This window comes from Methylobacterium sp. FW102-HT35C08, from assembly GCF_058790235.1.
This window is the reverse complement of record NZ_JBYTCL010000002.1, coordinates 4154524-4266074: the sequence shown is the minus strand read 5'-3', so window position 1 is coordinate 4266074 and position 111551 is coordinate 4154524. Positions and strand designations below refer to the sequence as shown.

The following is a 111551-nucleotide window of genomic DNA, read 5'->3' as shown; positions in this document are numbered from 1 at the left end:
CTGCTGGTGGCGGTCGCGGTCGGCGCCAGCGTGGCGGCGGCCGGGGTGATCGGCTTCGTCGGCCTCATCGTGCCACACGCCCTGCGGCTCGTGATCGGCCCGGGGCACCGCCTGCTGCTCCCGGCCTCGGCTCTGCTCGGGGGCGCCTTCCTGGTCCTCGCCGACGTCGTGGCCCGCCTCGTGGCGGCGCCGGCGGAACTCCCGATCGGCATCGTCACAGCGCTGGTCGGGGCGCCGGTCTTCCTCTGGCTGCTCCTCGGTCGGGCACGGATCGACGATGCCTGAGCCGGCCCTGCTCACGGCCCGCGACCTGGTCGCCACGGTGGGTGGACGCGACCTCGTGCGCGATGTCTCCGTCGCGGCGGAGCCCGGCAGCCTGCAGGTGATCGTCGGCCCGAACGGTGCCGGGAAATCGACCCTGGTGCGCCTGCTCAGCGGCGCGCTGCGGCCGAGCCGAGGGGCCGTCCTCTATGGCGGAGAGGCGGTGGGATCCATTCCGCCGTGGCGTCTCGCGGCGATGCGGGCCGTGCTGCCGCAGGCCTCGCGCCTCGCCTTTCCGTTCTCGGTGGCCGAGGTCGCCCGGATCGGCCTCGACGGCATCGGCCGGGGCCTCGATCGTCGGGACCGGGCCGCGATCCTGGCCCGGGCGCTGGCGCAGGCCGACGTGGCGCACCTCGCCGACCGCACCTACCCGACCCTTTCCGGCGGCGAGCAGGCCCGGGTGCACTTCGCGCGCATCCTGTGCCAGCTGGAGGCGGGCCGCACCGTCGCGGAGCGGCAGGTGCTGTTCCTCGACGAGCCGACCGCCAGCCTGGACCTTCGGCATCAGGGCGCGCTGCTCGACGCCGCGGCGGAACTGACGGCCAAGGGCGTGGCCGTCGTGGCGATCCTGCACGACCTCAACCTCGCGGCGGCCTACGCGGATCGGCTGCTGGTGCTGGACGGGGGGCGGCTGGTCGCGAGCGGCCGGCCGGCCGAGGTCCTGCGGGACGACCTGATCACGCGGGTTTTCGGCGTCCGCTGGCCGGTCGGGCGGGTGCCGGATGGGGATCAGCCCTTCCTCCTGCCGCGCCGGGATGTGGCAGAAACATCACATTCCTGATCGCATTCCGCCGTGTTTTAAGATCTTCCAGTGTGGTGAAGGGCAACCTTCGAACCATCCGAAGGTGAGGCGCGGCGCGATCGATTGCGCTCGTCTCAAGAATTGACACAGAACAGCCTCAGCAAGCCAGCCATCCGCCAGCCAGCTCTCTCCTCCGACTGTGCGTGTGCGGATCTCATCATGTCTCGTCCTTGCTCCCGCATGTGCCTGGCGCTCGGCGCCATGCTGCTGCTCCTGGTCCGCGCCGATGCCCAGGAATCCGGCTCCCGAGCGGCTCCGCCTGCCGAGACCGAGGTGGGGCTCGACACGCTCTCGGTCACCGCGACCAAGACCGCGGTGCCCGCCATCGACGCGCTGTCGGGGACGAGTGTCGTCACGCGCGCAGATCGACCGGCTCCAGCCAGCGCGCCTGTCGGAGGTCCTGCGCGACGTCCCGGGCGTGACCATGCAGGAGAGCCGCAACGACCCGGCCCAGGCCATCAACATCCGCGGCCTGCAGGATTTCGGCCGCGTCAACGTCCTGATCGACGGCGCGCGCCAGGATTTCCAAGTCTCAGGTCACGGCGCGAACGGGGTGTTCTACCTGGATCCCGAGCTGGTTGGCGGGGTCGACATCACCCGGGGGCCGACCGCGACGATCTACGGCTCGGGCGCGATCGGTGGCGTCGCGGCGTTCCGGACCCGCTCGATCGACGACATCCTCGCCCCCGGGGACTCGGCTGGCTTCGTGCAGAAGCAGGGCTTCGGGACGAACGGGCAGAGATTCGTGAACAGCTCGGCGCTCGGCGCCCGCATCGGCACCGCGGCGGACCTGTTCGGCCAGTTCGTCTTCCGCAACACCGCGCCCTATCGCGACGGGCTCGGCACCCTTGTGCCCGACACGGGCAGCGAACTGGGCGCGGGCTTGGCCAAGCTCACCGTGCGGCCTGCGGATGGGCACGAGATCCGCGCCACGGCGCTGCTGCAGCGCTTCGACTTCGCCAATGGCGGCGGCACCGGCGCCGGAGCCCGCTTCGCCAATGCCGTGCAGGCCGACACCTATACGTTGGGCTACCGGTTCGCCCGGCCGGACGTGCCGCTGATCGACCTCAGTCTCGACGGCTACGCCACGACGACCCGCGACGCCCTGACCTTCCTGCGGGATTCGCCGCGGGGCCTCTACGACCGGCTCGGCACCCGGGCCGGCGACCGCCTGACCTACGACATCGGGACCGCCGGTTTCGACGTCCACAACACGGCCCGCTTCGACACGGGTCCCGTCTCCCACGCGCTGACGGCCGGCGGCGATGCCGTGGATGACCATGTCCGCACCGGCGATCGGGCCGGCGGGTTCGGGTCGGCCTTCACGCCCTCGGGACGCCGGAGCCTCGCCGGCGTCTTCATCCAGGACGAGATCCGCGCCGCGCCCTGGCTGCGGGTCATCGGCGCGCTGCGCTACGACAGCTACCGGCTGGCCGGGGGTGCATACCATGCCGATGGCGACCGGATCTCGCCGAAGATCACGGTCGGCGTGTCGCCGCTGGTCGGTCTCGAGATCTACGGCACCTATGCCGAGGGCTACCGCGCGCCCACCATCACCGAGACCCTGGTCCAGGGCATCCACCCGTTCCCGGCCTTCACGATCCTGCCGAACACGGCCCTGCGGCCGGAGGTGGCGCACACCGTGGAGGGCGGCGTGAACCTGCGTTCCGACGCGGTGCTGGTGGCGGAGGACGCGGTGCGGGCCAAGCTCGCCGTCTTCGACAACGCGGTCGACGCCTTCATCGACATGCAGGCGGTCGGGCCGACCTACTACGTCCCGGCCATCCCCGGCATCCCGCCCTCACTCTGCGCGCGCCGGCCCGGGCGCTTCCCCTGCGTCATCCCGGTCCAGTCCTATCAGTACCGCAACATCACCCAGGCCGATCTCTCCGGCGTCGAGCTGGAGGGCAGCTACGATTGGGGCCGGGGCTTCGTCTCGCTCGCCGCCACCCATATCGACGGCCGCGACCGGTCCACCCGCGAGACCCTTCTCACGGTGCCGCCGGACCGGATCAGCACGAGCGTCGGATTGCGCTTCCTCGCCGAGCGCCTCACGGTCGGCGCGCGCCTCACCCTGGTGGATGCACGCACAGGCTTGCCCGCCGGCGCGGCGCGCCGCATCGCCAAGGCGTACGGGCTGGTGGACCTCTTCGCGACCTACGACATCGACAGCCGCCTCAAGGCGGACTTCATCGTGCAGAACGCCTTCGACAAGCGCTACCGGCCCTATCTCGACGCCTTCGCGAGCCCGGGCCTCGTCGCCAAGGCCGCGCTCAGCCTCGCCTTCGCGACGCGATAGGCGCCTCCTCGCGGGCACCCGCGGCGGCGCCGTCCCGAACGGCAGCGACATCGGACCGGACGTCGTCCAGCGCGCAGCGGACACGTTCGAGGGCCGTCGCGACCGTCTCGGCCGGGTAAGGGCCAGCCGGATTCTGCGCATCCTGGCAGAAGCTATCCAGCAGGTAGGGCATCATCTTGCCGTGAAGCACCGCATAGGCGCCAGGATTGGACAGTTCGTAGATCACCGCAAGGGCGTGATAGGCCCGGACAAGGACCTCGAGCGCGACATCGTCGCTGGGCGCGTTTCGGTTCCAATCATCGCCGTCCATCATCGCGCTTATGATTTTATTTCCGTCCCCCTATCGGGTAACATGCCCTATTAAGACTGTCGATACTTTTGGATAAGACAGTGGATGCGCCGCTATTCGCGTGTCGGCCTTTCAGATTTCCGTAAATAGAACGTAATATCCACTAATTTTGGCGTCCGAAATCAAATAATGGCTTGATCACGCCCGTGCCGGGACGGTCGAACCATCGTGGCGATCCTGTTCTCCACCTCGGCGAGGACGCTGTCGACGAGAAGATTCGCGCTCGCGACGATATCGGCGCCGAGCGTTTCGCTCCGGCTCGTTTCCTCGATGATGCGGAAATTGTCTTGGACGAAGGTGCGGATCTTCTGCTGGACCTCGGTGAACTCGCCCGGGTGCGCCGTCTCGTAGAGCAGGGCCAGGGCCAGATAAGCGCGACCGACCATATCGAGCGCCAAGTTCGTGCTCGTCTCTGCGTTGGCGGACTCTGTGGGCGGCACGACGCGCGCATCTCCGTCAAGATGATCTGACGAACCTAGCATGTTCTCAGCCCGAGCGCCAATCGTCCAGGTTGCGCCTCGGCGTGATTACTGTTGTCCTTTCCGCTGGTTGGCGCAGAAGTCGAGATGCCGAGACTTCAGGGCACTGTCAAACATCCCTGACACGGTAGGGTGTCGCCGCTGCTTCGGCAGATGTCGGACCGATCAGCGCTCCCGAGGCATGACGGGCTTATCGGACGCCTGACGCTGGCGCGCAGCCGTCGTCGATTCCACATTCCCGGCTGTAGTCGCGCGCGGTCAAGCCGATTATCGACACGCGCACGGGGCCGGCCACGCGCGGCGCGCCCAAGTCCAGGAGAATCGTGACTGTGCCCGAGAGTGCCCCGCGTCCCGTGATGCTCGTGATCCTCGATGGTTGGGGACTCCGGGACGAGGTCGCCGACAACGCCGTTCACCAAGCCAAGACACCGATCTTCGACGCGCTGATGCGGGAGCGCCCGCGGGCGCAGCTGCGCACCTTCGGCGCCGATGTCGGCCTGCCCGAGGGGCAGATGGGCAATTCGGAGGTCGGCCACCTCAATATCGGCGCGGGCCGCGTGGTCCTGCAGGACCTACCACGCATCGACGCCGCCGTCGCCGACGGCTCGCTGGCCGCGAACCCGGCCCTCATCCGGTTCATCGAGGCCCTGCGCGCGTCGGGCGGAACCTGCCACCTCGTCGGCCTGCTCTCCCCGGGCGGCGTCCACGCCCACCAGGATCACGCGGTGGCGCTCGCGCGCGTGCTGACGGCGGCCGGCATCCCGGTCTGTCTGCACGGCTTCACGGACGGGCGCGACATGCCGCCCCGCTCGGCCGCCACCTGCGTGGCCGCCGTGGGGCCCGCGCTGCCCAAGGGCGCGCGCATCGCCACCCTGTGCGGCCGCTACTTCGGGATGGACCGCGATCGGCGCTGGGAGCGGGTCCAGACCGCCTACGACGCCCTGGTCGATGCGCGCGGAACCCGCTTCGACCGGGCCGGTCAGGCGATCGCCGCGTCCTACGCGCAGGACGTCTCCGACGAGTTCATGCGGCCCGCCATCATCGGCGACTATGCCGGGATGCGGGACGGCGACGGCATCCTGAGCTTCAACTTCCGCGCCGACCGGACCCGGCAGATCCTGGAGGCGCTCCTCGACCCGGATTTCGCGGGCTTTGCCCGGGCACGGACCGTCCGGTTCGCCGCCGCCCTCGGGATCGTGCAGTACAGTGTCGAGATCGATGCCTTCGCCGAGACCCTGTTCGGTCCCCTCGACCTGCCGAACGGGCTGGGCGAGACCGTGTCGCGGGCCGGGCGCACGCAGCTGCGCATGGCCGAGACCGAGAAATATCCGCACGTCACCTACTTCATGAACGGCGGCCGCGAGGCGCCCTTCGAGGGCCAGGACGCGGTGCTGGTGCCCTCGCCGAAGGTCGCGACCTACGATCTGCAGCCGGAGATGTCGGCGCCTGAACTCACCGACCGGGCCGTGGAGGCGATCGGCTCGGGGCGGTACGACCTGATTATCCTGAACTTCGCCAATCCCGACATGGTCGGCCATACCGGCAGCCTCGCCGCCGCCGTGACGGCGGTGGAGACCGTCGACACCTGCCTGGGCCGGGTGGTCGACGCGGTGACCAAGCAGGGCGGCGCCCTCCTCGTGACTGCCGACCACGGCAATTGCGAGATGATGCGCGATCCGGAGACCGGCGAGCCCCACACCGCCCACACCCTCAACCCGGTGCCGGCGATCCTGGTCGGCCGGGCGGGGACGTCCCTGGCCGACGGCCGGTTGGCGGACGTGGCGCCGACGCTCCTCGACCTGATGGGCCTCGACCAGCCGGCCGAGATGACCGGGCGGTCTCTGATCCGGACAGCGGGCGGTCGCTGAGGGCCGGGTCGGCGGCACGCGGCCTGCACCGCCCCGGCTGCCATGCGTGTGTGCCCTGGGAGACGTCCCGCCATGAACCCGGTGCGTCCCAGAGCGGTGCGAGGTCGTCGTGCGTCTGACCGATCCTAGGACATGATCGCCCGGCACAGCCTGATCTATGTCGGTTCGCGGGGTTTCGCGGCCGCCCTGAACATGGCCTCCGTGGCGGTGTTCACGCGGCTCGCGCCGGTGGAGAGCTACGGCACCTACCTGTACGTCCTGTCATGGGCGCTGGTGCTCTACGGGGCGACCTGCCAGTGGCCGAAATTCGCGTTCTTCGCCCTCTACGACGAGGCGCGCGAGCCCGCGCAGGTCGGCACCGTGGTGAGGATCCTGGGGGGCACGCTGCTGCTCGCCGGCCTCGGCAGCGCCCTGGCCGCCGGCCTCGGGCTGATGCCGGCCCGGATGGCCGCCGCGATCCTGGCCCTGGCCTTCGGCACGACCCTGTTCGAGGGCTCCACCGAGATCGCGCGCACGCGCCTGCAGGCCGGGGCCGTGGCGGCCTCGGTGATGAGCCGGGCGGTTCTGATCCTCGTCCTCGGCAGCGCGGCTCTGCACCTTTCGGCCGATCCGCTCCACCTCGCCTTCGCGGTGGCCGCCGCCAATGCCCTCGCGGCGCTTCCGGCCGCCGCCACCATCGCGCCGATGATGCCCGGCCGCGGCAGCCGGGCCGAGGCCCTGCGCCTGTTCGCCTATGGCTGGCCGCTGGTGCTCTCCTTCGGGACGGCGGCGCTCGCCCAGAGCCTTGACCGGCTGATCATCGCCCACACGGTGGGCCCGGCGGGACTCGGCGCCTACGGCGCCCTCGCCGATTTCCTGCGGCAGAGCTTCATTGTGTTCGGTGAGGCGATCGCCCTGTCGCTGATCTCGATCGCCAAGCGCGATGCCCGCGCGGGCGGCATGGCGGCGGCCGCGCGGGTGCTGAGCGATGCCGCCCGGGCCATGACGCTGATCGCCGCCTTCGGGGCCGTGTTCTTCCTGTGCTTCGACGATGTCGTGGTCGCGGTGCTCCTCGGGCCCGATTACCGGGCCGAGGCTCAACAGCTCGCCCCGGTGTTGGTCCTGGCGAGCATCCTGATGATGTTCCGCGCCTACTACTTCGGTCAGGTGATCTACTTCACGAGGACCAGCAGGCTCGAGGCGGCGGCGGCCGTCGCCACGCTGGCGACCGTGGCCGTCCTCTCGCTCCTGCTGATCCCGGCGCTGGGCGCCACCGGGGCGGCCCTCGCCTTCGCGGGCGGGCAGAGCGCGGCCTGCCTCGTCCTGGTGCTCGGCGCCCGGCGGGCCGGCACGACGATGCCGCTGCCGCTCGCCGACATGGCTGGGATCGCCGGGATCGCGCTCGCCTGCGGCGCCGTGATGGCCGGGATCGGCCTGATGCCGGGCGGGCTGATGGTCCCCGGGCAGGGGCTGCGCATGGTCCTTCTCGCGGCCGCCGCGGGGGCGACCGCGTGGCGCTACGACGTGCTCGGCTTCGCCGGCGCGATCCGACACCGACTCGCCGCCTGACGGACCGCCATGCCGGAAACCGCCACCCTTGCCTCCGGCCTCGTGGCGGCACTCCGCCCCCTCGACCCGGCGATGCCGTGGATCCCGGCCTGGCGGGCGCTCGGCGCCGCGGCACGGGTCCGGAACCCGTTCTACGAGGCGGGCTACGCCCTCGCGGCCGGCGGTGCCTTCGGCGCGGGGGTGCGCCTCCTGCTCGTCGCCGACCGGCCCCCCGAACAGTCGGGGGCGCGGCTCCTTGCGGCCTGGCCGTTCCGGGTCTCGTGGCGGCGCTGGGGGGTGCCGCTGCCGCTGCTGATGGGCTGGACCCACGGCTACTGCCCGTTCGGCGCGCCGCTCCTCGACGGGGCCGACCCGGCGGCCGCCCTGGCGGCGCTGCTCGCCGCCCCGCGGGCGCTCGGCCTGCCGCCGCGGCTGTACTGGCCGAATGCACCCGCGGACGGGCCGCTGATGGATCTTCTCGCGGCCTGCACTCCGCGCCGCGCCGCCTACTGGCCCCACGCGCGCGGGCTGCTCGACCTCACGGCGCACGCACCGGAGGCCCGCACCACCTATCTTGATCACCTCTCCGGGCCGCGTCGGCGCAAGCTGCGCCGCGCCCGTGCGCTCCTGGAGGCAGCTGGCCCGGTCCTGTTCGAGATCCTCGCGGCGCCCGCCGACCTTGAGGCCGCCCTGGATTCCTATGTCGGCCTCGAGGCGGCCGGGTGGAAAGGCCGGGCGGGTACGGGCCTCGGGCAGCGGCCGGAGGAGGTCGCCTTCCTGCGCGCCGCCCTGGCCGATCTCGGCGCGGCGGGCGCGGTGCGCGTCGTCCGCCTGCGCCGGGGGGAACGGACGCTCGCCGCCGCCATCGTGCCGGTCACCGGAGCCGAGGCCTGGGTCCTGAAGATCGCCCACGACGAGGCGCAGCCGGAGGTCGCGCCCGGTATCCAGCTCGTCCATCGCCTGACCGAGGCGGTGCTCTCCGGCGTGGGGGGGATCGACCGGATCGATTCCTGCGCGCCGCCGGACTTCGCCCTCGGCTCCACCTTCTGGACGGAGCGCCGGCCGATCGCCCATCTCCTGATCGAGGCGGGGCGCGATCCCCTGTTCCCGGTGGCCCGGAGGCTGGAGCGGGCCCGCGAGGGCGTGGCCCGGGCGCGCCTCACCAGCCGAACCGGGCGATCTGCTCCAGCCGCGCCCGCGTCGCCGCCGCGTCCTGCCCCATGACGGCGATCCGGCCCGACAGGTCGTAGCAGGTCGCGCAGAACGGGAGCTGCAGCAGCGTGAACCCGTCGTCGCGCGCCCGGGCGACGGACGCGATCAGGCAGGGCAGGACCGGCTGATCCGCCGGGGCCGCGAGGCAGGCGGCGCGCGGACTGCCGAAGACCGGCCGGTTCGGCCAAGTCAGCAGGAGCGTGGTGCCGCCGCGCCGGTCGGGTGCCGGCGGCAGGGTGTAGCTGCGCAGGAACAGCGCGCCGGCCGCCAGCACGAGCACCGGCAGGATCAGGGCTGTGCGCATGGCCGGCCTCCCCGCGCCTCAATCGCCTTCGTCGAAGCGCGTGCGATAGAACACCTCCCGGCCGGCGCCGTCGATCACCCGGACCGCTTGGGCCGGCTCGCCCGAACGCTGCGGCACCCGGGCGCGGGCGAACAGGCGCAGTGCCCGCTCCTGCGCACTCTCCAGGCTGCCGACCCGCACGGAGATCCGCGTCTGGATCTCGTCGGGTTCTGGACCGAGGACTTCGATATGGAAGGTCTCGCGCAAGGGTATCCGCCTGATCGAGGGGCTTTCAGTGCCGGATCGGGCTGTCCGGCCGGGACGCGGCATACCACGATCCGGTCCAGCGCAGCCCGTATGCCCGGCACGCGCCTAACAACACCGTCATCGCGAGCGGCGCGAAGCGACCCAGGGCCGCGCCACAGGCCCGATCGGGGGCTGCGGGATTGCTTCGCTTCGCTCGCAAGGACGGTGCGCGCGGCCGCTCCCGGGCTTGGACCGCTATCGGACTCAGGCTGGCCTTGAGCAGAAGTCCAATTGCCCCGCGGCCGGTCAGGGCTCTATGAGGGCGGCCCCGACCGAGGAGAGATCACCGGAGAACCCGTTGGACCCGCTCAAGGCCGCTGCTGCGACCCTTCTCTGCCTCGCCCTGTTCTGGCTGGCCTTCCGGCTGACGCAGCGGCTGGTCGATCTCGCCATCGCGGGGGGCTATGCCGAGGAACGGCAGCGGCTGGCCGAGGAGGCGGCTCAGGCTGAGGCCGGCGCCGTACCGCAGGCCTCGGCCATCCAGGCCACCGCGGCGAGCTTGGCCTCGAACAAGGACCAGTCATCCGCCGCGGCGATCGGCGCCCACAGGGCTTCGACCTCCTCGATCAGCAGGGTGCAGGGCGTCGCCGCGAAATAGGGATGGTCGAGCCGCGCGCCAGCCACCGGCGCGAGCGGCTCCAGCGCGGCCCGCACCGGCGCGAAGGCCTCGGACCGGTAGTAGACGGCGGACGGGCCGGCCTCGGCCCGCGCGGCGCTCGCCAAGCCGCCGTACCAGTCGAAGAAGAACCGCTCGAACGGCGCCCGGCTCTCGGCCAGGAACCGCCAGACCGCGGAGACCAGCCGGTCGGTCTCGGGTCGCGGCGCCTCGGCGAGCCCAAGCCGGTGGAACAGGGCTGCCGCGATCCCCTCCTGAAGGGCCGGCCCGAAGCCCGAGAGGGCGGATTCCAGCCGCGCCTGGGGCGCAAGGGTCAGCAGGCAGTCGGCGAGCCGGGCGAGGTTCCAGAACAGCGCCTCCGGCTGGCGGCCGAAGCTGTAGAGCCCTGTCTCGTCGAAATAGGCGGCGGTGAAGTCCGGGTCGAAATGCGGTAGGAAGCGCCAGGGCCCGTAATCGAAGCTCTCGCCGGTGACGTTGATGTTGTCGGTGTTCAGCACCCCGTGGACGAAGCCCGCCGCCGCCCATTGCGCCCCCAGCCGGGCGACCCGGACGACGACGTCCTCCAGGAAGGCGACGCCCCGGTTCTCCAGGCTGTCGCGCCAGAGCTCCGGCCGGTGGGTCTCGATCGTGTGGTCGAGGAGTCGGGCGATGTTGTCGGGTTCGCCCGAGGCCAGGAAACGCTGGAAGCTGCCGATGCGGATATGCCCGTGGGACAGGCGCACCAGCACGGAGGACCGCGCCGGCGAGGGCTCGTCGCCGCGCACGAGGTCCTCGCCGGTCTCGATCAGGCTGAAGCTCTTCGAGGTGTAGACGCCCTGCGCCTCCAGAAGCGCGGTCGCCAGCACCTCGCGTACGCCGCCCTTCAGGGTGAGCCGGCCGTCGGCGCCGCGCGACCAGGGCGTCGTCCCGCTGCCCTTGGTGCCGAGGTCGAGGAGCCGCCCGTCCGCAAGGTCATAGACCTGCGCGAACAGGAAGCCGCGGCCGTCGCCGAGGTCCGGGTTGTACGCGCGGAACTGGTGGCCGTGGTAGCGCAGGGCCAGCGGTGTCTCGAAGCTGCCGGGCAGGGGCTCGAACCGGCCGAAATGGCCGATCCACTCGGCTTCCGAGAGGCCGCCCAGGCCGACCCGCTCCGCCCAGGCCTGGTTGCGGTAGCGCAGGATGGTCTGCGGGAACCGGGCCGGCGTGACGCGATCGAAGAAGGCGGGCCCGAGATCGGCGTGGCGTCGCGAGGGCTTGAAGGTGGTGTCGTCCATGCGGCGGCGCATCTCCGGGTTTGGGGGCAGATCTCGTTCTACCAAGCCGGCGGAACGGTATCCGTTGCCGCTTCCGTCCTCGCGAGCGGAGCGAAGCGATCCGTCGGCGCCCCGGTCACAGAGGGCGCGCCGCCCTGCGTTGCTTCGCTCCGCTCGCGAGGACGGTGGGCATCCGTCATCGTGCGCGCTGTTCGTTGGCGACGGTCAGCCCGTCTGTCGCAGCGCCTCGCCGGCGATCATCGCGGCCGCCACCGCGACGTTCAGCGAGCGCAGGCCCGGCCGGATCGGCACCACCACCCGGGCGTCGGCGGCGGCGTGCACCGCCTCCGGCACGCCGGCGGATTCCCGTCCGACCATCAGGCAGTCGCCGGGTCGGAAGGCGAAATCCGTATAGGGCAGGGCGCCCGCCGTGGTGGCGAGCACCAGCCGCAGCCCGGCCTCGGCCCGCCACGCCTCGAAGGCCGCGAACGAGCGGTGCCGGGTAATCGCCACATGGTCGAGGTAGTCGAGGCCGGAGCGGCGCAGGTGCCGGTCCGAGACGTCGAAGCCGGCCGGCTCGACGATCTCCACGGCGAGCCCGAGGCAGGCGGCCATGCGCAGCATCGTGCCGGTGTTCTGGGGGATGTCGGGCTGGTAGAGGGCGAGGCGGAGCATGGCGCCCGCCTTGTGGGCGGCCGGAGCCGCGCCGTCAAAGACCCGCGGCGGCGCTACGCAGCCGGCAAAGCGCCGTGCCGGTCCCGCGGACCCGGTGAGGAGGCGCGGAACTTAAGGCCCGCCAGAACCTTAAGGCGGCGCCACCCCGTTCGCGGCCCGACGTCCGAAAGACCTGATCCGATGCGCACCCCGCTCCTCGCCTCGGCCCTGCTGCTGGCCGGCCTCGCCACAGCCTCGGCGCAGAATGCCGGCACGGACAGCGGCAGCGCCGCGGCCCCGGTGCCCGGCCAGCCCGCCACCATGGCCGACAACCTGCGCCCGACCTTCGTGGCCCAGACACCCGACGACATGGTCGCCAGCAAGCTGATCGGCTCGAGCGTCGTCAACGGCGCCAACGAGACGATCGGGCAGATCGCCGATTTCGTCCTCGACCAGAAGGGGGCGGTGAAAGCCTGGATCATCGGCGTCGGCGGCTTCCTGGGGATCGGCTCGAAATATGTCGCGGTCGATCCGTCCGTGCTCAAGCTCAACCGCACCGACGACAAGACGCTCCAGGCGCGTATCGACACGACCAAGGATCAGCTGCGCGCCGCGCCGGAATACGTCTACCTGGGCAAGGAGCCGCCGAAGGGCGCCGCCCCGGCGAGCCCCGCGGGCGAGCCGGCGGCGAAGCCCTGACGGGCCGCGCCAGCCGCGTCTGAGGGCCGGCGGCGGCGCGCCGGCTTGCGTCCGTGCGCCGTTCCGTGCTGTGCCAACCGCCGCACGGAGGTCGGAACCGTCACATGCGCCGCGCCCTCATCCCGCTTCTCGCCTTCTGCCTCGGCCTCGTCGGCATCACCGGGGCGGCGGTGTTCGCGTTCATGCCCGACCGGGCGCCGGTGGGTGTGCCCGGCGTCGGCGGCCCGTTCACGCTGATCGACCAAGACGGGCGCACGGTCACCGAGCGCGACTTCACCGGCGCAACGCACCTCGTGTTCTTCGGCTTCACCCATTGCCCGGATGTGTGCCCGACGACCCTGCAGCAGGTCTCGGATGTGCTGGCCGCCCTGGGACCAAAGGCCGAGCGGATGCGCGTCGCCTTCATCACGGTCGATCCGGAGCGCGACGACCCGGCGAGCCTGAAGACCTATCTGTCGAGCTTCGACCCGCGCATCACCGGGCTCACCGGCAGCGCCGAGCAGGTCGCCGCCACCGAGAAGGCCTATCGCGCCTATGCCCGCAAGGTGCCCGGCAAGGACGGCGACTACACCATGGAGCACACCGCCATCGTCTACGTGATGGACGGGCAGAATCGCTTCCTCGGCGCCCTGGACCTGTCGCGACCGGCGGCGGATACGGCCGCGCAACTCGCCAAGAAGATCTGAGCCGACTTTCGCGGAACGGTCTTGCGCGGGCGCCCTACAGAGTCATCCCGGCATGGAAGCGGTCGGGGGAGAGCGGCAGCAGGAACTGCACGCCGAAGCCGCCCTCGAAGTAGCGCACCAGCCGCCCGGGGGTGCTGCCCACCGTCACGGGCGTGCCCAGAGGCGGGGTCAGCGGGCAGGCGATCGCGACGCCCGACATCGAGATGTCGATGAGCCGGGCCTTGACCTCGTGGTCGCCGTCGATCCGCAGGATCACCGCCGCCTGGATCGGCACGAGGCGCTCGTGGGACCGCCCCTCCGGCAGCCCCAGCATCTCCCGGTTGGCCAGCCAGGTGAGCTGGGAGGCGAGCTTATCGCGCTTGCGCGGCGTGGCATTGAGCTGGACCGCGAAACCGTCCGGGCAGTGACGGGCGATGATGCCTTCGATTCGGCCGATATGTTCCAGGTAGAGCACCACGCGCTCGCCGACCTCGCCCTGCACCGCGCAGGTCAGCCGCACGCCGCCCGGCGACATGTCCACGGTCTGGCAGGGATATTCCCGACGGTCGGCCAGCATGTAGCGGCCGAGCACGGCGATCCGGACACGTTGGTGACGACGCTGGTCGGCGGCGCCGCGCGCCGGCCGGAGCGCTTCGGGTAGCCTGGTTCCAGCAAAGGCGTCGACCGCGATCATCCTGAGATTGGTCCTGCGCCGTCGTAATCGTGGCCGCAGGCTAGCCACAGACTGTTACGAAACCATTTTCCGCGCTCTGCGGCTGTCAGGATATCGCGCGGCCCGCTGCCGGGCGGGACTAGGCGGACCCGCCGGCAGCACAACGCGGCCAACGTCAGGTAGCCGGCCTCCGGAATCGGTTTCGGCTCGCGGCCGGCCGGCGTTCAGGCTCGCCCGCCGGCATGCACGAGGAGGTGTCCGCGGCGCACGGGGCCCGGATAGCTGGTCGCGGTCCGAACGGCCGGTCGCGCGGGCACCGCAGCCTCGGGGCGGCGGCTGGGCAGGATGCGCAGCGACGTCGTCTCCGCCTGCATCAGCGGCCGCAGGCCGATCCAGTGCGGCGTGCCGTCCAGGCTCAGCGCGCCGAGCGCGCGCACCTGCGTGCGACCGCGGTGGCGCAGCGGCAGGAGCAGGAGCTCGAGGTCCGCCGCCTCGCCGGCCGCGTTGGTGCCGCGCAGGCCCGCCACAACGCCGAGCGTGTCGCTGGCGACGATCTCGACGATCCGCCAGGGATCCGGAGCCTGCGAGCCCCAGAGCCGGGCGAAAGCCTCGCCCTTCAATTCGCGCCCGTACAAGGCGCAGACCCGTGTGCCGGCGAGCCGGATCGTGGCCGAGCGGGCGGCCATGTCGAGTTCCAGGATCAGGCTGTCGGCGAGGAGGTGGCGGATCTCGCCCGGTTCGATCTCGGCGCGCTCCGGCGCGGCGCGCTCTCCGCGCAGGCGCTCCCAGTAGGTGTGGAGCATGCGGCTGGTGGGATGCTTCATCGGTGTCCCGACTCTAAACGCCTGTGTTTGATCCCTGGATCATTCTGGCACATCCGCGAGGCTGTGGCCGGTCGATCCGGGCGCTCGCGGCGGCAGGGCGCATGGGCCGTGCCGCCCGGGCTGAGACGCGTCTGCGGTGCTGCATCGAGCTCAGGGCCGGCGCCTGAGGCATTGCGGATCGAATCAGCGACGTGTCCGCCGAGAGACCTGCGCGAAGCCACCGAACTTTACAACCAGCTTGGCCGGGGCCGCCCGATAGGAGCCGAAAAGTCCACCGGCGCCGTTCTCATCCGGCAGATTCAATACGTCGCCGGGACTTGCCCCGCCGGCCACAGCCCCGACATGGTGCCGCGATGGATGCCTCCCCCGATTTCCCGCGGCAGAGCCGCGTGCCCGTGTTCAACATGCCGGGGGTGGTGACACTCTCAATCGGGCTGCTGCTGGCGATCCAGGCGGTGCGCGAGTTCCTGCTGCCGGACACCTGGGACATCCGCCTCGTCCTCGACCTCGCGCTGGTGCCGGCCCGCTGGACCCTGTGGTTCGATCCCGGGCGCGCGTCCGACGTGATCCGCGCCGCCGCTGAGACCGGCGACCCCAGCCTGGAGGCCCCGCGCGAGGCCTTCGCCCGCTACATCGTGGGCGAGCACGCGCTCCAGCCCTGGACGCTGGTCACCTACGCGCTGCTGCACGGCTCGTGGATGCACGTGATCTTCAACAGCGTCTGGCTCGCGGCCTTCGGCTCGCCGGTGGCGCGGCGCTGCGGCGCCCTGCGCTGGGGCGTGCTCGCCCTGGCCGGCACGGCGGCCGGCGGCCTGCTCCATGTGCTGATCGATCCCCTGAGCGCGGGGCCGCTGGTCGGCGCCTCGGCGGGAATCTCAGCGCTGATGGCCGCGGCCGCCCGCTTCGTGTTCCAGCCGCCGGTCTCCGGCTACGGCGGCCCGTCCTGGCAGGTGCCGCCGCACCGGCCCGCCGAGACGATCCCCGAGCTGCTGCGCAACCGGACGGCGGTCTCGTTCCTGGTGATCTGGCTTCTGACGAACCTGCTCTTCGGACTGGTCAGCGTGCCGCTCGTCGGGGAGAGCGCGGCCATCGCCTGGGATGCGCATCTGGGCGGCTTTGTCGCGGGCTTCCTCCTCTTTCCCCTCGTCGATCCGCGGGAGCCCGGCCGGCACTGACCACCTTGCCAACCGGCCGGATCAGTCACACACTCGCCACAATGTGAAAGAGCCGGGGCCTACCCGGACGACAGCGCAACGCGGGCGCCGTGGGCTGACGGCGCACCCGACGCGTCACAAGGGAGAGAGCCATGAATGTCGCACGCATCCTCGCCGAGAAGGGCAGCTCCGTCGTCACCGTGAGCCCCGACAAGACCCTCGAGGACGTGATTCAGATCCTCGCCGACAAGCGGATCGGCGCCCTGGTGGTCGCCCAGGCCGACGGGTCGGTGGCGGGCATCATCTCCGAGCGTGACATCATGCGGGCGCTCGCCGGGCACGGCGGCTCGGCCTTCGACGCGCCGGTCTCGGCCCACATGACGGCCGCGGTCACAACCTGCAACAAGAGCGCGACGATCGAGGAGGTCATGGCGCTGATGACCGACGGCCGCTTCCGCCACGTGCCGGTCTGCGAGGATGGCCGCCTGATCGGGCTCGTCTCGATCGGCGACGTAGTCGCGCGCAAGATCGCCACCGTCGAGGCCGAGCATCAGGCCCTGCGCGACTACATCACGATGGCGTAGGGGCGGGGCTCTCGTCGGCTCGCCTTGCGGGGACCGTCATTCCGGGGTGCCGTGAGGCGAGCCCGGAATCCATGAACACCGTCAGCGCCGTCACGGGCACCGCGGCGTGCCTGGATCCCGGGCTCCGCTGTGTAGCTCCGGGATGACGGGCGCATGCGCCCGCCTCACGCCTTCGCGGGATCGAGCGTGACGTGCCAGAGGTCGGTGTCGGCCGCGTCCTTGAGGGTCACGGTCATCTGCTCGGTGGCGCCGTCGACCGCCACCTGGCCGAAGAACTGGTAGCCGGCGGCCGGCGACAGGTTCACCTGCCCCTTCTCGGGCGCCTTCACGAAGCGCAGCTGCGGCCCGAACGTGTTGTCGAGGGCGTTCGGCCCGAAGGTCCCGGCGTGCAGCGGCCCGGAGACGAACTCCCAGAACGGGTCGAAATCCTGAAACTGCGCCCTGTTGGGGTCGTAATAGTGGGCGGCCGTGTAGTGCACGTCGGCCGTCAGCCAGACCGTGTTGCGGATGCCGGCGCTCTTGATGAAGCGCAGGAGGTCGGCGATTTCCAGCTCGCGCCCGAGCGGCGGCCCGTCGCCCTGCGCCACCGCCTCCGAGCCGAAATTGCGGTCGGTGTCGTAGTTCACCACGAGGCCGAGCGGCATGTCGGCGGCGATCACCTTCCAGGTGGCGCGCGACTCGAGAAGCGCCCGCTTCAGCCACGCAAGCTGCTGCGGCCCGAGGAAGTAGGCGTCGGGCCCGTATTCCGTCTGCCGGTTCTCGCCGTTCGGGCCGCGGTAGGAGCGCATGTCGAGCATGAACACGTCGACCAGCGGACCGTAGCCGATCTTGCGGTAGACGCGGCCGGGCTCGGACGGCTCGAAGCGCATCGGCATGTATTCGTGGAACGCCTTGGCCGCGCGCAGCTGCAGGGCGAGGACGTTCGGGTCGGCGTATTTCTTCTTCAGGTGCTCGGCCCGGGTGAGGGGCTCGCCCGGCCACCAGTTGTTGGTCACCTCGTGGTCGTCCCATTGCGCCAGGATCGGCACGGCGGCGTTCATCGCCAGCACGTTCCGGTCGGTGAGGTTGTATTTGTGCCGGCCCCGGAACTCCGCGAGCGTCTCGGCGGGCTTGGTGACCTCCTCGGTCACGCGGTTGCACCACAGGCTGCCGTCGGGGAGCTTCACCTCGGAGGCGATCGGCCCGTCGGCGTAGATCGTGTCGCCGGAATGGATGAAGAAGTCCGGACGGTTCTTCAGGATGGCGGAATAGATCGTCATGCCGCCGCGGGCCTCGTCGATGCCCCAGCCCTGGCCTGCCGTGTCGCCCGACCAGCAGAACGACACGGAGCGCCGGTCCGCCGGCGCGGTGCGGAACCGCCCGACCTGTGCCGGGCCCACGATCGTCGGCGCGGCGATGTCCTGAAGGCGGACCCGGTAGAACACGTCCTGGCCCGCCGGCAGTCCGGTCAGCGCCACCTTCACGGTGCCGTCGGTCTCGGGGAGCGCGTCGGCGAACACGCCGCCGCGGCTGTCGGAGAAGCTCTCGGTGGTCGCCCACTCGATGACAGCCCGGGCGGGCCGGTCAGACCGCGCCCAGACCACCGCCGAGTCGATGCCGACATCGCCCGACTGGAGACCGTGGGTCAGGAGCGGCCGGTCGGCCGCGCGGCTCAGGCCGGGGCGTGCGAGGCCGGAGGCGAGCCCGACGAGGCCCGCGCCTCCGGAGAGCAGGATCTGACGACGACTCGCGGACATGGGAAGCGCTCCAGCTGGCCGGGCGCCCATCGCAGGCGGCCACGACAGCGGGATGACATTCCCGGGCCTGCGCCGCGGTTCAGCGCAGCAGCGCGGCCTTGTCCACCTGCAGCGCCGCCGCGATCTCGTCGAGCGCCTTGTGCTCGACCGCGCTGATGCCGCCGAAATCGGCCACGTCGGCACCGATCAGGAACACGTCCTGGCGCTGCTCGATCGGCCGCTCCGCGATGGCGCCGACGAGGCGCAGGTTCTCCAGACGCCCGGCGCGGGTCTTGGCCCGGGCGATCGCCTCGTAGAGCTCCTGCTCGACCCGAAGGGTGTCGTAGGATTTCTCGAGGATCGGATTGGCGCGGATGCCGGCGATCGCCGACTCGATCTCCTCCTCGGCCACGTCGCCGTCGGCCACGATGACGTTGGCCGCGGACGAGACCGAGGCCTGCAGGAAGACCGCATCGCCCGCATACGACATGATCGTGCGGCCGAACCGAAGGATGGCGTCCTGGAAAATGCTCATGCCGACCTCCCGTCGGATCGGAAGTGGCGGATATTGTGGCCGCCGAGTCAAGATCCGGCCGAGCTTGCCCCGGGGATGCCGGATTCAGGTCGCCGGTTCGTGGCCCGGCCAATCCCGTCCCAGATGGGCGGCCACGCGGGCCGGCTCGTCGCCGACCTCCGCCACGGCGGCCTCGACCTGCTCCACCGGCACCATGAACCGGCGCGCCCAGTAGGCCCGCTCCCAGGCATGGGCGGTGTTGACGGCCCTCGGCTCCGTCGACTCGGTCCGGTCCTGCGCGCTGTCGTCGGTCATCGGCCTTCCGCATCCGGCGAGGACCGGACGGCCCTCCGGGGTGACAAACGCCGGTCGGGCCGGATCGGCTCCGTTGGCTCCGCACAGCGGCGGGGCTCGGTCTGCGGCGAAGACACGCCACCGTTCTTGCGAGCGGAGCGAAGTCGTCCAGGGCCGCGCGACCTCTGTCGGCGTGGCGCAACTGGATGGCTTCGCTCCGCTCGCGATGACGAACCGGCCCACCGGCCCGATTGTCAGCAGCAGCGGAACCCGGACGTGTTGCCGACCCCGAAGCGGGCGTTCTCCCGGTTGCGGAAGAACTCCACCTCGGTCATCGGCGCCCGGTCGGGATGGGTGCGGCGGATATGATCGGCATAGGCCGCGTAATCCCCCTGTCCCACCATCAGCCGGGCGCCGTCGCAGACGCATTTGGACAGCGTCCGGAGCCGGTCCCGCAGGTTGGGCTGTTGCAGCATGGCGCGTCCTACTCCGCCGCGGCCAGGCGCGGTTCGGTCTCCAGGGCGGTCCAGCGATCCGCGCGCCACGCCTTCAGGCAGGCGGCGATGCCGAAGCCCGCGATGGCGACGACGAGGCCGATGAACAGGGCCGCCAGCACCGCGTCGATGCGGTCGTTGAGGATGATCTGGCTCATTTGGTCGGCGTTCTTGGCCGGCGCCAAGATCTTGCCCTCGGCGGCGGCCCCGGCGTAGCGCTCGGCATGGGCCAGGAAGCCGATCTTCGGGTCGGCCGAGAAGATCTTCTGCCAGCCGGCCGTGAGGGTGCAGATGCACAGCCACGCGGTCGGGATGATGGTCACGAACGCGTAGCGCTCGCGCTTCATCTTGAAGATCACCACCGTGCACAGCGTCAGCGCCACGGCGGCCAGCATCTGGTTCGAGATACCGAAGAGCGGCCACAGGGTGTTGATGCCGCCCAGCGGGTCGGTCACGCCCTGGTAGAGGAAGTAGCCCCAGGCCCCCACCGAGATGGCGGTCGCCGCGATGCTCGGCCCCCACGACGTGGTGTTCTTGAACGACGGCACCGCCAGCGCGACGAGATCCTGCACCATGAACCGGCAGGCGCGGGTACCCGCATCCACCGCCGTGAGGATGAACAGGGCCTCGAACAGGATCGCGAAATGGTACCAGAAGGCCATCATCGCCTTGCCGCCGATGGCCGACGAGATGATGTGGGCCATGCCGACCGCGAGCGTCGGCGCGCCGCCGGCCCGCGAGATGATCGTGTGCTCGCCGACGTCGGCGGCGGTCTGGGTGATGATTTCGGGCGTCGTGGCGAAGCCGAGCTTGGTCACGGCTGCGGCCGCCGTCTCGGGCGTCGTGCCGACCAGGGCGGCCGGCGAGTTCATCGTGAAGTAGACGCCCGGGTCGATCACGCAGGCCGAGACCAGCGCCATGATCGCCACGAAGGATTCCATCAGCATGCCGCCGTAGCCGATGAAGCGGGCATCGGCCTCGCTGGCGATCAGCTTCGGGGTGGTGCCCGACGAGATCAGGGCGTGGAAGCCCGAGACTGCGCCGCACGCGATGGTGATGAACAGGAACGGGAACAGGCTGCCCGCCCAGACCGGTCCGGTGCCGTCCACGAACTTGGTGACCGCCGGCATCTGCATGTGCGGCGCCACGAAGGCGATGCCGAGGGCCAGCCCGACGATGGTGCCGATCTTGAGGAAGGTCGACAGGTAGTCGCGCGGCGCCAGCAGCAGCCAGACCGGCAGGATCGACGCCACGAAGCCGTAGCCGATCAGCATCCAGCAGAGCTGCGGGCCCGTGAAGGTGAAGGCCGGGCCCCAGACCGGGCTCGACGCTACGGAGCCGCCAGCCACGATCGCCAGCATCAGCAGGACGAAGCCGAGGATCGAGACCTCGCCGATCTTGCCGGGCCGGATGTAGCGGGAATAGACGCCCATCAGCATGGCGATCGGGATCGTCGACATCACCGTGAAGGTGCCCCAGGGGCTCTCGGCCAGCGCCTTGACGACGATCAGCGCCAGCACGGCGAGCAGGATCACCATGATCAGGAAGGTGCCGAACAGGGCGATGATGCCAGGAATCGTGCCGAGCTCGGCCCGGATCAGCTCGCCGAGCGACCGGCCGTCCCGGCGCATCGATACGAACAGGACCATGAAGTCCTGCACGGCGCCGGCGAGCACGACGCCGGCCAAGATCCAGAGCATGCCGGGAAGGTAGCCCATCTGGGCGGCGAGCACCGGGCCGACCAGCGGACCCGCGCCCGCGATCGCCGCGAAATGGTGGCCGAACAGGACGCCGCGGTTGGTGGGCACGTAGTCGAGCCCGTCATTGTGGCGCACGGCCGGCGTCACGCGCTTCGGGTCGAGGCGCATCACCTTGTCGGCGATGAACTTGGCGTAGTATCGGTAGGCGATCAGGTAGGTGCAGACCGACGCGACCACGATCCAGAGGGCGTTGATGGTCTCGCCGCGCTGGCTCGCCACGATCGCCAGCGCCGCGGCGCCGAGCGCCCCTACGAGGGCCCAGGGCCCATGCCTGCCGATCGCCGAACCCATGTCCCACTCCCTGCGCGTCGCCTCGGGCTCGGGCGGCCGTTCTGGCCCCCGGCCGGAATTCTAGGATCCCGTGCGACAGGGTCGGTTTATCCTATCGGTCTCCCGTTGACGCAAGCGATCCGAGCTGTGATGCAGCGCCCCGGACCGCACGATGACCGCCGCCTGTAACGGCGGCCCCTCGTCACGGACCTGCTCTCCTCACCGGGCCGGATCATGGAAACCCGACGCCGCTCGCCGCTGATGTGGCTCCTGCTGCTGCCCTTCCTGGGACTCTTGTGGGTGCCGTTCTACAACCAGCACGATCCGATGCTGTTCGGCTTCCCGTTCTTCTACTGGTACCAGCTGGCCTGGGTGCCGCTGACCTCGCTGATCCTCTACGTCGTCTACCGGGCCGTGCGCGATGACCGCTGATCTCGACATCCCGGCGCTCTCGGTCTTCGTCTTCTTCTTCCTGCTCGTGACCGTGATGGGCTTCGTGGCCGCGCGCTGGCGCCGGCCCGAGACGCTGGCCCATCTCGACGAGTGGGGCCTGGGCGGCCGCAAGTTCGGCACCTGGATCACGTGGTTCCTGATCGGCGGCGACTTCTACACCGCCTACACGGTCATCGCGGTGCCGGCACTGGTCTACGCCGTGGGCGCCTACGGCTTCTTCGCCTTGCCCTACACGATCATCGTCTATCCGTTCGTGTTCGCGGTGATGCCGGTGCTGTGGCAGGCCGCCAAGGACAAGGGCTACGTCACGGCGGGCGACGTCGTGTACGGCACCTACGGCTCGCGGACGCTGGAGCTCGCGGTCGCGCTGACCGGCGTGATCGCCACCATGCCCTACATCGCGCTCCAGCTGATCGGCATGGAGGTGGCCATCAAGGCGCTGGGGCTGCACGGCGAGATCCCGCTGATCGTCGCCTTCCTGGTGCTGGCCTTCTACACCTACTCGTCGGGGTTGCGGGCGCCGGCGCTGATCGCCTTCGTCAAGGACATCATGATCTACGTCGTGGTGCTGGTGGCGGTGGCGATCGTGCCCTCGAAGCTCGGCGGCTACGGCGCGGTGTTCGACGCGGCCGACGCCGCCTTCAAGGCCAAGGGCTCGGGCGGCATCCTGCTCAGCCCGGCGCAGATCCTGCCCTACGCGTCGCTCGCGCTCGGTTCGGCGCTCGCGGCCTTCATGTACCCGCACACGCTCACCGGCATCTTCGCCTCGTCGGGCGGCAACACGATCCGCAAGAACGCCGTGCTGCTGCCGGCCTACACGCTGCTCCTCGGCCTGCTGGCCATGCTCGGCTACATGGGCCACGACGCCGGCTTGAAGGTGACGAGCAACAACGACGTCGTGCCGGCCCTGTTCAAGACCCTGTTCCCCGGCTGGTTCGCGGGCTTCGCCTTCGCGGCGATCGCCATCGGCGCGCTGGTGCCGGCGGCGGTGATGTCGATCGGCGCGGCCAACCTGTTCTCGCGCAACGTCTGGAAGGCCTACGTCAACCCGAACGTCACCCCGTCGGGGGAGGCGCAGGTCGCTAAGATCACCTCGATGCTGGTCAAGATCGGCGCGCTGGTGGCGATCCTGGTCCTGCCGACGCAGTTCGCCCTCGACCTGCAGTTGCTGGGCGGCCTGTGGATCCTGCAGACCCTGCCGGCGCTGGTCTTCGGCCTCTACGTGTCGTGGTTCCGCGCCCCGGCCCTGCTGGCCGGCTGGGCGGTGGGCTTCGTCGCCGGCAGCGCCATCGCGTGGTCGGACGGGCTGAAGCCCCTGCACACCCTGACGCTCGGCGACGCGAAGTTCACGCTCTACACCGGGCTGCTGGCGCTCGCCGTGAACATCGTCGTGGCGGTGGTGGTGAACGCGGCGCTGAGCCTCGGCGGCCGGAACCCCGCCGTCGCGGCGGGCCGCTGAGCCCCCGATACTCTGATTGAGGAGAGCACTATGGCGAAGGTCGCATTCCTGGGTCTCGGCGTGATGGGCGGCCCGATGGCCGGCCACCTCGCCAAGAAGGGTGGCCACGACGTCACCGTCTACAACCGCACCACCCAGAAGGCCGAAGCCTGGGTGAAGACCTATGGCGGCGCCTTCGCGCCCACGCCCCGGCAGGCCGTCGAGGGCGCCGAGATCGTGTTCGCCTGCGTCGGCAACGACGACGACCTGCGCAGCGTCGTGCTGGGTGAGGACGGGGCGCTCGCCGGCATGAAGCCCGGCGCGATCTTCGTCGATCACACCACGGCCTCGGCCGAGGTCGCCCGGGAACTCGCCGCCGCGGCCGAGGCGAAGGGCCTCGGCTTCATCGACGCCCCGGTCTCCGGCGGCCAGGCCGGCGCCGAGAACGGCGTGCTCACCGTGATGTGCGGCGGCGACGCGGCGACCTACGCCAAGGTCGAGGGCGCGATCGGGGCCTTCGCCCGGGCGTGCCGGCTGATGGGCCCGGTGGGATCCGGACAGCTCACCAAGATGGTCAACCAGATCTGCATCGCGGGCCTGGTCCAGGGCCTGTCCGAGGGCGTCCACTTCGCCAAGCGCGCCGGCCTCGACGTCGAGGCGGTGCTCGACGTGATCTCCAAGGGTGCCGCCGGCTCCTGGCAGATGGAGAACCGCGGCAAGACCATGAACCATGGCAAGTTCGACTTCGGCTTCGCAGTCGACTGGATGCGCAAGGATCTCGGGATCCTGCTGGACGAGGCCCGCCGCAACGGCGCCAAGCTGCCGGTCTCGGCCCTCGTGGACCAGTTCTACGCCGAGGTGCAGGCCATGGGCGGCAACCGCTGGGACACGTCGAGCCTGGTGGCGCGGCTGGAGCGCTGAGGCTGAGGGCGCCTCCGCAGACGGAGAGATCACCGGCCGTCTTCCCGGGGCCGCGGAGCGGAACCCGGGATCCAGACCCGCCGGCGGTGCTAAGCCTGACGCCGTCAGAGGTTCTGGATTCCGGGCTCGCCTGCGGCGCCCCGGAATGACGGCTTGGAGATGAACACGCCGGACGGGCGCAATCCCGTCATGACAGATCGGCGCTCGCAACGGCCTCCGGATCCATCCAGCGCCAACCGTCGCCCATCTGGTGGCGAAACCACGTGAACTGGCGCTTGGCGTAGGCCCGCGTATCCGCCTGCCCCCGCGCGATGGCCTCGTCGAGGCTGAGCGCCCCGTCGAGATGGGCGATCAGGCCCGGCACGCCGTGGGCGCGCATCACCGGCAGCATCGGATCGAGGTGTCGTGCGCGCAGGCGGGCGACCTCGTCCAGCGCGCCCTCCGCAATCATGGCCCGGAACCGGGCATCGATCCGGGCGCGCAGGCCCGACCGGTCGGGAGCCAGGAAGATCTTCTCGAGATCCCAGCCAGCCAGCGGCCCCGGCACCGGGTCGCCGTAGAAGCTCGCGATCGGGCGGCCGGTGGCGAGGAAGATCTCCAGGGCGCGCATCACCCGCATCCGGTCGCTCGGCCGCAGGCGGGCGGCGCCTTCGGGGTCGTGCCGGGCGAGGTCGGCATGCAGCGCTTCGGTCGGGCGGCCCTCGGCCTCTTCCCGCACCCGCGCGCGTACGGTGTCGGGCACCGGCGGCAGCTCCGAAAATCCCTGCTCCAGCGCCCGGAAATACAGGCCGGTGCCGCCGACGAAGACCGGCAGCCGCCCGTCGAGCGTCGCCAGCAGCGCCGTCGCATCCCGTGAAAAATGCCCCACGGAATAGTTCACGGCGCCGTCGACATGGCCGTAGAGCCGATGGGGCACCTGCGCCTCCTCGTCCGGGCCGGGTCGGGCGGTGAGGCGGCGCAGATCCGCGTAGACCTGCATCGAATCGGTGTTGATCACCGTGCCGCCCCGCTGTCGCGCCAGCCGGGCGGCGAGCGCCGACTTGCCCGAGGCGGTGGGCCCTGCGATGAGAATGGCCGCCGGGCGCCCCCCGGCTTCCCCCCGGTCTGGCGGCAAGGCGAAACTCCACGATGCTGGTCGCGGTCCTGATAGCAAACCCGGATCGGCCGTCCATCACCGACGCGGTGCTGGCCGAGACCCGCGCCGTGCTGCGGACGGAGCACCAGCCGCGGATCCTGCACGGAGAGGCCGCGGCCGAGCTGCTGGTGCCGGGCGAGCCCGGCGCCGCCGCGTCCTTGACGGAGCGGCTACGGAATGCGCTCGCCGGCGAGCCGATCGACCTCGCCGTGCTCCCCGCCGACGCGCATCGGCGCAAGCGCTTGTTCCTGGCCGATATGGACTCGACCATGATCGAGCAGGAATGCATCGACGAGCTCGCCGGAACGCTCGGCCTCAAGGACCATGTCGCGGCGATCACCGAGCGGGCGATGCGCGGCGAGATCGCCTTCGAGCCGGCTTTGCGCGAGCGCGTGGCCCTCCTGAAGGACATCCCGGTCGGCGCGGTGGACGGCCTGATCGCCGAGCGGCTGACGCTGACGCCGGGCGGTCGTACCCTGGTGCAGACGATGCGCGCGCACGGCGTGCACACCTGCCTCGTCTCGGGCGGCTTCACCCTGTTCACCGGCCCGATCTCGGCGATGATCGGCTTTCACGAGCACCGGTCCAACGTGCTGGGCGTCGCCGAAGGGCGGCTGACCGGCACGGTGGAGGATCCGGTCGTCGGCCAGGCCGAGAAGCGCGCGACCCTGATCGGACTGCGTGAAACGCTGGGCCTCGCCCCTGCGGCGACGCTCGCGGTGGGCGACGGGGCCAACGATCTCGACATGCTGACCGAGGCCGGCCTCGGCGTGGCGTTCCGCGCGAAGCCCGCGGTCGCCGCCGCCGCGCATGTCCGGGTCGAGCACGGGGATCTCAGCGCGCTCCTGTACCTGCAGGGCTACGCGGCCGCGGAGTTCGTTGGGTGAGCGCTCGGCGGGGATCCGGATCCTCGGGATCCCGCGCGCTCGCCTCACGCCATTCTTAACCGCGAGGGGGGGCGCCAACGCGCACGGCTGTGCTAGATAGTCCGCCATGCGATGCACCCTGACGGTCACCTCCAAGCGACGCATCCTGTGCGTCTTTCCCGCCTACACGCCGTCCTTCGGGACATTCTCCCACGCCTACCCGCTGATGGGCGGGGTGAAGGCGTTCATGCCGCCGCAGGGGCTGCTGCTGATCGCGGCCTACATGCCCGAGGCCTGGGAATGCCGGTTCATCGATGAGAATATCCGCCGCGCCGGCCCGGCCGACTTCGCCTGGGCCGACGCGGTGTTCGTGTCCGGGATGCACATCCAGGAGCCGCAGATCCACGACATCCGCGACCGCGCCCACGCGGCCGGCAAGGTCACGGTGCTGGGCGGCCCCTCGGTCTCGGGTGCCCCGGAGAAGTACGGCGACTTCGACTACCTCCACATCGGCGAGATCGGCGACGCCACCGACCAGCTCGTCACGCGCCTCGACGCCGACCTGACGCCGCCGCCTGCTCAGGTGGTGCTGGAGACGAAGGACCGGCTCGCGCTCTCGGACTTCCCGGCCCCGGCCTACGAGGCGGCGCCGCTCAAGCGCTACCTGATCGGCTCGCTGCAATTCTCCTCGGGCTGCCCGTATCGCTGCGAGTTCTGCGACATCCCGCAGCTCTACGGGCGCCAGCCGCGACTGAAGAGCCCGGAGCAGATGTGCGCCGAACTCGACGCCATCATCAGCCAGCCCGGCCATCCGGCGGTGGTCTACTTCGTCGACGACAACTTCATCGGCAATCGCAAGGCGACCCGCGAGATGCTGCCGCACCTCGTGGAATGGCAGAAGAAGAACAATTTTCCGCTCCAGTTCGCCTGCGAGGCGACGCTGAACATGGCCAAGCAGCCCGAGATCCTCGAGCTGATGCGGCAGGCCAACTTCATGACGGTGTTCGTCGGCATCGAGACTCCGGAGGCGGAGGCCCTCAAGGGCATCGACAAGACCCACAACGCCGCCGTGCCGATGTACGAGGCGATCGAGACCCTCAATTCCTACGGGCTGGAGGTGACCTCCGGCATCATCCTGGGGCTCGATTCGGACACCGACAAATCCGAGCAGAACCTGATCGACTTCATCGACCGCTCGGCGATCCCCGTGCTGACCATCAACCTGCTCCAGGCGCTGCCCAAGACCCCGCTCTGGGACCGGCTGGAGCGCGAGGGCCGGCTCCTGCACGACGCCAGCCTCGAGTCGAATGTGCTGTTCAAGCGGCCGCACGATTCGGTGGTCAGCAGCTGGCGCCGGGCGATCGCCCATGCCTACGAGCCGGAGAAGATCTTCGAGCGGTTCAAGCACCAATGCGCGGTGACCTACCCGAACCGGATCACGACGCCGACCGCCGGCAAGCTGACCTTCACCAACCTGCGCCGCGGCCTGATCCTCGGCTTCAACATCATCACCCGGGTCGGAATCTTCTCCGACTACCGCAAGCCGTTCTGGAGCGCGGCCGGCTACGCGATGAAGCGCGGGCAGATCGAGGCGGTGTTCAACATGGGCTTCGTCGCCCACCACCTGATCCGCTTCACCCGCGAGGCCCTGCGCGGCGAGCACAACGCCTCGTTCTACGCCGCCAAGGCCGCGGAGGCGAAGGAGGCCCGAGACCGGAGCTGGTGGGAGGCGGCGCGGCGCAAGCTGGTGCCGGAGCGCGAGGCGGCGTAGCCGAACCCCGCCAAGCGATGCAATCGCGGCAAGGCTCCAACGCAACCCCTTGCCTGCGGCGGAAAAGTCGCGCTTCGGCCCTTGGCAGGTGGCTTGCTAGGCTCTATACACCGCGCCTCACGCATTTCATCCTCACGGAAGGAGAACGGCCAATCGGCCGGTTTCCGCTTGAAATGTCGCCCGGGCAACCGGGTGGCACTGGCCGGAAGGATCCAAGGGGCGACGAGCCCCGCGGAGCCTTGTCCGGCCATGTCCTGTCCGAGACTGCAGGTGCCGGTTCGCCGGCTTAATCCGCCAGCCTGCACAGACGGGGAAGACCGAATTCGAAACGCCTCGCCTCGGCTCCCGGCCGCGGGGAGGTATCGGTTTGAACCCACTCGCCCGAGGCGGCCCGGAAGGGCACGCGCGGGGACAGGGCCGCGAAGCGTCGTTCGGACGTTCCCGGTCTTTCGGCCGAGATCACGTCCGGGCGGCATGTGCAACCGGCGGACCCGAACCCGGGTTCCGCCAACCGGAGAGAGCCCAGTGGACCGGACAGCTAAAGCTGATCTCGTCTCGACGCTCAACGGCGTGTTCAATCAGAGCGCCGTCGTCGTCGTGGCCCACTACAAGGGCCTCACGGTCGCCGACATGCAGAAGCTGCGTTCGCAGATGAAGCAGGCCGGCGCCACCGTGAAGGTCGCCAAGAACAGCCTCGCCGGCATCGCACTCGATGGCACGGACGTCGCCTCCATCAAGCCGCTCCTGAAGGGCCCGACCCTGCTCGCCTATTCGGGCGATCCGGTCGCTGCCGCGAAGGTCGCGGTCGATTTCGCCAAGGCTAACGACAAGCTCGTGATCCTCGGCGGCGCGATGGGGACAACGGCCCTGAACCCGGACGGCGTGAAGGCCCTCGCCTCGCTCCCGTCCCTCGACGAACTGCGCGCGAAGATCGTGGGCCTCGTGCAGGCGCCCGCGACCAAGATCGCCCAGGTCGTCAATGCGCCGGCGGCCAAGCTCGCCCGCGTGTTCGGGGCTTATGCCAAGAAGGACGAGGCCGCCTGAGGCCCTTCAAAAATCACCTGTTCGAACCGATATCTGAGAGGAATTCAAAATGGCTGATCTTGCCAAGCTCGTCGACGACCTGTCCTCGCTGACCGTTCTCGAGGCTGCCGACCTCGCCAAGATGCTCGAAGAGAAGTGGGGCGTCTCGGCCGCTGCCGCCGTCGCCGTGGCTGCCGGCCCGGCTGCCGGTGGTGGCGCTGCCGCCGTCGAGGAGCAGACCGAGTTCACGGTCGTCCTGGCGTCCGCCGGCGACAAGAAGATCGAGGTCATCAAGGAGGTCCGCGCGATCACCGGCCTCGGCCTCAAGGAGGCCAAGGACCTGGTCGAGGGCGCGCCGAAGCCGGTCAAGGAAGGCGTCGCCAAGGACGAGGCCGAGAAGCTCAAGGCCCAGCTCGAGAAGGCCGGCGCCAAGATCGAGCTCAAGTAAGTCGACGATGGGCCGGTTCCGGCCCATCACCCCACGGAGGTCCGTCTCGGGCCTGTCGTGACCGGAGCCCGCGGGTGTTGCGCCCGCGGGCTTTAGGCCGCTTCGGCGGATGGTCCTGAAAGGGGCCGGCGAGAGATTCAGGTTCGGTGGCGCGGCCCGGCGGGGCGCGCGTCACGGCCCGGTGCGGGAGGTCCCTTTCGGGAACGCTTCCCCGGGCGAGAGGTACGCGGGTAGGAGCGAGGTCACATGGCCAACACGCTGGTCGGTCGCAAGCGCATTCGGAAGTTCTTCGGCAAGATCAAGGAAGTTGCCGAGATGCCGAACCTCATCGAGGTTCAGAAGGCGTCCTACGACCAGTTCCTGATGGTCGACGAGCCCGAGGGCGGGCGCGCCGACGAGGGGCTGCAGAGCGTGTTCAAGTCGGTGTTCCCGATCTCCGACTTCGCCGCCACGGCGCTGCTCGAGTTCGTGCGCTACACCTTCGAGGCGCCCAAGTATGACGTGGACGAGTGCCGCCAGCGCGGCATCACCTTCGCGGCCCCGCTGAAGGTCACGCTTCGCCTCATCGTGTTCGATGTCGATCCCGATACCCAGGCCAAGTCGGTCAAGGACATCAAGGAGCAGGACGTCTACATGGGCGACATGCCCCTGATGACGGAGAACGGCACCTTCATCGTCAACGGCACCGAGCGCGTCATCGTCTCGCAGATGCACCGCTCGCCGGGCGTGTTCTTCGACCACGACAAGGGCAAGACCCATTCGTCGGGCAAGCTCCTGTTCGCCGCCCGCATCATCCCGTACCGGGGCTCCTGGCTCGACGTCGAGTTCGACGCCAAGGACATCGTGCATGTCCGCATCGACCGGAAGCGCAAGCTGCCGGCGACGTCGCTGCTCTATGCCCTGGGCCTGGACGGCGAGGAGATCCTGTCGACCTTCTACAACCGCGTGGTCTACGACCGGGACGGCGCCGAGTGGCGCGTGCCGTTCGATGCCGAGCGCATGAAGGGCATGAAGGCGACCGTCGACCTGATCGACGCCGATTCCGGCGAGGTCGTGCTTGAGGCCGGCAAGAAGCTCAACGCCCGCAACGCCCGCCAGATCACCGAGAAGGGCACCAAGTTCCTCAAGGCGACCGACGAGGATCTCGTCGGCCAGTACATCGCGGAGGATCTGGTCAACACCCAGACCGGCGAGATCTGGGCCGAGGCCGGCGAGGAGATCACCGAGAAGCTTCTGAAGAGCCTGGAGGATGTCGGCACCGCCGAGCTGCCGGTGCTCGACATCGACCACGTCAATGTCGGTCCCTACATCCGCAACACGCTGGCGGTGGACAAGAATTCCGGCCGCGAGGGCGCGCTGTTCGACATCTACCGGGTCATGCGCCCGGGCGAGCCGCCGACCCTCGACACCGCCGAGGCGATGTTCCACTCGCTGTTCTTCGACTCCGAGCGCTACGACCTCTCGGCGGTCGGCCGCGTGAAGATGAACATGCGTCTCGATCTCGACGCCGCCGACACCGTGCGCACGCTCCGCAAGGAGGACATGCTGGCGGTGGTCAAGGCGCTGGTCGAGCTGCGCGACGGCAAGGGCGAAGTCGACGACATCGACCACCTCGGCAACCGCCGCGTCCGCTCGGTGGGCGAGCTCATGGAGAACCAGTACCGCCTGGGCCTCCTGCGCATGGAGCGCGCCATCCGCGAGCGCATGAGCCAGGTCGATATCGACACGGTCATGCCGCAGGACCTGATCAACGCGAAGCCTGCGGCTGCGGCCGTGCGCGAGTTCTTCGGCTCGTCGCAGCTGTCGCAGTTCATGGACCAGACCAACCCGCTGTCCGAGGTGACGCACAAGCGCCGCCTCTCGGCGCTTGGCCCGGGCGGTCTGACCCGCGAGCGCGCCGGCTTCGAGGTGCGCGACGTGCACCCGACGCACTACGGCCGCATCTGCCCGATCGAGACGCCGGAAGGCCCGAACATCGGCCTGATCAACTCGCTCGCCACCTTCGCGCGGGTGAACAAGTACGGCTTCATCGAGACCCCGTTCCGCCGCGTCCGCGACGGCGTGGTCACCGACGAGGTCGCCTACCTCTCGGCCATGGAAGAGGCGAAATACTACGTCGCCCAGGCGAACGCCCAGATGGACGAGGCCCGCAAGCTCACGGAGGACCTCGTGGTCTGCCGTCGCGCCGGCGAGGTGATCGTCGTCGGGCCTGAGCGCGTCGACCTCATGGACGTGTCGCCGAAGCAGCTGGTCTCGGTCGCCGCGGCGCTGATCCCGTTCCTCGAGAACGACGACGCCAACCGCGCGCTCATGGGCTCGAACATGCAGCGCCAGGCGGTGCCGCTGGTCCGCGCCGACGCCCCGTTCGTGGGCACCGGCATGGAGGCGGTGGTCGCGCGCGATTCCGGCGCCGCCATCGCGGCGCGCCGGGCCGGCATCATCGATCAGGTGGACGCCACCCGTATCGTCATCCGCGCCACCGAGGAGGCCGACGCCAACAAGCCGGGCGTCGACATCTACCGCCTCCAGAAGTTCCAGCGCTCCAACCAGTCGACCTGCATCACGCAGAAGCCGCTGGTCCGCGTCGGCGAGTTCGTGAAGAAGGGCGAGATCATCGCCGACGGTCCCTCGACCGAGTTCGGCGAGCTGGCGCTCGGCCGGAACGTGCTTGTCGCGTTCATGCCGTGGAACGGCTACAACTTCGAGGACTCGATCCTGCTCTCCGAGCGGATCGTGAAGGATGACGTGTTCACCTCGATCCACATCGAGGAGTTCGAGGTGATGGCCCGCGACACCAAGCTCGGGCCGGAGGAGATCACCCGCGACATCCCGAACGTCTCCGAGGAGGCGCTCAAGAACCTCGACGAGGCCGGCATCGTCTACATCGGTGCCGAGGTGAACGCGGGCGACATCCTCGTCGGCAAGATCACCCCGAAGGGCGAGAGCCCGATGACGCCGGAGGAGAAGCTGCTCCGCGCCATCTTCGGCGAGAAGGCCTCGGACGTGCGCGACACCTCCCTGCGGGTGCCGCCGGGCGTCACCGGCACGATCGTCGAGGTCCGGGTGTTCAACCGCCACGGCGTCGACAAGGACGAGCGCGCCCAGGCGATCGAGCGCGAGGAGATCGAGCGGCTCGCCAAGGATCGCGACGACGAGCAAGCGATCCTCGACCGCAACACCTACGCCCGTCTGGCGGACGTGCTGATCGGTCAGGCGCCGGTGGCCGGCCCGAAGGGCTTCAAGAAGGACACCACGCTCACCCGCGAGCTGATCAACGACTACCCGCGCTCGCAATGGTGGCAGTTCGCCGTCATCGAAGACCGTCTCATGACCGAGATGGAGGCGATGCAGAAGCAGTACGACGAGTCGAAGAAGCGCCTTGAGCAGCGCTTCCTCGACAAGGTCGAGAAGCTGCAGCGGGGTGACGAGCTGCCTCCGGGCGTCATGAAGATGGTCAAGGTCTTCGTGGCGGTGAAGCGCAAGATCCAGCCGGGCGACAAGATGGCCGGCCGTCACGGTAACAAGGGCGTCGTGTCGCGGATCGTGCCGATCGAGGACATGCCGTTCCTGGAGGACGGCACGCATGCCGACATCGTGCTCAACCCGCTGGGCGTGCCCTCGCGCATGAACGTCGGTCAGATCCTGGAGACGCACCTGGGCTGGGCGGCTGCGGGCCTGGGTCGCAAGGTGTCGAAGGCGGTGGATGCCTATCTGAAGACACAGGACATCGCGCCGCTGCGGGAGGAGATGACGGCGATCTACTCCCCGGGCGAACTCGACGGCCTGACGGACGAGGAGCTGGCCGAGGCCGGCAACAACGTCCGCCGCGGCGTGCCGATGGCCACCCCGGTGTTCAACGGCGCCAAGGAGGCCGACATCGAGCAGATGCTGGAGATGGCCGGGCTGGACCGCTCGGCGCAGTCGACGCTCTACGACGGGCGCACCGGCGAGCCCTTCGACCGCAAGGTCACCATGGGCTACATCTACATGCTGAAGCTCCACCACCTCGTGGACGACAAGATCCACGCACGCTCGATCGGCCCGTACTCGCTCGTCACCCAGCAGCCGCTGGGCGGCAAGGCGCAGTTCGGCGGCCAGCGCTTCGGCGAGATGGAGGTCTGGGCGCTGGAGGCCTACGGCGCGGCCTACACGCTGCAGGAGATGCTCACGGTGAAGTCGGACGACGTGGCCGGCCGCACCAAGGTGTACGAGGCGATCGTCCGCGGCGACGACACGTTCGAGGCCGGCATCCCCGAGTCGTTCAACGTGCTCGTCAAGGAGATGCGCTCGCTCGGCCTCAACGTCGAGCTTACCTCCTCCAAGAAGGCGGCCAACGACCAGCTGGAGCCGCCTGCGGACGCGGCCGAGTAAGCCAAGAGAACCACACCTCCCGTGGCGGCGGCCTGCCGCCGCCACGGTCGAGCGGGAAGGGGAGGGGCCTTCCGGGGTTCGACGACGGTGAGCAGCGCCCGTGCGGGGTGCGGCGCCGGATCTTTTTCAGGACGCGGTGGCCCGGCGCGGGGCTGCCGGCGTCAACAAGGAGCGGATCATGAACCAAGAGGTCATGAACCTTTTCAACCAGCAGGCCACGCCGGTCAGCTTCGACCAGATCAAGATCTCGATCTCGTCCCCGGAGAAGATCCTCTCCTGGTCGTACGGCGAGATTAAGAAGCCCGAGACCATCAACTACCGGACCTTCAAGCCCGAGCGCGACGGCCTGTTCTGCGCGCGTATCTTCGGGCCGATCAAGGACTACGAGTGCTTGTGCGGCAAGTACAAGCGCATGAAGTACAAGGGCGTCATCTGCGAGAAGTGCGGCGTCGAGGTCACCCTCGCGCGCGTCCGGCGCGATCGCATGGGCCATATCGAGCTGGCCGCCCCCGTCGCCCACATCTGGTTCCTGAAGTCGCTGCCGAGCCGCATCGGCCTGCTGCTCGACATGGCGCTCAAGGACCTTGAGCGGATCCTGTACTTCGAGTCGTACTGCGTCATCGAGCCGGGCCTCACCCCCCTGAAGGAGCGTCAGCTCCTGTCGGAGGAGGAGTATCTGCGCGCGCAGGAGGAGTACGGGGAGGACTCGTTCACCGCCATGATCGGCGCCGAGGCCATCCGGCGCATCCTGCAGGAGCTCGACCTCGACAAGATCGCCAACGATCTGCGCGAGGAGATCGCGGTCACCACCTCGGAGCTGAAGCCCAAGAAGCTCCTGAAGCGACTCAAGATCATCGAGGCCTTCCAGATGTCCGGCAACAAGCCGGAATGGATGATCCTCACGGTCGTGCCGGTGATCCCGCCGGACCTGCGCCCGCTAGTCCCGCTGGATGGCGGCCGCTTCGCGACCTCCGACCTGAACGACCTGTATCGCCGTGTCATCAACCGCAACAACCGCCTGAAGCGGCTGATCGAGCTGCGCGCGCCCGACATCATCATCCGCAACGAGAAGCGGATGCTGCAGGAGGCGGTCGACGCCCTGTTCGACAACGGCCGCCGCGGCCGCGTCATCACGGGTGCCAACAAGCGCCCGCTGAAGTCGCTCGCCGACATGCTGAAGGGCAAGCAGGGCCGGTTCCGCCAGAACCTGCTCGGCAAGCGCGTCGACTACTCGGGCCGTTCGGTCATCGTGGTCGGTCCGGAGCTGAAGCTGCACCAGTGCGGCCTGCCCAAGAAGATGGCTCTGGAGCTGTTCAAGCCGTTCATCTACGCGCGCCTCGACGCCAAGGGCTTCTCGGCCACGGTGAAGCAGGCCAAGAAATTGGTCGAAAAAGAAAAGCCGGAGGTCTGGGATATCCTTGATGAGGTGATCCGTGAGCACCCGGTGATGCTGAACCGCGCGCCGACGCTCCACCGCCTCGGTATCCAGGCCTTCGAGCCGAAGCTGATCGAGGGCAAGGCGATCCAGCTGCACCCGCTGGTCTGCGCCGCGTTCAACGCCGACTTCGACGGCGACCAGATGGCCGTGCACGTCCCGCTGTCGCTCGAGGCGCAGCTGGAAGCGCGCGTCCTGATGATGTCGACCAACAACATCCTGCACCCGGCCAATGGTCAGCCGATCATCGTGCCGTCGCAGGACATCGTTCTCGGCCTCTACTACCTGTCGATCGTGGCCGAGGGCGCGCCGGGCGAGTTCAAGCCGGGCAACACCAAGAATCCGATGCAGGGCGTCTACGGTGACATGGGCGAGCTGGAGCACGCCCTGGCCGCCAAGGCCGTGTCGCTGCACTCGAAGATCAAGTGGCGCTGGACCGGCATCGGCCCGGATGGCGAGCCGCTGACCAAGACCTACGAGACCACGCCCGGCCGGGTCATCCTGTCCGGCGCCCTGCCGAAGCACGCCAAGGTGCCCTTCGACGTCGTCAACAAGCTGATGACCAAGAAGGAAATCTCGGCGATGATCGACACCGTCTACCGCCACTGCGGTCAGAAGGAGTCGGTGATCTTCTGCGACCGGATCATGGCGCTGGGCTTCACCCACGCGTTCAAGGCCGGCATCTCCTTCGGCAAGGACGACATGGTCGTGCCGGAGAACAAGTGGTCGATTGTCGACACGACCCGCGCGCTCGTGAAGGATTACGAGCAGCAGTACAACGATGGCCTGATCACCCAGGGCGAGAAGTACAACAAGGTGGTCGATGCCTGGGCCAAGTGCTCGGACAAGCTGGCCGCCGAGATGATGGGCCGCATCTCGGCCGTCCAGAAGGACGAGCACGGTGCGGACAAGCAGGTCAACTCGATCTACATGATGAGCCATTCGGGTGCCCGTGGCTCGCCTGCCCAGATGAAGCAGCTCGCGGCGATGCGCGGCCTCATGGCCAAGCCGTCGGGCGAGATCATCGAGACCCCGATCATCTCGAACTTCAAGGAAGGCCTGGACGTTCTGGAGTACTTCAACTCCACGCACGGTGCCCGTAAGGGCCTGGCCGACACCGCCCTGAAGACCGCCAACTCCGGCTACCTGACCCGCCGCCTCGTCGACGTGGCGCAGGACGCCGTCATCCGCGAGGTGGATTGCGGCACGACCAATGGCATCAAGATGCGCGCCATCGTGGATGCCGGCCAGGTCGTGGCGACGCTCGCCACTCGTATCCTGGGCCGCGCCACGGCCGAGGATCTGGTGGCCGCGGACGGCACGGTGATCGTCAAGACCGGCGAGACCATCGAGGAGCGGCACCTGCCGGCAATCAACGCCGCCGGCATCCAGGAGGTGAAGATCCGCTCGGTGCTGGTCTGCGCCACCAAGAGCGGCGTCTGCGCCACCTGCTACGGGCGCGACCTCGCCCGCGGCACGCCCGTCAACATGGGCGAGGCCGTCGGCGTCATTGCGGCGCAGTCGATCGGCGAGCCGGGCACGCAGCTCACGATGCGCACCTTCCACATCGGTGGTGCGGCCCAGATCGCCGACTCGTCGTTCATCGAGTCGAGCTTCGAGGGCACGATCAAGATCCGCAACCGCGCCGTGGCCAAGAACACGGACGGGGATCTGATCGCCACAGGCCGCAACGTGGCGGTCGTCATCGTCGGGTCGGACGGGGTCGAGCGGGCGGTCCACCGCCTGCAATACGGCGCCAAGCTCCGGGTCGACGAGGGTGACAAGATCAAGCGCGGGCAGCGGATCGCCGAGTGGGATCCCTACACCCGTCCGATCCTCACCGAGGTGGACGGCCTCGTGGCCTATGAGGATCTGGTCGATGGCCAGTCCATGACCGAGACCACCGACGAGTCGACCGGCATCGCCAAGCGCGTTGTCGTCGACTGGCGCGGCTCGGCCCGGACCTCGGACCTGAAGCCCGCGATGGTCGTGGTCGACCGAGACGGCAAGGCGCTCAAGCTGCCCCGCGGCTCGGACGCCCGCTACTTCCTGCCGGTCGACGCCATCATCGGCTTCGACCCGGGCGCGACGGTCAAGGCCGGCGACATCCTCGCCCGCGTCTCGACCGACTCGGCCAAGACTCGCGACATCACCGGCGGTCTGCCGCGGGTGGCGGAGCTGTTCGAGGCCCGGCGCCCGAAGGACGCGGCGATCATCGCCGAGAAGTCGGGCACCATCGCGTTCGGCCGCGACTACAAGAACAAGCGTCGGCTCACGCTGACGCCGCATGACGGCTCGGAGGCGGTCGAGTACCTGATCCCGAAGGGCAAGCACATCCACCTGCAGGACGGCGACGTGGTCGAACTCGGCGATTACATCGTCGACGGAAACCCGGCCCCGCACGACATCCTGGCGATCAAGGGCGTGGAGGAACTCGCGGCCTACCTCGTCAACGAGATCCAGGAGGTCTACCGGCTGCAGGGCGTGTCGATCAACGACAAGCACATCGAGGTGATCGTCCGTCAGATGCTGCAGAAGGTCGAAGTGACCGACGGCGGCGACTCGGACATCCTCTCGGGCGACCAGATCGATCGCACGGAGCTGACCGACTTCAACGAGAAGCTGCTCGCCGAGGGCAAGAAGCCGATCCAGGGCGTCCCCGTCCTGCTCGGCATCACCAAGGCGTCGCTGCAGACCAAGTCGTTCATCTCGGCGGCCTCGTTCCAGGAGACCACCCGCGTCCTCACCGAGGCGGCGGTCAACGGCAAGGTCGACACCCTGGAAGGCCTGAAGGAAAACGTGATCGTCGGCTCGCTGATCCCGGCGGGCACCGGCTCGATGGTGGCGGATATCCGCTCCATCGCCCGCCGCCGCGACGCGATGATCCTGCAGCAGAAGCAGACCGAGAGCGGTGCGATGCCGGTCGAGGAGCTTCCGCCCGCCGCCGCCGAGTAAGGCGACCGGTCGGACCGAGACGAGAGAGGGCGGCCTTCGGGCCGCCCTTTTCTGTTTTGGGAACGCGCCGTCTTTCCGGGGCGCCGGAGGCGAGCCCGGAACCCAGAGCCGCTGTTGGCGCAGTATCTCGATGCGTCGGCGGCTCCGGATCCCGGGCTCCGCTGCGCGACCCTGGAATGATGACAGCGGGACCCGGCAGAGTTCCCCCACAATGCGGGACAATGCGCACGTCAACGGCTTAACCGGCCCTCAACCATGCCGCGCGATAAATTCTGGGCGGCCCCAGAAACACCCCGGAAACGGGGAGGATCGGGCCGGTTCGGGTGCGTGAGTGCGGGTCTGGCGTCGTGGGCACGAGACGAGGACGACGGGAATCGAGCCTGCGCTGGCTCTCGGCGGCAATGACGCCCTGGATGGTCGGCCTCGGCCTCCTGGTGTCGTTCACGGCCGATGCCGGCACGGAGAACGCCATCGGGTCGAGCCGGCTCGGCGTGATCGACGCCGGCACCGTCCCGCCGCTGCCGCCCGGCACCGTCCTGATCGGCTCCGCTCTGCGGCGCCTCTCCGACGAGCCGCCCCAGGCCGTGTTCAAGACCGGCGCGCACGTCTTCCCGGTGGTGCAGCGGGGGGGCAAGGGCAATCCGGCCCGGCCGCCGGCCGAGAGCTTTGCCCGCCGGGCCGCAGGCCTGCGGGAGACGGGCGCCGCCCTGGTGTTCGGCGACGTCACCGGCAGCGTCAGCGGCGTGCTCACCCAGGGCTCCGCAATCTGGGACCCGGAATCCGAGCCGGAAGCCACCTTCATCCCCGTGCCGGATCTCGGCCTGACCACGGGCGCTGGCAGCGCCGCCTCCACGGGCGAGGGCTCGGCCGATTTGACCGAGGACGGCGATCCCGAGCGCTTCGACGGCTCAACCCCGCCGGTGCCCCGCGCGGTCGCCCTCTCCTCGACCACGCCGGCGCCTGCGGACGCGATCCCCGTCGAGGTCGCCGCGGCGAGCCTGGCCCTGCCCGATTTCGCGATCCGCACTGAGCGTCCCGACAGCGTCCAGCCGGTCCCGGAGGACGCGCGGCGCCGCTACGCCGACCTGATCGACCCGGATTCCCTCGACAAGGAGCAGCGCTGCCTGTCGGAAGCCGTCTATTTCGAGGCCCGGAGCGAGCCGGAGGCGGGGCAGGCCGCCGTCGCCCAGGTGGTGCTGAACCGGGTGAAGAGCGGTCTTTACCCGGCGAGCGTCTGCGGCGTCGTCTACCAGAACCGGCACCACTACATGGGCTGCCAGTTCTCCTTCGCCTGCGAGGGCAAGTCCCTGCGCATCACCGATGCCGGCGCCTGGGAATCGGCCACCCGCATCGCCCGCTCGGTGATCGAGGGCCGGACCTACCTCGCCGAGGTCGGCGCCGCGACCCACTACCATGCCGACTACGTGCGGCCCGGCTGGGCGCGCCGCCTGCGCAAGATGGACGTGATCGGCCGTCACATCTTCTACCAGCTTCGGGCCGGGCAGACTTGAGGAGCCGGCCCTGTTCCGGACTTTATAAGAAAGACTGTCGTTAATAGAGAGAATCCTACCTAAGTAGGCGACGTCTAAGCAGTCGAAACCGAGGGTTAATTTTACCTTCGATTCGGATAATGCTTGCGCGCAAGGCAACGAGTCGGGCCTCTAGTACGTCGAGACGGGCGTCGCTTCCGCGTCGCTTCTCGCCAGTATCGCGTACCAGAGGACGTCCATGACCGCGTCGGTCGCTCGCACCACTCTTCTTGCCGCCGCTCTCGGCGGCCTGCTCCTCGCCGCACCCGCCCAGGCCGGCGGCTGCTACAGTTCCGAATGCTACCGCCACGTGGTCACGCCGCCGGTCTACGACACCGTGCAGGAGAACGTGCTGGTGCGTCCGCCGCGCACGGTCTACCGGACCACGCCGCCGGTCTACGACACCGTGTCCGAGCGCGTCATGGTCTCGCCGGGCGGCCGCTTCTGGCAGACCAGCCGCGGTCCCGGCGGTGAGCTGGTCGGCTGCTGGGTGACCACGCCGCCGCGCTTCGCGGTGCGCACCCGGACCGTGCTGGTGCGTCCGGCCCAGTCGATCCCCGAGACGATCCCGCCGGAATACGCCAGCGTGAGCCGCCGGGTGCTCGTGGCGCCGGCCCGCTCCGGCTGGGTGCCGGCCGGCGGCGGTTACGGCGGCGGTTACGCCCCTGCTGCCTATGCGGGTGGTCCGCTGGTCGGCTCGATCCCCGATGCGGTCGGCATCACCGGTGCCAGCTCGTCGGATATCGGCGTCGGCCTCGGATTCTCCTACGGCAGCCGCTACGAAGGCTACTGATCGCAGGCGCGGCCCGGGCGACGTGTCCGGGCCGCCTTGATTCCGGGCGTCCCGGCCACACCTCACCGCGCAACACGGGAGGTGACGATGGGGACGTTCAAGGCCTGGGTGGTCGAGAAGAACGAGGGCGGCCAGAGCCTCGCCTTCCGGGATTTCGACGATGCCGACCTGATGGACGGCGACGTCACCGTGCGGGTGACGCACTCCACCCTGAACTACAAGGATGGGCTCGCGCTCACCGGCACGTCGCCGGTGGTGCGCCGCTTCCCGATGATCCCCGGCATTGACTTCTCGGGGATCGTCGAGACCTCGGATCACCCCGCGTACAAGCCGGGCGACGCCGTCGTGCTCACCGGCTGGGGCGTCGGCGAGACCCATCTCGGTGCTTACGCGCAGCGCGCCCGGGTCAAGGGCGACTGGCTGGTGCCGCTGCCGCAAGGATTGACGCCGGAGCAGGCCATGGCGGTCGGCACCGCCGGCTACACCGCGATGCTGTGCTGCATGGCGCTCGACGCCCACGGCGTGAAGCCGGAGCACGGCCCGGTCATCGTCACCGGCGCCTCGGGCGGCGTCGGCTCGGTGGCGGTGGCGCTGCTCGCCCGGGCCGGCTGGCACGTGATCGCATCCACGGGCCGCGACGGCGAATCCGATTACCTGAAGGGGCTCGGGGCTGCCGAGATCCTCGACCGGGCGGAGCTGTCGAAGCCCGGCAAGCCGCTCGGCAAGGAGCGCTGGGCGGCGGGAGTCGACGCAGTCGGCTCCACGACGCTCGCCAACGTGCTCGCCATGACCAAGGCCGACGGAGCGGTCGCCGCCTGCGGGCTGGCGCAGGGCATGGACCTGCCGACCTCCGTGGCGCCGTTCATCCTGCGCGGCGTCTCGCTGCTCGGCATCAACAGCGTCACGACTCCGCAGCCGAAGCGCCGCGAGGCCTGGGCGCGGCTCGCCCGGGAACTCGACCTCGGCAAGCTCGCCACCATGACCAGCAAGGTTCGGCTGGACGAGGTCGGCCGGCTCGGCGCGGAGATCCTGGCCGGCAAGGTCCGAGGACGGATTGTGGTCGAGGTGGCGTAGAGGAGGCGGGCCTCACGGCTCCTTCCGGGCCTGCAGCAGATAGCTCATCGGCAGCATCCCGCTGGCCGCGAGAGACTCGCAGGCCGCCGCGCTGATGTTGTCCGGGTACTCGCGGAGCCCCTCGATCGCGAGACCCGAGCCGATCAGGGCCTCGATCACGCGGCCCAGGGGATGGGCGAACCAGTAATGGGGACCGACCCGCGGCGCCGGGCCGTCCCCGTAGACGATCGCGTCCTCGCCGACGAAGGGTGTCGCGCGGAAATACGAGTGCCTCACGAGGAGCGGCGGCTCCGCCCGCGGGTCGAACATGTTCACCACGGGGTGTTCCTCGTGGATAAGGATCCGCCCGCCCGCGCGCAGCAGGCGCGCCGGCACGGCCATGAACCGGGCGAGATCCGGCATCCAGCCGAGCACGCCGATCGTGATCACCACAAGGTCGAAGGCGCCGTCGTACCGGGCCGCGATCGCGTGCACGTCCCCCGCCACGAACGTGCAGGCGCGCCCTGCAACCGCCGCCAATTCCCGGGCGTGATCCAGGAAGGCGTCCGACTGGTCGAAGCCGACGGCCTCCCGGGCGCCCAGGTTCATGAGCGACACCGTCTCCCGACCGTTGTTGCAGCAGAGATGGGCGACCGCGCGCTCACCGAGGCCGATCGCCCGCAGAGCCGCCTCCATGGGCGGGTCGAACCAGGAAAAGCCGGGATCGCGCGCGAATTGCTGCTTCAGGCGCTCCCAGGACGGGGCGTCGCGATGAAGCGGGGCGGAGGCGTCCCAGGCTCGGCGGTTGGCCGCGATGGCGTCGGCCGGGGAGGGGGAGGACATCGGCTGCTCCGGGTGATTCCCGGCCTATCGTACGGCTCCGACCCCGGACCCTGCCAGGCGAGACGCAGAGGCTTGTCCGATGGCCGGGACGATCGTTTTCTCGCTCGCTCCGTGGACCTATGGCCGGAGCTGACGGCAGGCGTGGGACGGCAGGGTTCGCGGCCTGGTTGGAACCTTTGCTGTACCTGACAGGTTACCGTTTTTATGAGCGTCGCATTTGTCAAAGAGCCCGAGGGCGGGGAAGCGTTCGAGAATCTGCCGGATCGGCCGATCTCGCCCCATACCAACTTCGTCACCCCGGAAGGCCTCGCGCAGATCGAGGCCGAGGTCGCGCGCTTAGAGAAGGAAGTCGCCTCCCTGGACCCCACCGACAAGGCTGAGGATTCCCGGATTGGGCGCGACCTGCGCTACTGGGCGGCGCGCAAGAACACCGCACAGCTCGTCGAGCCCATTGGCGGCGACACCGTCCATTTTGGCGCCACCGTCACGGTCGTACGCGAGGACGATTCCGGCAAGGAGAGCCGGCAGACCTTCCGGATCGTCGGCGAGGACGAGGCCGACCCGCACAAGGGATCGATCTCCTACGTGGCGCCGCTCGCCCGGGCGATCACCGGCAAGGCCGTCGGCGACGTGGTCGAGGTGAACGGCCACGAGGTCGAGGTCGTCGAGATCCGCTGAGCCGGATCACCGGCCCTCGAAACGCGCCCGCAGGGGAAGCATCGCTTCGGCGAAATGCTCCATGAAAGCCCGGACCCGCGCCGCGTGGCGCAGGTCGGGATGCGTCAGCACCCAGAGATCGGCTCCGAGTTCCGGATAGGGGCCGGACAGGCGGCGCAGGGCCGGGTTGGCGTCGGCCACGAAGCAGGGCAGCGGACCGATCCCGAGGCCGGCCGAGACCGCCGCGTCGAGACCTGTCACCGTGTTGAGCTGCAGCCGGATCCGGTCGGCCGGAGCGCGGGCCGCGACGAACCGCAAGAACGAGCCATTCGCCACCCCGGGACCCGGGCAGACCCAGGCCTCCTGGGACAGGTCGCCATACTCCCGGTCGGCCCGGCCGTAGAGCCCCCAGGCCGTGGCGGCCAGGCGACGCCCGACCAGGGTCTCGCTCGGCTCCCGGCTTACCCGGATCGCCACATCGGCGTCCCGGCGCGACAGGTTGAGCGCCTCCTCGGTGAGGAGCAGGTCGATCCGGATCTCCGGGTAGCGTGCGCTGAAAGCGGCCAGGACCGGCATGAGCAGATCGGCTGCGAAGCCGGCGGGCGCGGTCACGCGCAACTCCCCCGACGGCGTCTCGCCGCGGCCCGCCATCGCGCGGGCGAACTGCGTGACGTCGGTCTCGATCCGGGCGGCCGCCGCGATCATCGCTTGACCCGCCGGAGTCGGGACGTAGCCGGTGCGCAGGCGCTCGAACAGCCGCGCGTCGAGCTTCGCCTCCACCGCCGCGAGCCGCCTGAACGCCGTCGAGTGGTTGATCCCGAGCTGCGCGGCCGCCGCCGTCAGGCCGCCGTGATCCGCCACGGACTTCACAAACCGAAATTCATCCCAATCCAGCGACACGTTCTGACCCTTGCGTCGATGCAAGACCACTCTTGCGCCGCAGGGCATTTTTGCAAAGCGTGAAACGCGCCATGGAGGGGCACCGCACCGGCGAACGATTCGCCGGGCTGTTCGAGACACAGGATGGGAGACCACCGCATGGCCAAGGTTCTGGTGCTGTACTACTCGACCTACGGGCACGTGGAGCAGATGGCCTACGCCGTCGCCGAGGGTGCGCGCGAGACCGGGGCCGAGGTCGTAGTGAAGCGGGTGCCCGAGCTCGTGCCCGAGGAGGTCGCCCGGCAGAACCACTTCAAGCTCGATCAGGCCGCGCCAATCGCCACCGTGGCCGAGCTAGCCGATTACGACGCCATCATCTTCGGCACGCCGACCCGCTACGGCAACATGGCCTCGCAGATGAAGCAGTTCATCGACCAGACCGGCGGACTGTGGATGAAGGGCGCGCTGGTCGGCAAGGTCGGCTCGGTCTTCACCTCGACCGCCTCGCAGCACGGCGGCCAGGAGACCACCCTGACGAGCTTCCACACGGTGCTGTTCCACCACGGCATGGTGGTGGTCGGCCTGCCCTACAGCTTCCAGGGCCAGGCTGGCGTCGAGGCCGTCAAGGGCAACACGCCCTACGGCGCCAGCACGATCGCGGACGGCGACGGCTCCCGCCAGCCCAGCGCCGTGGAACTGGAGGGCGCCCGCTTCCAGGGCCGCCACGTCGCCGGGATCGCCGCCAAGCTGGCCTGAGAGAAGCCCAAGAAAAAAGGCTCGGATTGCTCCGAGCCTGGAAGGGAAAAGGCCATTTGGGGGCTGAGAAGGCCTTCGTGATCAATAAACGGATGGCGGCGATGTCTGTTCCGTCGCCACCGAAAAAATCTCTGCTCTCAGCGCGGCGCGGCGGCCCGGGCGAGGCGGTCACCGATAGCCTCGCCCAATCCTTCGGCGGGGATCGGCACCACCGCGATCGTGTCGGCGCCGCTTGCGTCGAGATCGCGCAAGGCGCCGAACAGCCGCGCCGCCGCCTGGGCGAGATCGCCCGACGGACTGAGGTTGAGCGCGGCGCGTGCCCGCTCGTGACCCGCCGGGCGTGCCGATCCGAACAGCAGCACCGCCTCGTCCGGCTCGATCTGTGCCGCGTTCAGGCGGACCCGCGCGCGGGGCGCGTAGTGCGAGGCGAGCATGCCGGGGCCGGACGGGCGGTCGGCATCCGCCGATTCGGGCACGGCCGGTTCAAGGCCGAGGACGTCGCGCAGGGCCGCGCGGGTGATCCCGCCGGGCCGCAGCAGCCGCGGCGTCCCGCCGAGACACGCCACCACGGTCGATTCGACGCCGACCTGCGTTTCGCCGCCATCGAGCACGGCGCCGATCCGGCCCGCGAGATCCGAAAGGACGTGGTCCGCCCGGGTCGGGCTGACCCGTCCGGACCGGTTCGCCGAGGGCGCCGCGACCGGGCGGCCGACGCCGGCCAGCAGGGCCTGGGCAAGCGGATGGGCCGGAACCCGCAGGGCGACGCTCGGCAGGCCGGCGCGGGCGAGATCGGAGATTTGAGTCTTCGGGTGAGCCGGTACCACCAGGGTCAGTGGACCCGGCCAGAAGGCCTCCGCGAGGCGGAGCGCGTGCGCGTCGAAGTCACCTTCCGCGAAGGCGGCTTCCGCCTCCGGCAGGTGGGAGATCAGCGGGTTGAAGCGCGGCCGGTCCTTGGCGGCGAAGATCCGCGTCACTGCATCGGCGTCGGTGGCGTCCGCCCCGAGCCCGTAGACGGTCTCGGTGGGGAAGGCCACGAGGCCGCCAGCCCGCAGGAGCGCGGCGGCCTCGGCGAGGCCGGACGCGTCCGGGCCGAGCCGCCGGGTCGCGGCCGGGACCGTTGACCCGGGATCGTTCATGCGAAAAGCCGTTCCCAAGATGATGGCGGCGCGCGGCGCGTGCGCCTATTCTCGGGCCGCCGTAGCCCCGGTTCGCGGGCGCGGTCAAACCCGCCCCGGGGGCAACGAACGGGCGGGCCGCGCCAAGGGAGGATCGTATGAGTTACCGCGCCCCGGTCCCCGAGATGCTGTTCACCCTCCGGCACGTGGTCGGGCTCGACGCGGTCGACCCCGACGATGCCGAGGCGATCCTGACCGAGGCCGGGCGGATCGCCGCTGGGGTGATCGCGCCGCTGAACCGGGTCGGCGACCGGCACGGCACCCCGTTCGCGGACGGGCGCGTCACCACCCCGCCCGGCTGGCGGGAGGCGTACCGCACCTTCACGGAAGGCGGCTGGAACGGGCTCTCGGCGGAGGCCGACCACGGCGGGCAGGGCCTGCCGAAGCTGATTGAGGCCGCCTGCACGGAGATGTGGAACGGCGCCAACCTCGCCTTCGGGCTCTGCCCGCTCCTGACCCAGGGCGGCATCGAGGCTCTGGCGGCCCACGGCTCGGAGGACCTGAAGGCGCGCTATCTCGAGAAGCTCGTCTCGGGCGAGTGGCCCGCCACCATGAATCTCACCGAGCCGCAGGCGGGCTCCGACCTGGCGCTGCTGCGGACCCGGGCCGTCCCGGTAGGCGACGGCACGTACCGGATCACCGGCAACAAGATCTACATCACGTACGGCGAGCACGACCTCGCCGAGAACATCGTACACCTCGTGCTGGCCCGGCTGCCGGACGCGCCGGCGGGCACGCGGGGCATCTCGCTGTTCCTCGTGCCGAAGGTGCTGCCGGATGGCACCCGCAACGACCTGCGCTGCTCCGGCATCGAGCACAAGCTCGGCATCCACGCCTCGCCGACCTGCTCCATGGCGTTCGGCGACGATGGCGGCGCCACCGGCTGGCTGATCGGGCAGGAGAACAAGGGGCTGGCCTGCATGTTCACGATGATGAACGCGGCCCGGCTCAATGTCGGCCTGCAGGGCGTCGGCGTGGCCGAGGCCGCGACGCAGCGGGCGATCGCCTACGCGCAGGAGCGCCGGCAGGGACGGGCGATCGGCGCCGCCGAGGCGACGAGCCCGATCGCCGCGCATCCGGACGTGCAGCGGATGCTGCTCACCATGAAGGCCTCCACGGCCGCCGCCCGCGCGATCTGCTATCTCACCGCGGCTGCCCTCGACGCGTCCAAGGGGCCGGAGGGGCAGCCCGCTCTGGACCGCGCCTCCCTGCTGACGCCGGTGGCGAAGGCGTTCGCGACGGATCTTGCCAACGAGGTCACCTCGCTCGGCGTGCAGGTCCACGGCGGCATGGGCTTCGTGGAGGAGACCGGGGCGGCGCAGCTCATGCGGGATGCCCGCATCCTCGGCATCTACGAGGGCACCAACGGCATCCAGGCCATCGACCTCACCGCCCGCAAGCTGCCGCTCAACGGCGGCGCCACGGCCCGGTCGCAGATCGCCTGGATGCGCAAGGCGGCGGAGGGGCTGCTCAAGGCCGGCGATCCCGCCTTCGGCCAGATGGCGGCGCGGCTGCGGGACGGGATCGGCAGCCTCGACCGGGCGACGAGCCACCAGCTCGCGGCGCTGAGCTCCAACCGTCCGGAGACGGCGCTCGCCGGCGCGACGCCGTATCTGCGCCTGTTCGGCCTGGTTCTCGGCGGCGCCTGCCTCGCCCGGAGCGCGCTCGCCGCCAGCGCCGCCCTGAAGACCGGCGAGACCGATCCGGCCCATGCCGGCCGCATCGCCCTCGCGCGCTTCTATGCCGAGAACCTGCTGACCGCGGCCGAGGGCCTGGAGCAGAGTGTCGTGGCGGGCAGCGCCTTCACGGACGATGCCGCGCTGGCGCTGGCGGTTTGAGGGGAGCGGATCATGGCCGATACCGTCGCGATCGACGATCTCCAGGGCGGCGTCCGCCTGATCACCCTGAACCGTCCGGAGAAGAAGAACGCGCTGACCGGCGCGATGTACGACGCCATGCGGGAGGCGCTGGCCGAGGCCGACGCCTCGGACCAGGTCGGTGCCGTGGTCTTCGCCGGACAGCCCGGCATGTTCAGCGCCGGCAACGACCTCGCCGACTTTATGGGGCAGTCTTCCGGGGACAAGGCCGGGGACGGGTTCACTGCCTCGCCGGCCCTGACCTTCATCCGCCAGCTCGCCCGCACCCGCACCCCGATGGTGGCGGCGGTCGATGGGATCGCGGTGGGGATCGGCGCGACGCTCTGCCTGCACTGCGACCTCGTCTACGCGAGCCCGGCGGCGCGGCTGCGCATGCCGTTCGTGGAACTCGGCCTCGTGCCGGAGGCGGCCTCGAGCTACCTGCTGCCCCTGCGGGTCGGACGGCTCCGGGCCACCGAGCTGCTGCTTCTGTCCCGTCCCCTCGACGCGGACGAGGCGCAGGCGCTCGGCCTCGTCAACGCGGTGCTGCCGGCCGACATGCTGGTCGAGCAGGCGATCGCGCAGGCCACGCGCCTCGCCGCCCTGCCGCGCGGGGCGCTGGCGGCCTCCCGCGCCCTGATCCGGGGCGACCAGGCGCAGGTCGAGGCCGCCCTGGAGGCGGAAGCCAAGGCCTTCGACGCGCAGTTGCGCTCGCCCGAATCCCAGGAGCGGCTCGCCGCCTTCCTGTCGCGGTCGAAGCCCGCGTCCTCGGCGTGAGCGCGCCGGACCTCTCCCAGAAGATCTGTCTCGTGGCGGGTGCCTCGCGGGGCGTCGGCCGGGGCCTCGCCCGGGCTCTCGGAGAGGCGGGGGCCACCGTGATCGTCACCGCCCGGTCCAGCGAGACCGGCGCACGGACCGAGATGCGGCCCGAATCGATCGAGGACACGGCCCGGATGGTCGATGCCGCCGGCGGCCGCGGGCATCATTACATCTGCGATCACCGCTCCGAGCGCGCCACCGACACCCTGGTCCACTGGGTGCTGCGCCGCTTCGGCCGGATCGACGTCGCGGCCTGCAGCGTCTGGGGCGGGAACGAGGGCTACGACGGCGAGCGCTACCCGGATGGCGCCGACTGGGGCACGCCGTTCTGGCGCCGCTCGGCCGAGCCCTATCTCGGCTTCCTGGAAGCCGGTCCGCTGCCGGCGCTGCTGCTCGCACGTGCGGTCGCGCCCGCCATGGTGGCGGCGCGTTCCGGGCTGATCGCGCTGGTCTCCTTCGGGACCGAGGATTACCTCGGCGACGTCTTCTACGATTCCGCCAAGGCCGCCACCAACCGGCTCGCCCTGGCCTTCGCCCGGGAACTCGCGCCGCACGGCGTGACCGCGCTCGGCCTCTCGCCGGGCTTCGTCGCCACCGAGCGGGCGCGCGATCTCGGGCAGGATGGGCTCGCCACCGAAGGGCCACTCTACGCCGGCCGGGCGCTCGCCGCTCTTGCGGCCGACCCGGACATCGCGGCCCGGGCCGGCGCGGTGCTGCATGCCGGCGACCTTGCCCGAATCTACGGCTTCACCGATGCGGACGGCGCGCAGCCGGAGCGGTTCCGGATCGCGCCCTGACGGCTCCCGGATCTTGCCGAAGCCGCGATGTGTCGCGCAAAGGGCGCAGCGTCCGGGTAATCGGATCGCCGACCCGGCGGCGGGGCTCGGCAGGGTTGCTTTGCGGCGTCCGGGCGGGCGTCTTGGCGCAATCGGCGCTCCGATTGCTGCGGGAGCGAAAAACGGCCTTAATTCGCCCGCAGGTCAGGGGTCGATCCTGCGTCCGCATCGATCTCTGATCGGAGTTGGGCCGCGCGTATGAACGAGGAAACTGGCATGTCGGAAGCGAACACGGCGCCGCGCGTGCTGATGGTGTTCCCGAAGTTCTACGAAAACTCGATGTGGAACTTCAAAGAGGCCATGGAGCTGCAGGGCGCCCGCGCGCCCGCGCCGCCTCTGGGCCTGATCACGCTCGCCGCGATGCTGCCGCCGGCTTGGCAGGTGACGCTCGTCAACCGCAACTGCGAGGAGCTGACGGACGCGCAGATCCAGGCGGCTGACCTCGTGATGACCGGCGGCATGCTGCCCCAGGAGCCGGACTGCCTCGTGGTCATCGACCGCTGCGTGGCGCTCGGAACCCCGGTCTGCGTCGGCGGCCCCGCGCCGACCTCGACGCCGGAAGTCTACGACAAGGCGGATTTCCTGGTGCTGGGCGAGGCCGAGGGCATCCTCGACAAGTTCGTGGCCGCCTGGGAGGCGGGCGAGCGCCGCGGCCGGCTCACGGCCGAGAAGTTCAAGGCCGACGTCACCAAGAGCCCGATCCCGCGCTTCGACCTGCTGACCTTCAGCCACTACCTCTATATCGGCGTCCAGTTTTCCCGCGGCTGCCCGTTCACCTGCGAGTTCTGCGACATCATCGAGCTCTACGGCCGCGCCCCGCGGACCAAAACCACGCCGCAGATGCTGGCCGAGCTCGACCGGCTCTACGGCCTCGGCTATCGCGGCCATGTCGACTTCGTCGACGACAACCTGATCGGCAACAAGAAGGCGATCAAGCTGTTCCTGCCCCACCTGATCAAGTGGCAGGAGGAACACGGCTACCCGTTCAAGTTCTCCACCGAGGCCTCGCTCAACCTCGCGGACGACGACGAACTGCTCGGGATGATGCGGGACGCGAACTTCTTCGCCCTGTTCACCGGGATCGAGACGCCCGACGAGGCGACTCTGATCCAGACGCAGAAGAAGCAGAACACCAAGCGCTCGATCGCCGACAGCGTACACAAGCTCTACGAGCACGGCATGTTCGTCACGGCCGGCTTCATCGTCGGCTTCGACACCGAGAAGGACAGCATCAACACGGCGATGTCGCTGTGCATCAGCCAGACCGGCATTCCGATCGCCATGGTCGGCCTGCTGTTCGCGCTGCCGAACACGCAGCTCTCGCGCCGCCTGCGCAAGGAGGGCCGCCTCTACGAGAACTACGCGGCGACCACGGCCGACCAGGGCGACCAGTGCACGCAGGGCATCAACTTCGTGACCCTGCGCCCGCAGCGCGACGTGCTGGCCGATTACCGCGATGTCCTCCAGGAGATCTACGACCCGCCGAACTTCTTCGACCGCGTGCGCGTGGTCGCGCGGCAGGTGAAGCGGCCTAAATTCGCCGCGCAGAAGCTCAACTGGCGCCACATCGCCCACGATCTCTATTCGCTGCTGCGCGTGTGCTGGCGGATGACCGTGCGGCGTCCGGAACTCGCCAAGCACTTCTGGAGCGTGTTCCTGGAGACCGCCCGCCGCAACCCGGCCGCCCTGGAGGCGGTGGTCACCAACATGGTGATCTACCTGCACGTCTACCCGTTCTCGCGCTACGTCATCCGCGAGATCAACGGTCGGATCGCCGACCTCGATGCCGGCCGCTGGGTGCAGCCGCCGGTCCTGGCGCCCGAGGCCGAGACCTGCAAGGCGCCGCCGGTCGGCAAGGTGGTGGCCAAGGCCGAGGTCAAGCACCTTGCGGCGGTGGCCTGACGGGTCGTCGCTGCGTATCCTCCCTTCCGCGCCCTCATCCTGAGGTGCCGGAGCGCAGCGGAGGCCTCGAAGGAGACCTCCAGAGGCCGCCGCGATCCCTGGAGCCCTTCTTCGAGGCCGCTGACGCGGCACCTCAGGATGAGGGAGGTGCGTCGGATCTGATGCCACCGCGCTTGCAGGCTTGGCCGATCGACCTTAGCTGAGCCCCCGCGAGGCCACGTCCTCCCCCCGCAGGCGGGGTACAAGTCCGGGACGGCCCGGCCCTTTCAGGAGGGCCGCATGGCCTGGATCTATCTCGTCACCGCGGGCGTGCTGGAGGTCGTCTGGGCCTTCGCGATGAAGCAGTCCGACGGCTTCACGCGCCTCTGGCCGACCGCGATCATGGCCGTGTCGATGGCCGGCAGCGTCGGCTTCCTGGCGCTGGCCATGCGCACGCTGCCCCTCGGAACCGCCTACACGATCTGGACCGGCATCGGCGCGGTCGGCGCGTTCCTGGTCGGCATCGCCGTTCTCGGGGAACAGGCGAGCGCCAGCCGGATCCTCGCCGCCGGCCTGATCGGCTCCGGGCTCGTCCTGATGAAGCTGTCGAGCCCGGGCTGAGCCTCAGGCGGCGCGCACCGTCTGCAGGAACGCGTCGATCTCCCGGCGCAGCTCGGCGGATTGCTCCGAGAGGCTCGCCGCCGAGGCGAGCATCCGCGTCGCGGCGGAGCCCGTGTCATCGGCCGCCCGCGCGACCTCGTCGATCGTGCCGGTGACGGCACCGGTCCCGGATGCAGCTTCGGCGACGTTGCGGGCGATCTCCCGGGTCGCTGCGCCCTGCTGCTCCACGGCCGCCGCGATCGAGGTCGCCACGCTGTCGATCTCGCGGATGCGCGTCGCGATGTCGTCGATCGCGCCCACGGTCTGGCCCGTCGCGCCCTGGATGCGGCCGACCTGACCGGCGATCTCCTCTGTGGCGCGGGCGGTCTGAGCCGCGAGCTGCTTCACCTCGCTGGCGACCACCGCGAAGCCGCGGCCCGCCTCGCCCGCCCGGGCGGCCTCGATCGTGGCGTTGAGGGCCAGCAGGTTGGTCTGCCCGGCAATGTCGGTGATGAGGCGCACGACGTCGCCGATCCGGCCCGCGGCGGAGCTCAGCTCCTGCACGAGGCCGGCCGTCTCGCCCGCCTGCACCACCGCGCCCCGGGCAAGCTCGGCCGAGCCGTCCACCTGCCGGCCGATCTCCAGGACCGAGGCCCCGAGTTCCTCCGCGGCCGCCGCGACCGTGCCGACATGCATGGCGGCCTCCTGCGCCGCACCCGCCACGGTCGCCGAGCGCTCGGCGGTGTGGGTGGCGGTGCTGGTCATGGCCTCGGCCTCCGCCCGCAGGCCGAGGGCAGCGTCCGAAACCCGCGCCAGCACGCCGCCGACCGCCGCCTCGAAGGACTCGGCCATGGCGTGGACGGCGCGCCGGCGCTGCGCCTCGGCGCCTTCCCGCGCCACGGCGGTCTCGCGCTCCAGGGCGCGGGTGTGGATCAGGTTGTCCTTGAACACCTGCACGGCCGCCGCCATCGCGCCGATCTCGTCGCCGCGCCCCGTATGGGGGACCGGTACGGTCTCGTCGCCCTGGGCGAGCCGGCCCATCGCAGCGGTCATGCGCTCGATCGGGCGCGCAATCCCAAACAGGGCGAACAGCATCGCGGCCGCCGCGACCGCGAGGCCCACCACGGTGGCGGCCATCGCGATGAGCTTGGCGCGCGTCGCCGCCTCCACGGTCTCGGCGACGTTGGCTTCCGTCAACGCCCGGGCCGAGGCGATCGATTCCGTCAGGCTCGCCACCGCCGCATCGTTCTGCGTCGCCGTCGCAGGGTCCAGCACCAGCCCGAGGGCGCCGGGTTGATCGCCCGCGATCATCAGCTCGACCACTTGGAGCTGGATGTTCTGGTAGGCGTTCCAGGCCGTCGTGAAGCGCTCGTAGATCTCACGATCCCGCGGGCTGCTCAGGCGGTCCTGATAGGCCTGCCGCAGGCCGGAGAGTTCGGCCAGGGTGTCGGTGAGCGCGGTCTGATTCTTGTCCAGGGCCGCCGGGTCGGGGGAGGCGACCGCGAGCCGGTAGAGGCGCAGCCGCGCCTCCCGCACGGCCGTCCCGATGGCCTCGGCCTGGTTCTGCGCGGGCAGGGCCTGCTGGGAGACCGCGTTGGCGTTCCGCTCGATCTCCGACAGGGTCACGACGCTGGCGATCCCCTGGCCGACGGCGGCAAGGGCGAGGAGGCCGATCGCACCGGCGAGGACCGTCTTGAGAGAGAGTCGCATGGGAGGTTCCGTCCTCGCGGCCGAGCCGCGCCTACAGGCTCCGACATGCTTCCACAGAGGTCTTAATATTTTATCGGCGCTGTATCAGCATTTGGGGCTACAGCCACTTCTTCCAGCGAAAGAAAACGTATGGAAATACGGCAGCGACCACCATCATGATCAACGCCATCGGGTATCCGAACGAGAGATCTAGTTCCGGTATGGATTTAAAGTTCATGCCGTAGATCGACGCGATCAGCGTCGGGGGCATGAAGACCACGGCCATGACCGAGAACAGCTTGATGATGTTGTTCTGCTCAAGGTTGACGAGGCCGAGGGTTGCATCGAGCAAGAATTGAATTTTCGTGGAGAGGAAGGTCGCGTGCTCCTCCAGGGATTGAAGATCCCGCAGGGTCGAACGGACATCCTCCCGCAGATCACGCGGGGCCTTGTTGGTCCGATAGGTCGCCGACAGCGAGAGCAGGATCCGCTCCATGGAGACGAGGCTCTCGCGCTGCTTCGAGATCAGGTCACCGTGCCGACCCAGCGCCCGCAACGTGTCCTGCAGGGCGGTGTTGCGGGCGGAGGGGTCCTCCTGCACCTCGAAGATCTTGCCGGACAGGCGGTCGATGCGCTCGCCCTGAAGCTGGAGCACGTCGGCGGCCCGGTCGATCACCGCCTCGATCAGGCCCGCGAGAATCGCCTCGCCGGAGGCCGCGGAGGCGCTGCCGTTGCCCATCGAGCGTCCGGCGCGCTGCGTGTACATGCGGAAGGCCTGCGGCTCCTCGTGGCGCACGGTCACGAGCCGGTTGCCGCGCAGGATGAAGGTGATGCCGGCGAGCCCCGGCTCCTCGGCGTCGCTCACCTTCGAGAGCACGCGCCCGGTCATGTAGCGGGCGCCGTCCTCGACGTAGAGCAGCTCGGAGGGCTCGATGTCCTTCATCTCCTCGCGGGTGGGCACCTCGATCCCCGCGAAGGCCTCCACCTTCAGCTCCTCCTCGCGGCTCGGTCGGATCAGGTCGAGCCAGATGGTGTCTTCGGGGATCGTGTCCTGAAGGTCGATGATCCGGCGCTCGAGCAGCGTGGCTCCGGCGCCGACGGCAGGCTGGTGGATGAAGATCACGAACGGGTCTCGGATGCGGAACGGTCACGGAGCGACGCTGGCTCAGCCCGCATCCGGCACGCCGAGTCCCGACGCAAGCTGTGCGGCGGATGTGGCGGTGTTTTCTGACGCTTCCGTGACATCGCCGTCCGCCTCGCAGGGGCGGCGCGGCCTCAGTTGCAGCCGTCGCAGATGCTGTCGTCGATCTTGTCGGTCAGCGCCCGCTCGCGCCGCTGCTCCCTGCGCGACGGAATCTCGCCAGGGCCGAGCGACGTGCCCGGCGGCTTGGTCACGCCGAGGCTGTTGGTGTTCGGCGCCGTGATGGTCGAGGCCGGTCCGCCGCCGGTCCCGGTTTGGTCGGGCGCGACGGTCTGTGCCGCCAGCGGCGCGGCGCAGGCGAGGCTCAGCGCAGCCAGCGCGAGCGGGCGAAGTAAGCCGCGAGCCATGGGACCTCCAATCTTCGGGAGAACGTGAAACTTCGCCGCCGGTTGCGTGGTTTCAGCGCCGCCGGGCGGCCGGGCGGCGAAACACGCCGACCATCTCGACGTGGCCCGAATGGCGGAACTGGTCCACCGGCGTGACCCGCTCCAGCCGGTAGCCGCCCGCGACGAGCGTCGCCGCATCCCGGGCGAAGGTCCCGGCATCGCAGGCGATGCCGACGACCAGGGGCACGCGCGACGCGGCGAGCTGGCGGGCTTGGGCCTCCGCGCCGGCCCGGGGCGGGTCGAACACCACCGCGTCGAAGGCGTCGAGCTCGGTCGGGAGCAGCGGCCGGCGGAAGAGGTCGCGCCGCTCGCGCGTGATCGCGCGCAGGCCCGTCGCCGCGCGGGCCGACCGGTCGAGGCCCGCGAGGGCGGCGGCATCGGCCTCCACGGCGTGGATCGCGGCGGTCCGGGCCATCGCGAGGGTCAATGGTCCGCACCCCGCGAACAGGTCCGCGGCGCGCTTCGTGCGCGGTCCCAGCGCCGCCAGCGTGAGATCCGTGAGCGCGGCCTGCCCGGCGGCGGTCGCCTGCAGGAAGCCGCCGGGGGCCGGGTAGAGACGGGTCTGGCCATCGGTGACCGAGACCGGCTCGGCCTCCATCAGCCGCTCGCCGTGCAGGGAGAGCCGGGCCAAGCCGAGCTCGCCGGCGATCCGCACCAGGGCGGCGCCGACGCCGGCGCTCACCGGCCCGTGCCCGCGCAGGTCGACGTCGAGGCCCTGGTCGGTGGCGCTGACAGCCACGTCGAGGGGCTTGCGGCCATGGCCGAGGGGCACCGCGAGGCGGCGCGCCACTTCGGGCGCGGGATGCAGCGCCGGCACGGTGATCGGGCAATGGTCGATCGGCACCAGCGCGTGGCTGCGGGCCGCCATCAGCCCGGCCTCGGCCCGGCCGTCGATCTCCCGGACATGGAGCGTGATCCGACGCCGCCCGGCGCCGTGCGCGTCGATGGCCGGATCGGGCGCCACGTCGAGGCCGGCCTGGGACAGGGCCTGCGCGATGAGACCGCGCTTCCAGGCCAGTTCGGCCGGCCGGGCGAGGTGCTGGGTCCGGCAGCCGCCGCAGCGCATGAAGTAGGGGCAGAACGGCTCGACCCGGTCGACGGAGGCCTGCGTGATGCCCAGAAGCTCGGCCCGCCGACCCTCCCGGCGGATCGTCGCGCGCTCGCCCGGCAGCGTATAGGGGACAAGGACCCCGTCCTCTGCGACCCCGTCGCCCCGGGCGCCAAGGTCCCGAATCGTGACCGTCTCACTCATGGGAATCGCGCGCCGATCAGGAATTCGGCATTGCCGTCGCCGCCCGGGACGGGCGAGTCAATCAGGCCGAGGATCGTGGCGCCGAGCGCCTGCAGCGCGTCCCGCACCGCCGCGCAGACCTCCGCGTGGACCGCCGGATCGCGCACGAGGCCGCCGCGCCCGACCCGCGCGCGGCCGGCCTCGAATTGCGGCTTGATCAGCGCGACGAGGCTCGAGCCCGGCGCGAGCAGCGCCGGCAGCGCCGGCAGCACCAGACGCAGGCCGATGAAGCTCACGTCGACGGTCGCGAGATCGGGGGGCGGCGCCAGCGCGGCCGGAGCGAGGGTGCGGATGTCGGTGCCTTCCAGGTTGGTCACCCGCGGATCCGCCGCGAGGCGCGCATGGAGCTGACCGCGTCCCACATCCACCGCGTAGACATGGGACGCGCCGCCGGCGAGCAGCACGTCGGTGAAGCCGCCCGTGGAGGCTCCGACGTCCAGGCAGGTGCGGCCGTCCGGATCGAGCCGGAACGCCGCCAGGGCCGCAGCGAGCTTGAGGCCGCCCCGGGACGCGTAGGGATGCGCCGGCGTCGCCTCGATCCGGGCGCCCGGGGTGATCGGGTCCGAGGCGCGTGTGAGCGGCCGCCCGTCGACCCGCACGAGCCCGGCCCGGATCGCCGCCTGCGCCCGCGCGCGGCTCTCGAAATGGCCGTGTTCCACGAGGAACAGGTCGGCGCGCCGCCTGGGCGGATCGGCCGCCGCGGCCGTGGCGGAATCCGGTATGGTCCGGTCGCGGTTCATCAGGGCTTCGTGCGGTCCCGGTCAGGCTGCGGTAGAGGTTCGGCGGCGCGGCCCTGTCGAAGGGCGATGCGCTCCCTAACTAGACCGAGCCGTACAGGAGAGCCACCGCATGACCCGCACCCTGCCGCTGCTCGCATTGCTCGGGACCTTCGCCGCGAGTGGCGCCCTCGCGCAGGAGCCCCCGAAGGAAGCCGCCAAGGCGGCCGAGACCTACGAGGCCCCGATCAAGAATGCCAAGGGCGACACGATCGGGCGGCTGGCGATCCGCGACGGCGCGAACGCGCTGGTGCTGCGCGTCGCGATCCAGCCCGGCGGCCTGCCCCCCGGCTGGCACGGCATGCACTTCCACGCCGTGGGCGACTGCTCGGATCCGAAGTTCATGAATTCCAAGGCGCATGTGAACCACGACCAGAGCAAGCACGGCCTGCTGAACGCGGAGGGCCCCGACGAGGGCGACCTGCCGAACCTCTATGTCGGCCAGGACGGCTCGGCCCAGGCCGAGGTGTCGAGCGAGACGCCCCTGAACGGCGAGGGCGGCCTCAAGGACGGCGACGGATCGGCGCTGATCATCCACGCCAACGAGGACGATCACACGACCCAGCCGATCGGCGGTGCCGGGGACCGGGTCGCCTGCGGGGTGATCAAGTAGCCGCGCGGGGTGAGGGCACCGCCGGCGGGATCGGCCGCGGGCGGCCGGACTCGTCGATCGCCACGAACGTGAAGGTGGCCTGGGTCACGCGCTCGCGGACCTGGGTGCAGAAGCGCCGCGCCCAGGCCTCGACCTCGATCTTCATCGAGGTGCGGCCCACATGGGACACCCGGGTGTAGACGCACAGGACGTCGCCCACGCGGACCGGCCGGATGAAGGTCATGGCGTTAAGCGACACGGTCACGACCCGGCCCTGGGCCCGGTCGACGCCGGCGATGCCGCCGGCCTGATCCATCTGCGAGAGAACCCAGCCGCCGAAGATGTCGCCGTTGGCGTTGGTATCGGCCGGCATGGCGATGGTGCGCACTGTCAGGTCGCCTTGGGGCGTACCGATATCCTGCGGCACCGGGATACCTCCGGCCGCTGAGGGTCCGACGTGCTCCATGCCGTCCATCCGCCCGCCTCGCGCCGTCAGGACAGCAGGCCGGCGAGCTTCAATCCCGCCGCCAGCAGAACCGCGACCGCGCTCAGAATGCATTCGAGCGGGATGGATTGCCAGAGGTCCGGCGTCGCCGCCGCCGGCTCGGCGCGTTGCGCGATATCGTTCATCGGGCGTCCTCCCGGGTGAGCCAATCTGCCGTGGCCTGTCCCATACCCTGCACGATAAAGCAGGCGCGCCGTCCGCGCATCCCGAATCACGATATGAAAAAGCCCGGCGGCTCAAGGGAGCCGCCGGGCCGGTCAAGCCAGCAGGCGCTTAGTAGTAGAACCGGCGGCCGTAATACGGGCGGCGCCAGTAGGGACGCGGGCCATAGAACCGGCGGCCGTAGTACGGACGGCGCCAGTAGGGGCGCGGGCCGTAGAAGCGACGGCGGTAGTAGTACTGGGCCTTCTCGGTGACAGCGGGTGCGGCGCCGGCCGGCAGGGCAAGCCCAGGACCGATGGGGGCGGCGGACGCTCCCTGCGGTGCCGCGGCCGCGAAGCCCAGCACCAGCAGGGCCGCGAGCAGGAATTTCCTCAGCACGGTCTCGACTCCCTTCGTGTGACTGCGTCTCGGACGACGAACCGCACGGGACGCGAGGACCTCAGCGCGGTTCGAACCGCTGCAACGCACGGGCGAGCTGAAGCGTTGCAGCTTAACTGCTGCGACGTTTCGGACAGGGTTGATCGTGGGTTGAGGCTTGGCTCGTATTGAGACTCGGCCGATCCCCGCAGATCAGGCGATCTTGGTCGTCATGTCCTCAATGCGGGCCTCTGCGCTCTGGCGCACGAGCGCGATGCCGTGCTCGCAATCCTCGCGGCGGCCATAGCCCTCGCCCGATTCCGCGATCACCTCGCCGTTGCGGGCCCGCAGGCGCCAGCGCCATTCGCCCTTCGCGTCCCGGTAGAGTTCGAACCGCATGGTGCAGGCTCCCTGTGAAATCCGGGAGGAGATGGGTCGACCGGCCTGCCGTGAAAAGAGAGCGGGCAGCTTCCGGCCGGAGCACGGGATGCCCTTCGAGGCGGGTTGCCTCATGGGAGCTCTCGAGCGACCCACAAAGAGAAAGCCGCCCGGGACGGCCTCGTCCCGGGCGGCTTCGTGATCGCGTGCGGTGTCGTCAGCCCTCAGGAGCGGGGCGCCCGCTCCAGCCAGCCGATGCTGCGGCCCTCGCTGCCGCCGCTGCGCGGACGGGCATCCGCGCGCTGGGGCCGGCCGTCCCGGTTCGGACGGCCCTGGTTCGGGCGCTCACCCTGCGGCCGGGCGGGCCGGTCCGCGCGGGTCTCACGTCCCTGCGGGGCGTGCTGCGGAGCGTGGCCGCGGCCATCGGCCCGACCCTCCTGGGGGCGGCCCTGACGGGGCGCGCCCTGGCCGCCGAATCCGCGGCCGCCACCGGGCTGGCCCTGCTGGGGACGGCCCTGCTGCTGACGGGGCCGCTGACCCTGGCGACCGCCGCCGGGGCGCTGCTGCCGCTCGGGGCGGCGCTCCTCCTCGCGGGCGATCTCGGCGGCTTCCTGGCGCGACGGCGGGTTGAAGCCCTCGGGGAAGCCCGCGACCGGCACCTTCTGCCGGGTCACGCGCTCGATGTCGCGCAGGTAGGCCTTCTCCTCGTCGTTGCAGAACGAGATGGCGAGGCCGTCCGCGCCGGCGCGGGCGGTGCGGCCGATCCGGTGGACGTAGCTCTCGGGAATGTTCGGCAGGTCGAAATTGACCACGTGGCTCACGCCCTCGACGTCGATGCCGCGGGCGGCGATGTCGGTGGCGACCAGAACCCGGCAGGTGCCGTCCTTGAAGGCGGCGAGCGCCCGCTCGCGCTGCGGCTGGCTCTTGTTGCCGTGGATCGCCGCCGCCGCGATGCCGACCTTGTCGAGGCCGCGCACGACCCGGTCCGCCCCGTGCTTGGTGCGGGTGAAGACGAGGACGCGCTCGATCGCCGGATCGCGCAGGATATGGCCCAGCAGCGCCTGCTTGGCGCCGGTATGGACGAAGATCACCTGCTGCTCGACCCGCTCGGCCGTCGTGGCGACGGGCGTCACGGCGACCTGGACGGGGTCCTTGAGGTACTGCGCGGCGAGCCCCGCGATGTTCTTCGGCATCGTGGCCGAGAAGAACAGGCTCTGGCGCTTCTCCGGCAGCATCTTCACGATGCGCTTGAGCGCGTGGATGAAGCCGAGATCGAGCATCTGGTCGGCCTCGTCGAGGACCAAGATCTCGACGCCGTCGAGCGTCAGGGACCGACGCTCGATCAGGTCGATCAGGCGGCCCGGCGTGGCGACCAGGATGTCGACGCCCGGTGCGAGCGCCCGCTCCTGGCGGCTGATGGTGACGCCGCCGAACACCACCGTGGTGGTGTAGGATAGGTGACGGCCGTAATCCGAGAAGGATTCGGCGATCTGGTTGGCGAGCTCGCGGGTCGGCGAGAGCACCAGCACCCGGCAGCCGCGGCGCGGGGCGCGGCGGTCCGAGAGCGACAGGCGGTGCAGGATCGGCAGCGCGAAGGCCGCAGTCTTGCCGGTGCCGGTCTGGGCGATGCCGCAGAGGTCGCGGCCCGTCATGGCCGGCGGGATCGCCTGGGCCTGGATCGGCGTCGGTGCGACGTAGCCGGCCTCGCTGAGCGCCCGCAGCACGGGCTGGGCGAGGCCGAAATCGGTGAATTGGGTCAAGGATGTATCCGATGCAGCAGGGCCGGCCGGGCGCGTCGCGAGACTGCGAGCGATACCGCTTGGGGAGCCGGTCCGTTGGCAGGGGGCAGCCCGCGTGATGGGGCGGCCCGGGTGCATGCACGTTATGAAGAGGGGGGCCGGATCACGCCGGAAGGCGCCCGATCCGTCACGCAGCCCCCTCAAGCGGGCCATGACGGCCGCTGACGCTGCACCGCCGATATGACCGTGTGCGCCTGCGAAGTCAATGCAGAGCCGGGTTGCGGCGTCGTCAGGCCGAACGCCGCGCGTAGTGATACAGGGCTGCGCCCGACCCCGCGAACAGCAGCAGGCCGGCCGCGACCGCCGGGGCCGGATTCGCGCCGGCGGTCACCGCCAGGGGCGCCTCGTCGCCCGACAGGTAGACGATCAGCGCGAATGCGACGCCCCAGAGGCTCTCGCCGACGATGAGGCCGGTCGCCGTGAGCGTGCCCATGCGCAGGGCCCGCCCGGGATCGGGCCGGCGCCGGGCCCAGCGGTCGTAGACCGTGCCGATCACGGCGCCCGCCACCAGCGGCAGCACCAGCTTCATCGGCAGGTAGATCCCGAGGGCGACCGCGAGCGGCGGCAGGCGCAAGGCCTTCAGGCGGCCGAGTCCCGCATCCAGCGCGACGAGGCCCAGCCCCGCGGCCCCGCCCCAACCCAGCATGCGCCAGTTGGCGTCGCCGGTCAGCACGCCCCGCGCCAGGGCGGAGATCAGCCCGGCCTGCGGCGCCGCGAGCGCGTTCGGACCCGCCCCGGGCGCCCCCGCGAAGCCGAAGCTCGCCCCGAGGAGGTTCAGGACCGGCGGGATGATCACGGAGCCGAAGGTCACGCCGACGATCAGGGCAACCTGCTGCTTCCAGGGTGTCGCGCCGACGAACTGGCCGGTCTTGAGATCCTGGAGGTTGTCGTTCGCGATGGTGGCGACGCCGAACACGATGCCGGTGACCGCCAGGGCGTAGGCGACCAGCGCCCGGGTGCTCTGCGGATCCGCCGTGCGGCCGAACAGACCCAGCAGCAGCGCCGCGCTCGCCAGGATTGCCAGGATCCCGACGCCCGACAGGGGGGAGTTCGACGCGCCGATCAGGCCGGCCATGTAGCCGGTCACCGCCGCCACGCCGAGCCCGACCACGAGGATGAACAGCAGCGCGCCGGCGATCAGCGGCAGGGCCTGCCCCTCCAGCGGCGTTCCGGCCAGCACGCTCCACAGCAGCCAGCCGATCGGCGCGAGCAGGGCGAGGGCGACCGCGATGACCGCGGAGACCGGCAGGTCGCGCTCCTCGAGGGCGAGCACCTCACCCGCCCTTCGGGCGCGCCCGGCGGCGAGCGCCGAGCGGATGCCACCCAGGACCGGGCCGGCGATCCGGACAAGCGTCCAGATCGCCGCGACGCCCATCACGCCGGCGCCGAAGAAGCGTACGTCCCGGCGGAAGACCGTGCCGACCCACTCTTCCAGGCCCACGTCCGGCAGCGGCTGCTCGGCCGTGAGGAGCGGGATCAGCCCGCCCCAGGCGATCGCCAGCCCCAGGGCCATCGCGGCCCCGACCGAGGGCCCGACGAGGTGGCCGACGCCAATCAGCGCGAAGGACAGGTTGCCGGCGATCCCTGTGGCGCCGGCTCCGACCCGGAACCACGTGCCGGCACTGTCGAGGACGAGCCGGGTCTGCGCGAGCGCCGCGAAGCCCGCCGAGACCAGGCCGTTCCAGGCGAGGATCCGCAGCCCGCGGGCGCTGTCGGCCTCGCCGGCCCGGCTGCGCGATCCGACCGCCAGAACCTCCGCGGCGGCGCGGCCCTCGGGAAAGGGCAGATCGGACTCCACCACGAGCGCCCGGCGCAGCGGCACGGAGAACATCACGCCGAGGATCCCGCCCGTCGCGGTGATGCCCGCCGTGGTGAGCCACGGGAAGCCCTGCCACCAGCCGATCATCACCAGTCCCGGCAGCACGAAAATGATGGCCGACAGGTTGCCGGCCGCCGAAGCGATGGTCTGGACAATATTGTTCTCCAGAACCGTGGCACCGGGCAGGCGCTGCAGCGCCGCCATGGAAATGACGGCGGCGGGGATCGACGTGGCGAAGGTGAGGCCGACCTTCAGGCCGAGATAGGCATTGGCGGCGGTGAACAGCAGCGTGATCGCGCCCCCGAGGGCGATGCTGCGCCACGTCAGTTCAGCGGGTTGGGGCGTGCGGGCCATGCTGATCGGACTCGCGGGTGGATGCGATCAGTCTAGAAGCCATTTTCGATGTGCCGCAACCGGTTCGGTGCAGAAAGGGATGATTTTCTACGAGGCTTTGTCTCTAAGATGCGGAGTAAGATATCAGCCATAATGCCATATCTAGCAAAAATAGGCCGTTATTGGCGAGAATGATCGAATGAAGACTGCCTTACAGCATGACTTAGAACGTTGCAGACGCCCTGAACGAGGATCGCCGATCCGCGCTCCTGTCCTGTCGCCGCGCGCCCGTTCGGCCCAGGCCGGCGAGGGCACGAACCGGTTGAACGAGAAAGGATGCGTGCGTTCAGATGGATCAAGATGATCCGATTCGAGGAACTTCGCGGCCTCGCACTTCGGCATCCCAGGACGGGTGGTGCTTGATACCGGAGCACGACCATCCCGATCTGAGGGCAAGGTCCCTTGGTTCGAGCGCGATATCTTCGAGACATCTGCAATCGAACCGACAAAGATCGCGAACATTCCAATTCTCGTCGACAAAACGCCTGATGGACGTGGATATGCGCTTCAGCATCGATCGCCTCCCGCTTGATTTGAGTTTAAGAATGAGCCGATGCTGTTTTCGTATCAGTGCCGATCCGCACGCCGGAGCCGAAGACGGATAACGGCTCCTCCGGGCTTGCGTTTCGGCATCGCCATCATGCTATGATCAGTAAAACGAGGCGCCACGTTCCGGGTCATAAGCGCAGGGCGGAAAGGTGATGGCTAGGCGTCTGGCGGCTATCCTCGTTGCCGATATCGTCGGTTACAGTCGGCTGATGGGAGCCGACGAAGCGGGTACGATACGACGCCTCAAAATACTCCGACGCGACGTCACTGATCCTGCCATCAAGGCCGCGCAGGGGCGCATCGTGAAGTCGATGGGCGACGGCCTGCTGGTCGAGTTCCCCAGCCCCTTGAGAGCCGTCTCGTGTGCGATCCGCATTCAGCGGGCGATGGCCGGGTTCGAGTCCGCGTTGCCGGATGACAGGCGGTTCAAGCTGCGCTTCGGGATCAATGTCGGCGACGTGATCGCCCAGCCGGACGGGGACCTGTTCGGGGACGGCGTCAACGTGGCGGCGCGTCTCGAGCCCTTGTCCGAGCCCGGCGGGCTCTGCGTGTCGCGCTCGGTCCACGAGCAGGTGCGCGACAAGGTGCCCTACCGCTTCGAGGACAGGGGCAAGCTGGATCTGAAGAACATCGCGCGCCCGATCGGCGTCTTCGCCCTCTCCGCGCAGGCCGTCCAGACCTTGGCGCCGCCCGACGATGAGGAGGACGACGCGGACGAGCCGTCCGCCGCAACCGGCGGAGTTCCGCTTCCGACTCCTGCCGCGGCGACGCGGTCGCGCCGTGGTCTCGGTGTTGCCGCAGGGGCTTGCCTCGCGGGCGCCGCGATCCTCGTCGTCGCGGGCGGTACGGTCTGGTCTCTCTGGCCTCACGCCGCCCCGAGGCCGGAGCAGACGCTCGCCGTCCAGAACGGTCTGCCCCCGAAGCCGCTGCCGCCGCTCTCGATCGTGGTGCTGCCGTTCGCCAACCTGAGCAACGATCCGGAGCAGGATTTTTTCGCCGATGGATTGACCGAAGACCTGACCACAGACCTGTCGCACCTCGCCGGCAGCTTCGTGATCGCGCGCAACACGGCCTTCACCTACAAGGGCAAGGCTGTCGACGTGAAACAGCTCGGTCGTGATCTGGGTGTCCGGTACGCCCTGGAAGGGAGCGTTCGGCGCACCGGAGATCATGTGGTTCTGAATGCGCAGCTCGTATCAACCGAGACGGGCGCGCACATCTGGGCCGACCGGTTCGACGGTGAGCGGAGCCGATTGGGAGAGCTTCAGGCCGAGTTCGTTGCGAGACTCGCGCGATCGCTGGATATCCAGCTCAGTCAAGCCGAAGGATTGAGGATCCTGAGGGAGGGCTCGCTCAATCCGACAGCCGCCGACCTGAATATGCTCGGCTGGGCGGCCATGAACAGGCCGCGAACGCCCGCCAATACGCTGGAGGCGCGCGACAAGTTCGAGCAGAGCTTGAAGATCGACAAGAACAATCCTCAAGCCAAGATCGGCCTCGCGCGAGCCATAGCGCAAGCCGTCAACACGCGGGTCAGCAAGAATGTTGCTGCCGATTCCCGGCTCGCCTTACAGCTCGCGGATGAAGGTCTCGCGGCGAATCCACAAAGCTCGATGGCCCATTACGTGAAGGCAGAGGTCCTTCGTGCGACGAAGGATTTCGCGCTGGGGCTGCGGGAGATCGCGGTCGCTGTCGAATACGATCCGAACATGGCGATCGCGCACGCGCTTGCCGGAATCATCAATCTCTGGGACGGAAACGCCGACAAGACGTTCGGGCATGTCGAGAAGGCAATCCGTCTGAGCCCGAAGGATCCGCTCCTGAACGCGTGGGAGTATTATATCTGTCATGCCCACACCCATTTGAAGCATTGGGAGGAGGCCATCAGGTGGTGCAACCGATCCGTCGGGCACACGCCGTACTTCTTTGCGTATATCGATCTGGCCGTGGCGCATGCGTGGCTGGGTCACAAGGAGCAGGCGAAGGACGCGATCGACAACGTCCTCAAGCTCATGCCCGGGTACACGGTGCATACGCTGGCCAATGCCGACTACTCACGAAATCCGACGTTCATGAAGGAATATGCGCATATCGTCGAAGGGGCGCGGATGGCCGGGCTGCCCGAGGGCTCGACGGATTGAACGAGCGCCCGATCCCGACGCGTCGCGCGCGGGTTCAGAAGAACCGGCCCGCGCCTTCATCATCGCGGTTGGGCCGCTCAGGCGCATCATTCCGAGAGATCATGGACGGGGCCGCTGCCTGGCAGCCGAGCGCATCCGTCACACCGTTTCGCCCCGACCTCTTCTGAATGTTCAAGAAAAGGTTGGTGCGGCCAAGAGGACTCGAACCTCCACCCCTCGCGGGACTAGCACCTCAAGCTAGCGCGTCTACCAATTCCGCCATGGCCGCATCGGACGCGAAGACCGGTCCGCTTGCCCGACCGTCGCGCCCCGCGGGAGAACCCGGGGCCGCAATCGTGTCGCGCGGCGCAGCGGATAACAGATCGATCCGCCGCCGACAAGCGCTCCGCTCACGGGGAATCGTAGCCGCCGTCCAGGAAAGGGGTCGCGCCGTCGCCGATGCTGATGCCGGGCTCCACGATCGAGGCTGCCTTGCGGATCAGTTCCGTCACCTCGACGGAGATGCGGTCGCCGGTCACCACGATCTGGCCGCGGGCGATCGGGTGATCGTTGGCCAGGATCTCGACCATGTCGCTGTCGCTGGCCTCCAGCTCGATCACGGCGCCGCGGCCCATGCGCAGCAGCATGTGCAGCGGCATGCGCGCGCGGCCCAGCACCACCGTCAGATCGACCTTGAGGGTCTCGAAGACCGCCACCGCGCGCCATCCCGTCTCGCGGCCGGTCCTTGCCAGCGCCGGCCGCGAATGTTGAAGGCTTCGATCATCGACGCAGGATGGTGAACCCTTGGTAAACGCGCCCCGCCTCACGGTCAGTCCGCACGCCTTCCCGAAGCGGCCCGGCTCCGATCCGGTCGCCGGGCCGGTGGGCTGGCGCGTGAGTGACGCGCCGGTGGACTACGCGCCCGCGCTCGCCTGGATGGAGGCGCGGGCGGAGGCGATCGCCCGCGGCGCGGTGTCGGAATGCGTCTGGCTGCTGGAGCACCCACCGCTCTACACGGCCGGGACCTCGGCCCGGTCCGAGGATCTCGTGGCGACGGATCGATTTCCGGTTCACGCCACCGGGCGCGGCGGGCAGTACACCTATCACGGCCCGGGTCAGCGGGTCGCCTACGTGATGCTCGACCTCGACCGGCGCAGCCGCGACCTGCGCGCCTATGTGGCGAGCCTGGAGGCGTGGCTGATCGAGACGCTCGCCGCCTTCAATGTCCGCGCCGAGCGTCGGGAGGACCGGGTCGGCGTCTGGGTGCGCCGCCCCGAGAAGGGCCCCGGCGTCGAGGACAAGATCGCGGCGATCGGCATCCGGGTCCGCCGCTGGGTCAGCTTCCACGGCATCAGCCTGAACGTCGAGCCCGATCTCACGCATTTCGACGGGATCGTGCCCTGCGGCGTGCGGGAGCACGGGGTGACGAGCTTGGTGGACCTCGGCCTGCCGGTGAGCATGGCCGAGGTCGACATGCAACTCCGGGCCGCCTTCGAGGATATCTTCGGATCGACGGTGATCGAGGCGGCGGACTGACTGGACCGCGATCAGAAATCCGCGTGGAGCCGCGAGGCGAAGAAATGCGCCGGCCCGCGGTCGCGGTTGTAGCCGGGATTGTCGATGAACTGGTAGTCGAAGGTCAGGGTCACGAACTTGGTCAGGTTCAGAGCGTAGTAGGTCTCCAGCGCCCGCTCGGTGCCGTAGTTCAGCCGGCCGTCGCCGATCAGCAGCCCGTAATAGCCCGCCGCGAAGGCGGCCCGGTGCGAGGGCGAGAGCCCGTTCATCGCCGCGCCGATCCCGACCGTGTCGTCCGGCCGGTCCCAGGCCTTGCCCTTCAGCGATAGGCCGCCGGAAAAGCTCTGGTCGATGTCGGTGAAGGAGATGTTCTCCGTGCGCCCGTCGTTCAGGCTGGCCCGGGCGAAGAGGCCGAGTTCCGGCGTGAGGGCCTGCTCCAGGTTGATGTAGCCGCCGGTCTTGCGGCGCGGGCGCCGTGTCGCCGCGACCGCGTCGTTGATGTCGTCGAACGCGCCGAGCTGCGTCAGGGTGACGACCTCCCGGTTGTTGGCCGAGACGCCGACATTCGAGAACAGTCCGAAGCGCAGCTTGCCCGGCTGCTCCAGCCAGGGGAGCACGTAGCGCTGCTCGAACTCGGCGTTCAGGCCGGCGCGCCGGAACACGCGCGGGTCGAGCACGTCGCTCGACGGCTCCTTGGGCACCTGCGTGTAGGCGGCTCGGATCGCGAATTCCGGCCGGTTGTACTCGGCGTAGACGCCTTGCGTGAAGCCCGGGAGGTTGGCCGGGAAGTCCCAGGCCGAGGAGCCCCAGAGCGACCAGTTGAAGAAGTCGACGCGGGGATCGTGCGCGTAGACGTTGCCGTCGAAGAAGTCGCCGAGGGCGAACTTGCCGGCGATGAGCGTGATCCGCTCGGCATCGTAGCGGGTGGCGACCTGGTTCGGGCCGTCCGGCACCTCCACGGTCTCACCGCCGAGACCGAAGGTCTGCTTCACGTAGTAGCGGTTCGAGCGCAGCTTCGGAAACGGGGCGCCGGCCTTCTGCGCCTCGCCGTTGACGAAGCCGGCGACGCCCAGGGTCCGGGACAGGCCGAAGCCCTGGCTGAATTCGGGGTTGTAGTAGACCTCGGTGCTGTCGGTGAGCTTCAGCCCGAGGAAGATCGTAGCCGTGGTGGTCTGCCGGGCCTGATGCGGGACCAGGCTCTGCGCGCCCGCGTAAGGTGAGCGGAAGCCGGGCACGCCCTGCGCGATCAGGGTGGTCTGTCCGTGCAGAGAGAAGCGCCCTGTATCGCCGTTGTCGGGATCGTGCGGCGCGGTCTCGTCGGGGTCCGGCGGCACCTTCAGCCCGTCCGGGAACCACATCAGCCGCGCGAACATCTGGTTCGAGGTGAAGCTCGCCCGGGTCGTCACCGGTCCGCCCGCGTCGCCGGGCACCGTGCCCAGCGGGAAGCGCCGGCTGCCGCCGAGGTCGATGTACCGGTAGTCGATCCCCAGGGCGAGCGTGTCGGAGATGGCGTATTGCACGCCCGCGCCCAGGGTGAAGCCGACATAGCCGAGGTCCCGCCGGGCCGTGTTCTGGCCACCCGTGTCGAGATCCGGGTAGTTCGCCAAGATGCGGGCGTTGGCGCCCGTGAGCCCAAAGCTTCCGTAGATCAGGTAGCGGTCGAAGCTGTAGCCGATCCGCGCCCGCAGGCTCCCGTACAGATCGGTCTTGGCGCGCACGATGTTGAAGGCCGGATCCACGTCCCCGTAGCCGAAGCCCGCGATGGTCGACGGGACGGGACGCTTCAGGTTCGCCACATCGAGGCTGGCCTCGACGCCGTAGACCCACGGTCCGGTCTGCCAGTTCCAGCCGCCGAAGGCGCCACCGACCGCGGTGGTGGCATCCCGCCCCTGATCGCTGCGGCCGGTGGAGTCGCCGCTCTTGAAGGGCGGGATGGAACGGCCGCCGATGGTGGTCGGGCCGAAGCTGTAGGCCCCGTAGGAGCCGCCCGCGCTGCCCTCGAAACCGAGATAGCCGCCCGACCAATCGGCGTAGCGGGCCGCCTCCGCGGGCGGGCGCGGTGCGGCGAGGTCCGCCGCCGCCGCCTCGCGTGCGAGGAGGGACAAGGTCAGCACGAGCGCTGCGGCGCTGGCCAGGGGCACGAAAGAGATGGTCATGGGATTCGCAGCAGGAATATAGCACTTGCTAAATCGGCGTGCGGCCCCGTGCAAGCCGTGATCCGCGGTCGCACCCTAGTCGCTCGCGATTTTCCTGCGCCGGGATGCATTCTCGGTTCCCCGCATGGCAGTGCGATGACGATCCCCGGTTCCGTCTCTTGGTCAAGATCCGAGTGGCTGTGGAACGTCGAATTTCTTCGTGAGGATCGCCGATAATTCCTATGATCCCGGCGAAAGACCACGCAATACATCATAATGGGGCGGCAGTGTCTTCAGATTAGAATTGTTATTATTTGATGCGGCGCGATTCCTGTTTGAACTTCGCGCGCGAGGGCTTATGTGCGGGAGCATGCGCGCTTCGAACGTCGTCCTGGCCCTCCGCGGATTCGCCGCAGCCTCCCTTCTCGCGGTCACGGGCGCCGCTGTGGCCAAGGAGGTGCCGATCGGACCGCACGTGACCCGGAACGGCCTGGAGGTCGCCGCGGTCTATCTGCAGCCGATCGAGATGGATCCGCCCGGCATGATGCGCGAGGCCGCGCAGTCGGACATCCACCTCGAGACGGATATCCGGGCCGCGAAGGACAATCGCAACGGCTTCGCGGAGGGCGATTGGGTGCCGGCGCTCGAAGTGCGCTTCGAGGCGGTGAAGCTCGACGGCGACAAGCCCACGGACCAGAAGGTCTCCGGCATGCTGATGCCGATGGTGGCCAATGACGGGCCGCATTACGGCGACAACGTCAAGCTGTTCGGCCCCGGCCGCTACCGTCTCAAGGTCACGGTGGCGCCGCCCGGCAAGGACAGCCATTTCGGGCGTCACGTCGATAAGGAGACCGGTGTCGGTCCCTGGTTCGAGCCCTTCGACGTGACTCAGGACTTCACGTTCGCCGGTGTCGGCAAGAAGGGCGCCTACTGAGAATCCGGAGTTGCCTGTGCCGTCCCGTCTGTTCCGTCACGTCCGATTCGCCGGCCTGCTGCTCGCCGCTGCCGCGGCGACGTCCGCGCGCGCGGACGACATGCCGGTGATCAAGGTCGAGATGCGCGACGGGGTGATCCTGCCGGCGGTCATCGAGGTGCCGGCCAACACGCGGTTCAAGCTGGAGATCTCGAACACCGGCCAGTCGCCGGTGGAGTTCGAGAGCACGGAGCTCAAGCGCGAGAAGGCGCTGGCCGCCGGATCGACCTCGGCGATCGTGTTCCGCACCCTCGACGCCGGGACCTACCAGGTGTTCGACGACTTCCACCCGGAGGCGAAGGCGACCCTGGTGGCCAAATGAGCGCGTCGACGACAGCGCCAGGCTCCCTCACGCTGCCCCGCGTCTCGTCGCGCCGGGCGGTGCTCGACGCGCGGCTCGCCCGGTTCGGCGACGGGCTGCGCCGTCACGGCTGGATCATCCGGGCCATCCAGTGGCTGATCGTCGGCGTCTACGCGGTGCTGGTGATCGTCCCGGCGCTTCTGCCGCTGCCCGGCAACGCCGCCCACATCTGGACCAACCTGACGCTCGCCGCGCAGTTCGCCTTCTGGGGGATCTGGTGGCCCTTCGTGCTGGTGAGCATGGTGCTGGTCGGCCGGGCGTGGTGCGGCGTGCTCTGCCCCGAGGGGGCGCTGAGCGAGTTCGCGAGCCGCTGGAGCCGCGGCTACGCGGTGCCGCGCTGGATCACTTGGCAGGGTTGGCCGTTCCTGGCATTCGCCGGCACCACGGTCTACGGGCAGATGACCAGCGTGTACGGCTATCCGAAGCCGGTCCTCGCGGTGCTCGGCGGCTCGACCCTCGCGGCGATCGCGGTCGGCCTGCTCTACGGGCGCAACAAGCGGGTCTGGTGCCGCTATCTGTGCCCGGTGAACGGCGTGTTCGCGGTGCTGTCGAAGCTCGCCCCGGTGAGCTTCCAGGTCGACCGCGCCGCCTGGGCGGCCTCGCCGAAGCCCGCCCGGGGCACGGAAGCCTTCAACTGTGCGCCGCTCGTGCCGGTCAAGGCGATGCGCGGGGCCGGTGCCTGCCACATGTGCGGCCGCTGCAGCAATCATCGCGGCGCGGTGCACCTCGCTTTGCGCTCGCCGAACCATGAGATCGTCCACGTGGCCGGCGAGGAGCCCAGCCTCGACCAGACGATGCTGATCCTGTTCGGCATGCTGGCGCTGGCGGTGGGCGCGTTCCAGTGGTCATCGAGCCCCTGGTACGTCGATGCCAAGCAATGGGCGGCCACGTGGCTGATCGAGCACGGGACGACGTGGCCTCTGGAGCATTCCGCGCCCTGGTTCGTGCTCACGAACTATCCCGACCGCAACGACGTGATGACCCTGCTCGATGGCGCGCTGCTCCTGGCCTATATCGGCGCAGCGACGGTGATTCTCGGGCTCGTCCTGTCGGCGATCGTGGCGCTCGCCACGCGCCTCCTCGGCGGCTGGTCGCTCCGGCGCTTCCACCACCTGACCCAGACGCTGATCCCGGTCGCGGGCTGCGGCGTCTTCCTGGGGCTCTCCGCGCTCACCGTCACGTTCCTGCGCGGCGACGGCATCGTGATCCCGTACGTGGCGGAGATCCGTGCCGGCCTGCTCGCCGGTGCGAGCCTCTGGAGCGTCTGGCTCGCCTGGCGGGTGGCCGGCCTCAGCGCCGGCGGGTTCCGCCGGATCGCGGCCTCGGCCTGCATCGCCGGTGCGGCCGCGCTGTCGGTGGCGAACTGGGTGCTGCTGTTCTGGGTCTGGTAGCGCGGCCGGCGCACCCCCGAATCCTCTAACCCCTGGAGACCGCCATGATCGGCGCCTTCGTCATCGCCTTCCGCGAAGTCATCGAGGCGGGCCTCATCATCTCCATCGTGCTGGCGGCGACCCGGGGCATCCCCGGACGGATGCGCTGGGTGCTGCTCGGGGTCGCCGGCGGGCTCGCGGGCGCCGGCCTCGTCGCCCTGTTCGCCGAGAAGATCTCCGACGCGTTCGAGGGCAACGGCCAGGACATCCTCAACGCCGCGGTGCTGATCGTCGCGGTGCTGCTGCTGATCTGGCACAACACCTGGATGAGCAAGCACGGCAAGGAGCTGGCGGGCGAGCTGCGCGCGGCCGGTGAGGCGGTGCGCTCGGGCGAGCGCGAGGCTGCCGCCCTCTCCATCGTGATCGGCGCCGCGATCCTGCGCGAGGGCGCCGAGCTGGTCCTGTTCCTGTACGGCCTCGTGGCGTCCGGCACCTCCGGGGCAGACATCCAGTTCGGCGCCGTCGCGGGCATCGGGGCGGGCGTGCTCCTTTCGGCGGTAACCTATCTCGGCCTCGCCTCGATCCCGAGCCGCTACGTGTTCTCGGTGACGAGCGTGCTGATCATCTTCCTGGCTGCCGGGCTCGCCGCGCAGGCCGCCCAGTTCCTGTCCAACGCGGGCGTGGTCGACGTCCTCGGCCACACCCTGTGGAACAGCTCCGGGCTGATCGCCGAGAATTCCTGGCCGGGCCGCGTCCTGCACGCCCTCGTGGGCTACACCGACCGGCCGACCGCCCTGCAGGGGCTCGTCTACGTCGCCACGATCGTGGTCATGGTCGGCCTGATGCAGTGGAGCGCCGCCGACAAGCGCCGCGCCGTGCGGACGGCCTAGGGCGCCGGGATTCCGGGCCGCCGACACGCGGCCCGGGTCCACGTCTCAAGGAATTTCCGGACCGGTCCCGCCGCACCGCTGACCCATACCGTGGAGCGCGGTGCCAAGGCGGTCTCCGGCAGCGGCCCTCAGGCCAGCGTGGCCCATTTCGCCGGTTCGGCCGGCTTCTCCTTGTAGATCGTCCCGGAGAAGTCGACGTGCAGCTCCGTTGCCGCGGCCTCGCCCCGGCGCGCCAGGAGCTCGAAGTGCCTCGGCTTGCGGCGCGGCGCCTCCGCCACCGTCCAACCGGCCGCGGCGGCCGCCGCGAGGGCATGCGCGGGATCGGCTGGCCCGTCGGGCCGCGTGTCCGCCCGCTTGGGTCCGGGCGCGTGATGGGGCTTCTTGTGATGGATCTCCACCGGATCCCGGCCCGCCGCCGAAATCCGCGTGACCTTGATCTCCGAGGGGCGACGCTCGCCCTCGAGGGTCACGTGCAGACCGCTGGCGAGCGCGAACGCGTCCGCGCCTTTGGGGCCGAGATCGGCCAGATGCGTCCGGCCATCCGCCTCGATGGTGAAGCGATGGGCGAAGACGTGCCGGATGGTGCCCGAGAGGGCGGTGGTGTCGTGAAGCGGCATGATTTTCTCCGTAGAGCGCCCAACCGCAGGCGCTTCCGATATATCGGAATTGATACGGAGCGTTCAAGACGACGTCGGCATACCCGCAACCCTGTGGCGGCGGGATCCGTGCGTCCGGATTTCGGCGCCTGAGCCCAAGCTCAGGCGCCCGTCGCCACCGCCCGGGTCGGATCGGCGCCCCATTCCGACCAGGAGCCGTCGTAGAGGCTCCGGGCCGGGCGGCCCATGGTTTCCAGAGCCAGAGCGATGATCGCCGCGGTCACGCCAGAGCCGCAGGTGGTCACGATCGGCCGGCTCGGGTCGACGCCGTTCTCAGCGAAGACCGCCGCCAGTTCCTCCGGGCTCTTCATGCGGCCGTCGCGCTGGAGCGCCGCGTAGTGCAGGTTGCAGGCGCCGGGCATGTGTCCGGGCCGGACGCCGGGCCGCGGCTCCGGCTCCTCGCCACGGAAGCGTGTGCCTGAGCGGGCATCCACCACCTGGGCCGAGCCGGTCTCCAGGGCGCGGGCGACGTCAGTCGCATCCGCCACCGCGCCGTGATCGAGGCGGGCGGTGAAGTGCCGGCGCTCGGCCTGGCGCGGCTCGCCGTCCTCGGTGGGGTAGCCCGCGGCGATCCAGGCGGGGAGGCCACCATCCAGCACCAGGGCGTCGCGCACCCCGAAGGTCTTCAGCATCCACCAGACCCGCGGGGCCGAGAACAGGCCTTGGCCGTCATAGATGACGATCTGCTGGCCATCGCCGACGCCGAGCGCGCGCATCCGCGCGGCGAAGACCTCGGGGCGGGGCAGCATGTGCGGCAGGCTCGACTCGGTGTCGCTCATCGCGTCGAGGTCGAAGCGCCGGGCGCCGGGGATATGCGCCGCGCGGAACTCGGCCTCGGGGTCACGGCCGGCCGCCGGCAGGTACCAGGAGGCGTCGAGGACCACGATATCGGGGGCGGCGAGACGGTCGTGCAGCCAGTCGGGGGACACGAGGGGCGCATGGGCCATGGGGCGGGTCCGGCTCTGTTCGCGAGAGCGCGCACCAAATCACAGAGCGCACCGGGTTGCACGTCCGGGCCTTCGCCGAACCGCGGCGGTGAGGCGGTTTCGTCAGGCCCACGAATGGCAGTTCAGCGGCCCGCGATACGACGAGCTACGCATCCTGCACCGTGGTCCGATGCAGCCAATGCAGGCTGGTCTTGTTTTAAAAAGCCCAAACCCCAGTTACGACAGCACGATGACGCCGTTCGCGTCGGTCCCCGCGGCCGGCATCGAGCCGATCGCCCCGCAGGCCGGTCCGATGGACGCGAGCCGGGGCACGGCTGAGCGAACGGTGTTCCACCTTCCCTGACTGCCGGGGCGCCCGTACCCACCGCGCAGGATGCTTATTGAGCCGATCGATCCCATGAATCAACTCGTCCGCATGTCCCAGATCGGCGATGCCGAGACCGTCAAGGAGCCGTCCGCCGACCTGCGCGTGCCGTTCGCGCAGTCGGGCGCCTTCGTGTGCAAGTACATCATCGGCGAGCCGAACGACCGCGCGATCTGCTGCGGCGCGCCCGTCGCCGACGGCAAGAGCTGGTGCGCCTATCACCGCCGGATCGTGTTCGAGCCGACCCGCCCCGGCCGTATCCGCTGAAGCGCGGCGCCGTCCGTCACTGGGTCCGCATGATCTGAATGACGGCCGGCGTGATGATGACCACGAACAGCACCGGCAGGAAGAACAGGATCATCGGCACCGTGAGCTTGGGCGGCAGCCCAGCCGCCTTCTTCTCCGCCTCGGTCATGCGCTGGTCGCGGCTCTCCTGGCTCAGCACCCGCAGCGCCTGGCCGACCGGCGTGCCGTAGCGCTCGGCCTGGATCAGGGCGGTCGCCACGGCCTTCACGGCGTCGAGCCCGGTGCGCAGGACCAGGTTCTCGTAGGCCTGCCGGCGGTCCGGTAGGAACGACATCTCGGCCGTCATCAGGGCCAATTCCTCGGCCAGCACCACCGAGGAGCCGGCGATCTCGGTGCTCACTTTCCGGAACGCGTGCTCGATCGCCATGCCGGACTCGACGCAGATCAGCGTCAGGTCGAGGGCGTCGGGCCAGGCCTTCCGGATCTCAGTCTGGCGCTTCTTGGCGGCGTTGACCAGGAACAGCTCCGGCGCCTTGATGCCGCCGTAGGCCGCCCCGATCACCAGCCCGAACCGGACGAGGTAGGAGGTGTCGATCGCCTCCAGGACGAACAGGTAGAACAGGGCGCCGACCACGCTGGCGCACGGGACGACCAGCCGGAAGAACAGGAACGCCGTCTCCGCCCCCTGGCCGCGGTAGCCGGCCTGCATCAGCTTCCGCTTGGCCGTGTCGGTGCCGAGCCAGCGGTGGAGCTGGTACCGCTCGACGATGGACTTCATGTAGGCCTTCGGCTCCACGCGCAGCGTGGCCCGGTTCTGCGCGCGGTCGCCCAGCAGCCGCTCGCGCCGCCGGATCTGCTCGCGCTCGTCGCTGACGAGCTTCATCCGCTTGGCGAGCTTGTCGGTCTCGAAGAAGGGCTGCGCCACGGCAAAGGCGGTCGCGGCGGCCGCGACCGAGGTCAGCACCGTGCCCATGAAGCGGGGATCGAACAGCTTCTCCGCGATGGCGTCGATCATGGAGCGAAATCCGGGAACGGGAGCACGAGCGCCTCAGAACTCGAAGGCGATCATCTTCTTGATCGTGAAGATGCCGATCGACATCCAGATGGCCGCGGCCACCAGGGCGATCTTGCCGGTATCGGTCGTCCAGAGCAGCGAGATGTAGTCCGGGCTCGTCAGGGACGTGATGCCCGCGACACCGAAGGGCAGGCAGGCGATGATCGAGGCGGAGGCCTTGGCCTCCATGCTCATCGCCTGGATCTTGCCGCGCATCTTGGCGCGGTCGCGCAGCACCGTGGAGAGGTTGTTCAGCGCCTCCGACAGGTTGCCGCCGGATTGCTGCTGGATGTTGATCACGATCGCGAAGAAGTTCACCTCGGCCGTGGGCACGCGCTCGACCAGGCGGGTGACCGCGTCGCCGAGCGACAGGCCGAGCGCCTGGGTCTCCACGACGGTCCTGAACTCGCTGCGGACCGGTTCCTCGGCCTCGCGCGAGACCATGCGGAAGCAGTCGCCGACCGGGATGCCGGTGCGGATGCCGCGCACGACCACGTCGACGGCGTTGGGCAATTCCTTGTTGAACCGCGCGATGCGCTTGAGCCGCATGTGGCGCAGCAGGAAGGCCGGCAATCCGAAGCCCCCCGCGAAGGCGGCGCCGACCGCGGCGATCGGGCTGTCGGTGATGATGTAGAGCAGGAAGCCGAGGAATCCCGCGCTGCCGGCCGAGATCATGTAAAAGGTCTGCTTGGTCCAGGCGAGGCCGGCGCGGGCGAGCTTCAGCTCCAGGGTGGCCTTCGACGCACCCTTGGCCTTCGCCTCGATCTCGCTCAGCGTCTTGGCCACCTGCTCGCGGCGGTTGACCGTCACCCCCCGGATCGCAGCTCCGGAGGCGGAGACGCCGATCGACTTCAGGCGCTTGCTCGCCCGGCGCTCGTCGCCGAACAGGGGCAGGATCGCCACGTAGGCCACAGCCGCGACGGCGATGCCGATCAGGCCGGCGGCGATCGGCAGGTTGGACCCGCCCGCAGCGGCGATGGACAGATCGGGCATGTGCTCAGTTCCGATCGACGACCTCGGCGGCGTCGAGCGCCTCGCCGAGCCGGCGTTCCAGGCCGTAGTAGCGGGCCCGCTCCCAGAATTTCGGCCGGCCGATGCCGGTGGACCGGTGACGCCCGACCAGCTTGCCGTTCGCGTCCTCACCGACGATGTCGTAGAGGAACACGTCCTGCGTGGTGATGACGTCGCCCTCCATGCCGAGAACCTCGGTGATGTGGGTGATGCGCCGGGAGCCGTCGCGCAGGCGCGTGGCCTGGATCACCACGTCGATCGAGCCGCAGATCATCTCGCGCAGCGTCTTCGAGGGCAGGGTGAAGCCGCCCATCGAGATCATCGACTCGATACGCGACAGGCATTCGCGCGGGCTGTTGGCGTGGAGCGTGCCCATCGAGCCGTCGTGGCCGGTGTTCATCGCCTGCAGCAGGTCGAAGGCCTCCGGTCCGCGCACCTCGCCGACGATGATCCGCTCGGGGCGCATGCGCAGGCAGTTCTTGACGAGGTCGCGCATGGTGACCTGGCCCTGGCCCTCCATGTTGGGCGGCCGCGTCTCCAGGCGCACGACATGGGGCTGCTGGAGCTGGAGCTCGGCTGCGTCCTCGCAGGTGATCACCCGCTCGTCGTGCTCGATGAACGCGGTCAGGCAGTTGAGCAGCGTGGTCTTGCCCGAGCCCGTGCCGCCCGAGATCACGACATTGCAGCGCGACTGGCCGATGATCTTGAGGACCTCGGCGCCCTCGGGCGAGATCGCCCCGAAGCGCACGAGCTGCTCCAAGGTGAGCTTGTCCTTCTTGAACTTACGGATGGTGAGCGCCGGGCCGTCGATGGCGAGCGGCGGCGCGATGACGTTGACGCGGGAGCCGTCCGGCAGGCGGGCGTCGCAGATCGGCGACGCGTCATCGACCCGGCGGCCAACCTGGCTGACGATGCGCTGGCAGATGTTCATCAGCTGCTGGTTGTCGCGGAACCGGACGCTGGTCAGCTGAATCTTGCCGTTGACTTCGATGAAGGTCCGGTTGGCGCCGTTGACCATGATGTCGGCGATGTCGTCGCGGGCGAGCAGCGGCTCCAGCGGGCCGTAGCCGAGCACGTCGTTGCAGATGTCGTCGAGCAGTTCCTCCTGCTCGGCGATCGACAGCACGATGTTCTTGAGTCCGATGATCTCCGTGACGATGTCGCGGATCTCCTCCCGCGCGGTCTCGGCGTCGAGGCGCGAGAGCTGCGTCAGGTCGATCGCCTCGATCAGGGCGCCGAAGATCAGGCTCTTGGTACGGTAGTAATCCTCGGACCGGGCGTTCTCGACGACGACCGGGCTCGTCGGCGCCGCCGGCTTGACCGGTGCCGCGGCCTCGCGCGGAACGGCCATGGCCGGCGCCGCGGTCCGCGCCTGCGGGATCGGCGGGGCCGCTGCCGGCGCGCCGCCCGTCTGTCGCCTACCGAACATGGGCCAGAGCCTCGGCGCTGTCCTGAGGGACCTGTCGGGGGAGCGGCCGCATCACGAAGCCTTGCGGCCGGGCAGCACGGCGCTCGCGAACTTGGCGCTGGCGAACTTGGCGAGCAGCGGCTCGAGAAGGCTCGAACGCCCGCGCCGGTTCTCCGGGCGGCCGAGGGTCATGGCCGCGAGGTCGTTGAACAGCTCGGCCACTTTCGAGCCGGCTTGAATCTCGGCGATCATCTGGCCGTTGTTGGCGGCGGTCCCGAACAGGGCCGGCTCGAACGGGATCGTCAGCGCGACGGGGGCCTCCAGGGCCTTGGCGAACTCGGCGGCCCCGATCTCCGGACGCTTGGGCACGCCGACGCCGTTCAGCAGGATGCGGGGCGCCTGGTCGTTCGGGCGCCCGTGCTTCAGCGCGCCGAGCAGGTTCTTGGTGTTGCGCAGGCAGGCGAGGTCGGGACCGGCCACGATCAGGATCTCGTCGGCCGCCGTGAGGACGCGCCGCGACCACGCGCTCCACTGGTGCGGAACGTCGAGGACCACGCAGGGCACGCTCGCCCGCATGTACTCGATCAGGGCATCGAAGGACGGCTCGGACAGGTCGATGGTCCGGTCGAGGCTCGCGGGGGCCGAGAGCAGGCTCAGGTTGTCGCTGCACTTGGACAGCAGCCGCTCGACCAGCGCCGAATCCAGGCGCTCCGGGGCGAACACCGCCTCGGCGATGCCCTGCGGCGGATCCTGGTTGAAGTTGAGCGAGGCCGTCCCGAAGGCGATGTCGAGATCGGCGATCACCGTCTGGACACCCTGGCTGCGGGCCACCGACCACGCGAAATTATGCGCCACCGTCGAGGCGCCGATGCCACCCTTCACGCCGACGACCGCCACTGTACGGCCCACCGGCTTGACGCCCGGGGCCGTGAACAGGTCGGAGATCGCCGCGATCAGGGTCAGCGGCTCGACGGGGGCCATCAAATAGTCGGACACCCCGCGCTGGATCAGCTGCCGGTAGAGCGTGACGTCGTTGAGGTGGCCGATCACGAGGACGCGGGTGCCCTCGTCGCAGACCTCGGCCAGGGCATCGAGGCATTCGACCGGCTTGGAGCGCACGCCCTGCGTCTCGATGACGATGACGTTGGGCGTCGGCGCGTGCCGATACGCCTCGATCGCGGCGGCGCCGCCGCCCATCCGGACCTTGACCTGCGCCTTCTGCATCCGCCGGTCGAGGGCGGCGCCCTCGATCATGGCGGCCGTCTCGCTGGTCTCGCAGAACGCCTGGATGGTGATCCGGGGCACCGGGGCGATCGTGCGCTCGGTTGTCTCGGACAGGTCTGCCATGACGGCGCTTTCAGGTTCGGGTGCGGATCGCGGCTTTGGAAGGGGGCGCGGTGGATGTCGCGGTCGGCGTTAGTTGCCGCCGACCTGAGACTTGACGGCGTTCTGTCCATCCTGACGCCATGCGGTTGACGGATCCTTGCCGTCCCGCAACTGGCCGATGTCCCGCACCCGCTTCACCGAGTCGATCCGGCCCTCGGGGCGTCCGCGCACCAGGTCGACCGGATCCGCGACCTGCGCGGCCACGTTCGCCTGCATGGCGCAGCCCAGATTCCAGCTCGGCCTGTTGCTGTAGTCGAACGCGAAGCTGCTGGTCCCGACATCCTGGGGCCACAGCCCGCACTGGTCCGCCACCTTGGCCTGCATGCGCTGGAAGCTCAGCCGGATCGGCGCGGCGAGGCTGGGGGCCGCCACCGCGTAGCCGCTGACCGTGATCGCGCGGGCGCCGACGCCGTTCTGGCCGCCGAGCCGGCTCAGCGCCGCGGCCGTCCGCTCGACGGCGGCCGCCTGGGCCGGCGGAACGCCCTGGGGCACCTCCATCAGCAGGACGCCGCGGCCGAAGCGGCGGTACTCCAGCATGAAGGCGTCGACATCGGCGGCCTGGCGCGGGTCGAGATGACCGATCCCCGTCGGGAAGACGTCGAGACTGCGGGTCCCGTCGGCCAGGACGATCGGGTGGCGTGCGCGGTAATCCGACAGGTCGATTCCGCCGGTGGTCGCGGGATCGCTCTTGCAGGCGGCCGCGAGGGCCCCGAGCGCGCAGGCGGCGAGCAGGCTCGCGGCGCGGCGGGACCGGGCGGTCGAAGGGCGTCCGGACATGGGCGCGGACATGGGTCGGGTCATGGCGTGCGGTCCCCAGCCTTACTCGACGATGAAGCCGACGCGGCCGCGATACGTGCGTCCGAGCGGCGCAGCGGCGGATGGGCCGACCGTGCCGTAGAGGCGGTTGATCTGGCCGAGCAGCACGGCCTGGCCGTCGGTGGAATCGACGAAGTTGTCGTCGGGCCGGCTGACCTGCTTCGGCTCCATCGCCCGGGCGATGTAGGGGGTGCACATGATCATCAGCTCGGTCTCCTGGCGCTGGTAGTCGCGGGAGCGAAACAGCGCGCCGAGGACCGGCAGGTTGATCAGGCCGGGCAGGCCGGAGATCGCCTGCTTGCTCACCTGCTGGATCAGGCCGGCGGTCATCATCACGCCGCCCGAGGGCAGCTCGACCGTCGTCTCGGAGCGGCGCACCCGGGTGCCCGGCACCGCCACGGTCGAGTTGCCGACCACGAAGTTGAAGCTTTGTTGAGGATCGATCTCGGTGACATCCGTGGCGACGCGGATGGAGATGCGGTTGTCGGCGAGCACCACCGGGGTGAACGACAGGGAGACGCCGTAGGGTTTGAAGGTGATCCCAGGGGTGCAGAGGCCGCCGATCGCGCAGGAGGCCGAACTCGGCACCGGGAACTCTCCGCCGGCCAGGAACTTCGCGGCCTCGCCGGAGATTGCGGTCAGCGTCGGCTCGGCGAGAACGCGCGAGACGCCGGCCTGCTCGAAGGCCTTCAGGGTCGCCTGGAGCGAGAAGCCGCCGGCCTTGACGGAGGCCTGGATCTGGTTGCCCCCCGGCGTGCTTCCCCCCGTGATCGGGAACGGAAGGCTGTTGACCAGGGCCGGCGACGTGGCGAGCCCGGTGGTCGGGTCGACCGCGCTGAGCGGGTTCAACGCCGCCCAGTTGCCGGTCATGTTGACCCCGAACTGCTTCAGGACATTGCGCGACACCTCGACCACGGTGACGCGCAGCATCACCTGATCCTTGTTGCGGATGGTGAGGTTGTTGATCACCGCACCCCGTGCGCCCGCCGAGACGCCGCCGCTCGGCGCCCCCGAGCCGGCGCCCGCGCTGCCGAGCCCCACGAAGGCATTGGCGATGTCGATCGCCTGCTGGGCATCCGCGGAGGAATTGACGGAGCCCGACAGGAGCACCGAGGCGCCTGAGGAGCGCACGTCGAAGCGCCCGCCCGGGATGCTCTGGTTGAGCAGTTCGCGCAGGGTCCCGAGGTTGAGGTCCCGGGCCACCGTCACGTCGAGGGCGGCGATCTGGCGCCCCTCGGCATCCATCATGAAGATCGAGGTGGCGCCGTCGGCCATACCGATCACGAACACCTTGCGGGTCGAGCGGACGACGGCGTTGGCCACCGCCGGGTTGGCGACGAAGACCTCCTTGGCGTCCCGCGGCAGGTCGATGATTACGGAACGGCCGGCGGTCAGCTCGACCCGGCGGGTCGAGGCAGCTTCCGCGGAGCCGACCGTGAGCACCGGTGCGGGACCCAGGGCCGGGCGCTCCTGCGCGGCTGCCGGCCCGTTCAGCGCGGCGATGAGGGCGAGGATGAAGGCCGCAGGGCGGGGACGGGGCAGCGGGGGATGCATGGCGCTCACGGCGGTCACGGCGTTTGCTGCCGCGCGACGCCGAAGCGCACCACGGTCAGGGCGGGTTCGGGCGTCTGCGACGGGGGCGCGTCGGCCAGCGCGGCGTCAGACACCCGGCCGGCATCCGCGAGGCTGCGCAGCGACAGCGACAGGGCGCCCACCTTCTGGGCGAGCGCCAGGGTTTCGGCCTGCGCGGGCGTCACCGCGAGGGTCGCGGTCTCGCCGGTCACGACGTTGGTGCCGTTCTTCTCCTGGATCAGCTGACCGATCGCCAGGACACGGATGTCGGTCAGGAGTGTCTGGGACAGCTGCGCGTCGCTGTTGTTGCCCCGGGCGTTTGTCTCGTCGCGGAAGGTCCGGATCACGTCGACCCGGTCGTTGGGCAGGATGAAGCCGCCGGCCGAGTTGGTCCCGCGGCTGTCGGTGACGATGGCGACCGCCCGCATCCCGGACGGCAGGATCGCGGCCATGAACCCGCTCTCCGGGCGCACCAGCTTCTGCGCGCGGATCGGCTCGCCGGCGAGGAATCCCGAGCGGACGGAAGCCCCTACGGTCTCATCCAGGGCCTTCGGATTGTTCGTGCGCGTGAGATAGCCGACGGTCACGGCGCCGTCCGGCCAGGCCTGCCAGCGCAGGTCGGCGGCCCGCAGCACCTGACCCATGGGCATGTCGGCGGCGGCCACGAGGACGTCGGTCATCGGCGCCGGCGGCGCCTCGGCCTTCGGGGCCGGCGGAGGCGGCGGAGGCGGATCGCCGCCGCTCATCAGGAAGGCCGCACCACCGCCCGCCGCGAGGGCGATGCCGAGGACGGCCAAACGGGCTGGTTTCATCGCATGACCACGCGCCGGAGACGGCCGAATTGCCGCCCATGACCGGAACCTGCGCGGGGAATCGTGTAAACATGGTTAAGCTATTATAACTTCGCGACTTGCGGCTGGTCCGGAAAAGGGGCGCCTTCCGGGCCCGCATCACAATCCGCACGATCCTTCAGCATCCGGCCGAGCGTGGCCGTGGCGCGTCACGCGTGCGTGACCTATTCTGCCGCCGCAACCGCCTCAGAAGCGGACACTCGGACCAACCCGGGGGGAGACATGATCAGGACAATTGGCGGCGCGGTGCTGGCGGCCGCCCTCGCGGGGACGGCGCTCGGCTCGGTCCCGGCCGCCGCGCAAGGCGGCGGCTTCTCGGGCAACGCCGTGCGCATCGGCATCCTCAACGACCAGTCGGGCCTCTACGCCGAATTCGGCGGCCAGGGCTCGGTCGAGGCCGCCCGGATGGCGGTCGAGGATATCGGCGGCACGGTCGGCGGCGTCCCGATCGAGATCCTGACGGCCGACCACCAGAACAAGCCCGACATCGCCTCGGCGATCGCCCGGCAATGGTACGACCGCGACGGCGTCGACGCGATCATGGAGCTGACCACCTCCTCGGTGGCCCTGGCGGTTCAGGGCCTGTCGAAGGAGAAGAAGAAGATCACCATCACCACCGGGGCGGCGAGCAGCGACCTCACCGGCAAGGCCTGCACGCCCTACGGCTACCATTGGGCCTACGACACGCGGGCGCTGGCGGTCGGCACCGGCGGCGCGCTGACCCGGGCGGGCGGCGACACGTGGTTCTTCCTCACCGCCGACTACGCCTTCGGCTCGGCGCTGGAGGCCGATACCAGCCGGGTGGTGACCGCCAACGGCGGCAAGGTGCTGGGGAGCGTGCGGCACCCGCTCTCCAACCAGGACTTCTCGTCGTTCCTGCTCCAGGCGCAGGGATCGAAGGCCAAGGTGATCGGGCTCGCCAATGCCGGGCTCGACACCTCGAACTCGATCAAGCAGGCGGCCGAGTACGGCATCGTCGAGGGCGGCCAGAAGCTCGCGGCCCTGCTGTTCACCCTCTCGGAGGTGCACGGGCTCGGCCTGAAGGTCGCGCAGGGCCTCACGCTGACCGAGGGCTGGTACTGGGACGCCAACGACGAGACCCGCGCCTTCGGCCAGCGCTACATGAAGCGCACCGGCCGGATGCCCAACATGATCCAGGCCGGCACCTACTCGGCGGTCCTGTCCTACCTGAAGGCCGTGAAGGCCGCCGGCACCGACGAGACCGACGCGGTCAACGCCAAGCTCAAGGCGCTGCCGGTCGACGACGTCTTCGCCCATGGCGGGGTCGTGCAGCCGAACGGCCGCATGGTCCACGACATGTACCTGTTTGAGGTGAAGAAGCCGGCCGAGTCGAAGGGCCCGTGGGACCTCTACCGGCAGCTCGCCACCATCCCCGGCAAGGAGGCCTACGCCTCTCCGGCTGAGAGCGGCTGCCCGCTGACGGCGGCGGCGAAGTAGGGCTCACCCGGTCATCGCGCGCGCAGCGAAGCGACCCAGGGCAGCGCCACCTCGGTGAGCGTGGCGCCGCTGGATTGCCTCGCTGACGCTCGCAAGGACGGGGGTGCGTCGGATCCTCGGACCGAAGACGCGGATCACCCCGCCCACACGCGCCGGTACAGCGCGACGATCTCGTCGGCACTGGGTTCCAGCGGGTTGTTGGCCGGGGAGCCGGAGGCGAGGGCCTGGGCCGCCATGGTGGGGAGCAGCGCCTCCCAGCGAGCCGGGTCGATTCCGTATTCCCGGGGGCCCGGCACGTCGAGGTCGTCGTTCAGCGCCTCAAGTTCCGCCACGAGCGCCGAGACCGCGCTCCTGTCGTCGGTGTCGGGCTTGGCGATCCCCATGGCGCGGGCGCAGGCCGCGTAGCGATCGATGGCGGCCGGCGCCGAGAAGGCCGTGACCGCCGGCAGCAGCATCGCGTTCGAGAGCCCGTGGGCCACGTGGAAATGCGCGCCGATCGGCCGGCTCATCCCGTGCACCAGCGCCACGGAGGCGTTCGAGAAGGCGATGCCGGCCTGGGTGGCGCCGAGCATCATCGCCTCCCGGGCCGCCCGGTCGCCGGGATCGGTCCAGACCCGGCGCAGGTTCGGGGCGATCAGCTTCATCGCCTGCAGCGCCAGCCCATCCGAGAATAGGTTCGACTTGCGCGACACGTAGGCCTCGATCGCGTGGGTGAGCGCGTCGATGCCGGTATCGGCGGTGAGCCGCTTGGGTTTCGAGAGCGTCAGCTCGTAATCAACCAGAGCCGCCACCGGCAGGTAGGCGAGACCGATGCACAGCATCTTCTCGTCCGAGGTCTCGTCGGTGACGATGGTGAAGCGGGTCGCCTCGGAGCCGGTGCCCGCGGTGGTGGGGATCGCCACGATCGGCAGGCCCGGCTCGTCCTGCTGGCGCGGCGCCTTGTAGTCGCGCATGTGGCCACCGTGGCGGGCGAGCACCGCCACCGCCTTGGCGGTGTCCATCGGGCTGCCGCCGCCGAAGCCGACCACGCAGTCGAAATCACCGGCCTGAAGGGCGGCCAGCGCCGCCTCCACGGAGGCGACGGTCGGGTCCGGAACGGTCTCGGAGAAGATCGTCGCCTGCGCACCCGCAGCGGTCAGGCGCTCAAGCAGCGTGTCGGTGCGACCGCTGCCGGCGAGATAGGGGTCGGTGACCACGAAGGGGCGCGACAGGCCGAGCTGGCCGAGCACCTCCGGCAGGAGCCGCGAGGCGCCGGGGCCGACGCGCATCAGCCGGGGCAGGGCGATCGAGGCGACCATTGTCTTGCGTCTCCCACCCGGCGCCTGGGCTGGCCCGCCGGGACGGCTGATCTTAGGCCCAGTGGCCGCGGGGCGAAACGGCTACCGCTGACAACCCGGGGTAAGGTGGTGGTTCGTTTCCGGCCGTCAGCGGGCTGCAGATGTCGCTCCGTCGTTCCGGGACTGCGCAGCAGGGCCCGGAATCCAGAACCTCAGCGCGTCCGGCATGGCGCCGACAGCGGTTCTGGTTTCCGGGCTCGCCTGCGGCGCCCCGGAAGGACGGCACGCGATGCTTGACCGGGGGCATCTTCGTCAGGGACGCCATCACCTCCGGGTCAGCGACCCTTCATAAGTCCCCGGCCCGGCGAACAGCGCGCCTGCCGCCTCGACCTCGCCGGCAATGAACCCCGCCACCGCGCGGATATGGGCCGCCTTCCGGTGATCCTCGTGAATGTGCATGTGGAACGAGCGGGTCAGGGACACCGCCCCGGGCAGCACCGGCACGAGCCCCGGATGGGCGGCCGCGATGAAGGCCGGCAGCACGCACAAGCCGGCGCCGCCGAGCGTCGCGTGGACCTGGGCCAAGAGGTTGGTGGAGCGCAGCCGCGCGGAGACCGGCGGGCCCAGGGCGCCGAGATAGTTCAGCTCGCGCGTGAACAGCATGTCCTCGATGTAGCCGACGAAGGGATGCCCCGAGAGGTCCGCCACCTCCGCGATTGGCCCGGCTCCCGCGAGGTAGGATTCGGCCGCGTAGACGAACAGCCGGTAATCGGTGAGCCGGCGCGCCACCACCCGGGCCTGCTGCGGGCCGGAGAGGCTGATCACGATGTCGGCCTCGCGCTTCGACAGGCTGAAGATCCGGGCGGTTGCCATGATCTCCACCTCCAGGCCCGGGTGGCGGGCGGTCAGCCGGTGCATGCGGGGCGCGAGGAAGACGCTGCCGAACCCGTCCGGCGCGCCGATCCGCACCGTGCCGGAGACCGCCTGGGCCGCCTCCGTGGCGGCGCTCGCCGACAGGAACGCGCTCTCCATCGTCTCGGCGACGCCCAGCAGGTTCGCGCCGTCCTCGGTGAGCGCGTAGCCGAGGTTGCTGCGGTGGAACAGGCGGGCGCCGAGGCCCTCTTCCAGGGCCCGGATCCGACGGCCCACTGTGGTGTGCTCGGTGCCGGTGCGGGCGCCGGCGGCACTCAAGGTCCCGGTCCGCGCCACAGCAAGGAAGAAGCGCAGGTCGTCCCAGTTGGGCCCCGCCCTGGCCATGACCGCACTCCCACTGTGCATCGATGCACGACGGCTGTAAGCGCATCCGGCTTTATCGTTCAAGGGATCCTGTTAGGGTGCGCCAAAATCGAACGCCACATCACAGGGAGGCGCGCATGCGCACGATCGGGCATTACATCGGCGGCCGGAACGTCGGCGGCGAGAGCGGTCGGTTCGCCGACGTGTTTCATCCCTCGACCGGCGAGGTCCAGGCCAAGGTCGCGCTCGCCAGCAAGGCGGAACTCCGCGCCGCTGTGGAGAACGCCAGGGAGGCCCAGCCGGCCTGGGCGGCGACCAACCCGCAGAAGCGCGCCCGTGTGATGATGCGCTTCCTAGAGCTGATCCGCGGCGAGCACGACGCGCTGGCCGAGCTGCTCGCCTCCGAGCACGGCAAGACCGTGCCGGACGCCAAGGGCGACATCCAGCGCGGCGTCGAGGTGGTCGAGTTCGCCTGCGGCATCCCGCACCTGCTCAAGGGCGAGTACACGGAAGGCGCCGGCCCCGGCATCGACGTCTACTCCCTGCGCCAGCCGCTCGGCGTCGTCGCCGGCATCACGCCGTTCAACTTCCCCGCCATGATCCCGCTGTGGAAATGCGCCCCGGCGATCGCCTGCGGCAACGCCTTCATCCTGAAGCCGTCCGAGCGCGACCCGAGCGTGCCGATCCGCATCGCCGAGATCTTCCTGGAGGCGGGCCTGCCGCCGGGCATCCTCAACGTCGTCAACGGCGACAAGGAAGCCGTCGACGCGATCCTCGACGACGAGGACATCAAGGCGGTGGGCTTCGTCGGCTCCTCGCACATCGCCGAGTACATCTACGTGCGCTCCGCCCAGACGGGGAAGCGCGCCCAGTGCTTCGGCGGCGCCAAGAACCACATGATCATCATGCCGGACGCCGATATGGGCCAGGCCGTCGACGCGCTGATCGGCGCCGGCTACGGCTCGGCCGGCGAGCGCTGCATGGCGATCTCGGTGGCGGTGCCGGTGGGCGAGAAGACCGCCGACCGGCTGATGGAGCGTCTCATCCCGCGGGTGGAATCCCTCAAGATCGGCCCGTCCCATGACGGCTCGGCCGATTACGGCCCGCTGGTCACGGCGGAAGCGGTGCAGAAGGTTGCGAGCTACATCGACAAGGGTGTCGCCGAGGGCGCCCAGCTCGCCGTCGACGGCCGCGGCTTCAAGCTCCAGGGCTACGAGAACGGCTTCTACATGGGTGGCTCGCTGTTCGACCGCGTGACGCCCGACATGACGATCTACAAGGAGGAGATCTTCGGCCCCGTGCTCTCGGTGGTGCGGGCCAAGGATTACGAGGAGGCGCTGGCGCTGCCCTCGACCCACCAGTACGGCAACGGCGTCGCGATCTTCACCCAGGACGGCGATGCGGCCCGCGACTTCACCGCCCGGGTGAACGTCGGCATGGTCGGCGTGAACGTGCCGATCCCGGTCCCGATCGCCTACCACACCTTCGGCGGCTGGAAGCGCTCGGGCTTCGGCGATCTGAACCAGCACGGGCCGGACTCGATCCGCTTCTACACCAAGACCAAGACCGTGACGCAGCGCTGGCCGAGCGGCATCAAGAGCGGGGCGGAGTTCTCCATCCCGACGATGCGCTGACGCCGGCGCTTCCTGAGCAGGCACCACGTCATTCCGGGGCGCCGCAGGCGGGCCCGGAATCCAGAGCCGCAACGGTGCCCATTCTGACACCGCGGCGGATCTGGATCCTGGGCTCCGCTTCGCGGCCCCGGGATGACGGACTTGATGCATGACGCAGGTGCCGCGTTCTCGCGCTCGCGGTTGATCCCCGTTCCGCGGGCGAAACAGAGCGACCCGTCTGACCTTCGGAGTACCGCCCAATGAGTTTCGGGCTCGACGAGGACCGGACCGCGATCCGCGAGATGGCCCTCGGCTTCGCGGCCGAGCACATCGCGCCGCACGCCCTCGACTGGGACCGGGACAAGACCTTCCCGGTCGAGACCCTGCGGGAAGCGGCCGCCCTCGGCATGGCGGGCATCTACGTCCGCGAGGATGTCGGCGGTTCGGGGCTCTCACGCCTCGACGCGACGCTGATCTTCGAGGCGCTCAGCACCGGCTGCCCGACCGTGGCGGCGTTCCTGTCGATCCACAACATGTGCGCCTGGATGATCGACGCCTACGGCGACGCCGATCAGCGCCAGCGCTGGCTGCCGTCGCTCATGGGCATGGAGCGGATCGCCAGCTACTGCCTGACCGAGCCGGGCTCCGGCTCCGACGCCGCGGCGCTCCGCACCCGCGCCGAGCGCGACGGCGACCATTACGTACTCACCGGCGAGAAGCAGTTCATCTCGGGCGCCGGCGCCAGCGACCTCTACATCTGCATGGTCCGCACCGGCGAGGCCGGGCCTTCGGGCATCTCGGCGATCGTGGTCGAGAAGGGCACGCCCGGCCTCTCCTTCGGCGCCGACGAGCGTAAGATGGGCTGGAACGCCCAGCCGACCCGCGCGGTGCGCTTCGACGGCTGCCGTGTGCCGGTGGCCAATCGCCTGGGCGCGGAGGGGCAGGGCTTCCGCATCGCCATGAGCGGCCTCGACGGCGGCCGGCTCAACATCGCCGCCTGTTCCCTCGGCGGCGCGCAGGCGGCCCTCGACAAGGCGCTGGCCTATATGGGCGACCGGCGTGCCTTCGGGGCGAAGCTCACCGACTTCCAGGCGCTGCAGTTCCGGCTCGCCGACATGGCGACCAGCCTGGAGGTCTCGCGCACCTTCCTGCGCCACGCGGCCGCTGCCCTCGATGCCAAGGACCCGGCCGCGACGCAGCTCTGCGCCATGGCCAAGCGCCACGTCACCGATGCGGCCTTCGACGTGGCCAACCACGCGCTCCAGCTGCACGGCGGCTACGGCTACCTCGCCGAGTACGGCGTGGAAAAAATCGTCCGGGACCTGCGCGTGCACCAGATCCTCGAAGGCACGAACGAGATCATGCGGCTGATCATCGCCCGCGGGCTGACCGGGGGCCGCCGATGACCGACGTGATCGTCGAGCGGGTCGGCGCCCTCGGGCGCCTGCGCCTCGACCGGCCGAAGGCCCTGAACGCCCTGACCCACGGCATGGTCCTGGCGATCGACCAGGCCCTTGACCAGTTCTCCGCCGATCCCGGCATCGCCGCGGTGCTGCTCACCGGCGAGGGGGAGCGCGGCCTGTGTGCGGGCGGCGATCTGCGCGGCCTGTACGACAGCCAGGGCACCGCGTTCGCCGAAGCCTTCTGGCGCGACGAGTACCGGCTCGATGCCCGGATCGCCGATTACGAGAAGCCGTTCGTGGCGGTGATGGACGGCATCACCATGGGTGGCGGCGTCGGGCTCGCCGGCCATGCCGCCCACCGCATCGTCACCGAGCGCTCCCGCGTCGCCATGCCGGAGACCGGCATCGGCTACCTGCCGGATGTCGGCGGCACGTGGCTGCTGCCCCGGGCTCCCGGCGAGATCGGCACCTATCTCGGCCTGACCGGCGAGCCGGTCGGCGCCGCCGACGCGATGTTCTGCCGGCTGGCCGACGCCCTGGTGCCGTCCGCGGGGCTGCCTGACCTGATCGACGCCCTCGTGGCGCTCGACCCGGATGCCGGGCACGAGGGCGTGCGGGACGTGATCGCCCGGTTCACGCAGGACCCCGGTCCGCCGCCGCTGGCGGCGCACCGGGCCCTGATCGACCGCTGCTTCGCCTTCGACATGGTGGACGAGATCCTGGCCACCCTCGACGCGGACGGCTCGGACTTCGCGGCCGCGACCCGGAAGACCCTGCTGACCAAGGCGCCGTCGAGCCTCGTCCTGACGCTGTGCCTGCTGCGGCTCGGTCGCGGTGCCCCGAACCTGGAGGCCTGCCTGGAGCGCGAGTACCACGCGTCGCTGGCTCTGCTGGCGGAGGGCGATTTCCGCGAGGGGATCCGCGCCGCGGTGATCGACAAGGACAAGCACCCGCGCTGGAACCCGCCGACCGTCGACGCGGTCGATCCGGCCCAGATCGCGCGCTGGCTGGAGAAGCGGGCGGAGCCGGTTTTTTCGGACGCGCGCACGGGGCCGGTGTGATGACGCGTCGCTCGTTCCCACCCACACGCTCATCCTGAGGTGCCGAAGCGTAGCGTAGGCCTCGAAGGAGGGCTCCGGAAGCCGCCGTGATCCCTGGAGCCCTCCTTCGAGGCCCGCTTCGCGGTCACCTCAGGATGAGGGCGCGGGTGGGCGACGCGAGCGACAACAATCAAGGGAGAAGCAGGATGGCGCAGACCATCGGGTTCATCGGTCTCGGCAACATGGGCGGGCCCATGGCGGCCAACCTCGTGAAGGCCGGCCACACGGTACGTGGCTTCGATCTGGTGCCGGCCTCGCTGGAGGCGGCGCGCGCCGAGGGAGTCGCGGTCGCGGGCTCGGCCCTCGAAGCGGCCGAAGGCGCGGAGGTCGTGATCACCATGCTGCCCGCCGGGCGGCACGTGGTCGAGGTCTGGACACAGCTCGCCGAGGCGCTGCCCGCCGGCACGCTGCTGATCGATTCCTCCACGGTCGACGTCGAGAGCGCCCGCAGGGCCCACGCCCTCGCGGAGGCGCGGGGCTGCCTGTCTGTCGACGCGCCGGTCTCCGGCGGGACCGGCGGCGCCAAGGCCGGGACGCTGACCTTCATGGCAGGCGGCGCCGTGGCGGCGTTCTCGCGGGCCGAGCCGTTGCTCAAGGCAATGGGCAAGAACGTGTTCCATTGCGGCGATGTCGGTGCCGGGCAGGCGGCCAAGATCTGCAACAACATGATCCTCGGCATCTCGATGATCGGCGTCAGCGAGGCCTTCGCGCTGGGCGAGAAGCTCGGCCTGTCGCACCAGGCGCTCTACGACGTGGCCTCGGTCTCCTCGGGCCAGTGCTGGTCGCTGACAACCTACTGCCCGGTGCCCGGCCCGGTGCCGACCTCGCCGGCCAACAATGGCTACAAGCCGGGCTTCGCCGCCGCGCTGATGCTCAAGGATCTCCGGCTCGCCCAGGCCGCCGCCCTGGCCTCGGGCGCCGCGACACCGCTCGGCGCGGAGGCCGCGCAGATCTACGGTCTGTTCGAGAGCGCGGGCCACGGGGGAGAGGACTTTTCCGCGATCATCCGTATGCTCCGCGGGCAGGGAGGCGAGTCGTGAGCGAGGCGTACGAGACGATCCTGACGGAGACGCGCGGGCGCGTCCTGCTGATCACCCTCAACCGGCCGAAGGCGCTGAACGCCATCAACGCGCAGCTCACCCGGGAGGTGATCCGGGCGGCCACCGAGGCCGATGCCGATCCGGGGATCGGCTGCATCGTCCTCACCGGCTCGGCCAAGGCCTTCGCGGCCGGCGCCGACATCAAGGAGATGCAGCACGCCACCTACGCGGAGATGTACGCGGGCGACCGGTTCGCCGACTGGGACCGGTTCGTCGCCGTGCGCAAGCCGATCATCGCCGCCGTGGCGGGCTACGCGCTCGGCGGCGGCTGCGAGCTCGCCATGATGTGCGACATCATCCTGGCGGCCGACACGGCGCAGTTCGGCCAGCCCGAGATCAAGCTCGGGGTGATGCCGGGGATCGGCGGCAGCCAGCGGCTGACCCGCTTCGTCGGCAAGGCCAAGGCCATGGAGATGTGCCTGACCGGCCGGATGATGGACGCCGCCGAGGCGGAGCGGTCGGGCCTCGTCTCGCGGGTGATCGCCGCCGACCGGCTTCTCGACGAGGCGTTGAAGGCGGCCGAGACGATCGCGTCGATGTCGCTGCCGATCGTCATGATGACCAAGGAGGCGGTCAACCGGTCCTACGAGACCACGCTGACCGAGGGCATCCGCTTCGAGCGGCGGGTGTTCCATGCCATGTTCGCCACCAAGGACCAGAAGGAGGGCATGGCCGCCTTCGTGGAGAAGCGGCCGCCGCGGTTCGAGAACACCTGAGCGGAGCCCGTCTCTCTGGGGGAGGGACGTGGCCAAAGAACGAGGGGGAACGACCATGCCGAGCTTCCGGGAGGCCCGCGACTGTCTGCTGGCCCATCGCACCGATTACGCCGCCGCGGTCGCGGCCTTCGCGTGGCCGGATCCGGTGCCGTTCAACTGGGCGCTCGACTGGTTCGACGCGGTCCTCGCCGGTCCCGAGAGCCGCGATCGCGCCGCGCTCCGCATCGTCGAGGTGGGCAGCGGCGCCGAGCAGAGCTTCACCTTCGGCGAGCTCGCCGCACGTTCTAACCGCGTCGCCAATCATCTGCGGCAGCTCGGCCTGAAGCGCGGCGACCACCTGCTCCTGCTGCTCGGCAACGTCCCGGCCCTGTGGGAGACCATGCTGGCGGCGATGAAGCTCGGCGCCGTGGTGATCCCGGCGACCACGCTGCTGACCGCCGACGAGCTCGCCGACCGCCTCGCCCGCGGGCGCCCGCGAGCGATCGTGGCCGGGCCGGAGCAGATCGCGCGGTTCGCGGGCCTCGACACCGGCGGCGCCATCCGCCTCGTCACCGGGCCCGCGACGGAGGGCTGGGCCGCCTACGACGACGCGCTCGAGGCGCCGGAGCGTTTCGCGCCGGACGCTCCGACCGGGGCCGACGACCCGCTGCTCCTCTACTTCACCTCGGGCACCACGGCGAAGCCGAAGCTCGTGCGCCACAGCCACCGCTCGTACCCGGTGGGGGCGCTCTCGACCATGTACTGGCTCGGGCTCCAGCCCGGGGACGTGCATTGCAACGTCTCCTCGCCGGGCTGGGCCAAGCACGCGTGGTCCTCGTTCTTCGCGCCCTGGAACGCCGGGGCGACCATCCTGGTGATCAACCAGGCGCCGTTCAACGCGGCCGCCCTGCTGGCGCAGCTGGAGCGCACCGGCGCCACCACGCTCTGCGCGCCGCCGACCGTCTGGCGGATGATCATCCAGGAGGACCTGACCGGGAAGCGCCTCGCCCTGCGCGAGGTCTGCGCCGCGGGCGAGCCCCTCAACCCGGAGGTGATCGAGCGGGTGAAGAACGCCTGGGGCCTCACGATCCGCGACGGCTACGGCCAGACCGAGACCACGGCGCTGATGGCCAACACGCCGGGCCAGCCGGTCGTGCCCGGTGCCCTCGGCCGGCCTCTGCCGGGCTACAGGGTCCGCGTCCTCGACATCGACGGCCAGCCAGCCTCCGAGGGGGAGGTCTGCCTCGAACTCGGGGCGCACCGGCCCGCCGGTCTGATGCAGGGCTACGACGACGGCCACGGCAACCTGTCGGGTGCCGAGGGCGACCTCTATCACACCGGCGATGTCGCCTTCGTGGACGACCAGGGCTGCTACACCTTCGTCGGCCGGGCCGACGACGTGTTCAAGTCCTCCGGCTACCGCATCAGCCCATTCGAACTGGAGAGCGTGCTGATCGAGCATCCGGCGGTGGCCGAGGCCGCGGTGGTCCCTGTCCCCGACCCGATGCGCCACACGATCCCGAAGGCCTACGTGTCCCTGGTGGCGGGCGCGACGGCCGGGCCGGAGACGGCGCTCGACATCTTCCGCTTCACCAATGCCCGGCTCGCGACCTTCAAGCGCCTGCGCGGGTTGGAGTTCGTCACCGACCTGCCCAAGACCATCTCGGGCAAGATCCGTCGCGTGCAGCTGCGTCGCCTGGAGCACGACGGCGTCACCGACGATCCGCACCGGGGCAAGGCCTACACGCAGGCGGATTTTCCCGAGTTGAAGAGCGAGGCGGAGCGCAAGCTCGACCAGACCGCGGGCTGACCGTTGCGGCGTGATCGCGCGGCTCGCAAAACGATGGCGGCGTTCCCGAGACGTCACGGACGCGGGTGACGAACGCTCAAGGTTTCCGTTTCCCGAAGCCGAAGCCACGGATTTGCCGGGCTGATCAAGCGACCCGTCGACGCTGTCCTGCGTCACTCGGCTCCGGCCGGCGAATCGATAAAATTGCGCGCATCGGCTTCAGCGCCGCGGAGGCTCTGCGGCGCAATTCTGTCCTCAACAACGGGGACGGGGTCGATGGGCGCGGGGCTTCTCAGGACGGTTCGGAGGATGCTGGTCGGTGCGGCAACGCTGCTCGGCCTTGCCGCCACCGCGCAGGCGCAGACGCTGGCGAGCCTTCCGTCCGAGGTGGGCGCCAAGATCCTCGGCGATGCCCGTCCGATCGCCGCGTGGGTGACGTTCTGCCAGTCTTACGCGGCGGAATGCGCGGTGGACCGGACCGAGCCGTCGCGGATCAGCCTGACGCCGGCGACCTGGGCGACGATCGTGTCGGTGAACCGTCGGGTGAACAAGGCGGTCGAGCCGATGACCGACCAGGACCACCTGCACGTGGCCGACCGCTGGGACCTGGCCGAGGACGGCATCGGCGATTGCGAAGACTTCCAGCTGCTCAAGCGCCACCTCCTGGCCGAGGCGGGCCTGCCGCGGCGGGCGATGCGCATGACCGTGGTGATCGACGAGAAGGGCGAGGGCCACGCGGTGCTGACGCTGGTCACCGACCGGGGCGACCTCGTCTTGGACAACAAGACCAACGCGATCCTGCCCTGGCACCGGACCGGCTACGTGTTCATCAAGCGCGAGAGCCAGGATGCCGTCGCCTGGGTGTCGCTCGGCGGCGTCACCTCGCCCGTCACAACCGCCAATCGTTGAGGGGTCTCAGGCCGCCCGGCTCAGCGACGGCTGCGTGAGGCTCGCCACGTAGGACTCGACCCGCCCGATGAAGGCCGCGAGGTGGGGAGCGACGCCCCGGAGGCTCGCAAGGTCGCGGATCAGGATGTCCCGCGACAGCGCGCGATCGCCCTCGCTCGTCGCGCCGGCCAGATACGAATCGACCGCGTGCTCCGCGATATTGATCGCGCCGGCCCGACCATCCTCGGCGAGCGCTCTGATCACCTGCTGGATGGCGGGCTGCATCTCGAAATTCCTTTGCGGTTCGGCTCAGCCCAGCACCGGGCTGGCCGCTTTCTTGCGATCCGTTCGAGCGTAGGCCGAAACCTGCGCGTGCGGCTCTGAAAAGCCGGCAAAGCTGACGTGAAGCAAGGCCTTCGGCGACCGCGCAGACCGGCCATTCGCCCATTGCATGCGTGCGGCTCGAGTTCTGCGGATGCAACACCCGCCTAAATCGGAACCGTCCGTCGTTTTGCACGTTATCTACGCCGCTTCCGGCCATTGTGCGCTGCGTGCGAGCGTGTCACCTTTCCGTCATCATCGGGCGGCGGGGGCTTGAACCATGCGGCACGCGGATGGCGGGTTCTCGTGTCAGACGTTCGGCGGGCTGCGGTGGCGTGGCTGGACGGATCCGGTGCGCCGGGCGCGCCAGATGTTGAGCTTCGCTCTGGTCGGCACGATTCTCACGATGGGCGGCGCCACGACGCATGCCCATGCGCGCCTCGTCCTGCCCGATGAAGTCGCGGTCGCCGAGCCGACCGGACCGGTGCGTGCCATTGCGGGTTGGGCCGATTTCTGCGCGCGCATCCCCCAGGAATGCACGATCGACACCGCCGAGCCGTCCGCGATTCCTCTCACCGTCGCGGTGTGGCGGACGCTGCAGAGCGTCAACCGGCGGGTGAATGCGCGCATCCGGCCGATCACCGATCAGGCCCATTGGGGGCTCGTCGACCGCTGGGACTTCCCGGATGACGGGTTCGGGGATTGCGAGGATTACCAGCTTCTGAAGCGGCGCATGCTGGTGGAGCGCGGCCTGCCGCGGCGCGCCCTGCTGATGACCGTGGTGATCGACGAAACCAACGAGGGGCACGCGGTGCTCACCATCCGCACCGATCGCGGCGACTTCATCCTCGACAACAAGACCGACGCGATCCGCTCCTGGCGGCGCACCGGATACAGCTTCATCAAGCGGGCTGGCCAGGATGGACCGGCCTGGGTCTCCCTGGAAGGCAAGGACGGTACCGCACAGGTCGCGACCGCCGAGCCCTGACCGCGGCGACGCTCAGGCGCCGACCAGCATCGCCGCGAGATCGAGGGCGACGCGCCCCGAGAGCAGGCTCCAGCCGCAGGCGATCACCGTGGCCAGCATGACGAACGGCATCGGGCGTCTCTCGATCCGCCGACCGCGCACGGTGTTGCGCAGGATGATGAACGGGGCCGAGAAAGCCAGCATCGGCAGGGCCGCCACAGCCGGCAGACCGCCGCGCTCCAGCAGGCTGAAGCTCGCCCGCCGCGCCGCGAACAGCTCGAAGGCGCTGGCGATCAGGCCCGAGAGCGCAAGACCGATGCAGAGCGTCCGGATCGATTCGAGGGCGGCGGGCGTGAAGACCATTATTCGCGCTCCTGTACAGGTTGCGCGCAGTGTAGCCCTGCCATTTACCGGTTGTTAAGCACGACCCCGCGTTAGCGTTAACCCGTGCACAGGCCACCATGGGTGGAACCCGGAGCACTCGCATCCGAGCGGGCCTTTCCGGGACGAAGCGCGCGATCGCGGATTGTGCTGCCGCCGGAGATCGGGCCGGCAGACCGATCGAACGCGCGGTCATTCCGGGGCGCCGAAGGCGAGCCGGGTCCTCCGAGACGCTGGTGCGCCAAGATCTTGCCCTGACGGCGGTTCCGGATCCCGGGTTCGGCTGCGCGGCCCCGCGATGATGGCGCGGATGCTTCAGCGTCATGGCGACGCCCACGCCCCTAGGGGAGACTGAGAGCCTCCGAAGCGATCCCCCGAGGTAGAATCCGCGTGGGGATCATATGGACCGGGCCGTCGAGCCTCAGGCGTCTTCCTCGAGGTCGATGTCGAGGATCGCCATCCGGAACACGAAGGAATCGTCGCCATCCTCCTTGTCGTCGGCGATCACGCCGATCGATTCCTCGCCGATGAACACCTCGGCGGAATCGCCGGTCTTCATCGCGGTCAGGCGGATGTTGTTGTTCGCGAACTTGCGGCGCAGGTAGTCCTGGAGCTTCGCGGTTTCGGCTTTGGTCACGCTGTCTGATCTCCCTAGCGGCGCCGGCGCCGCTGATGGGCGGTGGGCTTGCCACGCCTGCGACGGAGCGGCAAGCGCGGCCATTCGCACCGCGCGACCGCCTCAGATGCCGTCGCCGAGATGGATGAACTGATCGAGGGCAACGAGCTGATCCATCGCCCGGGCCGGATCGTCGCAACCCGCGGTGCCGACCACCCGGGCCGGCACACCGACCACCGTGGTGTTGGGCGGCACCGGGCGCAGCACCACGGAGCCGGCCGCCACCCGGGCGCAGGCCCCGACCTCGATGTTGCCGAGGATCTTGGCGCCGGCCCCGATCATCACGCCGCGGCGGATCTTCGGGTGGCGGTCGCCGCGCTGCTTGCCGGTCCCGCCCAGCGTCACGGCGTGGAGGATCGACACGTCATCCTCGATCACCGCGGTCGAGCCGACCACGAGCCCCGTGGCATGATCGAGGAACACGCCCCGTCCGATCCGCGCGGCCGGATGGATGTCGCACTGGAACACCTCCGAGACCCGGCTCTGGAGGTAGAGAGCGAGATCGCGTCGGCCCCGATTCCAGACGTGATGGGCGAGCCGGTAGGCCTGGAGGGCGTGGAAGCCCTTGAAGTAGAGCACCGGTTCGAGGGCCCTGAGCGTCGCCGGATCGCGGTCGATCACCGCACCGATATCGGCGCGGAACGCCTGCCCGATGCTCGGATCGGCGGTGATCGCCTCGTGGAATGCGTGCGCGACGAGGTCGGCCGTCAGGGACGGGTGGCCGAGCCGGGCGGCGACCCGGTGTGACACCGCCCCCTCCAGGGTGGCGTGGTTCAGGAGCGTCGCGACGATGAAGGATGCGAGCTGCGGCTCGCTGCGCAGCACGTCCTCGGCCTCGGCGCGAAGCCGCGACCAGACCGGGTCCAAGACCGCGAGATCATGGCCCGCGGGATCGTGGGATTCGCGGTTGAAGGCTGGGCTGGCGCTCATGGTCGGATGCTCATGTCCGAGACTCCGGGCTTGCTCGCCGCCGCTCTGCCGTGCAGCGCCGGGTCAGGGCAGGGTGGTGGACCCCGCTCCGCAGGGTCGATGATCTGACCCTAGCGTGGTGTGTTGCGCCGCAGTGATCAAGGGCCGACGCGCCGGAAGGGCTGCGTCGGCGGCATGGCTGTCACCGGACCCGGCGGGAGCGGATCAGTCCGCGGTCGGCACCGGGTGCTTGAACCGGGCCTCGATCGCCGCCGTCAGCCGGTCCAGCATCGTCTGGACCGGAATGTTGGAGGTGTCGACCGTGGCCGGTGCCCGCGCGTAGAGCGGCTCCCGGCTCGCCAGCACGGCACGCAGTTCCTGCATCGCCGAGGCATGGTCGCCCGTCGTGGCGAGATGGCCCTGCTCGCGGACCCGGCTCATGTGCTCCTCGGGCCGGGCGCGCAGCCAGATCGTGTAGAAGGCCTGGAGCAGCAGGTCGTAGGTCAGCGGCTCGGCGACGATCCCGCCGCTGGTCGCCAGGATCAGCGGCCCGGGGTGCTCGGTCAGCCGGCGCAGGGCCGCCTGCTCCAGGCGCCGGTAGCCCTCCTGGCCGTAGATCGCGAAGATCTCCTGCACCGAGAGGGCGTTCTCGCGCTCGATCTCGGCGTTCAGCTCCACGAAGGTCCAGCCGAGGCGCTCGGCCGCGAGCTTGCCGAGGGTCGATTTGCCGGCGCCGCGCAGGCCGATCAGCGCCACCCGCGGGCGGTTGCTCGCCTCGGGCCGGTTGCCGCCGGACAGCGCCTCCTTGGCGGCGGCGATCTGGGCCGGGCTGGCCTGGCTGAGAAGGTCGCGTACCAGAGGCCAGTCGGGCAGGGCGTCGTTGCCGGTGATCAGGTCGTCCAGGCGCACGCCCATGGCGTTCGCCACCCGCCGCAGCAGGATGATCGAGACGTTGCCCTGGCCGCCTTCCAGCTGCGCGATGTAGCGCTCGGACAGGCCCGACGTCTGCGACAGGACCTTGCGCGACAGCCCGCGCACGGTGCGCGCGTGCCGAACGCGGCGCCCGAGGTCCGTGAGAAAGAGAGATTCCTGTTCCAACACGCCGCTCATGGCGCAGTCCGCTTTCCTGCCAGCTCGAAAGCAGAGTCCGTGCCCTGCATACCTGCCGCTTCGCGATCCACCGCTATCCACGATCCCGCAGGGCAGCACGCTGCCCGAGCATCTGCGCGGAGACTGACGTATCCTGCCCTGAGGTCTGTGTTGCGCCGCCTGTGTCCGGCCGCTGCAACCGGGCGCCGATGCATACCGGGCCGGTCCAACCACGCTGCTGGCGTGCCGCCTATGTGTTGCGGAACGCACCGATGGTCAAGCCTTGGGCATGATCCTTGTGTGGGCAGACGTCCGGCCAAGGCTGTCTGCGGCCGGTCGAAGGCGGCTCCGCGCCTCTGTCACTCGACCGGCAGGGCCACGGCCTCGCGAACGGCCACGCTGGCCGGCGCGCGCCGCGGCGTGGCGGCGGCCAGCATCTGAAGCGACGGACGACGCGGCGGCAGCGGCACCTCGACCGCCTCGGTGGCCGGGGCGGCCTCCGCCTGCGGCTGCGGAGACAGGCGCAACTCCGCGATCTCGGCGGAACGCGCATCCGCCACGGCGACGGCGCTGGCGAGGCCCGCGGGCCGGCGCGGCGGGAGCGGGACCTCCACGGCCTGGACTGCGCCGCTCTGGTCCGCCGTTGCCGGGGACGGGGCCGCGGCGGCCGCGGACGGCTCGACGGACAGGCTCGCGAGCTGGACCGTCGCCCCGTCGAGACCGGCCGGGCGGCGCGGCGGCAGGGGCACCTCGACCCGCTCGCTCGGCACCTCCGCCACCATGGCGGCGCTCGGCGCGTAGGCCAGGGCGGACGCGGCCGGGCTAGCGGTGCGGTCGGCCGCGCCGCCGCCGAACAGGCTCGCCAGGGCGCTGGCCGAAGCCGCCACGGGGGCGACCACCGAGGCGACCTCGGTGGAGATGCCCTGGCGCTTGGCGGCGTAGTAATAGCCGCGGTTGTAGTACTGGTAGGCTTGGCTGACGTTCCCTTGGGCGGTGCGGTAGGCGCCCGCCAGATAGGCCACGCCGTAGCGCAGGTTGGTCGCCGGATCGAAGAGCCCGGCGGCGTCGCCCGTGTAGCCGAGGCTGCGCGCGGTCGCGTGCTTGATCTGCATGAGCCCGAGCGCGCTGCCGCCCTTGGCTTTCGGGTTGTAGTTGCTCTCGCGCTTCACCACCGCGTGGACGAAGCTCGCCGGAACCCCGTTCGCCTTGGCCTGCTGCTCGATCAGCGCGTCGATGTTGTCGCGCGCGCCCTGCCCGAAGGCGACGGCGGGCACGACCGCGATGGCGGCGGCCAAGAGAAGGCGATGCATGCCGAGACCCGGATCTGCTTGTTCTGTGGCTAAGCTAGGTCGCGGGCAAATGAGGCCGGAAAGCGGCCTCGGTTCGGCAGCCTGTGGGCGACGGCTGCATCGGGCGCGGTCGCGCCCGGATCTGTGCTTCGCCGGCAACAGCCGGACGGCCTTCCGGCTGCTGGCAGCGTTATCCACAGATTGGTGCGGTCGGGTTCGGGCGCCGACGAAGCCGGCGCGCGTCAGGGCAGGATGAAACGCGCCACGCCGTGGGCGAAGCCGTCCGCGTCGTTGCTGTCCGTGACGGCCTGCGCGGCCGCCTGCACGGCCGCCTCGGCGTTGCCCATCGCCACCGAGAAGCCGCTGCGGGCGAACATCGGCCGATCGTTGCCGGCGTCCCCGAAGGTGGCGATCCGTTCGGGCGGAATGCCGAGATGCGCGCTCATCCAGGTCACGAACCGGCCCTTGTCGAGGTGGGGCGGCGTGACGTCGAGATAATAGGCCTGCGAGCGATGCACCGTGGCCCGGTCGGCCAGGGCCGCCCCGATCTGCGCCTCGCAGGCGGCGAGGTGGGCGTGGTCGCGGCTCACGCCGACGATCTTGGAGGCGGCGCCCATGAGCATGCCTAGGTCGGCCACGACGCGCGGCTCCGCGCCGATCGTGCGGCGTTCCAGATCCGTATAGGGGCCGTCCGGATCGCGCAGGCACCAGGCGCCTTCGGCGAAGACCCAGACATCGAGCCCGGCGGCCAGGAGCTGATCGAGCGCGGCCCGGGCAGCGGGTTCCGGAATGAGGCGCTCCTCGATGGACGACAGGTCGGGCCGCACCACACTGGCGCCGTTGAACGCCCCCATCGGGAGATCGAGGCCGAGCTGGGCGACCAGATTCCGAAGCCCGATCGGTGGCCGCGCCGAGGCGATGCTGAAGCCGATCCCGGCCGCGCGCAGCCGGCCCACGGCCGCGACCGTGGCGGCGGTCAGGCGCTTGTCGCCGGTCACCAGCGTGCCGTCGACGTCCGAGATCACCAGGGCGATCCCGGCGGCTTTGGCGGGCTCCGATCCCATCGATTCACTCTGCTCCGGTCTCGGCGCGCGCTTCGGCCGCGAGCTGTGCCACGACGCGGTCCGCGATCCGCTCGGGCGGCTCGGTGATCCCGACCGTGATCGGGTGCTCGTCTGGACCCGGAGGCTCGAGCGTGGCGAACTGGCTGTCCAGAAGGCGGGGCGACATGAAATGCCCCTGGCGCGCGACGAGGCGGCCGGCGATCAGGGCCTGGTCGCCGTCGAGGAAGACGACGCGCACCCGGGGATTCCCGCCGGTGAGGACGTCCCGGTAGGCCCGCCGCAAGGCGGAGCAGACCACAACGCCCGATTCCCCTGCCTCCAGCCGATGCCGGATCCAGACCGCGATCCGGGCAAGCCAGGGCGCGCGGTCCTCGTCGTCCAGGGCGTGCCCCGCACGCATCTTCGCCACGTGCTCGGGGGTGTGGAAGCTGTCGCCGTCGACAAAGATCCAGCCGAGCTTCTCGGCAATCAGGGCGGCGACTGTGCTCTTGCCCGAACCCGAGACGCCCATGACCACGAGGACCTGCGCGGCGGAAGTCGCCATCGCCGCATCGTGCGTCGTCCTCGTCTGCGGATTCATCAGGACCACCGCGGCTCCGAGGCGCCCTGGGCACCGTGAGGTTCATCAATAGGACGAGGAGCGGGGAAGGAAAGATCGCCGCATCGATCCGAGCATCGTGCGGTGGGCCTGGAACCACCCGACAGACCATGCGTTCCCATCTGTGAAGACAGAACATTTCAGGAACATAGATCCATGGCCAACACCGCCGGGAAGTCAGCGTCGAAGTCCGATCAGAAGGCCGCAGCGGCTTCGGACAATCCCAAGACCGATCCCAAGGACAGCTCGAACCAGATCAAGGATCCGGACCAGTGGACCACTGGCGGCGAGCCGATGACCGGCGCTCAGGCGTCCTATCTCAAGACGCTGTCGGAGGAGGCCAAGGCGCCCGAGGCGTTCGACCCGGAGCTCGATAAGGCTGAGGCCTCCAAGCGGATCGATGATCTCCGCCACAAGGCCGGTCACGCCTGACCAGCCGGCGGGCGCGTCTGCGTGATCGGGCGCGCCCTGGCGGAAGCCAAGTCCTGTTTAAGCCTGTTTGATAACGCTGTGTCGCGCATTCCATTAAGCCGGCGGCAAGTGCAGGAACGCTAGACATGATCCCGGGCTGAGCGGCCACCTCCGTGGCACCGCTCAGCGAGAGGGCGTTTCGACCATGGACGAGCCGAGTTGCGGCAGGACGGGGGCGGGCACCCCGCTGGTCCGTATCCTAGCCGGCCTCGCGGGTCGGACGATCGCCGAAGGAACACGATTCAAGCGGGATGCTCGCGGATCGACGGCGCTGGAATATGCGCTGATCGGCTTCCTGGTGTTCGTCGTCGCAGTCGGAAGCATCCGATTTTACGTGTCGCGACTGAATACGGTCTACGACCGGATCAACACGGCCGTCACGCAGGGCAACTGAGCGCTGCCGCGCGCGGGGTCGAGCCGGGCGACGCCGATCCGCCCGGTTTGCGGGCGGCTATTTTCAGAACCCGATAGTGCTGTCGCGCTGCCGCAAGCGGTGTTTTCCCCTGCTTGCCCTGAAAAAGCTGTGCTTAGCGAGGATGAATCCGCGGGCTCGACCGTCGCGGGTGCAGTGTGGCCCACCCGCTACGGACACCCAGGCCGCCTTGGGCTAGGCACGGGCTCGGCAATACCGATGGGCAACATCTGGATGCGCACACTTCCCCTCGCCCTGCTCGCCGCGACGGCGATGTCGGGCTGCACGTACCTGCCCGCGGCGGGTCCGACGGCGAGCGCGATCCAGGCGGGAGCGGAGGTGGCGACCGCCGACGGCGGGCTGCTGGCGCGCTACGAGATCATCGACGTCACGCCCAGCGTGGTCGAGGCCCTGCGCGGCCGGCCGCTGGACAGCCTGCTCGCCTCGTTCGGCGATCACCGCCCCTCGACCGAGCCGGTCATCGGCATCGGCGACATGGTCTCGGTCTCAGTCTGGGAAGCCGGCTCCGGCGGCCTGTTCTCCGGGCCGCTGGTCGCCGACCGGTTCTCGGCCGGCTCCAAGTCCGCCCTGATCCCCGAGCAGCCGGTCGGGCGCGACGGCGCCATCTCGGTGCCCTATGCCGGCCGCATCAAGGTCGCCGGCCGCCGCACCCAGGACGTGCAGGCGCTGATCGAGACCGAACTCGCCGGCAAAGCCATCCAGCCGCAGGTGCTGGTCTCGGTCACCCGGCCGATCAGCCAGGCCGTGACCGTCACCGGCGAGGGCGCGGCCGGCGCCCGCCTGCCGCTCTCGGGCCACGGCGACCGCATCCTCGACGTCATCGCCGCCGCCGGCGGCAACCGCGCGCCGGTCAACGAGACCTTCGTGCGGCTGTCGCGCGGGCCGGTCACCGCCACGGTGCCGCTGACCACGGTGGTGTCCAACCCCAAGGAGAACATCTACCTGCGGCCCAACGACGTGCTCACGCTGGTGCGCGATCCGCAGACCTTCATCGCGGTCGGCGCGCTCGGCAACAGCACCGAGCTGCCGTTCCAGGCCGACGGCATCACCCTGGCGCAGGCGCTCGCCAAGGCGCGCGGCCTGTCGGACTTCGCCGCCGACCCGGCCGGCACGTTCATCTTCCGCTTCGAACCCGCCAGCGTCGTGCGCCGGCTCAGCCCGGGCTCACGGCTGCTCGGCACGCCCCTCGTGCCGGTGGTCTACCGGATCGACATGCGCGACCCCAACAGCCTGTTCGTCTCCCAGGCGTTCCGGATGCGCAACCGCGACCTCATCTACGTCTCGAACGCGCCGTTCACCGAGGTCTCCAAGGTGCTCTCCGCCTTCAGCAGCGCCACCGGGCCCCTCTCCTCGGTCGCGACCGCTTACTACTACGCGAAGTAAGGTGCGGCCCGCCCCCGGGGCGCGACGGAAAAAAATCGCGTTTCCCGCTATCCTCGCGTATGGGCTTCGGGTGCGGTGCGGGAAAGGTGTGGCCATTGCACTCCGCTTCGCCCGTGGCTGCCGCACGCAAGGATGCCTAGAAGAGGCCGATGAAGATCGGACGCGTCGTCCCCGCAGGTGGGCCGTTCCGGCCCGCGCTCATCTCCCTGAGCCTGTGTGTTGCGCTCCTGTCCGCCGCCCCGGCGGCGGCCGACATCGTGATCGGCGTGGCGGTTCCGCGCTCGGGGCCCTACGTGGCGGTCGGGGAGCAGGTGCTGCGCGGGGTCGAGGCCGCGGCCCGGGACGCGAACGCCATGGGCGGCCTCGACGGCCAGCCCGTGACCCTCGACGTCCAGGACGACGCCTGCGACTCGAACACCGCGACGGCGGTGGCCAACCATTTCGTGCGCTCCGACGTGCGCCTCGTCGTGGGCCATGTCTGCTCCAACGCCTCGATCGCGGCCTCCGACATCTACGCCCAGAACGGCGTCGTGATGATCACCGCCGCCTCGGTGGCGGCGCGGCTCACCGACCGGGGATTGCCGACCGTCTTCCGCGTCTGCGGGCGCGATGACGACCAGGCCCGGCTGTCGGCAGCCGTCCTGGCCGAGCGCTTTCGGGACCGGAAGATCGCGCTGATCCAGGACCCGACCCCGGCATCCCGCACCCTCGCGGCCGCCACCAAGGACAATCTCAACCGCATCGGCGTCAATGAGGCGCTGTCGCTGTCCTTCTCCCCCAGCGACGCCGACGATGCCGCCTTGGCGGATCGCCTCAAGGCTGCGGGGATCGAGGTGGTCTATTACGGCGGCGATGCCACCGAGATGGGCCGCTTGGTGAAGGTTGCCGCCGACCGAGGCTTTCGCCCGCAATGGTTCGGCACCTCAGCGATCGCCACGCCGGACTTCGCCAAGATCGCCGGGCCGGCCAGCAACGGCGTGCTGATGACCTTCTACCTCGACCCGAGCCGGCAGCCCGCCGCGGCGAGCGTGGTGAAGGCGTTCAAGGCTGAGGGCGTCGAGCCGACCGGCTCGACGATCTACGGCTACGCGGCCATGCAGGCGCTGGTCGCGGCCGGCAACTTCGCCCATTCCGCCGCGCCGCGGGCCGTCGCCCAGGCCCTCCACACGGAGCGCTTCGACCTCGTGCTCGGGACGGTTGGCTTCGACGCCAAGGGCGACGTCACCGCGCAGGGCTACGTGCTCTACGTCTGGAAGGACGGAAGCTTCACGCCGGCCGGGAAGTGACGGCCCGCGGGAGGCTCTTTTCGCGCCCTAGCCGCCCGCGGCATCGACCTCCGCGCCGCGGCCCAGGCCGCGCAGCAGGTCGGCGAGGTGCGGTCGCACCCGCAGCTGCAGGGCGTGAAGCTGCCGGACCGCTTCGCTGAGCTGCCCGCCCCGGTTCAGCATCGCGTCGGCGAAGCCGATCATCCGGGCATTGGGCCAGGCGGGCTCGCGCAGGGCGTGCAGGCGCGCCACCAGCGCCTCGGCGGACGTCTCGGCCTCGGCCTGCGCGAACACCATCAGCAGCGCCGCCGTCGAGCGCGACAGGCCGTAATGGCAATGCACCAGGAGATGGGCGGCACCGTCGAGCTGCCGTCCGAAGTCGAGGATGGCCGCGACGTGCTCGGGCTGCGGCGGCACGAGGCCCTCGCCGGGGCCGAGGCAATCGTGGAAGCGCAGGGTCGTCCGGGCATGGAGGCCGTAGCCCGCGAACGCCTCGGGTTCCGGCGTGCCGGGATCGAGCAGGGACAGGACATGGCTGACGCCGCGCGCGCTGTGGCCCGCCAGCTCCTCCAGGCCGCAGACGGTGTGCAGGGTGACGGCGGGCTCTGATTGCATTCGCGGCGCGTAGCACGGGCGGATGCCCGTTTCGAGCCGGGACGGAACTGGCCCCGGCGCCCGCGACTTTCGAGAACCGGCGCGGACGTGCTACCTGCGGCCGCCGATCCCGCGCCGGCCGGATCGGAGTTGCTCGAACGAGATGCCGTTGGACGAGACTTACATCGCGCACCCCCCCACGGCCGGGACGCGGCGCCGGACGGTGTTGACCGCCGGCCTCGGCGCGGCCGCCGCGATCGCCGGGCCGTTGGCGGCTCCCGCCCGCGCGGAGGGCGCACCCGAACTGCGCTGGCGTCTGTCCTCGGCTTACGCGAAGAGTCTCGACATCTTGTTCGGCGCGCCCGAGGCGCTCAGCCGGATCGTGGCCGAGGCCACGGATGGGCGCTTCCAGATCCAGGTGCAGGGCCCGGGCGAGCCGGTGCCCGCGGACGGATTGCTGGACGCCGTGGCGGCGGGCACCGTCGAGATGGGCCACGGCCCCGCGACGCTGGGCATGGCCAAGGACCCGACCTTCGCGCTCGCCACCGCGATCCCGTTCGGCCTCAACGCGCGGGGCGCCGCCGCCTGGTGGCAGGCGGGAGGCGCCGCCGAACTCTTCGGCGAGGTCTTCGCGAAGGCCGGCTTGGTCTGTCTGCCCGGCGGCAATACCGGTGCCCAGATGGGCGGCTGGTTCCGGCGCGAGATCAAGAGCCTCGCCGACCTCCAGGGCCTTAAGTTCCGGATCGGCGGCATGGGCGGGCAGGTGCTGGCCAAGTTCGGGGTCCAGCCGCAGGCGGTGCCGGGTCCCGAGATCTACGCCGCCCTGGAGAGCAAGAAGCTCGATGCCGCCGAGTGGATCGGCCCCTACGACGACGAGCGGCTCGGCCTGCAGAAGGTCGCACCGGTCTATCACTATCCCGGCTTCTGGGAGGGCGGCGCGATGCTGCACTTCTGGTTCAACGCCGAGAAGTGGAAGGCGCTGCCGAAGGCTTATCAGGCTGTCCTCCGGATGGCCGCCGCCGAGGTCGGTGCCGATGTTCAGGCCAAGTACGACGCGCGCAACCCCCAGGCTTTGCGCCGGCTCGTCGCCGCGGGGGCGCAGCTCCGCCCCTTCCCCCAGGAGGTGATGGAAGCCGCTCTCAAGAACGCCAACGACGTCTACGGCGAGATCGCCGCCAAGAACCCCGATTTCCGTCGGGTCTACGAGGCGATGCGCACCTTCCGCAACGAGGAGTACCTCTGGTTCCAGGTGGCGGAGTATACCTACGACAATTTCATGATCCGGGCCCGGGCGCGGGGATAGCGTCTGGCCGGGCAACGGCGAGCGGGGGAGGGCAGAATGGCCGGAGCGCTGAAGGTCGGGTTGGTGCTGCTCGGGGCCGCGCTGCCCCTCCAGGCGCAGGCGCAATCGTCCGCCAACCTGACGGCCCTGCGCGGGCTCGTCCCGGTGGCGCGGCTGCAGACCGCGCCGGACGGCCGGGCGGCGCTCGACGCGAATCTACGCGTCACCGGCGACATCCAGACCGGCGATCTCAAGCAGCCGATCCTCCTGCCGTTCCCCGAGCAGCAGCAGCTCGCCCTGCGGGACTGCTTCATCACCGACGGCAACGCCGCGAACCTCGCCGACGGTCTCGGCACGACGCTCGCCCAGGCCTATCACGCCAAGGCGACCTACAGCGACTACAAGACCTTCACGAGCATCGCCCCGGCGGTCGCCAACCTGATCGGCTACACCAACAACGTGAGCAAGTCGGATTCGAATTCCGGCAAGTACTTCTTCGCCAACGCCACCACCAACGGCAAGCATGCGGTCTCGGCCGAGGCCGCCGCGATCCTGGCGGACGGCGCCGTGACCGACGTGTTCGGAAAAGCCTACGACCGGCCCGCCGGCAGCCCCGGTGCCGACCGCTACGGCAATTCGCGGCCGTTCCAGACCCTGCCGCGCCTCCGGGCCTATCGCGGCAAGGACTATTTCGGCGATCCCTCCCACAGCCTCGACTGGCTGCGCGGGCCCTCGCAGGACCTCGTCGACAGCCCGTCCTACCCGAGCGGCCACACCACCTACGGCTATACCGAGTCCATGCTGCTCGCGCTCCTCGTGCCGGAGCGCTACCAGCAGATGGTCGCGCGCGCGGCCGAGTACGGCAACGACCGGATCATCGTCGGCGCCCATTACGCGATGGACGTGCTCGGCGGGCGGGCAACCTCGCTCCACGCCCTGGCTCACCTGCTGGCCAACGATCCGGCCTATGTCGGCCAGATCCGGAAGAACCCGGCCGTGCTCGACAAGGCCAGTGCCGAGGCCGACAAGACGGTGGGCGTGACCGATTACCGGGCGCTCCTGACGGAGGCCCGGGCGGCCATGACCGCGGCGCTGAAGGCCGGCTGCGGCGACACGGTGGCGGCCTGTGCCGCGAAGGATGACAGCCGGTTCAAGGATCCGGCCGCCAACGCGGCGTTCTACGCGGCGACCCAGACCTACGGCCTGCCCGTGGTGCATCCGGAGATCGCCGGCCGCCGGGAAGACGTGGCCAAGGTCGCCCCGGAGGCGGGCCACCTGCTCACCGCGGCCTTCCCGTCGCTGACGCTCGACGAGGCCAACGCCATCCTCACCGAGACGCAGGGACCGGGCGGCGGCTTCCTCGACGACGGCTCGGAGTTCGGCGTCTACTCCCGCCTCGACCTCTACACGGCGGCCGGCAAGGCCGCGGCGCTGGCGGCGAGCCGCGGCGGGTCGAGCGCGACGCGCTGAGGGAGACGCCGACTGCGTCGCGCCGTCAGCGCAACACCCCCTCCGCCAGGGCGCGCTGGATGCCGCGCACGTCCGTACCCTTCTTCAGGGTACGCTCGATCGGCTGCGGCGTACCTGACACCCAGATCTTGAGTTCGGCATCGAGATCGAACGTGCCGGCCGTCTCGACCGAGAAGCGCACGATGGCCCGGTAGGGCACGGACAGGAACTCGACCTTGCTGCCCGTGACACCCTGCACGTTGATCAGGATAACGCGGCGCTCGGTGAACACGAACACGTCCCGGATGATTTTGAAGGCGAGGCGGGCCGTCTCGCCTTCGATCAGGATTCCCTCGAGCCTGCGCTCGAGGGAGGCGGCATCGACCGCGCTGCCGTGGCCCAGCAATCCATCAAGTAGACCCATGATCCCGCCGCTGCGTCATGCCTGTCGACCTACGATAGCACCCACCCGAGGCGAAGACTCCACCGATACGGGCCGGCGGGAGCGCCGCGAGGCTCAGGCACGGCGCCCCGCTCTCACGGCGACCCGTCGCGCTCACGGCGTGCGCTTGCGCAGCACGAAGTCCCCGAGCGCCAGGAACTTCTGGGCCCGCTTGCCGGTGTCGACCTCGGTGGTGAACACGTTGCCCTTCGAATCGACCGCGAGGTTGTGGACCCAGTGGAACTGGCCCGCCATGCGCCCGTTCCGGCCGAAGGCCCCGACCACCTCGCCGGTGGCCCGCGACAGGGTCCGGACCTCGTTGTTGGCCCCGTCGGCGTTGAGCAGGTAAGTCTCGTCGGCGTCCGGCCACAGGGCCAGCTCCCAGACCGAGCCGTTCGCCCGGGTGTTCTTCTCGACGAAGAACTCCTTCACGAAGGTCCCGTCCTTCTTGAACACCTGGATGCGGTCGTTCGTCCGGTCGCACACATAGACCAGCCCATCCTGGGCGATCCGCACGCAGTGGACCGGGTTGGCGAATTGCTGCGACGGCGCCGCCGCCGGGTCGTAGGGGCCGAGCTTGTCGTCGGTCGGCGGCTTCCCGTAGGCGCCCCACATCCGTTTGAACGCGCCCGTATCGCGGTCGAAGACGATGATGCGGTGGTTGTAATAGCCGTCCGCGACGTAGACCTCGTTCGCCGCCATGTCGAAGTCGACATTGGC

The 111551-nt window shown here is 69.9% G+C and carries 104 protein-coding genes and 1 tRNA gene (2 of these 105 only partly in view); 52 read left to right on the top strand and 53 right to left on the bottom strand.

Annotated features, from left to right (window positions below; all coding sequences use genetic code 11):
• The 3 genes from AC3WSN_RS20285 to AC3WSN_RS20275 form a co-directional block, all read left to right on the top strand.
• Positions 1–285, top strand: the final stretch of a protein-coding gene (locus AC3WSN_RS20285) for a FecCD family ABC transporter permease (RefSeq protein WP_492540338.1). 762 nt of this gene lie to the left of the window's left edge; only the last 285 of its 1047 coding nucleotides appear in the window; its start codon lies off the left edge, out of view; it ends in the stop codon at positions 283–285.
• A complete protein-coding gene (locus tag AC3WSN_RS20280; RefSeq protein WP_492540336.1) occupies positions 278–1102 on the top strand; it encodes a heme ABC transporter ATP-binding protein in 825 nt (274 codons plus the stop codon). Before AC3WSN_RS20285 ends, AC3WSN_RS20280 begins: the two co-directional genes overlap by 8 nt.
• Before the next feature lie 367 nt (positions 1103–1469).
• Complete coding sequence (locus tag AC3WSN_RS20275) at positions 1470–3422, top strand: TonB-dependent hemoglobin/transferrin/lactoferrin family receptor (protein ID WP_492540334.1); 1953 nt, start codon at positions 1470–1472, stop codon at positions 3420–3422.
• Here AC3WSN_RS20275 and AC3WSN_RS20270 read toward each other — a convergent pair.
• Together AC3WSN_RS20270 and AC3WSN_RS20265 are read right to left on the bottom strand one after the other, a co-directional pair.
• Positions 3397–3735, bottom strand: coding sequence for a hypothetical protein (locus tag AC3WSN_RS20270; RefSeq protein ID WP_492540332.1), 339 nt, complete (start codon positions 3733–3735; stop codon positions 3397–3399). The two genes, AC3WSN_RS20275 and AC3WSN_RS20270, sit on opposite strands and share 26 nt — an antisense overlap.
• Positions 3736–3893: 158 nt before the next feature.
• Positions 3894–4169 carry a hypothetical protein gene (locus AC3WSN_RS20265; protein WP_492540330.1) on the bottom strand — a complete coding sequence of 92 codons (276 nt, stop codon included), beginning with the start codon at positions 4167–4169 and terminating at the stop codon, positions 3894–3896.
• Positions 4170–4606: 437 nt separating this feature from the next.
• On the opposite strand from AC3WSN_RS20265, the gene gpmI reads away from it, so the two are divergent.
• The 3 genes from gpmI (at position 4607) to AC3WSN_RS20250 (ending at position 8869) form a co-directional block, all read left to right on the top strand.
• Positions 4607–6118, top strand: a complete 1512-nt coding sequence (gpmI, locus tag AC3WSN_RS20260) for a 2,3-bisphosphoglycerate-independent phosphoglycerate mutase (RefSeq protein ID WP_492543189.1) — start codon at positions 4607–4609, stop codon at positions 6116–6118.
• Between the two features lie 132 nt (positions 6119–6250).
• On the top strand, positions 6251–7666 hold the full coding sequence (locus tag AC3WSN_RS20255; protein ID WP_492540328.1) for a lipopolysaccharide biosynthesis protein: 1416 nt from the start codon (positions 6251–6253) through the stop codon (positions 7664–7666).
• 9 nt (positions 7667–7675) lie between these two features.
• Complete coding sequence (locus tag AC3WSN_RS20250) at positions 7676–8869, top strand: GNAT family N-acetyltransferase (RefSeq protein ID WP_492540326.1); 1194 nt, start codon at positions 7676–7678, stop codon at positions 8867–8869.
• Here the strand turns inward: AC3WSN_RS20250 and AC3WSN_RS20245 are convergent.
• From AC3WSN_RS20245 to AC3WSN_RS20230, 4 genes are all read right to left on the bottom strand, one after another.
• The gene (locus AC3WSN_RS20245) at positions 8805–9161 is read right to left on the bottom strand and encodes a hypothetical protein (protein WP_492540324.1); all 357 of its coding nucleotides are present in this window, start codon (positions 9159–9161) and stop codon (positions 8805–8807) included. The two genes, AC3WSN_RS20250 and AC3WSN_RS20245, sit on opposite strands and share 65 nt — an antisense overlap.
• Positions 9162–9179: 18 nt before the next feature.
• Complete coding sequence (locus AC3WSN_RS20240; RefSeq protein WP_192710181.1) at positions 9180–9407, bottom strand: hypothetical protein; 228 nt, start codon at positions 9405–9407, stop codon at positions 9180–9182.
• A gap of 480 nt (positions 9408–9887) precedes the next feature.
• Entirely contained in the window at positions 9888–11315 is a 1428-nt protein-coding gene (locus AC3WSN_RS20235; protein ID WP_492540322.1) for a protein adenylyltransferase SelO, read from the bottom strand.
• Positions 11316–11519: 204 nt separating this feature from the next.
• Positions 11520–11969, bottom strand: coding sequence for a tRNA (cytidine(34)-2'-O)-methyltransferase (locus AC3WSN_RS20230; protein WP_192710179.1), 450 nt, complete (start codon positions 11967–11969; stop codon positions 11520–11522).
• Between the two features lie 180 nt (positions 11970–12149).
• Here AC3WSN_RS20230 and AC3WSN_RS20225 point away from each other — a divergent pair, with 180 nt between their 5' ends.
• Together AC3WSN_RS20225 and AC3WSN_RS20220 are read left to right on the top strand one after the other, a co-directional pair.
• Positions 12150–12647 carry a PRC-barrel domain-containing protein gene (locus tag AC3WSN_RS20225; RefSeq protein ID WP_192710178.1) on the top strand — a complete coding sequence of 166 codons (498 nt, stop codon included), beginning with the start codon at positions 12150–12152 and terminating at the stop codon, positions 12645–12647.
• Between the two features lie 104 nt (positions 12648–12751).
• Entirely contained in the window at positions 12752–13333 is a 582-nt protein-coding gene (locus AC3WSN_RS20220) for an SCO family protein (RefSeq protein WP_238197665.1), read from the top strand.
• 34 nt (positions 13334–13367) lie between these two features.
• On the opposite strand, the gene AC3WSN_RS20215 is transcribed toward AC3WSN_RS20220, so the two are convergent.
• Together AC3WSN_RS20215 and AC3WSN_RS20210 are read right to left on the bottom strand one after the other, a co-directional pair.
• Positions 13368–14006, bottom strand: coding sequence for a PilZ domain-containing protein (locus AC3WSN_RS20215; protein ID WP_492540319.1), 639 nt, complete (start codon positions 14004–14006; stop codon positions 13368–13370).
• 203 nt (positions 14007–14209) lie between these two features.
• Complete coding sequence (locus AC3WSN_RS20210) at positions 14210–14809, bottom strand: PAS domain-containing protein (RefSeq protein ID WP_492540317.1); 600 nt, start codon at positions 14807–14809, stop codon at positions 14210–14212.
• A gap of 353 nt (positions 14810–15162) precedes the next feature.
• On the opposite strand from AC3WSN_RS20210, the gene AC3WSN_RS20205 reads away from it, so the two are divergent.
• The gene (locus AC3WSN_RS20205; protein ID WP_192710174.1) at positions 15163–15984 is read left to right on the top strand and encodes a rhomboid family intramembrane serine protease; all 822 of its coding nucleotides are present in this window, start codon (positions 15163–15165) and stop codon (positions 15982–15984) included.
• A gap of 131 nt (positions 15985–16115) precedes the next feature.
• The gene (locus tag AC3WSN_RS20200) at positions 16116–16547 is read left to right on the top strand and encodes a CBS domain-containing protein (protein WP_192710173.1); all 432 of its coding nucleotides are present in this window, start codon (positions 16116–16118) and stop codon (positions 16545–16547) included.
• A gap of 164 nt (positions 16548–16711) precedes the next feature.
• Here the strand turns inward: AC3WSN_RS20200 and AC3WSN_RS20195 are convergent, their stop codons facing one another.
• The 5 genes from AC3WSN_RS20195 to AC3WSN_RS20175 form a co-directional block, all read right to left on the bottom strand.
• Complete coding sequence (locus AC3WSN_RS20195; RefSeq protein WP_492540314.1) at positions 16712–18283, bottom strand: alkaline phosphatase D family protein; 1572 nt, start codon at positions 18281–18283, stop codon at positions 16712–16714.
• A 79-nt stretch (positions 18284–18362) separates the two neighbouring features.
• Positions 18363–18797 carry a tellurite resistance TerB family protein gene (locus tag AC3WSN_RS20190; protein WP_192710171.1) on the bottom strand — a complete coding sequence of 145 codons (435 nt, stop codon included), beginning with the start codon at positions 18795–18797 and terminating at the stop codon, positions 18363–18365.
• Between the two features lie 84 nt (positions 18798–18881).
• Complete coding sequence (locus tag AC3WSN_RS20185) at positions 18882–19091, bottom strand: DUF3606 domain-containing protein (protein WP_192710170.1); 210 nt, start codon at positions 19089–19091, stop codon at positions 18882–18884.
• Between the two features lie 233 nt (positions 19092–19324).
• Complete coding sequence (locus AC3WSN_RS20180; RefSeq protein WP_192710169.1) at positions 19325–19546, bottom strand: YbdD/YjiX family protein; 222 nt, start codon at positions 19544–19546, stop codon at positions 19325–19327.
• 8 nt (positions 19547–19554) lie between these two features.
• Positions 19555–21615, bottom strand: a complete 2061-nt coding sequence (locus tag AC3WSN_RS20175) for a carbon starvation CstA family protein (RefSeq protein ID WP_492540311.1) — start codon at positions 21613–21615, stop codon at positions 19555–19557.
• A gap of 213 nt (positions 21616–21828) precedes the next feature.
• On the opposite strand from AC3WSN_RS20175, the gene AC3WSN_RS20170 reads away from it, so the two are divergent.
• Genes AC3WSN_RS20170 through AC3WSN_RS20160 form a run of 3 tightly spaced genes read left to right on the top strand, consistent with a single transcriptional unit; the run spans position 21829 to position 24406 of the window.
• The gene (locus AC3WSN_RS20170; protein ID WP_160536759.1) at positions 21829–22026 is read left to right on the top strand and encodes a DUF3311 domain-containing protein; all 198 of its coding nucleotides are present in this window, start codon (positions 21829–21831) and stop codon (positions 22024–22026) included.
• Positions 22016–23506: a monocarboxylate uptake permease MctP gene (gene mctP, locus AC3WSN_RS20165; protein WP_492540309.1), complete on the top strand. Its 1491-nt coding sequence runs from the start codon at positions 22016–22018 to the stop codon at positions 23504–23506. The genes AC3WSN_RS20170 and mctP overlap by 11 nt, the downstream gene beginning before the upstream one ends.
• A 30-nt stretch (positions 23507–23536) precedes the next feature.
• Entirely contained in the window at positions 23537–24406 is an 870-nt protein-coding gene (locus tag AC3WSN_RS20160) for an NAD(P)-dependent oxidoreductase (protein WP_492540307.1), read from the top strand.
• Between the two features lie 187 nt (positions 24407–24593).
• Here AC3WSN_RS20160 and miaA read toward each other — a convergent pair whose 3' ends face one another.
• A complete protein-coding gene (gene miaA / locus AC3WSN_RS20155; RefSeq protein WP_492540305.1) occupies positions 24594–25520 on the bottom strand; it encodes a tRNA (adenosine(37)-N6)-dimethylallyltransferase MiaA in 927 nt (308 codons plus the stop codon).
• A gap of 14 nt (positions 25521–25534) precedes the next feature.
• Here miaA and serB point away from each other — a divergent pair, with 14 nt between their 5' ends.
• From serB to acuI, 9 genes are all read left to right on the top strand, one after another.
• Positions 25535–26428 (top strand): phosphoserine phosphatase SerB, encoded by an 894-nt coding sequence (serB, locus tag AC3WSN_RS20150; protein WP_492540303.1) that lies wholly within the window; start codon positions 25535–25537, stop codon positions 26426–26428.
• Positions 26429–26534: 106 nt separating this feature from the next.
• Positions 26535–28178 carry a B12-binding domain-containing radical SAM protein gene (locus AC3WSN_RS20145; protein ID WP_492540301.1) on the top strand — a complete coding sequence of 548 codons (1644 nt, stop codon included), beginning with the start codon at positions 26535–26537 and terminating at the stop codon, positions 28176–28178.
• 525 nt (positions 28179–28703) lie between these two features.
• On the top strand, positions 28704–29222 hold the full coding sequence (gene rplJ / locus AC3WSN_RS20140; protein WP_192710162.1) for a 50S ribosomal protein L10: 519 nt from the start codon (positions 28704–28706) through the stop codon (positions 29220–29222).
• 49 nt (positions 29223–29271) lie between these two features.
• Positions 29272–29649, top strand: coding sequence for a 50S ribosomal protein L7/L12 (rplL, locus tag AC3WSN_RS20135; protein WP_192710161.1), 378 nt, complete (start codon positions 29272–29274; stop codon positions 29647–29649).
• Between the two features lie 246 nt (positions 29650–29895).
• Complete coding sequence (gene rpoB / locus AC3WSN_RS20130; protein ID WP_192710160.1) at positions 29896–34020, top strand: DNA-directed RNA polymerase subunit beta; 4125 nt, start codon at positions 29896–29898, stop codon at positions 34018–34020.
• A gap of 178 nt (positions 34021–34198) precedes the next feature.
• The gene (gene rpoC, locus AC3WSN_RS20125) at positions 34199–38410 is read left to right on the top strand and encodes a DNA-directed RNA polymerase subunit beta' (protein ID WP_192710159.1); all 4212 of its coding nucleotides are present in this window, start codon (positions 34199–34201) and stop codon (positions 38408–38410) included.
• A gap of 413 nt (positions 38411–38823) precedes the next feature.
• The gene (locus AC3WSN_RS20120; protein WP_192710231.1) at positions 38824–39921 is read left to right on the top strand and encodes a cell wall hydrolase; all 1098 of its coding nucleotides are present in this window, start codon (positions 38824–38826) and stop codon (positions 39919–39921) included.
• Positions 39922–40138: 217 nt separating this feature from the next.
• Positions 40139–40732 (top strand): hypothetical protein, encoded by a 594-nt coding sequence (locus AC3WSN_RS20115; RefSeq protein WP_192710158.1) that lies wholly within the window; start codon positions 40139–40141, stop codon positions 40730–40732.
• Positions 40733–40819: 87 nt separating this feature from the next.
• Positions 40820–41806 (top strand): acrylyl-CoA reductase (NADPH), encoded by a 987-nt coding sequence (gene acuI / locus AC3WSN_RS20110; RefSeq protein WP_492540298.1) that lies wholly within the window; start codon positions 40820–40822, stop codon positions 41804–41806.
• Positions 41807–41818: 12 nt separating this feature from the next.
• Here acuI and AC3WSN_RS20105 read toward each other — a convergent pair whose 3' ends face one another.
• Positions 41819–42628, bottom strand: a complete 810-nt coding sequence (locus tag AC3WSN_RS20105) for a class I SAM-dependent methyltransferase (RefSeq protein WP_492540296.1) — start codon at positions 42626–42628, stop codon at positions 41819–41821.
• Positions 42629–42832: 204 nt separating this feature from the next.
• Between AC3WSN_RS20105 and greA the strand changes: the two genes are divergently transcribed.
• Positions 42833–43306, top strand: a complete 474-nt coding sequence (greA, locus tag AC3WSN_RS20100) for a transcription elongation factor GreA (RefSeq protein WP_492540294.1) — start codon at positions 42833–42835, stop codon at positions 43304–43306.
• Positions 43307–43312: 6 nt separating this feature from the next.
• Here greA and AC3WSN_RS20095 read toward each other — a convergent pair whose 3' ends face one another.
• Positions 43313–44185: a LysR family transcriptional regulator gene (locus tag AC3WSN_RS20095; RefSeq protein ID WP_492543187.1), complete on the bottom strand. Its 873-nt coding sequence runs from the start codon at positions 44183–44185 to the stop codon at positions 43313–43315.
• Between the two features lie 138 nt (positions 44186–44323).
• On the opposite strand from AC3WSN_RS20095, the gene wrbA reads away from it, so the two are divergent.
• A complete protein-coding gene (gene wrbA / locus AC3WSN_RS20090; RefSeq protein ID WP_238197640.1) occupies positions 44324–44920 on the top strand; it encodes an NAD(P)H:quinone oxidoreductase in 597 nt (198 codons plus the stop codon).
• Between the two features lie 137 nt (positions 44921–45057).
• On the opposite strand, the gene AC3WSN_RS20085 is transcribed toward wrbA, so the two are convergent.
• Positions 45058–46056, bottom strand: coding sequence for an L-threonylcarbamoyladenylate synthase (locus AC3WSN_RS20085; RefSeq protein ID WP_492540292.1), 999 nt, complete (start codon positions 46054–46056; stop codon positions 45058–45060).
• Between the two features lie 137 nt (positions 46057–46193).
• On the opposite strand from AC3WSN_RS20085, the gene AC3WSN_RS20080 reads away from it, so the two are divergent.
• From AC3WSN_RS20080 to AC3WSN_RS20060, 5 genes are all read left to right on the top strand, one after another.
• A complete protein-coding gene (locus AC3WSN_RS20080; protein ID WP_492540290.1) occupies positions 46194–47933 on the top strand; it encodes an acyl-CoA dehydrogenase family protein in 1740 nt (579 codons plus the stop codon).
• Between the two features lie 12 nt (positions 47934–47945).
• Positions 47946–48728 carry an enoyl-CoA hydratase-related protein gene (locus AC3WSN_RS20075; RefSeq protein WP_492540288.1) on the top strand — a complete coding sequence of 261 codons (783 nt, stop codon included), beginning with the start codon at positions 47946–47948 and terminating at the stop codon, positions 48726–48728.
• A gap of 32 nt (positions 48729–48760) precedes the next feature.
• Positions 48761–49567 (top strand): SDR family NAD(P)-dependent oxidoreductase, encoded by an 807-nt coding sequence (locus AC3WSN_RS20070; RefSeq protein WP_492543185.1) that lies wholly within the window; start codon positions 48761–48763, stop codon positions 49565–49567.
• Positions 49568–49822: 255 nt separating this feature from the next.
• Positions 49823–51508 (top strand): B12-binding domain-containing radical SAM protein, encoded by a 1686-nt coding sequence (locus AC3WSN_RS20065; RefSeq protein ID WP_492540286.1) that lies wholly within the window; start codon positions 49823–49825, stop codon positions 51506–51508.
• 279 nt (positions 51509–51787) lie between these two features.
• Positions 51788–52108: a DMT family transporter gene (locus AC3WSN_RS20060; protein ID WP_492540284.1), complete on the top strand. Its 321-nt coding sequence runs from the start codon at positions 51788–51790 to the stop codon at positions 52106–52108.
• Between the two features lie 3 nt (positions 52109–52111).
• Here AC3WSN_RS20060 and AC3WSN_RS20055 read toward each other — a convergent pair whose 3' ends face one another.
• The 5 genes from AC3WSN_RS20055 to AC3WSN_RS20035 form a co-directional block, all read right to left on the bottom strand.
• Positions 52112–53797 (bottom strand): methyl-accepting chemotaxis protein, encoded by a 1686-nt coding sequence (locus AC3WSN_RS20055; RefSeq protein WP_492540282.1) that lies wholly within the window; start codon positions 53795–53797, stop codon positions 52112–52114.
• A gap of 97 nt (positions 53798–53894) precedes the next feature.
• Positions 53895–54899 (bottom strand): magnesium transporter CorA family protein, encoded by a 1005-nt coding sequence (locus AC3WSN_RS20050; RefSeq protein WP_192710147.1) that lies wholly within the window; start codon positions 54897–54899, stop codon positions 53895–53897.
• Positions 54900–55051: 152 nt separating this feature from the next.
• The gene (locus AC3WSN_RS20045; RefSeq protein ID WP_192710146.1) at positions 55052–55324 is read right to left on the bottom strand and encodes a hypothetical protein; all 273 of its coding nucleotides are present in this window, start codon (positions 55322–55324) and stop codon (positions 55052–55054) included.
• Positions 55325–55376: 52 nt separating this feature from the next.
• A complete protein-coding gene (locus AC3WSN_RS20040; RefSeq protein ID WP_492540280.1) occupies positions 55377–56615 on the bottom strand; it encodes a class I SAM-dependent RNA methyltransferase in 1239 nt (412 codons plus the stop codon).
• On the bottom strand, positions 56612–57394 hold the full coding sequence (locus tag AC3WSN_RS20035) for a TlyA family RNA methyltransferase (RefSeq protein WP_492540278.1): 783 nt from the start codon (positions 57392–57394) through the stop codon (positions 56612–56614). The genes AC3WSN_RS20040 and AC3WSN_RS20035 overlap by 4 nt, the downstream gene beginning before the upstream one ends.
• A 109-nt stretch (positions 57395–57503) precedes the next feature.
• Here AC3WSN_RS20035 and AC3WSN_RS20030 point away from each other — a divergent pair, with 109 nt between their 5' ends.
• On the top strand, positions 57504–58043 hold the full coding sequence (locus tag AC3WSN_RS20030) for a superoxide dismutase family protein (protein ID WP_192710143.1): 540 nt from the start codon (positions 57504–57506) through the stop codon (positions 58041–58043).
• Here AC3WSN_RS20030 and AC3WSN_RS20025 read toward each other — a convergent pair.
• From AC3WSN_RS20025 to AC3WSN_RS20000, 6 genes are all read right to left on the bottom strand, one after another.
• On the bottom strand, positions 58036–58488 hold the full coding sequence (locus AC3WSN_RS20025) for an acyl-CoA thioesterase (protein ID WP_192710142.1): 453 nt from the start codon (positions 58486–58488) through the stop codon (positions 58036–58038). The two genes, AC3WSN_RS20030 and AC3WSN_RS20025, sit on opposite strands and share 8 nt — an antisense overlap.
• A gap of 26 nt (positions 58489–58514) precedes the next feature.
• Positions 58515–58652, bottom strand: a complete 138-nt coding sequence (locus AC3WSN_RS20020; protein ID WP_175544118.1) for a hypothetical protein — start codon at positions 58650–58652, stop codon at positions 58515–58517.
• A gap of 148 nt (positions 58653–58800) precedes the next feature.
• Positions 58801–59067, bottom strand: coding sequence for a hypothetical protein (locus tag AC3WSN_RS20015; RefSeq protein WP_192710141.1), 267 nt, complete (start codon positions 59065–59067; stop codon positions 58801–58803).
• A 192-nt stretch (positions 59068–59259) separates the two neighbouring features.
• Positions 59260–59445, bottom strand: a complete 186-nt coding sequence (locus AC3WSN_RS20010; RefSeq protein ID WP_492540275.1) for a YegP family protein — start codon at positions 59443–59445, stop codon at positions 59260–59262.
• A 203-nt stretch (positions 59446–59648) separates the two neighbouring features.
• A complete protein-coding gene (locus AC3WSN_RS20005; protein WP_192710140.1) occupies positions 59649–61184 on the bottom strand; it encodes a DEAD/DEAH box helicase in 1536 nt (511 codons plus the stop codon).
• Between the two features lie 268 nt (positions 61185–61452).
• The gene (locus AC3WSN_RS20000) at positions 61453–63396 is read right to left on the bottom strand and encodes an OPT family oligopeptide transporter (protein WP_492540273.1); all 1944 of its coding nucleotides are present in this window, start codon (positions 63394–63396) and stop codon (positions 61453–61455) included.
• A gap of 740 nt (positions 63397–64136) precedes the next feature.
• Here AC3WSN_RS20000 and AC3WSN_RS19995 point away from each other — a divergent pair.
• Positions 64137–66125 (top strand): adenylate/guanylate cyclase domain-containing protein, encoded by a 1989-nt coding sequence (locus tag AC3WSN_RS19995; RefSeq protein ID WP_492540271.1) that lies wholly within the window; start codon positions 64137–64139, stop codon positions 66123–66125.
• Positions 66126–66308: 183 nt separating this feature from the next.
• Here the strand turns inward: AC3WSN_RS19995 and AC3WSN_RS19990 are convergent.
• Positions 66309–66393, bottom strand: a tRNA-Leu gene (locus tag AC3WSN_RS19990).
• A gap of 121 nt (positions 66394–66514) precedes the next feature.
• A complete protein-coding gene (locus AC3WSN_RS19985) occupies positions 66515–66820 on the bottom strand; it encodes a FliM/FliN family flagellar motor switch protein (RefSeq protein ID WP_192710131.1) in 306 nt (101 codons plus the stop codon).
• Positions 66821–66908: 88 nt separating this feature from the next.
• On the opposite strand from AC3WSN_RS19985, the gene lipB reads away from it, so the two are divergent.
• Complete coding sequence (gene lipB / locus AC3WSN_RS19980; protein ID WP_192710130.1) at positions 66909–67640, top strand: lipoyl(octanoyl) transferase LipB; 732 nt, start codon at positions 66909–66911, stop codon at positions 67638–67640.
• 11 nt (positions 67641–67651) lie between these two features.
• On the opposite strand, the gene AC3WSN_RS19975 is transcribed toward lipB, so the two are convergent.
• Positions 67652–69775 (bottom strand): carbohydrate porin, encoded by a 2124-nt coding sequence (locus AC3WSN_RS19975; RefSeq protein WP_492540268.1) that lies wholly within the window; start codon positions 69773–69775, stop codon positions 67652–67654.
• 349 nt (positions 69776–70124) lie between these two features.
• Here AC3WSN_RS19975 and AC3WSN_RS19970 point away from each other — a divergent pair, with 349 nt between their 5' ends.
• Genes AC3WSN_RS19970 through AC3WSN_RS19955 form a run of 4 tightly spaced genes read left to right on the top strand, consistent with a single transcriptional unit; the run spans position 70125 to position 73348 of the window.
• Positions 70125–70688 (top strand): iron transporter, encoded by a 564-nt coding sequence (locus AC3WSN_RS19970; protein ID WP_373622081.1) that lies wholly within the window; start codon positions 70125–70127, stop codon positions 70686–70688.
• Between the two features lie 16 nt (positions 70689–70704).
• On the top strand, positions 70705–71049 hold the full coding sequence (locus AC3WSN_RS19965) for a cupredoxin domain-containing protein (RefSeq protein ID WP_238197622.1): 345 nt from the start codon (positions 70705–70707) through the stop codon (positions 71047–71049).
• Positions 71046–72479, top strand: coding sequence for a 4Fe-4S binding protein (locus AC3WSN_RS19960; RefSeq protein ID WP_492540265.1), 1434 nt, complete (start codon positions 71046–71048; stop codon positions 72477–72479). The genes AC3WSN_RS19965 and AC3WSN_RS19960 overlap by 4 nt, the downstream gene beginning before the upstream one ends.
• Before the next feature lie 44 nt (positions 72480–72523).
• Positions 72524–73348, top strand: coding sequence for an FTR1 family iron permease (locus AC3WSN_RS19955; protein ID WP_192710126.1), 825 nt, complete (start codon positions 72524–72526; stop codon positions 73346–73348).
• A 128-nt stretch (positions 73349–73476) separates the two neighbouring features.
• On the opposite strand, the gene AC3WSN_RS19950 is transcribed toward AC3WSN_RS19955, so the two are convergent.
• Positions 73477–73965, bottom strand: coding sequence for a hypothetical protein (locus AC3WSN_RS19950; RefSeq protein WP_192710125.1), 489 nt, complete (start codon positions 73963–73965; stop codon positions 73477–73479).
• Positions 73966–74105: 140 nt separating this feature from the next.
• Positions 74106–74951 carry a 3-mercaptopyruvate sulfurtransferase gene (gene sseA / locus AC3WSN_RS19945; RefSeq protein ID WP_492540262.1) on the bottom strand — a complete coding sequence of 282 codons (846 nt, stop codon included), beginning with the start codon at positions 74949–74951 and terminating at the stop codon, positions 74106–74108.
• A 397-nt stretch (positions 74952–75348) separates the two neighbouring features.
• Between sseA and AC3WSN_RS19940 the strand changes: the two genes are divergently transcribed.
• Positions 75349–75582: a GcrA family cell cycle regulator gene (locus tag AC3WSN_RS19940; RefSeq protein ID WP_192710123.1), complete on the top strand. Its 234-nt coding sequence runs from the start codon at positions 75349–75351 to the stop codon at positions 75580–75582.
• A gap of 16 nt (positions 75583–75598) precedes the next feature.
• Here AC3WSN_RS19940 and AC3WSN_RS19935 read toward each other — a convergent pair whose 3' ends face one another.
• The 7 genes from AC3WSN_RS19935 to cpaB all read right to left on the bottom strand — a co-directional run bounded on the left by AC3WSN_RS19935 (position 75599) and on the right by cpaB (position 83620).
• Positions 75599–76576 carry a type II secretion system F family protein gene (locus AC3WSN_RS19935; protein WP_192710122.1) on the bottom strand — a complete coding sequence of 326 codons (978 nt, stop codon included), beginning with the start codon at positions 76574–76576 and terminating at the stop codon, positions 75599–75601.
• Positions 76577–76609: 33 nt separating this feature from the next.
• On the bottom strand, positions 76610–77608 hold the full coding sequence (locus tag AC3WSN_RS19930; RefSeq protein ID WP_192710121.1) for a type II secretion system F family protein: 999 nt from the start codon (positions 77606–77608) through the stop codon (positions 76610–76612).
• 4 nt (positions 77609–77612) lie between these two features.
• Entirely contained in the window at positions 77613–79055 is a 1443-nt protein-coding gene (locus AC3WSN_RS19925) for a TadA family conjugal transfer-associated ATPase (protein ID WP_192710120.1), read from the bottom strand.
• Positions 79056–79106: 51 nt separating this feature from the next.
• Positions 79107–80381 (bottom strand): CpaE/TadZ family protein, encoded by a 1275-nt coding sequence (locus tag AC3WSN_RS19920; protein ID WP_492540259.1) that lies wholly within the window; start codon positions 80379–80381, stop codon positions 79107–79109.
• A 69-nt stretch (positions 80382–80450) separates the two neighbouring features.
• Positions 80451–81221 (bottom strand): CpaD family pilus assembly protein, encoded by a 771-nt coding sequence (locus AC3WSN_RS19915; RefSeq protein WP_492540257.1) that lies wholly within the window; start codon positions 81219–81221, stop codon positions 80451–80453.
• Positions 81222–81239: 18 nt separating this feature from the next.
• A complete protein-coding gene (locus tag AC3WSN_RS19910; RefSeq protein ID WP_492543183.1) occupies positions 81240–82790 on the bottom strand; it encodes a type II and III secretion system protein family protein in 1551 nt (516 codons plus the stop codon).
• A 14-nt stretch (positions 82791–82804) separates the two neighbouring features.
• On the bottom strand, positions 82805–83620 hold the full coding sequence (gene cpaB, locus AC3WSN_RS19905) for a Flp pilus assembly protein CpaB (RefSeq protein WP_492540255.1): 816 nt from the start codon (positions 83618–83620) through the stop codon (positions 82805–82807).
• A gap of 261 nt (positions 83621–83881) precedes the next feature.
• On the opposite strand from cpaB, the gene AC3WSN_RS19900 reads away from it, so the two are divergent.
• Positions 83882–85117 (top strand): ABC transporter substrate-binding protein, encoded by a 1236-nt coding sequence (locus AC3WSN_RS19900; protein ID WP_492540253.1) that lies wholly within the window; start codon positions 83882–83884, stop codon positions 85115–85117.
• Positions 85118–85251: 134 nt separating this feature from the next.
• Here AC3WSN_RS19900 and AC3WSN_RS19895 read toward each other — a convergent pair whose 3' ends face one another.
• A complete protein-coding gene (locus AC3WSN_RS19895; protein WP_238197611.1) occupies positions 85252–86415 on the bottom strand; it encodes an iron-containing alcohol dehydrogenase in 1164 nt (387 codons plus the stop codon).
• A gap of 303 nt (positions 86416–86718) precedes the next feature.
• The gene (locus AC3WSN_RS19890) at positions 86719–87651 is read right to left on the bottom strand and encodes a LysR family transcriptional regulator (protein WP_492540250.1); all 933 of its coding nucleotides are present in this window, start codon (positions 87649–87651) and stop codon (positions 86719–86721) included.
• Positions 87652–87767: 116 nt separating this feature from the next.
• On the opposite strand from AC3WSN_RS19890, the gene AC3WSN_RS19885 reads away from it, so the two are divergent.
• The 7 genes from AC3WSN_RS19885 to AC3WSN_RS19855 all read left to right on the top strand — a co-directional run bounded on the left by AC3WSN_RS19885 (position 87768) and on the right by AC3WSN_RS19855 (position 96239).
• Positions 87768–89264 (top strand): CoA-acylating methylmalonate-semialdehyde dehydrogenase, encoded by a 1497-nt coding sequence (locus AC3WSN_RS19885; protein ID WP_192710113.1) that lies wholly within the window; start codon positions 87768–87770, stop codon positions 89262–89264.
• 239 nt (positions 89265–89503) lie between these two features.
• On the top strand, positions 89504–90649 hold the full coding sequence (locus AC3WSN_RS19880; RefSeq protein ID WP_492540248.1) for an isobutyryl-CoA dehydrogenase: 1146 nt from the start codon (positions 89504–89506) through the stop codon (positions 90647–90649).
• Positions 90646–91707 (top strand): enoyl-CoA hydratase/isomerase family protein, encoded by a 1062-nt coding sequence (locus AC3WSN_RS19875; RefSeq protein WP_492540246.1) that lies wholly within the window; start codon positions 90646–90648, stop codon positions 91705–91707. The genes AC3WSN_RS19880 and AC3WSN_RS19875 overlap by 4 nt, the downstream gene beginning before the upstream one ends.
• A gap of 185 nt (positions 91708–91892) precedes the next feature.
• Positions 91893–92786, top strand: coding sequence for a 3-hydroxyisobutyrate dehydrogenase (gene mmsB, locus AC3WSN_RS19870; RefSeq protein ID WP_492540244.1), 894 nt, complete (start codon positions 91893–91895; stop codon positions 92784–92786).
• Positions 92783–93562 carry an enoyl-CoA hydratase gene (locus tag AC3WSN_RS19865; RefSeq protein ID WP_192710109.1) on the top strand — a complete coding sequence of 260 codons (780 nt, stop codon included), beginning with the start codon at positions 92783–92785 and terminating at the stop codon, positions 93560–93562. Before mmsB ends, AC3WSN_RS19865 begins: the two co-directional genes overlap by 4 nt.
• A 55-nt stretch (positions 93563–93617) precedes the next feature.
• Positions 93618–95351: an AMP-binding protein gene (locus AC3WSN_RS19860; RefSeq protein ID WP_492540242.1), complete on the top strand. Its 1734-nt coding sequence runs from the start codon at positions 93618–93620 to the stop codon at positions 95349–95351.
• A gap of 288 nt (positions 95352–95639) precedes the next feature.
• A complete protein-coding gene (locus AC3WSN_RS19855; RefSeq protein ID WP_373622076.1) occupies positions 95640–96239 on the top strand; it encodes a transglutaminase-like cysteine peptidase in 600 nt (199 codons plus the stop codon).
• 6 nt (positions 96240–96245) lie between these two features.
• Here AC3WSN_RS19855 and AC3WSN_RS19850 read toward each other — a convergent pair whose 3' ends face one another.
• On the bottom strand, positions 96246–96503 hold the full coding sequence (locus tag AC3WSN_RS19850) for a hypothetical protein (RefSeq protein WP_192711734.1): 258 nt from the start codon (positions 96501–96503) through the stop codon (positions 96246–96248).
• A gap of 316 nt (positions 96504–96819) precedes the next feature.
• On the opposite strand from AC3WSN_RS19850, the gene AC3WSN_RS19845 reads away from it, so the two are divergent.
• Entirely contained in the window at positions 96820–97527 is a 708-nt protein-coding gene (locus AC3WSN_RS19845; protein WP_192711735.1) for a transglutaminase-like cysteine peptidase, read from the top strand.
• A 12-nt stretch (positions 97528–97539) separates the two neighbouring features.
• On the opposite strand, the gene AC3WSN_RS19840 is transcribed toward AC3WSN_RS19845, so the two are convergent.
• The 7 genes from AC3WSN_RS19840 to AC3WSN_RS19810 form a co-directional block, all read right to left on the bottom strand.
• On the bottom strand, positions 97540–97869 hold the full coding sequence (locus AC3WSN_RS19840) for a DUF6949 family protein (RefSeq protein ID WP_192711736.1): 330 nt from the start codon (positions 97867–97869) through the stop codon (positions 97540–97542).
• A 439-nt stretch (positions 97870–98308) separates the two neighbouring features.
• Positions 98309–98524, bottom strand: a complete 216-nt coding sequence (locus tag AC3WSN_RS19835) for a DUF3126 family protein (RefSeq protein WP_091721446.1) — start codon at positions 98522–98524, stop codon at positions 98309–98311.
• 102 nt (positions 98525–98626) lie between these two features.
• Positions 98627–99493: a serine O-acetyltransferase gene (gene cysE, locus AC3WSN_RS19830; protein WP_492540238.1), complete on the bottom strand. Its 867-nt coding sequence runs from the start codon at positions 99491–99493 to the stop codon at positions 98627–98629.
• A 204-nt stretch (positions 99494–99697) separates the two neighbouring features.
• On the bottom strand, positions 99698–100582 hold the full coding sequence (locus AC3WSN_RS19825; RefSeq protein WP_192711738.1) for a helix-turn-helix transcriptional regulator: 885 nt from the start codon (positions 100580–100582) through the stop codon (positions 99698–99700).
• Between the two features lie 338 nt (positions 100583–100920).
• Positions 100921–101871, bottom strand: coding sequence for a transglycosylase SLT domain-containing protein (locus tag AC3WSN_RS19820; RefSeq protein WP_492540235.1), 951 nt, complete (start codon positions 101869–101871; stop codon positions 100921–100923).
• 221 nt (positions 101872–102092) lie between these two features.
• On the bottom strand, positions 102093–102914 hold the full coding sequence (locus tag AC3WSN_RS19815; protein WP_492540233.1) for a Cof-type HAD-IIB family hydrolase: 822 nt from the start codon (positions 102912–102914) through the stop codon (positions 102093–102095).
• Between the two features lie 4 nt (positions 102915–102918).
• The gene (locus AC3WSN_RS19810; RefSeq protein ID WP_492540231.1) at positions 102919–103458 is read right to left on the bottom strand and encodes a gluconokinase; all 540 of its coding nucleotides are present in this window, start codon (positions 103456–103458) and stop codon (positions 102919–102921) included.
• A 210-nt stretch (positions 103459–103668) separates the two neighbouring features.
• On the opposite strand from AC3WSN_RS19810, the gene AC3WSN_RS19805 reads away from it, so the two are divergent.
• The 4 genes from AC3WSN_RS19805 to AC3WSN_RS19790 all read left to right on the top strand — a co-directional run bounded on the left by AC3WSN_RS19805 (position 103669) and on the right by AC3WSN_RS19790 (position 107085).
• Entirely contained in the window at positions 103669–103944 is a 276-nt protein-coding gene (locus tag AC3WSN_RS19805; RefSeq protein WP_192711742.1) for a DUF3072 domain-containing protein, read from the top strand.
• 184 nt (positions 103945–104128) lie between these two features.
• Positions 104129–104377: a Flp family type IVb pilin gene (locus tag AC3WSN_RS19800; RefSeq protein ID WP_492540229.1), complete on the top strand. Its 249-nt coding sequence runs from the start codon at positions 104129–104131 to the stop codon at positions 104375–104377.
• 252 nt (positions 104378–104629) lie between these two features.
• Positions 104630–105799 carry a polysaccharide biosynthesis/export family protein gene (locus AC3WSN_RS19795; protein WP_492540227.1) on the top strand — a complete coding sequence of 390 codons (1170 nt, stop codon included), beginning with the start codon at positions 104630–104632 and terminating at the stop codon, positions 105797–105799.
• A 149-nt stretch (positions 105800–105948) separates the two neighbouring features.
• Positions 105949–107085, top strand: a complete 1137-nt coding sequence (locus AC3WSN_RS19790; RefSeq protein ID WP_492540225.1) for a branched-chain amino acid ABC transporter substrate-binding protein — start codon at positions 105949–105951, stop codon at positions 107083–107085.
• A gap of 27 nt (positions 107086–107112) precedes the next feature.
• On the opposite strand, the gene AC3WSN_RS19785 is transcribed toward AC3WSN_RS19790, so the two are convergent.
• Complete coding sequence (locus tag AC3WSN_RS19785; RefSeq protein WP_492540223.1) at positions 107113–107679, bottom strand: tyrosine phosphatase family protein; 567 nt, start codon at positions 107677–107679, stop codon at positions 107113–107115.
• 142 nt (positions 107680–107821) lie between these two features.
• On the opposite strand from AC3WSN_RS19785, the gene AC3WSN_RS19780 reads away from it, so the two are divergent.
• Both AC3WSN_RS19780 and AC3WSN_RS19775 read left to right on the top strand, forming a co-directional pair.
• Complete coding sequence (locus AC3WSN_RS19780) at positions 107822–108961, top strand: TRAP transporter substrate-binding protein (protein WP_238199849.1); 1140 nt, start codon at positions 107822–107824, stop codon at positions 108959–108961.
• A gap of 36 nt (positions 108962–108997) precedes the next feature.
• On the top strand, positions 108998–110410 hold the full coding sequence (locus tag AC3WSN_RS19775; protein WP_492540221.1) for a phosphatase PAP2 family protein: 1413 nt from the start codon (positions 108998–109000) through the stop codon (positions 110408–110410).
• Positions 110411–110435: 25 nt separating this feature from the next.
• Here the strand turns inward: AC3WSN_RS19775 and AC3WSN_RS19770 are convergent, their stop codons facing one another.
• Both AC3WSN_RS19770 and AC3WSN_RS19765 read right to left on the bottom strand, forming a co-directional pair.
• On the bottom strand, positions 110436–110813 hold the full coding sequence (locus AC3WSN_RS19770) for a PH domain-containing protein (protein ID WP_238199853.1): 378 nt from the start codon (positions 110811–110813) through the stop codon (positions 110436–110438).
• A 132-nt stretch (positions 110814–110945) separates the two neighbouring features.
• Positions 110946–111551, bottom strand: partial view of an NHL repeat-containing protein gene (locus AC3WSN_RS19765; protein WP_238199854.1) — the 3' portion only. 510 nt of this gene lie beyond the right edge of the window; 606 of the gene's 1116 nt are visible here — the last part of the coding sequence; its start codon lies off the right edge, out of view — the gene reads right to left on this strand; it ends in the stop codon at positions 110946–110948.

What these genes read in the sequence shown, in the direction of transcription:
- AC3WSN_RS19910 (WP_492543183.1), bottom strand. Translation starts at nt 82,790, where the DNA reads ATGCATCCCCCGCTGCCCCGTCCCCGCCCTGCGGCCTTCATCCTCGCC.
- AC3WSN_RS20250 (WP_492540326.1), top strand. Translation starts at nt 7,676, where the DNA reads ATGCCGGAAACCGCCACCCTTGCCTCCGGCCTCGTGGCGGCACTCCGC.
- AC3WSN_RS20200 (WP_192710173.1), top strand. Translation starts at nt 16,116, where the DNA reads ATGAATGTCGCACGCATCCTCGCCGAGAAGGGCAGCTCCGTCGTCACC.
- rpoB (WP_192710160.1), top strand. Translation starts at nt 29,896, where the DNA reads ATGGCCAACACGCTGGTCGGTCGCAAGCGCATTCGGAAGTTCTTCGGC.
- cysE (WP_492540238.1), bottom strand. Translation starts at nt 99,493, where the DNA reads ATGAGCGCCAGCCCAGCCTTCAACCGCGAATCCCACGATCCCGCGGGC.
- AC3WSN_RS19785 (WP_492540223.1), bottom strand. Translation starts at nt 107,679, where the DNA reads ATGCAATCAGAGCCCGCCGTCACCCTGCACACCGTCTGCGGCCTGGAG.
- AC3WSN_RS19925 (WP_192710120.1), bottom strand. Translation starts at nt 79,055, where the DNA reads ATGTTCGGTAGGCGACAGACGGGCGGCGCGCCGGCAGCGGCCCCGCCG.
- AC3WSN_RS20055 (WP_492540282.1), bottom strand. Translation starts at nt 53,797, where the DNA reads ATGCGACTCTCTCTCAAGACGGTCCTCGCCGGTGCGATCGGCCTCCTC.
- AC3WSN_RS20245 (WP_492540324.1), bottom strand. Translation starts at nt 9,161, where the DNA reads ATGCGCACAGCCCTGATCCTGCCGGTGCTCGTGCTGGCGGCCGGCGCG.
- AC3WSN_RS20225 (WP_192710178.1), top strand. Translation starts at nt 12,150, where the DNA reads ATGCGCACCCCGCTCCTCGCCTCGGCCCTGCTGCTGGCCGGCCTCGCC.
- AC3WSN_RS20060 (WP_492540284.1), top strand. Translation starts at nt 51,788, where the DNA reads ATGGCCTGGATCTATCTCGTCACCGCGGGCGTGCTGGAGGTCGTCTGG.
- rplL (WP_192710161.1), top strand. Translation starts at nt 29,272, where the DNA reads ATGGCTGATCTTGCCAAGCTCGTCGACGACCTGTCCTCGCTGACCGTT.
- rpoC (WP_192710159.1), top strand. Translation starts at nt 34,199, where the DNA reads ATGAACCAAGAGGTCATGAACCTTTTCAACCAGCAGGCCACGCCGGTC.
- AC3WSN_RS19935 (WP_192710122.1), bottom strand. Translation starts at nt 76,576, where the DNA reads ATGATCGACGCCATCGCGGAGAAGCTGTTCGATCCCCGCTTCATGGGC.
- wrbA (WP_238197640.1), top strand. Translation starts at nt 44,324, where the DNA reads ATGGCCAAGGTTCTGGTGCTGTACTACTCGACCTACGGGCACGTGGAG.
- AC3WSN_RS19930 (WP_192710121.1), bottom strand. Translation starts at nt 77,608, where the DNA reads ATGCCCGATCTGTCCATCGCCGCTGCGGGCGGGTCCAACCTGCCGATC.
- AC3WSN_RS20085 (WP_492540292.1), bottom strand. Translation starts at nt 46,056, where the DNA reads ATGAACGATCCCGGGTCAACGGTCCCGGCCGCGACCCGGCGGCTCGGC.
- AC3WSN_RS19860 (WP_492540242.1), top strand. Translation starts at nt 93,618, where the DNA reads ATGCCGAGCTTCCGGGAGGCCCGCGACTGTCTGCTGGCCCATCGCACC.
- AC3WSN_RS19775 (WP_492540221.1), top strand. Translation starts at nt 108,998, where the DNA reads ATGGCCGGAGCGCTGAAGGTCGGGTTGGTGCTGCTCGGGGCCGCGCTG.
- mctP (WP_492540309.1), top strand. Translation starts at nt 22,016, where the DNA reads ATGACCGCTGATCTCGACATCCCGGCGCTCTCGGTCTTCGTCTTCTTC.
- AC3WSN_RS19845 (WP_192711735.1), top strand. Translation starts at nt 96,820, where the DNA reads ATGCGGCACGCGGATGGCGGGTTCTCGTGTCAGACGTTCGGCGGGCTG.
- AC3WSN_RS19960 (WP_492540265.1), top strand. Translation starts at nt 71,046, where the DNA reads ATGAGCGCGTCGACGACAGCGCCAGGCTCCCTCACGCTGCCCCGCGTC.
- acuI (WP_492540298.1), top strand. Translation starts at nt 40,820, where the DNA reads ATGGGGACGTTCAAGGCCTGGGTGGTCGAGAAGAACGAGGGCGGCCAG.
- AC3WSN_RS20195 (WP_492540314.1), bottom strand. Translation starts at nt 18,283, where the DNA reads ATGTCCGCGAGTCGTCGTCAGATCCTGCTCTCCGGAGGCGCGGGCCTC.
- AC3WSN_RS19900 (WP_492540253.1), top strand. Translation starts at nt 83,882, where the DNA reads ATGATCAGGACAATTGGCGGCGCGGTGCTGGCGGCCGCCCTCGCGGGG.
- AC3WSN_RS19970 (WP_373622081.1), top strand. Translation starts at nt 70,125, where the DNA reads ATGCGCGCTTCGAACGTCGTCCTGGCCCTCCGCGGATTCGCCGCAGCC.
- AC3WSN_RS20235 (WP_492540322.1), bottom strand. Translation starts at nt 11,315, where the DNA reads ATGGACGACACCACCTTCAAGCCCTCGCGACGCCACGCCGATCTCGGG.
- gpmI (WP_492543189.1), top strand. Translation starts at nt 4,607, where the DNA reads ATGCTCGTGATCCTCGATGGTTGGGGACTCCGGGACGAGGTCGCCGAC.
- AC3WSN_RS20120 (WP_192710231.1), top strand. Translation starts at nt 38,824, where the DNA reads ATGGTCGGCCTCGGCCTCCTGGTGTCGTTCACGGCCGATGCCGGCACG.
- cpaB (WP_492540255.1), bottom strand. Translation starts at nt 83,620, where the DNA reads ATGAAACCAGCCCGTTTGGCCGTCCTCGGCATCGCCCTCGCGGCGGGC.
- AC3WSN_RS20205 (WP_192710174.1), top strand. Translation starts at nt 15,163, where the DNA reads ATGGATGCCTCCCCCGATTTCCCGCGGCAGAGCCGCGTGCCCGTGTTC.
- AC3WSN_RS20185 (WP_192710170.1), bottom strand. Translation starts at nt 19,091, where the DNA reads ATGACCGACGACAGCGCGCAGGACCGGACCGAGTCGACGGAGCCGAGG.
- AC3WSN_RS19880 (WP_492540248.1), top strand. Translation starts at nt 89,504, where the DNA reads ATGAGTTTCGGGCTCGACGAGGACCGGACCGCGATCCGCGAGATGGCC.
- AC3WSN_RS20105 (WP_492540296.1), bottom strand. Translation starts at nt 42,628, where the DNA reads ATGTCCTCCCCCTCCCCGGCCGACGCCATCGCGGCCAACCGCCGAGCC.
- AC3WSN_RS20040 (WP_492540280.1), bottom strand. Translation starts at nt 56,615, where the DNA reads ATGAGTGAGACGGTCACGATTCGGGACCTTGGCGCCCGGGGCGACGGG.
- AC3WSN_RS20035 (WP_492540278.1), bottom strand. Translation starts at nt 57,394, where the DNA reads ATGAACCGCGACCGGACCATACCGGATTCCGCCACGGCCGCGGCGGCC.
- AC3WSN_RS19820 (WP_492540235.1), bottom strand. Translation starts at nt 101,871, where the DNA reads ATGCATCGCCTTCTCTTGGCCGCCGCCATCGCGGTCGTGCCCGCCGTC.
- mmsB (WP_492540244.1), top strand. Translation starts at nt 91,893, where the DNA reads ATGGCGCAGACCATCGGGTTCATCGGTCTCGGCAACATGGGCGGGCCC.
- AC3WSN_RS19790 (WP_492540225.1), top strand. Translation starts at nt 105,949, where the DNA reads ATGAAGATCGGACGCGTCGTCCCCGCAGGTGGGCCGTTCCGGCCCGCG.
- AC3WSN_RS20030 (WP_192710143.1), top strand. Translation starts at nt 57,504, where the DNA reads ATGACCCGCACCCTGCCGCTGCTCGCATTGCTCGGGACCTTCGCCGCG.
- AC3WSN_RS20255 (WP_492540328.1), top strand. Translation starts at nt 6,251, where the DNA reads ATGATCGCCCGGCACAGCCTGATCTATGTCGGTTCGCGGGGTTTCGCG.
- AC3WSN_RS20190 (WP_192710171.1), bottom strand. Translation starts at nt 18,797, where the DNA reads ATGAGCATTTTCCAGGACGCCATCCTTCGGTTCGGCCGCACGATCATG.
- greA (WP_492540294.1), top strand. Translation starts at nt 42,833, where the DNA reads ATGAGCGTCGCATTTGTCAAAGAGCCCGAGGGCGGGGAAGCGTTCGAG.
- AC3WSN_RS20280 (WP_492540336.1), top strand. Translation starts at nt 278, where the DNA reads ATGCCTGAGCCGGCCCTGCTCACGGCCCGCGACCTGGTCGCCACGGTG.
- AC3WSN_RS19915 (WP_492540257.1), bottom strand. Translation starts at nt 81,221, where the DNA reads ATGACCCGACCCATGTCCGCGCCCATGTCCGGACGCCCTTCGACCGCC.
- AC3WSN_RS19800 (WP_492540229.1), top strand. Translation starts at nt 104,129, where the DNA reads ATGGACGAGCCGAGTTGCGGCAGGACGGGGGCGGGCACCCCGCTGGTC.
- AC3WSN_RS19810 (WP_492540231.1), bottom strand. Translation starts at nt 103,458, where the DNA reads ATGGCGACTTCCGCCGCGCAGGTCCTCGTGGTCATGGGCGTCTCGGGT.
- AC3WSN_RS20175 (WP_492540311.1), bottom strand. Translation starts at nt 21,615, where the DNA reads ATGGGTTCGGCGATCGGCAGGCATGGGCCCTGGGCCCTCGTAGGGGCG.
- AC3WSN_RS20215 (WP_492540319.1), bottom strand. Translation starts at nt 14,006, where the DNA reads ATGATCGCGGTCGACGCCTTTGCTGGAACCAGGCTACCCGAAGCGCTC.
- AC3WSN_RS19825 (WP_192711738.1), bottom strand. Translation starts at nt 100,582, where the DNA reads ATGAGCGGCGTGTTGGAACAGGAATCTCTCTTTCTCACGGACCTCGGG.
- AC3WSN_RS19890 (WP_492540250.1), bottom strand. Translation starts at nt 87,651, where the DNA reads ATGGCCAGGGCGGGGCCCAACTGGGACGACCTGCGCTTCTTCCTTGCT.
- AC3WSN_RS19995 (WP_492540271.1), top strand. Translation starts at nt 64,137, where the DNA reads ATGGCTAGGCGTCTGGCGGCTATCCTCGTTGCCGATATCGTCGGTTAC.
- sseA (WP_492540262.1), bottom strand. Translation starts at nt 74,951, where the DNA reads ATGGCCCATGCGCCCCTCGTGTCCCCCGACTGGCTGCACGACCGTCTC.
- AC3WSN_RS20045 (WP_192710146.1), bottom strand. Translation starts at nt 55,324, where the DNA reads ATGGCTCGCGGCTTACTTCGCCCGCTCGCGCTGGCTGCGCTGAGCCTC.
- AC3WSN_RS20180 (WP_192710169.1), bottom strand. Translation starts at nt 19,546, where the DNA reads ATGCTGCAACAGCCCAACCTGCGGGACCGGCTCCGGACGCTGTCCAAA.
- AC3WSN_RS20065 (WP_492540286.1), top strand. Translation starts at nt 49,823, where the DNA reads ATGTCGGAAGCGAACACGGCGCCGCGCGTGCTGATGGTGTTCCCGAAG.
- AC3WSN_RS20160 (WP_492540307.1), top strand. Translation starts at nt 23,537, where the DNA reads ATGGCGAAGGTCGCATTCCTGGGTCTCGGCGTGATGGGCGGCCCGATG.
- AC3WSN_RS19850 (WP_192711734.1), bottom strand. Translation starts at nt 96,503, where the DNA reads ATGCAGCCCGCCATCCAGCAGGTGATCAGAGCGCTCGCCGAGGATGGT.
- AC3WSN_RS20220 (WP_238197665.1), top strand. Translation starts at nt 12,752, where the DNA reads ATGCGCCGCGCCCTCATCCCGCTTCTCGCCTTCTGCCTCGGCCTCGTC.
- AC3WSN_RS20075 (WP_492540288.1), top strand. Translation starts at nt 47,946, where the DNA reads ATGGCCGATACCGTCGCGATCGACGATCTCCAGGGCGGCGTCCGCCTG.
- AC3WSN_RS20000 (WP_492540273.1), bottom strand. Translation starts at nt 63,396, where the DNA reads ATGGCCCGCACGCCCCAACCCGCTGAACTGACGTGGCGCAGCATCGCC.
- AC3WSN_RS19950 (WP_192710125.1), bottom strand. Translation starts at nt 73,965, where the DNA reads ATGCCGCTTCACGACACCACCGCCCTCTCGGGCACCATCCGGCACGTC.
- AC3WSN_RS19955 (WP_192710126.1), top strand. Translation starts at nt 72,524, where the DNA reads ATGATCGGCGCCTTCGTCATCGCCTTCCGCGAAGTCATCGAGGCGGGC.
- AC3WSN_RS19805 (WP_192711742.1), top strand. Translation starts at nt 103,669, where the DNA reads ATGGCCAACACCGCCGGGAAGTCAGCGTCGAAGTCCGATCAGAAGGCC.
- AC3WSN_RS20210 (WP_492540317.1), bottom strand. Translation starts at nt 14,809, where the DNA reads ATGAAGCATCCCACCAGCCGCATGCTCCACACCTACTGGGAGCGCCTG.
- AC3WSN_RS20270 (WP_492540332.1), bottom strand. Translation starts at nt 3,735, where the DNA reads ATGATGGACGGCGATGATTGGAACCGAAACGCGCCCAGCGACGATGTC.
- AC3WSN_RS20145 (WP_492540301.1), top strand. Translation starts at nt 26,535, where the DNA reads ATGCGATGCACCCTGACGGTCACCTCCAAGCGACGCATCCTGTGCGTC.
- AC3WSN_RS20020 (WP_175544118.1), bottom strand. Translation starts at nt 58,652, where the DNA reads ATGAACGATATCGCGCAACGCGCCGAGCCGGCGGCGGCGACGCCGGAC.
- AC3WSN_RS19895 (WP_238197611.1), bottom strand. Translation starts at nt 86,415, where the DNA reads ATGGTCGCCTCGATCGCCCTGCCCCGGCTGATGCGCGTCGGCCCCGGC.
- AC3WSN_RS19975 (WP_492540268.1), bottom strand. Translation starts at nt 69,775, where the DNA reads ATGACCATCTCTTTCGTGCCCCTGGCCAGCGCCGCAGCGCTCGTGCTG.
- AC3WSN_RS20080 (WP_492540290.1), top strand. Translation starts at nt 46,194, where the DNA reads ATGAGTTACCGCGCCCCGGTCCCCGAGATGCTGTTCACCCTCCGGCAC.
- AC3WSN_RS19920 (WP_492540259.1), bottom strand. Translation starts at nt 80,381, where the DNA reads ATGGCAGACCTGTCCGAGACAACCGAGCGCACGATCGCCCCGGTGCCC.
- serB (WP_492540303.1), top strand. Translation starts at nt 25,535, where the DNA reads ATGCTGGTCGCGGTCCTGATAGCAAACCCGGATCGGCCGTCCATCACC.
- AC3WSN_RS19885 (WP_192710113.1), top strand. Translation starts at nt 87,768, where the DNA reads ATGCGCACGATCGGGCATTACATCGGCGGCCGGAACGTCGGCGGCGAG.
- AC3WSN_RS19815 (WP_492540233.1), bottom strand. Translation starts at nt 102,914, where the DNA reads ATGGGATCGGAGCCCGCCAAAGCCGCCGGGATCGCCCTGGTGATCTCG.
- AC3WSN_RS19770 (WP_238199853.1), bottom strand. Translation starts at nt 110,813, where the DNA reads ATGGGTCTACTTGATGGATTGCTGGGCCACGGCAGCGCGGTCGATGCC.
- AC3WSN_RS20010 (WP_492540275.1), bottom strand. Translation starts at nt 59,445, where the DNA reads ATGCGGTTCGAACTCTACCGGGACGCGAAGGGCGAATGGCGCTGGCGC.
- AC3WSN_RS20115 (WP_192710158.1), top strand. Translation starts at nt 40,139, where the DNA reads ATGACCGCGTCGGTCGCTCGCACCACTCTTCTTGCCGCCGCTCTCGGC.
- AC3WSN_RS19855 (WP_373622076.1), top strand. Translation starts at nt 95,640, where the DNA reads ATGCTGGTCGGTGCGGCAACGCTGCTCGGCCTTGCCGCCACCGCGCAG.
- AC3WSN_RS20170 (WP_160536759.1), top strand. Translation starts at nt 21,829, where the DNA reads ATGGAAACCCGACGCCGCTCGCCGCTGATGTGGCTCCTGCTGCTGCCC.
- AC3WSN_RS19940 (WP_192710123.1), top strand. Translation starts at nt 75,349, where the DNA reads ATGAATCAACTCGTCCGCATGTCCCAGATCGGCGATGCCGAGACCGTC.
- AC3WSN_RS19875 (WP_492540246.1), top strand. Translation starts at nt 90,646, where the DNA reads ATGACCGACGTGATCGTCGAGCGGGTCGGCGCCCTCGGGCGCCTGCGC.
- AC3WSN_RS19795 (WP_492540227.1), top strand. Translation starts at nt 104,630, where the DNA reads ATGCGCACACTTCCCCTCGCCCTGCTCGCCGCGACGGCGATGTCGGGC.
- AC3WSN_RS19840 (WP_192711736.1), bottom strand. Translation starts at nt 97,869, where the DNA reads ATGGTCTTCACGCCCGCCGCCCTCGAATCGATCCGGACGCTCTGCATC.
- AC3WSN_RS20230 (WP_192710179.1), bottom strand. Translation starts at nt 11,969, where the DNA reads ATGCTCCGCCTCGCCCTCTACCAGCCCGACATCCCCCAGAACACCGGC.
- AC3WSN_RS20025 (WP_192710142.1), bottom strand. Translation starts at nt 58,488, where the DNA reads ATGGAGCACGTCGGACCCTCAGCGGCCGGAGGTATCCCGGTGCCGCAG.
- AC3WSN_RS19780 (WP_238199849.1), top strand. Translation starts at nt 107,822, where the DNA reads ATGCCGTTGGACGAGACTTACATCGCGCACCCCCCCACGGCCGGGACG.